Here is a 112959-nt window from a genome sequence, read left to right on the forward strand (position 1 = left end):
AAGGCAGCAGCGTGACGATGCGCTGCGGCGGCTGCGGCAGGCTCACCGAAACGCCGCGCTCGTCGACCACGTCGAGCGCATGTGCGGCGAGCGCCAGCAGGGCGAGGCCGATTGCCGCCAGCGGATTGCGGATCTTCTTCATGCTCATGCGGCGGGCGCCTTCAGGCTCAACGGCAGTCCGGCCGCCATCAGCGTGACCCGGCCGCAGGCGGCGGCCACGTCCTGGTTGAGCCGGCCCAGAGCGTCGACGAAGGCGCGCGTCTCGCGGCCCATCGGGATCACGCCCAGGCCGATCTCGTTGCCGACCAGCACCACCGGGCCCGGCGCATCGCGCAGCGCGACCAGCAGCATCGCGATGTGCGTCGCCGGGGTGCGCGTCACGGGGCGGGCGTCTTCGCTGGGCATCGGCATCAGCAGGTTGGTGAGCCACATCGTGAGGCAGTCGACCACCACCAGCGTTTCTGGCGTGCTCTGCGTGACGATGGCGCGCGCGAGCTCGACCGGCTCCTCGATGGTGCGCATGCCGGGCACGCGCTCGGCGCGGTCGGCCTGGTGGCGCACGATGCGCTCCAGCATCTCGTCGTCGTAGGCCTGGGCCGTGGCGATCAGCACGGCGCGGCGCGTGCGCGCATCAGTGGCGAGCCAGTCGGCGGCGCGCTGCTCGGCGCGGCGCGACTTGCCGCTCTTCTGGCCGCCGAGGATGAACTCGTGCTCCTGGGTCCTAGGCTTGATCGGTTGATGCGGCATGGCTCTCCAACTCCATGGGCATGGCGCCGAAAAGGCGCGCGGTGGCTTGCGGACTGGACGCGAACCACGCATGGAAATAGCTCGCGCGCACCGGCCCGTGCACGTACAGCGCTTCGCCGGCGCGCCCGCCCACGGGCTGGGTCGCTCCGGGCCGGGCAGTGTGCGCGGCGGGCACGAGCGGCGTCTCGCAGCTCGAATAGTGGAATGTGTGGCCGCGCAGGACATGGCCGCCGAGCGAGAGCTGCTGCGGCCCGAGGCCGGCCAGCCGCTTCTGCATGGTCACGCGGCCCGGCAGCAGGCCCCAGAGGCGGTGGACCTGCCCGCCGTCCTGAATGGCCAGTTCGTCGAACAGCGCCATCATCCCGCCGCACTCGGCCCAGATCGGCTTGCCCGCGGCGACGTGCGCGGCGAGCGACTCGCGCATCGGCTCGCAGGCTGCCAGCGCCTGCGCGTGGAGCTCCGGGTAGCCGCCGGGCAGCCAGACGGCATCGCAGGCCGGCAAGGCATCGCCCGCGAGCGGCGAGAAGAAGCTCAGCCGCGCGCCCAGTGCCGTGAGCACGTCGAGGTTCGCGGGGTAGATGAAGGAGAACGCGGCGTCGCGCGCAATCGCGATGGTGCGGCCGGCCAGCACCGGCGGCACGGCCTGCGCCTCATCGGCTGGGGGAGCCTCGAAGCGCACCTGCGGCAACCGGGCGACCGGCATCCGTCCGAGCGGCGTGGCGGCCAGCACGTCGGCCACCGCGTCGAGCCTCGCCATCGCATCGCCGAGCTCGGTGGCGGCCACCAGCCCCAGGTGCCGTTCGGGCAGCGCGAACCCCGCATCGCGCGGCAAGGCGCCGAGCCATTGCGAGGGATCGCGCAGCGCGTCCTTCAGCATGCCCGCGTGCCGGTCGCCGGCCACGCGGTTCGCCAGCACGCCAGCCCACGGCAGGCCGGAGCGGAAGTTCTGCAGCCCATAGGCCAGCGCGCCGAAGGTGCCGGCCATGGCCTGTGCGTCGATCACCGCCAGCACCGGCAGGCCGAAGCGCTGCGCGAGGTCGGCGGCACTGGGCGTGCCGTCGAAGAGGCCCATCACGCCTTCGACGATCAGCAAGTCGCATCCGGCCGCGGCCTCGTGCAGGCGCGCGCCGCAGTCGGCCTCGCCGGTCATCCAGAGATCGAGCGAATGCACCGGCGCGCCGGTGGCCAGCGCCAGCCAGTGCGGATCGAGGAAGTCGGGCCCGCACTTGAAGGCGCGCACGCGCCGGCCCTGGCGCGCATGCAGCCGGGCCAGCGCTGCCGCGACCGTGGTCTTGCCCTGCCCCGAGGCCGGGGCGGCCACCAGCACGGCGGCGCATGAAACCGCCGCGGCACCGCTGGCGGTGCCGTCCGGAGGGGGCGATGAGCTTATTGAGGCGTCCACTTGAGACCGACGTACGCGGTGCGGCCTGCGGTGGCGTACAGCCGCGCGAACTGGTAGTCCTTGTTGCCCGCATTGTCGACGCGTGCGACCAGGTTGAGGTCGCGCGTGATCTGCGTTGTGGCCGACAGGTTCAGCACCGTGTAGCCGCCGAGCTTGACGCCGTTGGCGGCATCGTCGTAGCGGCGGCTGGAGGTCTGCACCTCGGCGCCCAGCGTCCAGCCTGCGACGCGCCAGTCGGCGCCGAAGGTGGCGTGGCGCTGCGCGCGGCGCACGAGCAGGTTGTGGGTGGCGAGGTCGCGCGGATCCTGGAAGTCGAGCGAGCTGCGCAGCGTGACGTCGCCGATACGGTGGCTGCCCGACAGCGTCACGCCCTGGTAGCGCGCGCGGGCCGTGCTCGCGTAGCAGCCGAAGGACGAGGCGCAGCCCTTGGCGGAGCCGTCGAACACGATCAGGTTCTGCACGCGGTTGGCATACGCCACGATGCCCAGCTGCGTCGCGCCCTCGGTGTACTGCAGGCCCAGTTCGAGGTTGCGGCTCGATTCGGGCTTGAGCGTCGCCAGGCCGTATTCGCTGAAGCGCTGGTACAGCGTCGGCACGCGGAAGGCGGTGCCGGCCGAGGCCGTGAAGCGCAGCGACGGCGTGATGGCGTAGCCGTAGGCCGCGCTGCCGGTGGTCTTGCCGCCGAACTCGCTGTCCCTGTCGCGGCGCACGTGCAGCTGCAGCGAGTGCGGGCCCTGCACGAAGCCGTAGCCCAGCGAAATGGCGTTCTGCGAGCGGTCGCGCGAGAGCAGCTTCGAAGTGGTGGTGGGCGCGTTTTCGAGGGCGTCCTCGCGGCGCTCCAGCGTGGCGGTGACGAGGTGCGGGCCGAAGCGGAATTCGTTCTGGAACAGGTAGCCGCGCAGCCTTGTCTCGGTGCGGTAGAACGAGGGCTGGGTCTTGTAGACCGACTGCGAGTCGGTCACCTGCACGCGGGTGCTGTAGACGTCGTTCCACTTGGCCGACCAGGTCAGGCCGGCGGTGCGCAGCGTGTTGCTGGACACGTCGTCGCGGAACAGGATCGGCGGCTTGGTCTTGTACGGCACGGAGACGTCGTAGCCGGCCTTGATGTCGCTGGCGAGCATCGTGGCCTCGATGCGCTGGTCGGGCGTGATCTGGAAGCCCAGTTTCACGTTGCCCGAGGTGCTGTTGTAGCCGTCGCGGTCGGGGCTGGTGAAGCCGTCCTTGGTCACGTTGCGCTTGCTCACGGGCTGCACGTTGTAGCCCTTGCTCTCTTCATGCGCCACGCCGAAGGAGTAGTCGAAGAGGCCCGACTTGCCGCTCACGCCGCCTTCGATCCTGCGCAGGCCGTAGCTTCCGATGCCGATGCCCGCGTAGGGCGACACGCCCTCCTCGCCGCGCCTGGTGAAGAGCTGGATCACGCCGCCCACCGCGTCGGAGCCGTACACCGCGGCGGCCGGGCCGCGCAGCACTTCGATGCGGTCGATCTGCGACAGCGGAATGCCTTCCCAGCCGGCGCCGCCGGTCGATTGCGAGTCGATGCGCACACCGTCGAGGTACACGGCGGTGAAGCGCGTCTCGGCGCCGCGGATGAACAGGCTGGTGGTGTTGCCCACGCCGCCGGAGCGCGAGATCTCGATGCCGGGCAGGCGCGAGAGCAGGTCGGCCACGCCGGTCGCGCCGCTGCGCGCGATGGCGTTGCTGTCGACGACGGAGACGTCTCCCACGAGCTCCGACAGCGGCTGGGGCGTGCGGTTGGCCGTGACCACCGTCTCGCGCAGGGTGGAAGCCTCCTGGGCATGGGCCAGGCCGCCGAAGACGGAAACCAGCGCCAGCGGCAGGCAGGCGTGGCGGAAGCGGCGCGCAGGGGCGCGGCCGCGGGTAGAGCAAACACGGGAATTCATGGATCAAGCGAACGAACGTCAATACCCCTGGCCGGCCTCCCCGCCGGCGCCTGGGCGCAATGGCCGCGCATGCGTTCGTCAATCGATCTTCGACGCATGCGGCAGCCGCCTCGTTGGCCGGTATCCGGGCTGGCAGAACGACTCCTTGCCGCCTTCCCAGGCGCCTGTTTCAGGGCGCCCAGTGGCTCGATGGAAAGGTGTTGGCGCCTTGCGGCGCCGTCTGCTTGACCGTTGCGGGGGCAGCGCAGGCGGCTTCGGCCTTGTTCCGGTACGAACCGGGGCTTCCACTCCTGCTTCCCGTTGAACTGCGCCGTGCGAACCACGGCGCGAGCACCAACGGGCGGGATTTTATGCGCTGGGCAACGGGGCTTAAGTCGAAAGTTGCGGCGCCGCTAACATCGACGGCCATGATGCGGCCCGCCTCGGTCTTCCTGAATCTTCGCTCGGCGCTGCAGCGGCTCTTCGGTGTATCGGGCTGGCAGTCGATGCTGCTCTGGTCCATCGTGGCCGGGCTGCTGGGCACGCTGGCGACCGAGCTCTTCCGTGCCGCGCTGCTCGCCTTCGAGCACCTGGTGCTCGGTCCCGGCCAGGGGCTGGTCGCCATGGCGAAGCACCTGCCATGGTGGGCGCGCATCGCCTGCCCCACGGTGGGCGGGCTCGTGGCGGGGCTGCTGCTGGTGCTCGCGAAGCGCGTGGCCTCGCGCAGCGCCACGTCGGACTACATGGAAGCCATCGTGCTCGGCGACGGCCGCATTCCGGTGGCGCAGACGCTAGCGCGCAGCGCGTCGTCGCTGGTGAGCATCGGCACCGGCGGCTCGATCGGCCGCGAGGGCTCGATGGTGCAGCTGGCGGCGCTGGCCTCTTCGCTGCTGGGGCAGGCCTTGCGCTTTCCGGCCGAGCGGCTGCGGCTGCTGGTGGCCTGTGGCGCGGCGGCCGGCCTCACAGCCGCGTACAACGCGCCCATCGCGGGCGCCTTTTTCGTCGCGGAGATCGTGCTGGGCTCCATCGCGATGGAGAGCGTGGGGCCGATCATCATCGCGTCGGTGGTCGCCAACGTCGCGATGCGGGCGCTGCCGGGCTACCAGCCGCCTTACAAGATGCCGCCCTTCCCGGAGATCCACGGCACCGAGGTCGTGCTGTTCTGCTTGCTCGGCGTGCTGCTGGGCTTCGCGGCGGTGGGCTTCCTGCGTGCGCTGCAGGGCAGCCGGGCGCTGTTCTCGCGGCTGCCGATGGCGCTGCCGTGGCGGCTGGCGCTGGGCGGGCTGGTCATGGGCGCGGTGTCGGTGCCGGTGCCGGAGGTCTGGGGCAACGGCTACAGCGTGGTCAATTCGGTGCTGCACACGCCCTGGGCATGGACGCTGATCGCGATGGTGCTGCTCGCCAAGGCGGTGGCGACGATGGCAACGGCCGGCTCGGGCGCGGTGGGCGGCGTGTTCACGCCGGCGCTCTTCTTCGGCTGCATGATCGGCGCGCTGTTCGGCCAGGGCGTGCAGGCGCTGTGGCCGGCGGCGAGCTCGGCGCCGTTTGCCTACGCCATCGTCGGCATGGGCGCGTTCCTGGCGGGTGCCACGCAGGCGCCGCTGATGGCGATCTTGATGATCTTCGAGATGACGCTGAGCTACCAGGTCATGCTGCCGCTGATGGCCGCGAGCGTCATCGCGTATTTCGTGGCGCGCTCGGCCAACGCGGGCTCGATGTACGAGATCACGCTGCACCGCAACGCCCAGCGCGACGACCAGATGCGCCTGCGCGGGCTGCACATGCGCGACCTGGCGCAGCCGGCCGAAACCGTGGTCGGCCCGCAGGCGGACCGCGAGGCGATGAGCAGGCTCTTCCTGCAGTACCCCGTCAAATACCTGTACGTGGTGGACTCGGACAACCGTTACCTCGGCGTGGTGCCGCTCTCGTCGCTCGGCACGGCACCGCAGGAGACGACGGCCGGCGCCCTGCTCTCGCAGGCCATCCAGCCGGTCACCGCGGACACGGGACTGGGCGAGGCGCTGCAGCGCTTTCTCGATCATCTGGGCGAGCGGCTGCCGCTGATCGAGAGCGCAGCCAACCCGGTGCTGCTGGGCGTGGTCGCCAAGAGCGCGCTGCTGGCGACCTACGTGCGGCTCAGCGAAGCCTGAGAGGGCCAGGAGCGTTTGATCCGCGGGCGGCAAAGCCGCAGAATCCCTGCCACGCCGGGCAGCGCGTCCGGCCTCGGCGGGACCGCCTCCCCGGGAAACTACAATCGCCAACCATGCCCGCCTCCAGCCCCATCGATCAGATCGCCGAGCGCGTCGAACGACTGCTCGTGCGTCACGAAGAGGTGCAGCGCACCAACGCGCTGCTGCAGGAACAGGTCGATGCGCTCACGCGCGAACGCGACGCACTGAAGTCGCGGCTCGTCGCGGCCCGCACGCGCCTCGATGCCCTGCTCGAACGGCTGCCGGCAGAACCACCTTCCGAAGACTCCCCCGCATGAAGCAGATTGAAGTACAGATCATGGGACAGAGCTATCTGCTCGGCTGTCCCGACGGCGGCGAGGCGCAGCTGCGCCAAGCCGTCGAACGCGTGGATGCCGCCATGTGCAAGATCCGCGACGCGGGAAAAGTCAAGGCCCGCGACCGCATCGCGGTGCTGGCATCGCTGAACCTGGCATTCGACCTTGCCGCGCAGCAGGCCGCTGCCAGCGCGGCACCCGCTCCGGCGGCAGCGCCCGATACCACCGAAACCGACCCGAAAGCTGCCCAGCTCATTCAAAGACTCGATCAGGCCCTGGCGGGCGATGGACATTTGCTCTGAACGGGTTCCGCCGGCAGGGCTGCAGCGGTAAAATCCAAACTGTCTGCGGTGCGCGTTGGGCTTTATATGTCCTTGTTCCAATGCTCTACGGAGCCGGGCTTGGTAAATCGCTCGACGGGTGTGATCATCTCGCGTCAGATGAACCCGAAGTCTTGCTGCCCTCGCCCACCTGAACCCCGGTTCAGGATGCGAGTCCGGCGCCCACTTGCAGACACCTAATTCCGCCACGGCCCCCTGCACACGCTGCTCGGGGCCGTTGCTTTTTGCGATACAGAATTTCCGTGAACGTCTCCAGCCTGCTCGACCCCATCCTCATCGCCGAACTCGCCGCCCTGGGGCTTGGCACCGGTTTCCTCGCAGGCCTGCTGGGCATCGGCGGCGGCATGCTGATGGTGCCCTTCATCACGATCATCATGGGCCACCGCGGCGCGCCGGCCGACCTCTCGGTGAAGATGGCCATCGCGACCTCGATGGCGACCATCATCTTCACCTCGGTGTCGAGCGTGCGCGCGCACCACAAGCGCGGCGCGGTGCGCTGGGAGATCGTGCGGCGCCTCGCGCCCGGCATCGTCATCGGCAGCCTGGTGGGCAGCCTCGGCGTGTTCGCGCTGCTCAAGGGCACGGCGCTGGCGATCTTCTTCGCGCTGTTCGTGGGCTTCTCGGCCACGCAGATGTTCCTCGACAAGAAGCCCGCCCCCACGCGGCAGATGCCGGGCACGGGCGGCCAGCTCGCGGCGGGCGGCGCCATCGGCTTCATCTCGGGCCTGGTGGGCGCGGGCGGCGGCTTCATCAGCGTGCCGTTCATGACGTGGTGCAACATCTCCATCCACAACGCGGTGGCAACCAGCGCGGCGCTGGGCTTTCCGATCGCGGTGGCGAACGTGCTGGGCTACGCGGTCAGCGGACAGTCGGTGCAGGGCCTGCCGGCCGGCTCCTTCGGCTACATCTGGCTGCCCGCGCTGGCGGTGATCGCGCTGTGCAGCGTGATCACGGCGCCGCTGGGCGCGAAGGCCGCGCACAGCCTGCCGGTGAAGAAGCTCAAGCGCGTGTTCGCGAGCATCCTCTACCTGCTGGCGGCCTACATGCTCTGGAAGGGCCTGCACGGCTGATTCCCTTCGGGCCCAAGGCCCTTGCGCCAGAGGTGCGACTCGTTGCCGCCCGTGCGCCGCGAGCCGTATAACGAGGCCATGAAAATCCTCATCGCAGTCGACGGCAGCGCCTACACGCAGAAGGCGCTGGCTTATCTGGTCGCCAACCGGGCCATGTTCGTGGACGGCCACGAGCTGGTCATCGTGCACGTGTGCACGGGCATCTCGGGCCACGTCACGCGCCACCTCAGCAAGGAGATCGTCTCCGAGTACTACGCCGAGGAAAGCGCCAAGGTGATCGAGCCCGTGAAGGCCCAGCTCGCGGCGCAGGGCATCACGAACTACACGGTCGATGCGCGCCACGGCCACATCGCCGAGGAGATCCTCAAGTCGGCCGCCGCCGCGCACGCCGGGCTGATCGTGCTCGGCACGCATGGCCACGGCATCCTGGGCCGCGCGCTGATGGGCTCGGTCGCCACCAAGGTGATCGCCGAGACGAACACCACGGTGCTGCTGGTTCAGTAAGCCGGTCCGTCGATCCACCGATCCGTTATTGCGTGCGCTGCTGCCGCCATTCGCGCGGCGAGCAGCCGAATCGCTCCTTGAACGCGCGGCTGAAATGCGCCGCGTCGTTGAAGCCCCTGCCATAGGCGATGTCCGCCACGGGCCGGCCCGCGAGGCGCGGCTCCAGCAGGTCGCGGCTGCAGGCCTCCAGCCTGCGCTCCCAGATGTACTGCGATGGCGTGAGCGGCTCGCTCCTGAACGCGCGATGGATGTGGCTGACCGACACGCCCAGCCCCGCCGCCAGAGTGCTGACCGATAGCGACGGATCGCCCAGCTGCTCGTCGATGCGCCGCTTCACGCGCGCCAGGTGGTACGCCGCCAGATTGCTCAGCGATGGCGCGCTGGCCGCCGGCAGCGTCTGCAGCCCCGCCACCAGGATGTTCTGCACGCCGTTGGCCACCGCGAGGGCCGAGGCCGGCTGCAGCATGTCGATGTCCTCGCGCAGCGTGCGGATCATGCCCAGCAGCAGGTGCCCCGCGCCCTCGCGGCCCGAAACGGTGGTGGCCGTGAGCGCCTGGGTGTCGCGCAGCTCGCTGCGCAGGCGCTCGCCGGGCAGCTTGAGCACGATCTGCTCGAATGATTCGTCGAACAGCAGCTGGTAGGGCCGCGTGCTGTCGTACAGCGCGAAGTCGCCGGCCGACAGCACGGCGTCGCGCCCGTCCTGCCGCACCACGCCCCGGCCGCGCGCCTGGATGCTCACGAGGAAATAGTCGTCGCTCGAATGCGAGATGTGTCCCGGCGTGCGCATCACCTTCTGCGGGCTCGAGGTGACGACCGACACGTCGAGCCCCGGCAGCGTGTGCTGGCGGATGCTGCCCTCGAAATCGCCCGAGCCGCCCGAATTGCCCTCGCGCACCGGGTCGCAGCCCAGCTGCACGTAGACGTTGCAGATCATGTCGGTCCAGTAGGCGAGCCGCTGGTCGCGCGGGACGGCGTCGGTGCTGAGCAGCTGGGTCATCGGGATTCCTCGGAAGGCCTGAGGGGTAGCGAACGGATGCAACGCTGGAACAAGAACGCCGCCAAACCGGGTCAAGGCGTTCAGGCGGCGCGAATCTACGCTTCAAGCAACCCGCATGCCACAGCGCAAACCCGGTGCCTGCGGACCACGCCTCGTTACTTTCATTGCATCTGGAGAAGCATTCATGCCGACCACCGTCCACCCCAAGCTGCGCGTCGCCGCAGTGCAGGCCGCCCCCGTGTTCCTCGACCTCGACGGCACCATCGACAAGACCATCGACCTCATGGCGCAGGCCGCGAAACAGGGCGTGAAGCTCATCGCCTTCCCCGAGACCTGGGTGCCCGGCTACCCGTGGTGGATCTGGCTCGATTCGCCGGCCTGGGGCATGCAGTTCGTGCAGCGCTACCACGACAACTCGCTGGTCGTCGGCTCAGCCGAGTTCGAGCGCATCGCGCAGGCGGCGCGCAGGCTCGGCATCTGGGTGTCGCTGGGCTACAGCGAGAAGGCTGCGGGCAGCCTCTACATCGCGCAGGCGCTCATCGACGACCAGGGCCGCACGGTGCAGACGCGGCGCAAGCTCAAGCCCACGCACGTCGAGCGCACGGTGTTCGGCGAGGGTGACGGCTCCGACCTCGCCGTGGTCGAGACGCCGCTGGGCAACATCGGCTCGCTTGCCTGCTGGGAGCACCTGCAGCCGCTGAGCAAGTACGCGATGTATTCGCAGAACGAGCAGATCCACTGCGGCGCATGGCCGAGCTTCTCGCTCTACCGCGGCGCGGCCTACGCGCTCGGGCCCGAAGTCAACAATGCCGCGAGCCAGGTGTATGCGGCCGAGGGCCAGTGCTTCGTGATCGCGCCCTGCGCCACCGTGTCGAAGGCCATGAGCGAGCTGATGTGCACCGACGCCGGCAAGCAGCAGATGCTGCGCGTCGGCGGCGGCTACGCGCGCATCTTCGCGCCCGACGGCTCGCCGCTGGGAACGCCGCTCGCGGAAGACGAGGAAGGCCTGGTCGTCGCCGACATCGACCTCGGCATGATCTCGCTCGCCAAGGCGGCCGGCGACCCGAGCGGCCACTACTCGCGGCCAGACTGCACGCAGCTGCTGTTCAACAAGACCCGCCGCGAGCCGGTCGTGGTGCAGCAGGCGCCGTTGCCATCGCCGTCCGAACCCGAAGCCAGCGTGTCCGAGCCCGTTGCGGCCTGAACCCTTGGAGGCAAGCCATGGAATCCGCCATCGACGGGCACCTGAAGTGCCCCCGCACGCGCCACCGCCGCGTGGAAGACGACTACGTGCCGCCCTACCCCGCATGGTCGGCCCGCGCCCCTGTGTCGGTGAAGCAGGTGGTGATGGGCTACTTCGGCGTGCAGTCGCGCGGCCCGGAGATGCAGGGCCGCGCCTGCGCCGCGCTGATGAAGATCGCACGCGACTTCGCCCTGCCCGACGGGCCCGGCCATCACGACCTCACGCACTACGTCGACGCGCAGGGCTTCGACAACATGATCGCCATCGCCTACTGGAGCGACCCCGCCGCCTACGCCCGCTGGTGCGCGACACCGGCCATCGACGCCTGGTGGCGCTCCGACGAGCGGCTCGCGGAAGGCCTGGGCTACTTCCGCGAGATCGCCTCGCCGCGCGTCGAGCACTTCGAGACCATGTTCAACACGCCCGACCGCTTCGAGGGCGTCGGCGTGGTCATGGGCGGCGTCAGCGGCGAGTTTCAGGAGCACGGCTACTGGGGTTCGATGCGCGACCGCATTCCGCTCTCGCAGACCGACGCGATGGCGCCCTCGGGCGCGCGGGCGGTGATCGCGGGCGCGCCGGCACCGGGGCAGCGCGTGCGCATCGCAGGGCACGAGAACGTCGCGATGATCCGCTCCGGCCAGGAGTGGACCGACACCACCGGCCAGGAACGCAAGCTCTACCTGGAAGACATGGAGCCCGTGCTGCGCGAGGGCATGGACTTCCTACGCGACCAGGGGCTGGGCATCGGCTGCTACAGCAACCGCTACATGCGCCATCTGGATGCGCAGGGCACACCGCTGCAGAAGTCCTTCGGACTGAGCTACTGGCGCTCGCTGGCCGACATGGAGCGCTGGGCCGAGTCGCACCCCACCCACGTCGCGATCTTCGGCAGCTTCATGCGCTATGTGCAGGCGCTGAACTTCCATCTGCAGCTGCGCGTGTACCACGAGGTGTCGGTGCTCAAGGCCGACGAGCAGAGCTACGAGTACGTCAACTGCCACGCGGGCAGCGGGCTGATGAACGGACTCGCGCCAGCGGCAGTCGGGGCTTGAACCGGCTCAGGCCGCGAACAGCCCCTTGTGCTCGGTACGCAGCAGCGCCTTCTGCACCTTGCCCATGGCGTTGCGCGGCAGCTCTGGCACCACGAAGCAGCGCTTCGGAATCTTGAAGTTGGCGAGCTTCGATTTCAGCTCCGCCACGATGGCATCGCCATCGAGCGCCGCGCCCGCCTTGGGAATGACGATGGCCACGCCCACCTCGCCGAAGTCGGGGTGCGGCACGCCGACCACGGCGCTCTCGGCAACGCCCGCCATCTCGTTGATGTAGCCCTCGATCTCGGCGGGGTATACGTTGTAGCCGCCGCTGATGATCAGGTCCTTGCTGCGCCCGACGATGGTGATGTAGCCCCGCCCGTCGATCTTGCCCACGTCGCCGGTCTTGAAGAAGCCGTCGGCGGTGAACTCCTCCTTCGTCTTCTCGGGCATGCGCCAGTAGCCTGCGAACACGTTGGGGCCGCTGACCTCGATGTTGCCGATCTCGTCGGTGGTGCAGTCGCGGCCGCTGTCGTCGCGCACGCGCAGCTGCACGCCCGGCAGCGCGAAGCCGACGGTGCCGCCGCGGCGTTCGCCCTGCTCGGGCCGGTAGGGGTTGGAGGTGAGCATGACCGTCTCGCTCATGCCGTAGCGCTCCAGGATGGTGTGGCCGGTGCGCTCGCGCCATTCGTCGAAGGTCTCGATGAGCAGCGGCGCCGAGCCCGCGATGAACAGGCGCATGTTGCGCACCGCCTCGCGCGTGAGCCCCGGCTCGGCCAGCAGGCGCACGTACAGCGTGGGCACGCCCATGAACACGGTGGCCTCGGGCAGCTTCTGCACGACGCGTTTCGGATCGAACTTCGCGAACCACAGGATCTTGCTGCCGTTGAGCAACGCGCCGTGCAGCGCGACGAACAGGCCGTGCACGTGGAAGATGGGCAGCGCATGGATCAGCACGTCGCCTTCGGTCCAGCCCCAGTAGTCCTTCAGCACCTCGGCGTTCGACAGCAGGTTGCCGTGCGTGAGCATCGCGCCCTTGCTGCGGCCGGTGGTGCCGCTGGTGTAGAGGATGGCGGCCATGTCGCCGGCCTTGCGCTGCGCGGGCACGTGCCGGTCGCTGCACTGGGCGGCCACGTCGAGCAGCGTGCCGGTGCGGTCGTCGTCCAGCGTGAAGACGTGCTTCGTGCCCGCGGCGGTGGCGATGGGCGCGACCCACGAGGCGTTGCGGCTGGTGCAAACCACCACGGCCGGCTCGGCGTTGCCGATGAAGTATTCGATCTCGGCGCTCTGGTAGGCGGTGTTCAGCGGCAGGAACACGTAGCCCGCGCGCAGCGTGGCGAGGTACAGCAGCATCGCCTCGACCGACTTCTCGACCTGCACCGCGATGCGCGCGCCCTTCTCCAGCTTCAGAGCGTCGAGCAGGTTGGCGATCATGGCGCTGGCGCGTTCGAGGTCGCGCCAGGAATAGAACAGGCCGCTGTCGGTTTCGACGGCGATGCGGTCGAGGTCGGCGGGAAAGGCCGCGCGCAGGGCGGCGAACAGGTTGGCGTTGGCGGACTTCTTCATTCGGACAGGCTCTTCTCTTCAGAAATTCGGGCGGCGCTTGGCAAGGAACGCGGCGATGCCCTCGCGGTGCTCCGCGGAATCGGCGTAATCGTAGGCGGTGGCCAGCAGGCCGTGGGCCGAAGGAGCGCCGGCACGCAGCACGGCGAAGGTCGCCTTGTGCAGGCGCGCGGCCTGCGGCGAAAGCTCGGCGATGCGCCGGGCGTGCGACTGGGCGGCCAGCGGCACTTCGTTGTCGGGCAGCACCTGCAGCAAAAAGCCGGCGTCGTACAGGCGCTGCGCACCGTGCACGCCGGCGGCCAGCAGCATGTCGCGCGCGAGCACGTCGCCGATGGCGCCATGCACCAGCGCCGCTTCGCGCGGCGCCATCGGGAAACCGAGCTTGGCGATGGGCGCGCCGAACTTCGCGGAGGCGCCGGCCAAGCGGATGTCGCAGCAGCTCGCGATCTCGATGCCCGCGCCCATGCAGGCGCCCTCGATCTGCGCGACCAGCGGCAGCGGGCAGTCGAGCATGGCCTGCAGCGCCGCCCAGACCTCGTTCTCGTGGAACTCGCGCAGGCTGGGCTCGCTGAAGCGGAACGACGGGTACTCGGAAATATCGCCGCCCGCGCAGAAGGCACCGCCCTCGCCGCGCACGATCACGCAGCGCAGGGCGTTGTCGCTGTCGCCATCGCCATCGCTGCGCAGGCCGTCGAACACCGCGCGCAGTTCGCGCCACATGGCGCGCGTCATGGCGTTGAGCCGCCCCGCGTTCGACAGCGTGACGACCGCGATGGCGCCGTCGCGGCGCAGGGAGATGGAGCTTCCAGTCGTCATTCGAGCTTGGCGCCCGAGGCCTTCACCACCGCGGCCCAGCGCTTGATCTCGGCATTGACGAAGCTGCCGTAGGCGGTGGTGGTGAGGTTCGGGATCTCGGAACCGTTCTGGGCCCAGATGCCCTTCAGGTCGTCGGTGGCCAGCGACTTCTTCATGTCGTCGATGGCGCGCGCCTGCGTGTCGGCCGGCGTGCCCTTGGGCGCCCACAGGCCGTACCAGGTGGTCACGGTGTACTCGGGCAGGCCCACTTCGGCGGCGCAGGGCACGTCGAGGAAGGCCGGGTTGCGCTTGGTGCCGGCCACCATCAGCGCCTTGATGCGGCCGCTCTTGATGTGCTGCGCCGAGGAGCCCAGGCCGTCGAACATCAGGTCGACGTTGCCCGAGATCAGGTCCGACAGCGCCGGGCCCGCGCCGCGGTACGGAATGTGCGTGATGAAGGTGCCGGTCTGGATCTTGAAGAGCTCGCCCGCCAGGTGGTGCGAGGTGCCCGAGCCGGCCGAGCCGTAGTTGAACTTGCCGGGGTTGCGCTTCACCAGCGCGATGAATTCCTGGATGGTGTTGGCCTGCACCCGCTTCGGGTTGATCACCACCACCTGCGGCACGTTGGCCAGCAGCATCAGCGGCACGAAGTCTTTCTCGATGTCGTAGTCGAGCTTCGGGTAGATGGACGGCGCGATCGCGTGGTGCACCGCGCCCATGAAAAGCGTGTAGCCGTCGGCCGGCGCCTTGGCGGCGATGCTGGCGCCCAGCGTGCCCCCTGCCCCGCCGCGGTTGTCGATGACCAGCGTCTGCCCCGCGACGCGCGAGAACTGCCCCGACAGCGGCCGCGCGAAAGCGTCCGTGCCGCCACCGGCCGGGAACGGCACGATCATCGTCACGGGCTTCGTCGGCCAGCCCTGCTGGGCCCGCGCGGCGCCGCACAGAACGGCCGCACCGGCGGCGGCCACGCGCAGTACGTCGCGGCGCTGAAAGCTTGAATTCATTTGTCTCATCTCCTGTGTGTCGTTGTGGATCTTGCCGCCCCGTGCGGCTGCCGGCCTTGTGTGCGCCGGCTCTTTGCTCTGCTTCGACTTCCTCTGCTTCCTCTTTGACGGACTTCAGCCTTTCTTGAAATACAGGCCTTCGATGTCTCCCGATACCGCCACCCTGCCCTCGGCCAGCCAGGCGCGGTGCTTGTCCAGGCGCTTGAGGTCATAAAGGTAGTTGACCATGAGCCCGTAGGACTGCTTGTGCCCCTTGGGCGACGGATCGCCGGCCCAGTTCAGGCGCTCGACGCGCGCGCCGTTGCCGAGGTGGAATCGCGCCACCGGATCGGCCGGCGTGCCGTCGACCAGAGCGCGGCCGAGATACTCGGCGGCCGCCTGCATCAGCCACTGCCGCAGCGGCGACTTGGCGTCGAAGCTCGCGGCGCCGTCCACGGCGGCGAGCAGGCGCTCGGCCGTCGGCGGTAGCGAGCCGACGAGGCGGCCCAGTTCGGCCTCGCGCTTCTCGTCCAGGCGCGGCAGCAGGTCGGCGGCGTTCTTCGCGAGCCAGGTGCGAAAACCCGGAATCGGCGAGAGCGTGGCGAAGGTCTTCAGGCGCGGCAGTTCTTCCTGCAGCGTCTCGACCACGCGCTTGATGAGCGAGTCGCCGAAGCTCACGCCGCGCAGGCCGTTCTGCGTGTTGCTGATCGAATAGAAGATGGCGGTGGTGGCCCGCGCCGCGGGCACCGGCACCGCGGTTTCGTCGAGCAGCGGCGTGATGCCGTCGCTGATGCGGTCGACCAGCGCCACCTCGACGAAGATCAGCGGCTCGTTGGGCAGGCGCGGATGGAAGAAGCCGTAGCAGCGGCGGTCGCTGTCGTCGAGCCGGTTCTTCACGTCGGACCAGCTCTTGATGTCGTGCACCGCCTCGTAGCGGATGAGCTTCTCGATCAGCGAGGCCGGCGAATCCCAGTCGATGCGGCGAAGCTCCAGGAAGGCGACGTCGAACCAGGTGGAGAAGAGCTGTTCGAGCTCTGCATCGAGCGCGAGCAGGCGCTTGTCGGCCTTCAGGCACGGCAGCAGGTCGGCGCGCAGGTCGACCAGGAAGCGCATGCCCTCGGGCTCGACCGCGAAGCGCTGCAGCAGGCGCATGCGCGGCGACACCAGCGCGCGGCGCAGGCGCAGCTCGGCTTGGCCCTCGTCGGGCGTGCCGACTGCGGCCTGGTGCTGGTCACGCGCGGTCTTGAGCTTCTGCGCATCGGCGGCGAAATGCTCGCTCATGAGCGCCCAGTAATCGCGGCGCTCGTCGGCCGTGGCGGCGCGGTAGGCGTCGGCAATGGCATGCGCGCGGCGGCCGCCCTCGACCTCGCTCACGCGCGGGTCGATCACGGCCTGCAGGTCGGCCAGCACGCGGCGCAGCGCGCGCGGCGACAGGGCCTCGTCGGCCTTGCGCAGCGTGGCCTGAAGGCGCTCGGCGGTCGTGCGGACGCTGGGCTTGGGCGCGTTCTTCGATGCGCTCTTTGCCACGCCTTCGGGCGCCACGGGCACTTTGGATTTCTCTCCAGAACGCAGCCGCGCCTGGAACCATTCGGTCGCACTCATTGGGGCACTCCAATGCTTGAAGGGGTTGTCACGCCTGTCACGACATCACCCTGGATTTCTGCTGGCGCGCGACCTCGCGCAGCGCCTCGCGCTGGCGGGTGAGGTGCGTGCGCATGGCTGCGTCGGCGCCCTCGCTGTCGCGCGCCTTCAGCGCCGCGAACACGGCCAGGTGCTCCGACAGGCTCTGCTCGAGCCGCCCCGGGGCATGCAGCTGCTGCAGCCGGGCGAGCTTGAGGATCTTGCGCAGGTCGCCGATCACCTGGGCCAGCCACTTGTTGTCGGCCAGCTTGATGATCGCCTCGTGGATGATGTGATTGGTCGCGTAGTAGTCGTTGATGCGCTTGGCCCTGGCGTGGCGCACGAGGCGCTCGTGCAGCGCGTCGAGCTCCTGCAGTTCGGCGTCGCTGGCGTTGCGGGCCGCCTCGTAGGCGCAGCGGCCTTCGAGCAGCGCGATGACCGGGAAGATCTCGTCGAGATCGCGCTCGGTCACCTCGTTGACGAAGCAGCCGCGGCGCGGCTCGTGGCGCAGCAGGCCTTCGGCAGTGAGCACCTTGAGCGCTTCGCGCAGCGGCGTGCGCGAGATGGAGAGCCGCTCGCACAGGGCGATCTCGTCGACGAAGCTCCCGGGGGCCAGCGAGCCGTCGAAGATCTGCTCGCGCAGCGTGGCGGCGACTTCGTCGTGCAGGGAGTTGGGGACCAGGCGCATGGGATCAGGGGCGCATAATTTCCTGTAATTACACGTAATTCTGAGCCCGCTCACCGCCCGGCGCAAGTGCCGCACGTCGAATGCACGGCGGGTAGTTACCCTTAAAACAAACGGCCCCGAAGGGCCCTTTGCCCCGAAGGGCCCTTTTCCCTGAAAGCTCAGGCGCGCGCGGCGCTGGCCGTCTTGCCGCCGGTGCGGCCGAACCAGAACCACAGCGCGATGCCCGCGACGATCATCGGGATGCTCAGCCACTGCCCCTGGCTCAGGTTGAGCGCCCGCAGGCCGAGGAAGTCATCGGGCTCGCGGAAGAACTCGGCCACGAAGCGCAGCACGCCGTAGCCGATGAGGAACACCGAGGCCACCTGACCCTGCTTGCGCTCCTTGCGTGCATAGAGCCACATCACGACGAAGAGCAGCAGCCCCTCGAGCAGGAACTGGTAGACCTGCGAGGGATGGCGCGGCAGCATCGATCCGCTCTGCGGAAACACCATGCCCCAGGGCAGGTCGGGGCTGCTGAAGCGGCCCCACAGCTCGCCGTTGATGAAGTTGCCCACGCGGCCGGCCGCGAGGCCCGTCGGCACGCAGGGCGAGACGAAGTCCATCACCTGCCAGAACGGCCGCTTGCGCGAATACGAGAACCACACCATCGCGCCGATCACGCCAAGCAGCCCGCCGTGGAAGCTCATGCCGCCCTGCCACACGTAGAGGATCTCGAGCGGATGCGTGAGATAGAACTCGGGCTTGTAGAACAGGCAATAGCCCAGCCGACCGCCGACGATGACGCCCATTACGCCGAGGAAAAGAATGTCCTCGATGTCCCTGCGCTGCCACACGCCCGCATCCACCAGGCTGCGGAAAGGCTCGTGCCGCAGGCGGCGCGTGCCGAGGAAATAGAACAGCGCAAACGCGGCCAGGTAGGTCAGGCCGTACCAGTGAATGGCCACCGGCCCGATTTGCAGGGCGATGGGGTCGATATGCGGATACATGAGCATCCGCGGATTGTGCCCCGGCCGGATGTCGGGGCCGGGACGGGGCTTTTCAGGTGGAAATCAGCGCCCGAACTTCCACCACAAGAGCCCCGCGACCAGGGCCGGCACCGCGAAGATCAGCAGGAAGATCGGCAGTTCCTCGGCCACCGAATACCCGGCCTTGATCACGCCCACGGCCATGTTGATGCCCGCCCCGACGAACCACGCCGGGATGAACCACTTGGCCGCCACGGCCAGCGCCGCCGGGGAGCCGTCGCCCAGCAGGCGCCCGGCCAACAGGAACACCGCCAGCAGCACGAAGCCGCCGCCCATCACCATGATCGTGTGCATGTCGTTCGTCCTCCTCGCGGCATCTTGCCGGATCTGCACGCGGGTCAGCGCGTCGTGTAGCCGCCATTGGCGAAGATCGTCTGGCCGGTGATCCACCAGCCCTCGGTGACGAGGAAACGCACGATGGGCGCGATGTCCTCGATGTCGGTCAGGCCCTTCTTCGAGAACTTGCTGAGCGCGGCAGCGCTGCTGTGGTACTCCACGGCCTCCTTGCTCTCCTGGCCGTAGAAGAACGGCGTGTCCATGGGCCCGGGGCCGATGGCGTTGACCGAGATGCCGCGCTCGCCGAACTCCTTCGATGCGGCGCGCGTGTAGTGCTCCACCGCGGCCTTCGAGCCCGGGTAGATCGCATAGAACGGCGTGTAGGCCGCCAGCAGCGAGCTCACCAGCGTGACGATGCTGCCGCCGTCGGCCAGCGTGCGGCCGGCCTGCTGGATGAAGAAGAAGGCGGCCTTGGCGTTGGCGTCGAAGCTCTTGTCGTAGTCGGCTTCGGTGACGTCGAGGATCGGCTTCTTGATGACCACGCCGGCCGTGTTGATCGCGATGTCGACCTGGCCGAAGTGCTTCACCGCCTTGTCGAACAGGCCGACGCAGTTCTCGACCACCGAGAGGTCGCCCTGCACCAGCAGCGTGTCGGCACCCTTGGCCTTGAGTTCGGCGGCGGTCTTCTCGGCATCGGCGCGCGAGGCGTCGCTGTTGTAGTGGATGGCGATGCCCCTGGCGCCGCCGTCGACCAGCTGGTGGCCGATGAGAGCGCCGAGGTTCTTGCCGCCGCCGGCGATGACGGCGACCTTGTTCTTGAGGGTGCGTGCGGACATGGAATGGCCTCCTTGGTTGAAGCTTGGATGTGTGACGGGAGAGGCCAGTCTATTGATCGCCTTCGCAGAGATAAATAGATCGTTCAAGGCTAGACTATTCAGGACTTCACGAACAATCGAGTTCCCTTTCCTTCTCCACTCCATGGACCGCATCGACCTCCTCCAGGTCTTCGTACGCGTGGCCGAAACCGGCAGCTTCACGCGCGCCGCCGACCGCCTGGGCCTGCCGCGCGCCAGCGTCTCCACGGCCGTGCAGCAGCTCGAAACCCGCCTCGGCTCCCGCCTTTTGCACCGGACCACGCGCCGCGTCGGCCTCACGCCCGACGGCGAAGTGATGCTGGAGCGCGCCCGCGCGCTGGTAGCCGACATGGAGGACATGGAGCAGCAGTTCCTGCCCGCGCATGGCCAGGTGAGCGGGCGCCTGAAGGTCGACGTGCCCAGCCGCATCGCGCGGCGGCTCATCGCGCCCGCGCTTCCGGAGTTCTTCAGGCGCCATCCGGCCATCGAACTGGAACTGGGCTCCAGCGACCGCGCGGTGGACCTCGTGCTCGAAGGCGTCGACTGCGCGCTGCGCGTCGGCCCGCTGGCCAGCAGCAGCCTCGTGGCGCGTCCCATCGGGCATTTCACGCTGATCAACTGCGCGAGCCCAGCCTACCTCGAGCGCCACGGCACGCCGCGCACGCCCGCCGACCTGCCGCAGCACGTCGCCGTCAACTACGCCTCGCCGACCAGCGGCCGCGCCGCGCCCTGGGAATGGCTGCGCGACGGCGAGACCGCGACACTGCGCATGCGCAGCCAGGTGGCGGCGAACAACGCCGAGACCTACATCGCCTGCGCGCTGGCCGGGCTGGGCCTGATCCAGATTCCGGCCTACGACGTGCGCGAGCACCTGGCAGCCGGCGAGCTGGTCGAGGTGCTGCCCGAGGCCCGCGCCGAGCCGCTGCCCGTGCAGCTGGTATATCCGCACCGGCGCAACCTCTCGCGGCGCATGCAGGCCTTCGCAGGCTGGCTCGAGACGGTGCTGGCCGATGCGCTCGACAAGCCGGCGCAGCCCGCTGGCGGACGTACTCGCAAGGCCCGCTAAGCCTCGCCCCGGCTCTTCGAACCAGCCCCCCGCTCGCGCACGAAGGCGATGAAGCGCGCGAGCGCCGGACTGGCCGCTCCCTCGGGCCACACCAGGCTGGTCTCGCAGGCAGGCAACTCCGGCGGGGTACGACGCCGCGGGGCCGGCGCGAACTCCTCGGCACGCCGGTACACCACGCCCGCACGGCGGAACTGCGTGACGCTCTCCGGCACCCAGGCCACGCCGATGCCGCCCGAGACGAGGTTCACGATGGTCTGCATCTGTATCGCCTCCTGCCCCAGTTGCGGCGTGCGGCCGGCAGCGTGGTACAGGTCGAAGATGGCGTCGTGCAGCGAAGGCACGATGCGGCGCGGAAAGATCACCAGCGGCTCGGCGAGCACGTCCGCCAGGAGCAGCTTGCCGGTGCGCGCGAGCGCATGCCGCTCGGGCAGCGCCAGCACCAGCGGCTCCTCCGACACGGCAAGGCGCGCGAGCCCGGGCGGCGCGGCGCCGGGCGAATGCAGCATCAGCCCGGCATCGATCTCGCCGCGCGCGAATGCTTCGAGCTGCACGTCGCCGGTGGCCTCCACCAGCTCCAGCGCGACCTCGGGGCACAGCACGCGGAATTCGCGCACCCATGCGGGCAGCTGCTCGAAGCCCACCGTCGACACGAAGCCGATCCGCACCCGCCCCACCTGCCCCGCCGCCGCCGCGCGTGCCCGCGCAGGCAGTGCCTGCGCGCGGGCCAGCAGCTCTCGCACGTCGGGCAGCAGCGCCTCGCCCGCCGGCGTGAGCGCCACGCGCCGCCGGGTGCGGTCGAACAGCACCACGCCCAGCGTCTTCTCCAGCTGGGCGATGGCCTGGGTGACCGGCGGCTGCGTCATGTGCAGCCGCTGCGCGGCGCGGCCGAAGTGCAGTTCCTCGGCCACGGCGACGAACTGGCGCCAGGCCCGCAGGTCGACGAGGGCTTCATTCATATGCCGAGCATATCAATCTGCAATTGAAAATGGATTGGAAGCAATCAATCAGAAGTCCGATACTTGAGCCCCCCCCGGATCTCCCCACGACAGAAGAGACACCATGGACACCAAGCCAATCCAGATCAACCGCCGCAGCGCCAACATCGTCGAAGGCAAGAGCCGCGCCCCCAACCGCTCGATGTTCTACGCCATGGGCTACGAGGAAGGCGACTTCAAGAAGCCGATGGTCGGCGTCGCCAACGGCCACAGCACCATCACGCCGTGCAACTCGGGCCTGCAGAAGCTGGCAGACGCGGCCATCGCCGGCATCGAGGAAGCCGGCGGCAACGCGCAGGTGTTCGGCACCCCCACCATCTCCGACGGCATGGCCATGGGCACCGAGGGCATGAAGTACTCGCTGGTCAGCCGCGAAGTCATCTCCGACTGCATCGAGACCTGCGTGGGCGGCCAGTGGATGGACGGCGTGCTGGTGGTCGGCGGCTGCGACAAGAACATGCCCGGCGGCCTCATGGGCATGCTGCGCGCCAACGTGCCGGCCATCTACGTCTACGGCGGCACCATCCTTCCCGGCAAATACAAGGGCCAGGACCTGAACATCGTGAGCGTGTTCGAGGCCGTGGGCCAGAACGCCGCCGGCAACATGAGCGACGAAGACCTGCACGAGATCGAGAAGCGCGCCATTCCCGGCACCGGCTCGTGCGGCGGCATGTACACCGCCAACACCATGTCGAGCGCATTCGAGGCGCTGGGCATCTCGCTGCCCTACTCGTCGACCATGGCCAACCCGCACGACGAGAAGGCCAACTCGGCCAAGGAATCGGCCAAGGTGCTGATCGAGGCCATCAAGAAAGACCTTAAGCCGCGCGACATCGTGACCAAGAAGGCCATCGAGAACGCCGTTGCCGTCATCATGGCCACGGGCGGCTCGACCAACGCGGTGCTGCACTTCCTGGCGATCGCGCATGCCGCCGAGGTCGAGTGGACCATCGACGACTTCGAGCGCATGCGCAAGAAGGTGCCCGTGATCTGCGACCTGAAGCCCTCGGGCAAGTACCTCGCGGTCGACCTGCACCAGGCCGGCGGCATCCCGCAAGTGATGAAGGTGCTGCTGAACGCGGGCCTGCTGCACGGCGACTGCATCACCATCAGCGGCCAGACCATCGCCGAAGTGCTCAAGGACGTGCCGGACGTGCCGCGCGCCGACCAGGACGTGATCCGCACCATCGACAACCCGATGTACGAGGAAGGCCACCTCGCCATCCTCAAGGGCAACCTGTCGCCCGAGGGCGCTGTCGCCAAGATCACCGGCCTGAAGAACCCCGTCATCACCGGCCCGGCCCGCGTGTTCGACGACGAGCAGTCGGCGCTCAAGGCGATCCTGGACGGCAAGATCAAGGCCGGCGACGTGATGGTGCTGCGCTACCTCGGCCCCAAGGGCGGCCCCGGCATGCCCGAGATGCTGGCGCCGACCGGCGCACTCATCGGCGCGGGCCTCGGCGAGAGCGTGGGCCTGATCACCGACGGCCGCTTCTCCGGCGGCACCTGGGGCATGGTGGTGGGCCACGTGGCGCCCGAAGCCGCTGCCGGCGGCACCATCGCCTTCGTGAACGAGGGCGACTCGATCACCATCGACGCGCACCAGCTCAAGCTCGAACTGAACGTGCCCGAAGCCGAGATCGCCAAGCGCCGCGAAGGCTGGAAGGCCCCCGCTCCGCGCTACACGCGCGGCGTGCAGGCGAAGTTCGCGTTCAACGCGTCGAGCGCCAGCTCGGGCGCGGTGCTCGACAAGTTCTGATCCTTGCGCGAAACACCGAGGAACCGGCTTTGCCGGGCCTCGGTGTTGCCCCCGGTCGGGGGTTGGCGAAGTGACACGAAGTGCACGCAGCCTAGGGGCGAGCCTTGCCTAAGCCATCATCCACGCGCCGTAGCCGAAGGCCAGGAAACCAAGGCCGACGATCGCGAGGATGCTGCGCGACTGGAAATCCATCGCCGGCGGCAGGCTCTGCACGAGAAAGTGCAGCATGGCGCCGGCGCCGACGGTCATGAAGCCCGCGCCGAACTGCTTCATCGGGCTCGGGTCCGGATAGAGGAAGACGAGCGCGAAGCCGGCCAGGAAGACGAGGTTGGCAAGCACGGTGCCGCGCGTGCGCCAGCGCTTCTGGCCGGGCGTGGGTTCGCGTACCTGCGCCCGCTCATAGGTGCCTTGCCTTTCGCGCGCGTCCTGGCGCGCCATGCCTATGAAGAACAGGCCGAACATCGCGGGAAAGGCACCGAAGATGCCGAGCCCCCAGACGCCACCCCACATGTTCTGGAAATCGGCCACCAGCGCCTGCGCGGGGTCGGCCACGCGGTAGCGCACCTCTACCGGATCGCCCCACTCCTTGCCCGACAGTCCGCCGCCGAGGCCCTTGACGCGGCGCTTCTGCCCATCCGGCGTGACGTACTCGACGATGGGCGCGCGCGATACGGTGACGCGGCCCTTGCTGTCCTTGCTCTGCTCGTCGACGAATTCGACCAGGCTGCCCTGCACGCTCGCGGTGCCGGCGATCGACTGGTAGCGATTCCAGCCGAGGGTGGCCGCGCCATAGAGACCGGCGCAGCCGATGAGCAAGGCGCCCACGCCCACACCCCAGAAGAAGTTCTTGAGCCAACCCACGAGCCCGCCGATGGCCGGGCCGATCAGCAGCGACAGTCCGAAGACGATCAGCGCGCGGGTGGTGGCTTCCTCGTCCATGGCACTTCAGCGTGATGCATGCGGTGCGCGGACTCCGGCCGATGGAAGAACAAGCGGCTCAGCGGCGCGGCCGCTGCCCGTTGCCGGTCTTCATGCCCATGTTGTTCTTCTGGCGGTCGATGCGCGCCTGCTTGCGACGGTCTTCCCGCTCGACGACCTTGCGCTTGGTGTAGCCCGACGAATCGGCCCACGCCCACCATGCGACGGCCATCGCGAACGGCGACAGCACGATCCACCAGCTCCATGTGGCGACCATGCCGATCTCGAAATACTTGAGGGCCAGAGCAAGCAGGCCCAATCCCAGAAACCACATCGCGAATCCCTCAGGGTTGTATTGGCAACGCATCCGGCGCCGTGCACGGGCCTACCTACAATCGCGTTGAGTCGAATGTAACTCAGCATTTAACAATTACACCCCATGAAAAGAGTCTTGCTGCCGGCAGTCCTGGGCCTCGGCCTCACCGCACTCGCCGCGCCTGCCTTCGCCGATCTGGCGCTGGCGACCTCGAAGAACTGCATGAGCTGCCACGCGGTCGAGCGCAAGGTCCTCGGCCCCTCGTTCAAGGACGTGGCCGCCAAGTACAAGGACGACAAGGGTGCCGTCGACACCCTCGCCAACAAGATCATGAAGGGCGGCTCCGGCGTGTGGGGGCCGGTGCCGATGCCAGCGAACAACCAGGTCAGCGAAGCCGACGCGAAGAAGCTCGCAGCCTGGGTGCTGTCGACGAAGTAAGCCCGCCGCCGGGCCTGGCTTTGCGTCAGATCTGCGGGTTGATGTCGGCCGGCACGGGCCGGCGCTCGATGCGGTCCTCGAGCTGGCCGATGTGGGCAGCCAGGGTGTTGTCGGTCTGGTCCGAGCGCAGTCGGATCGCCGTCTCGAGCTGCTCCAGCCGCGCCAGGATCGCCGTCTGGCGATCGGCGTTCTGCGCCATGTGCTTGTTCTCCTGCGCCTCCAGGAAGTTGCGCAGCTCGGTGAAGCGCGATGCCTCCGCCTTGTCGGCCAGGTCGCGCTGGGCCTGCATTTCCTTGGTGTGGCGCTTGGTGTCGATCAGCACCGAACTGTGCAGGTACAGCACATAGACGAGGAAGAAGGCCGCCAGCACCGCGGTCAGCCCCAGCATCAGGAGGCCCAGCGGGGCCGAGACGGTCATGAAGCCCAGCCACACGTCGGTGGGCGTGGCCAGCGTGCCCCAGTTGAGCGCGGCGAGCGCCACGATGAGCAGCACGACGACGAAAAGAAAAGCGGATCTCACGCCCATTTGGGGCCTCCTTCGGAAAGATCGAACACGTCGGAACCCGTGCGCATCGAGGCGCGCGGTGGTTGCGACGGTTTTACCTCAGCGAAGAGCCCCGTTCGGCGCAAATGGCCGCATAAACGGCCATGTCCTACAGCACTAATGCACTGCTGGTCAGTTCGTCTGCGACAACTGCTCCAGGATCGCCGGATTCTGCCGGCACCTCACATCGCTGCGCGATATGAGTGCCGTCTTCACCTGCTAACGTGCTTCGCACGTACCGGCCTCCGGCCGGATCCCGGATCAGTTCGTCTGCGACAACTGCTCCAGGATCGCAGGGTTTTCCAGCGTCGACGTGTCCTGCGTGATCGCCTCGCCCTTGGCGATGCTGCGCAGCAGGCGGCGCATGATCTTGCCGCTGCGGGTCTTGGGCAGGTTGTCGCCGAAGCGGATGTCCTTGGGCTTGGCGATGGGGCCGATTTCCTTGGCGACCCAGTTGCGCAGTTCGTTGGCGATCTGCTTGGCTTCCTCGCCGGTCGGGCGTGAGCGCTTGAGAACGACAAAGGCGCACACGGCCTCGCCCGTCACGTCGTCGGGGCGGCCCACCACGGCGGCTTCTGCCACCAGGTCGGTCTTGGCGACCAGCGCCGATTCGATCTCCATCGTCCCCAGGCGGTGGCCCGACACATTCAGCACGTCGTCGATACGGCCGGTGATGCGGAAGTAGCCGCGGTCGGCGCTGCGCACCGCGCCGTCGCCGGCGAGGTAGATCGTGCCGCCCATTTCCTCGGGGAAGTAGCTCTTCTTGAAGCGCTCGGGGTCGTTCCAGATCGTGCGGATCATCGAGGGCCAGGGCCGCTTGATGACCAGCATGCCGCCCGCGCCGTTGGGCAGGTCTTTACCGGTCTCGTCGACGATGGCGGCCATGATGCCCGGCAGCGGCAGCGTGCACGAGCCCGGCACCAGCGGCGTGGCGCCCGGCAGCGGCGTGATGACGTGGCCGCCGGTCTCGGTCTGCCAGAAGGTGTCGACGATGGGGCAGCGCTCGCCGCCCACATTGCGGTGGTACCACATCCAGGCCTCGGGATTGATCGGCTCGCCGACCGACCCGAGGATGCGCAGGCTGGTGAGGTCCCAGTTCTTCGGATGCACCTTCTCGTCGCCGTCGGCCGCCTTGATGAGCGAGCGGATCGCGGTGGGCGCCGTGTAGAACACGCTGACCTTGTGCTTCTCGATCATCTGCCAGAAGCGGCCCGCGTGCGGGAAGGTCGGGATGCCCTCGAACACCACCTGCGTGGCACCGGCCGCGAGCGGGCCGTAGGCGACGTAGGTGTGGCCGGTGATCCAGCCGATGTCGGCGGTGCACCAGAACACGTCCTCGGGGCGGATGTCGAAGGTCCAGTCCATCGTGAGCTTCGCCCACAGCAGGTAGCCGCCGGTGGAGTGCTGCACGCCCTTGGGCTTGCCGGTGGAGCCCGAGGTGTAGAGGATGAAGAGCGGATGCTCGGCGTTGACCGGCACAGGCGCGCATTCGGTGCCCTGCCCCTTCAGCGCCTCGGTGAAGCTGATGTCGCGGCCCTCGACGCGGTTCCACGCGGTGGGCGTGCGCTCGTACACCAGCACGGTCTTGATCGACTCGCAGCCGCCCAGCGCGATGCCGTCGTCCACGATGGCCTTCAGCGGCAGCTCCTTGCCGCCGCGCAGTTGGTAGTTGGCCGTGATGACCGCCACCGCGCCCGCGTCGATGATTCGCTCCTGCAGCGCCTTGGCCGAGAAGCCGCCGAACACCACGCTGTGGGTGGCGCCGATGCGCGCACAGGCCTGCATGGCGACGACGCCCTCGATGGTCATCGGCATGTAGACGATGACGCGGTCGCCCTTCTTGATGCCGCGCGCCTTCAGCGCGTTGGCGAACTGGCTCACGCGCGCGAGCAGCTCCTTGTAGGTGACCTTGGTGACGGTGCCGTCGTCGGCCTCGAAGACGATGGCGGTCTTGTTCTCGACCGGGGTGCCGATGTGCCTGTCGAGGCAGTTGGCGCTGGCGTTGAGCTCGCCGTCGCCGAACCACTGGTAGAACGGCGCATTCGATTCGTCGAGCGTCCTGGTGAAGGGCTTGGTCCAGTTCAGGTTGTCCTTGGCCAGGCGGGTCCAGAAACCCTCGAAGTCGTTCTCGGCTTCCTTGCACAGGGCCTCGTAGGCGGCCATGCCGGAAATGCGTGCGCCTTGCGTGGCGCGGGCGTCCGGCGGGAAGACGCGGTTCTCGACCAGGACGGATTCAATGTTCTTCGATGCGCTGCTGCTCATGCTCTTTGTCTCCAGGATGGGTGCGGCCGTAATGTCGGCGGACCGACTTACGGGTCACTGACGGCTGCCATGTTAGAGCCTGTTCGATGGCCCTCTCGGGGTTATCACGAGGGCGTCACCGGGACACCCCTAGAATTCGCGGTCCTCCACAACCGGACTGCAGATGTCTGCTCCCGACCCTTTCGACACCCGGAACCCGCCCGTACCACGCCGTGGTTCGCCGCTTCGCCCCCTGCCCAAGCTGATCTTCGCAAGCCGCTGGCTGCAGCTGCCGCTGTACCTGGGCCTGATCGTGGCGCAGGCGGTGTATGTGGTGCACTTCCTGGTCGAGTTGCTGCACCTGGTGGAGGCCGCCTTCGGCTCCAAGGATGCGCTGCAGGCGCTAATCACCAGCATCGGCTACAAGACCACGGCGCCAGTGGGCACGCTGAACGAGACGGTCATCATGCTCGTGGTGCTCGCGCTGATCGACGTGGTGATGATCTCCAACCTGCTTATCATGGTGATCGTTGGCGGCTACGAAACCTTCGTGAGCCGCATGGACCTCGAAGGCCACCGCGACCAGCCCGAGTGGCTGAGCCATGTGAACGCCTCGGTGCTCAAGGTGAAGCTGGCCACCGCCATCATCGGCATCAGCTCCATCCACCTGCTGAAGACCTTCATCAACGCGGACAACTACACAGACCGCGTGCTGATCGCGCAGACCGTGATCCACATCGCGTTCCTGTTCTCGGCGATGGCCATCGCCTACACCGACCGGCTGATGGCACCTGCCCATCCGCCCGCCGACCCGCACTGAGCCTGTTCAGCCGCCCCGACCCGCCTGCGGCAGCACGTCCCAGGCGGGTGGATCGGTGAAGCGCGCGGCCAGAAAATCGAGCATCGTGCGCAGCGTGGCCGGCATGTGCTTGCGCGATGCATACACCGCGTACATGCCTACCACCTGCGGCTCGAAATCACCGAAGAGCCGCACCAGTTCGCCGGACTGCAGCAGCTGCGACGTGAGGTATGTCGGCAGCATCGCGATGCCGGCCCCTGCCCTCGCCAGGTACATCAGGCTCGCCGCATCGTTGGTCGACACGTTGCCGCCGACCGCCACCGACACCGGCTCCCCGCTTTCCTTGCGCGTGAAATTCCAAAGACTGCGCCCGAAGTACGAGTGCGTGAGGCAGTTACGCTGCGCCAGCTCTTCCACGCTCGACGGCCTGCCGTGCTCCTTCAGATAGGCCGGTGAGGCACACACCACCGAACGGCAATCGGTGAGCCGCCGCGCAATCAGGTTCGGGTCGATCTCGGCCGCCACGCGGATCGCGAGGTCGATGCGTTCGTCGACGAGGTTCACCGCACGATCCAGCAGCACCAGGTCGACCGCCACGCCCGGATAGATCCGCACATAGTCGGCCATGGCATCGGCCAGTTGGGCCTGTGCGAACGAAGTGCTGGCCGTGATGCGAAGCTGCCCGCGCGGAGCCTCCGCCGGATGCCGCACCGCGGCCTGCATGTCGCCCGTGAGCTCCAGCACCTGGCGGCAGCGCGGCAGGAGCTCCTCTCCCGCCGCCGTGAGGCTCAGGCGACGCGTCGTGCGATGCAGCAGGCGCGCACCGGTCCACTGCTCCAGTTCGGCGACATAGCGCGTGACGACCGGGCGGGACATGTCGAGCTTGTCGGCCGCGGCCGAAAGACTGCCCGAATCGACCACGGCGACGAACACGCGCATTGCATTCAATCGATCCATTCGAACGATTTTAGGAATAAACAAGCGCGCAAATCGAGGTATTTCTTTCGAAACCAGAAACCTAAGATTCGCTCCATCCCATCCCGATCTCTCGATCCTTCCGATCTTTCACAGGAGTCACCATGAGCCACATCGCCATCATCGGCGCCACCGGACGCGCCGGCAGCCAGCTTCTCGACGAGGCCCTGCGCCGCGGCCACACCGTCACCGCCATCGCCCGCAAGGCCAGCGCCAAGCTGGCGGGCCGCGCCAACGTGAAGGCCGTCGATCTCGACGTGCTCGACGGCGCTGCGCTTGAGAAGACCCTGGCCGGCCACGACGCCGTGTTCAGCGCCGCGCACTTCGCCACCGTGCCGCCCGCGGCCATCATCGAGCCAACGAAGCGCGCCGGCGTGAAGCGCCTGCTGGTGGTCGGCGGCGCGGGCAGCCTGTTCGCGGCGCCCGGCCTGAAGGTGATCGACACGCCCAACTTCCCCGACGCGTACCGCGCCGAAGCCTCGGCCGGCGGCGTGTTCCTCGACACGCTGCGCAACGAGAAGGACCTGGACTGGACCTTCCTCTCGCCCTCCGCCGAATTCGTCGAAGGCGAGCGCACCGGCAAGTTCCGCCTGGGCAAGGACGACCTGCTCGTGAGCGCCGAAGGCCGCAGCTGGATCAGCTTCGCGGACTACGCGATCGCGTTCATCGACGAACTCGAAAAGCCCGCGCACTCGCGCCAGCGCTACACCATCGGATATTGAGCTGCAGGCAGAAAACAAAAAAGGACCTGCGAGGGTCCTTTTTTCGTTTGAGCCGGCCGGATCAACGCCCGGTCATGTTCTCCGGCACCACCCACTGGTCGAACTGCTCGGCCGTCAGGTGGCCCGATGCGATCGCCGCATCGCGCAGGCTGGTGCCTTCCTTGTGCGCCTTCTTCGCGATGTAGGCCGACTTGTCGTAGCCGATGTGCGTGTTCAGCGCCGTCACCAGCATCAGCGAGCGCTGCACCAGCTCGGTGATGCGCTCGCGGTTGGGCTCGATGCCCACCGCGCAGTGGTCGTTGAAGCTCACCATGCCGTCGGCCAGCAGGCGTACGCTCTGCAGGAAGTTGTGCGCCACCATCGGACGGAACACGTTCAGCTCGAAGTTGCCCGAGGCGCCGCCGATGTTGATGGCCACGTCGTTGCCGAACACCTGCGCGGCCAGCATCGTCACCGCCTCGCTCTGCGTCGGGTTGACCTTGCCCGGCATGATCGACGAGCCCGGCTCGTTCTCGGGAATGCTCAGTTCGCCGATGCCGCTGCGCGGGCCGCTGGCGAGCCAGCGCACGTCGTTGGCGATCTTGTTCATGCTGGCGGCCAGCGTCTTCAGCGCGCCGTGCGCGTGCACCAGCGCATCGACGCTGGCCATGGCTTCGAACTTGTTCGGCGCGGTCACGAACGGTAGGCCGGTGAGCTTCGCCAGTTCGGCCGCCACCTGCTCCGCATAGCCCTTGGGCGCATTGAGGCCGGTGCCGACGGCCGTGCCGCCCAGCGCCAGTTCGCACAGGTGCGGCAGCGCGGCGCGCACGTGCGCCTCGCCATGAGCCAGCTGCGCGACATAGCCGGAGAACTCCTGGCCCAGCGTGAGGGGCGTGGCGTCCTGCAGGTGGGTGCGGCCGATCTTCACGATGTCGGCGAAGTCCTTCGACTTCTGCTCCAGCGTGCCGCGCAGCTTCGCGATGGCCGGCAGCAGCTTGTGGGTGATGGCCTCGACGGCCGCCACGTGCATCGCCGTGGGGAACACGTCGTTGCTCGACTGGCTGCGGTTCACGTCGTCGTTCGGGTGCACGAGGCGTCCTTCACCGCGCTCGCCGCCGAGGATTTCGCTGGCGCGGTTGGCCAGCACCTCGTTGACGTTCATGTTGGTCTGCGTGCCCGAGCCGGTCTGCCAGACTACCAGCGGGAACTCGCCCGGGTGCTTGCCGGCGATGACCTCGTCGGCCGCGGCCACGATCGCGTTGGTTTTCTTCTCGTCCTGCAGGCCCAGCGCGTGGTTGACCACGGCGGAAGCGCGCTTGACCTGGGCCAGCGCCTTGATGATCTCGCGCGGCTGCTGCTCGCCGGAGATGTCGAAGTTCTGCAGCGAGCGCTGCGTCTGCGCGCCCCACAGCTTGTCGGCCGGCACGTCGATGGGTCCGAAGGTATCGCGCTCGGCACGGGTCTTGGGGGAAGTCGTCATGAGAAAAAGCTCCGCAGGATCATGAAAGGTCGCGCCGCTTGCCGGCGCGCCATGGAGTATCGCCCCGATGAGAGTAGCTCTCATCTGACGAGGGCATTGCACCGCCGCCGACACCGGCGCCCTGCCGCTTGCCTTGACCTCATCATGTCAAAAAGTTATAATTGACAGCTTCTGACGACCAACAAGTCATGATGACAACGTTGGTCAAGCCTGCACTACTCGCGGATCTCCGAATCCCGTCGCGGTGCAAGGTGCTCCCGCCGGGCCCTGCCCGGCAAACCGGCCGGATCTTTCCAGCCCCATTGCCACGTCAAGCTCATCCAGCCGGCGCCCCTCGACCAGGCCCGTCGCGCTGCGGATGAAGCATCCGGCGGGCACTGGCTTCGTCGCCCTGTCGTCTTCAGTGCCTGTCGGCAGCCCCTCCATCTGACGGGCTGGGGCGTGGTCGCGTCGCCCTTTTTGGAGCTTCCGGAGCTTCCGAAGGACGGCGATCTGTCAACCCTTCACCCAAGGAGCCCCGACGTATGGCCAAAGGAATTCTCATCGACCATGTCTTCAAGGTGTTCGGCGACGAGCCCGAACAAGCGCTGGAGCTGGTCCGCCAAGGACTTTCGAAGAAGGAGATCCTGGCGCGCACCGGCCAGTCGATCGGCGTGTTCGACGCCACCTTCGAGATCCAGGCCGGGGAAATCTTCGTCATCATGGGCCTCTCGGGCTCGGGCAAGTCGACGCTGGTGCGGCTGCTGAACCGGCTGATCGAGCCGACCGCCGGGCGCATCGTGATCGACGGCGCCGACATCAACGAGCATTCCGACGCGCGGCTTCGCGCGCTGCGCCGCAAGGACATCAGCATGGTGTTCCAGTCGTTCGCGCTGATGCCGCACATGACGGTGCGCGAGAACACCGCCTTCGGCCTAGAGCTCTCGGGCACCGGCAAGAAGGAGCGCCTCGCGCAGGCCGACAAGGCGCTCGCGCAGGTGGGCCTGGCGGGCTGGGGCGACAGCTACCCCGACGAGCTCTCCGGCGGCATGCAGCAGCGCGTGGGCCTGGCGCGCGCGCTGGCCTCCGATCCGTCGATCCTGCTGATGGACGAGGCCTTCTCGGCGCTCGATCCGATCATCCGCACCGAGATGCAGTCGGAGCTACTGCGCCTGCAGCAGGAGCAGCGCCGCACCATCGTCTTCATCTCGCACGACCTCGACGAGGCCATGCGCATCGGCGACCGCATCGCGATCATGAAGGACGGCCAGGTGATCCAGGTCGGCACGCCCGACGAGATTTTGCGCAGCCCCGCCAACGACTACGTGCGCAGCTTCGTGCGCGGCGTGGACGCGGCCGCCGTATTCAAGGCGGGCGATATCGCGCGCAAGCAGCTCACCGTGGTCTGCGAGCACCCCGAGCGCGGCGCGCGCGCGGCGCTCAAGCAGCTCGAAGACCAGGACCGCGACTTCGCCTACGTCACCAGCCCGAGCAAGCGCTACCTGGGCACCGTGTCGGCCGACACCCTGCGCGCGGCGCTCGACGGCCATTCCGGCCCGCTGGGCCTGCGCCACGCGTTCCTGAACGACCTCGGCACGATCGACGCCGATGCGCCCGTGGCCGGCCTCTTCGGCCAGGTGGCCCAGGCGCCGTGCGCGGTGCCGGTGGTGGCGGCGGACGGCCGCTTCTGCGGCGCGATCAGCAAGACGACGCTGCTGAAGTTCCTCGATCGCGACACGCCGCCCATCGACCCGGCGCACCAGCCGCAGCAACCCGTGGCCGCCGTTGTCTCCACCGCCGCCGCCACTGCCGCCTGAACGAAATCGAAGGACACAACAGATGAACGACACCGCACTGCCCTCCGAACTCGCGCCGATGAACGACGCATCGACCGCGCTCGCGACGCCCGCTGCCGCGCCGGCGCCGGTCGACCCGTGGGAAGCCCTGTCGGCCGCGCCCGACACCTCCGCAACCAGCGCCTGGCTCGACGCCCCCGCGCCGCTCGATAGCGCCCATCAGCTCGCCGGCCACGCCGATGCCGCGGGCGGCCTGCAACTGCACCGCCTGTGGGATGGCTCGCTGCCCATCGAATCCTGGATCAACAGCGGCCTGGGCTGGGTGGTGGAGCATTTCCGCCCCTTCTTCCAGACCGTGCGCCTGCCCATCGACGGCACGCTGAACTGGATCCAGGGCCTGCTCACCGGCCTGCCCACGCTGGCGATGATCGCGCTCATCGGCCTGCTGGCCTGGCAGTTCGCCGGCCGCGCGCTGGCCATCGGCACCACGGTGGCGCTGCTGCTGGTGGCCATGCTGGGCATCTGGCCCGAGGCGATGGTGACGCTGTCGCTGGTGCTGACCTCGCTGGTGTTCTGCATGGCCGTGGGCCTGCCGCTGGGCGTGCTGCTGGCCAGCAGCGACCGCGCGCAGCGCGTGATGCGTCCGGTGCTCGACGCGATGCAGACCACGCCGGCCTTCGTGTACCTGGTGCCGGTGGTGATGCTGTTCGGCATCGGCAATGTGCCGGGCGTGATCGTGACCATCGTCTTCGCGCTGGCGCCGCTGGTGCGCCTGACCAACCTCGGCCTGCGCCAGGTGCGCCCCGACCTGATCGAGGCTGCGCGCGCCTACGGCGCCTCGCCGTGGCAGATGCTGGTGAAGGTGCAACTGCCGCTGGCCATGCCGTCGATCATGGCGGGCATCAACCAGGCGCTGATGCTGTCGCTGTCGATGGTGGTCATCGCCTCGATGATCGCCGTGGGCGGCCTCGGCCAGATGGTGCTGCGCGGCATCGGCCGGCTCGACATGGGCCTGGCCACCGTGGGCGGCCTGGGCATCGTTCTGCTGGCGATCTCGCTGGACCGCCTGACGCAGGCCATGGGCAAGTCGCGTCGCGGCGGCGGCCGCCGCTGGTGGCACACGGGGCCGGTGGGCCTTGCGCTTCGCATGCTGCAGCGTGCAGTGGCACCGGCCCGCAACGACGCCGAGCCCGCGCCCGCCCTTTCCGCACAGGCGCGATGAACGGAGGAACCCGCCACATGAACTTCGTCAGGAACAAGACCGGATTCATCGCCCGCGGCCTGCTCGCCCTCGCCTTCGTGGCCTCGGGCGCGGCCGCCCAGGCCGCCAACGACCTGCCCGGCAAGGGCGTCACCGTGCAGCCGCTGAAGAGCTCGCTTGCGGAAGAAGCCTTCCAGACGCTGCTGGTGATGCGCGGCCTGGAGAAGCTCGGCTACAAGGTCGAGCCCATGAAGGACCTGGAGCCCGCCACCGAGCACCTGGCCATCGCCAACGGCGACGCCACCTTCATGGCCCACCACTGGAGCCTGCTGCACGCCGACTTCTACAAGAACAGCGGCGGCGACGCCAAGCTCTGGCGCAAGGGCGTGTATTCCGAAGGCGCGGTGCAGGGCTACCTGATCGACCGCAAGACGGCCGAGCAGTACGGCATCACCAACATCGCGCAGCTGAAAGACCCGGCCATCGCGAAGCTGTTCGACATCGACGGCGACGGCAAGGCCGACCTCACGGGCTGCAACCCCGGCTGGGGCTGCGAGCTCGCCATCGAGAACCACCTGACGGCCTACCAGCTGCGCGACACCGTCAGCCACCGGCAAGGCAGCTACGCCGCGCTGATGGCCGACACCATCGCGCGATTCAGGCAGGACAAGCCGGTGCTGTACTACACGTGGACGCCGTACTGGGTCAGCGCCGTGCTGCGCCCGGGCAAGGACGTGGTGTGGCTGCAGGTGCCGTTCTCGTCGTCGCAGGGCGACGGCGGCAATGTCGACACCCAGCTGCCCAACGGCAGGAACTACGGCTTCCAGGCCAACAACGAGCAGATCGTCGCCAACCGGGCCTTCGTCGAGAAGAACCCGGCCGCGGCGAAGCTGTTCGAGGTGATGAAGCTGCCGATCGGCGACATCAACGCCCAGAACCTGCGCATGAGCCAGGACGCCAACACCCAGCAGGACGTGGAGCGCCATGCCGACGGGTGGATCCGGGCGCACCGGCAGCTCTTCGACGGCTGGGTGGAGCAGGCCCGGGAAGCGGCAAGGTAAGCGGGGCAGGCGCGGCGGCTGAGATAATCGGGGGGCGTTTCCACACTCCTACAAAGCCCCCCCACCATGACGACCACGATCCAGCAGGCCGACCTGATCGAATCGATCAGCGCCGCGCTGCAGTACATCAGCTACTACCACCCCGCCGACTACATCGCCCACCTGGCCCGCGCCTACGAGCGCGAGCAGAGCCCGGCGGCCAAGGACGCCATCGCGCAGATCCTGACCAACAGCAAGATGAGCGCGACCGGCCAGCGCCCGATCTGCCAGGACACCGGCATCGTCAACGTGTTCCTCAAGGTGGGCATGGACGTGCGCTGGGGCGGCTTCACGGGCAGCCTCGACGACGCCATCAACGAAGGCGTGCGCCGCGGCTACAACCACCCCGACAACACGCTGCGCGCCTCGGTCGTGGCCGACCCGCAGTTCGACCGCAAGAACACCAAGGACAACACGCCCGCGGTGATCTTCACGGAGATCGTGCCGGGCGACAAACTCGAGGTCACCGTGGCCGCCAAGGGCGGCGGCAGCGAGAACAAGAGCAAGCTGGTCATGCTGAACCCCGGCGACAGCGTGGTCGACTGGGTGCTCAAGACAGTGCCCACCATGGGCGCCGGCTGGTGCCCGCCGGGCATGCTGGGCATCGGCATCGGCGGCACCGCCGAGAAGGCCGCCCTGATGGCCAAGGAAAGCCTGATGGACGACCTCGACATGCACGAGCTGCTGGCCAAGAAGAACTCGGGCGCCGAGCTGAGCAAGGTCGAGGCGCTGCGCGTCGAGCTGTACGAGAAGGTCAACGCGCTGGGCATCGGCGCTCAGGGCCTGGGGGGCCTGGCCACCGTGCTGGACGTCAAGATCCAGATGTATCCCACGCACGCGGCGAGCAAGCCCGTGGCGATGATCCCCAACTGTGCGGCCACGCGCCACGCGCACTTCACGATGGACGGCAGCGGCCCGGTCTACCTCGAAGCGCCCTCGCTCGACCTGTGGCCCGATGTGAACTGGGCCCCCGATGAAAAGAAGAGCAAGCGCGTCGACCTCGACAAGCTCACGCCCGCCGAAGTGGCGAGCTGGAAGCCGGGCGACACCCTGCTGCTCAACGGCAAGATGCTCACCGGCCGCGACGCCGCGCACAAGCGCATCCAGGGCATGCTGGCCAAGGGCGAGAAGCTGCCGGTCGATTTCACCAACCGCGTCATCTACTACGTCGGCCCGGTCGATCCGGTGAAGGACGAGGCCGTCGGCCCCGCCGGCCCCACCACCGCCACCCGCATGGACGGCTTCACCGAAATGATGCTGGCGCAGACCGGCCTGATCGCCATGATCGGCAAGGCCGAGCGCGGCCCGGTCGCCATCGAGGCCATCAAGAAGCACAAGAGCGCCTACCTCATGGCCGTGGGCGGCGCCGCCTACCTGGTCAGCAAGGCCATCAAGACCGCCAAGGTGGTGGGCTTCGAGGACCTGGGCATGGAAGCCATCTACGAATTCGACGTGGTCGACATGCCCGTGACGGTGGCGGTCGACGCCGGCGGCACCAGCGCGCACATCACCGGCCCGGCCGAGTGGCAGAAGCGCATCGCCACGGGCGAGTTCAAGACCATCATGATGGAAGAAGCCTGAGTTGAGCCCGGTAGGCGTCTTCGACAGCGGGGTCGGCGGCCTCAGCGTGCTGGCCGCGCTGAGGGCCGAGCTCCCGCACGAGCACTTCGTCTACTTCGCCGACACGGCCTATGCGCCCTACGGCGAACGCGGAGACGCCTACGTGATCGAGCGCTCGCGCGCGGTGGTCGAACACCTGCTGCGCGAGCACGGCATCAAGGCGCTGGTGGTGGCCTGCAACACGGCGACCACTGCCGCCATCCACCTGCTTCGTGCCGACCACCCCAGCCTGCCGATCGTGGGGCTGGAACCCGGCCTCAAGCCTGCAGTGGCTGCGAGCCGCACGGGGCACATCTCGGTGCTGGCCACGCGCGGCACGCTGGCCAGCGCGAAATACGCGACCCTGCGCGCCTCCTTCGCAGGATCGGCCGATGTCCGGCCCGTGCCCTGCGACGGGCTGGTGAAGGCCATCGAAGGTTTCGACTCGGCCGGCATCGCGGCGCTGGCCGAACGCTACATGGCCGAGGCCGGCCCTTTCGGCGATCGGCCCGGCGAGGTCGACACGGTCGTGCTCGGCTGCACCCACTATCCGCTGGTGAAGGACGAGCTGGGCAGGCATGCGCCGGCCACGCTGCGCTTCATCGACACGGGCGTGCCGGTCGCGCAGCAGACGCGGCGCCTGCTGGCATCGGCGGGCCGGCTTGCCGACAGCGGCAGCGGCGGTCTGCTGCTGCAGAGCAGCGGCGATGTCGCCGTGCTCGAGGCGGCTGCCGCGAAATGGCTCGGGCTTCCCGCCGCGGCCACGGCCTGAGCCGGACGACCGGACAACCATGCGCCTGCCGCGCCGCATCGCCTCCTGCGCCCTCTTCCTCCTGGGGTCTTTCGGCAGCCGGCCTGAGCCATGCGGCCTGCGAGAGCGGCCTTGCCGAGCGCATGCACGCCAAGCTGCATCCCAACCGCCAGCTCGACGAGCGGCTCGCTGCCTGCAAGATCTGGCCGGCCTTTCCGGGACGCAGCATCGTCGTTCTTCCGATGCCCCGCGAAACCACCGACCGCGGCGCCAAGGTGTTCGACATCGAGATCCTGCTGATCCAGCGCCCGGACAACGGCAATACCGATCGCGACACCGTGATCGGCCGCCTCATGCAGCCCGAGGCGCTCGACGAGGACGCCACCACCTCGATCCAGGACCTGCGCATCGACACCTCGCGCTACGTGCTCTCGCCCGAGGCGCGCGCCTTCGGGCTGCGCGTGCGCTATCGCGGCAGCAACGCGCCCGGCAACCCTCTGGCCAGCGAAACCATGCGGCTCTACGTGCACCACGGCAAGCAGCTGCGCCAGGTGCTGCAGGAGGTCGAGCTCGACCACGACCATGGCGGATGGGACTCCACCTGTACCGGCCACTTCGAGAAGCTGCGCACCATGGTGTCGGTCGGCAACGGCAGCAGCAACGGCTTTGACGACCTGCAGCTGTCGCGCACGCTGCTGCAGAGCCGCGCGCAGGAGCTGGAAGACCAGGGTTGCGTGGAGAAGGCGCTGCCCCCGAAGTTCAACACCGTCACGCTGCGCTACGACGGCGAACGCTACAAGGTGCCGAAGTCGCTCCAGCAGCAAGTCCCCTGACGGGAGCCTGATTCAAGGCCCGCTTTTCACCGGGCCGTCATACAGAAGTACCAGCATGCGCGGTTTGTCAAAAAGTATTGCCGCGCACGATGAACTCACTCTCCCAGGCCCGCATTCCCTTCAAGCCCATGATCCTCGCCGGCGCTCTTGCGCTCGTGCTGGGCGCCTGCGGAGGCGGCGGCGGTGGCTCCGGTTTCGGCGCGATCTTTCCGCCGGCAAGCACTGCGCCGCCTCCTGCTGCCCAGCCACCGGCGCAGCCGCCCGCCGCGCAGCCTGAGCCCGACCAGCTCGTTTCCAAGGCACGATTCACGCCCAATGCGGGCACCACCGAGGGCTCGTCCGACGCATCGACCGCCATCGCCCTGCCCGACAACTTCATGATCGTGGCGGACGACGAAGCCAACGTACTGCGCGTCTACCCGCGCGCCGGCGGCGCCGCGGTGAAGGAATGGAGCTACAAGCTCGAAGGCCCCAAGCTCGCCAAGGAACTCGACCTCGAGGCCGCCACGCGCATCGGCGACACGCTGTACCTCACCGGCTCCAACAGCAACAAGAAGGACGGCGCGGACGCCGTCTCCGACCGATCGCACCTGTTCGCCGTCAAGGTGAGCGGCACCGGCGCGGCCACCGCGTTCGACTATGTCGGCCAGTTCGCGCTGCTCGAGGCGCAGCTCATCGCCTGGGATTCCGGCAACGCGCACGGCCTCGGCGCCAATCACTTCGGCTTTGCCGTGTCGGCCGGCGCCGGCATCGCGCCTGAGCGGGTCGACGGCTTCTCCATCGAGGGCATGACCAGCTCGCCGGGCGACACCGCGCTGTGGCTCGGTTTCCGCGCGCCGCAGACGGGTGCCACCGTGCGCTCCAAGGCGCTGATCGTGCCGCTGCAGAACTACGCGGCGCTGGTCGCAGGCACCGCCACCCAGGCCGCCTTCGGTGCGCCCATCGAGCTCGAACTGGGCGGCCGCGGCATCCGCTCGATCGACAAGGGCACCGATGGCAACTACCTGATCGTCGCCGGCCCTGCAGGCCCCGCGAGCCCGGACGTGGAGCGAAACTTCGCGCTCTTCGCATGGAACGGCAATCCCGGCAGCGCACCGGTCGAGCTGTCGAACGACCTCGATTCGCTGTCGAAGAAAACCGGCGGCAGCTTCGAGTCCGTCGTGGAGGTGCCCGGCCCCGTGAAGGCCGGTACGGAGGTCCAGCTGCTGCTGGACAACGGCGATACCAAGTGGGACGGCAAGACCGCCTCGAAGGACCTGCCGCCCGCCGACCAGAAATTCGACGGCTTCGTGGTGCGTCTGGGTTCGCCCCTGGTCGATACCACTGCGCCGAAGCTGAAGAAGGCATCGCTGGCGGGCCTCGTGGGCGTGAACCTCGATGCATCGCTCACGCTGACGTTCAACGAAGCCGTGCGCCTGGGCTCGGGCAGCATCGTGCTGCACAAGGCCGACGGCAGCGTGGTCGAGACCTTCGATGCCAGCAGCCCCGCCGCACGCCTGCAGGTGGCCTTCAACAAGCTGAAGCTGGTGCCGACCGCACCGCTGGCGGCGAGCAGCGGCTACTACGTCACCATCGACGGCAACGCGATCACCGACCCCACCGGCAACGCCTTTGCCGGCATCGGCGACGCGACGACGCTGAGCTTCACCACCACCGCCGGCGCCACCACGCTCGCCACCGGCGACCTGCTCTTCATGGCCGCCAACGCCGAGGCGCCCGACGCCTACGCTTTCGTGCTCCTGAAGGCGGTGAACGGCGGCACGAAGGTGCTGTTCACCGACCGCGACCGCAAGTCCGGCACCAACGAGTTCACGGGCATCACCAACGAGACGGCCTTCTTCTGGACCGCCGACCAGAACCTGCCGGCAGGCACCATCGTGACGATCCAGACCGACGTCACGGGCAATCCGATCGCGGACAAGGGCTTCACGCTCGGGTCGCCGGGCGGCATCGGCAAGTCGGAAACCGTCTATGCGATTGCAGGCGGCACCATCGCCGGACTGGGCGACGGCGTGGCGGGGCAGATCACCGCCGTCGGCGACTACCTCGCGACCATCACCCTCGGTGGCACCGCGGGCACCATTCCCGACGCCGTCACGACCGCCGGCACCGCCTTCAGCTTCACAGTGAGTCCCGCCAACCAGACCAGCGCGATCTACACCGGCTCGCTCGACCGCTCCGACCTGGCCGCCTTCGCGGCGCGTGTGAAGAACCCGGCGAACTGGACCGTGCGCTATGCGCCAGAAGTGGGCTGGCCGCTGACCAACGACAGCCTGTTCGGCGACAGGCTGCCCTGATCGAAGCCTGATCAGGCGCGCAGCGCGGCTTGCCGGCCGCGCTGCATGTCGATCGGCAGCAGCAGCAACAGCCCCGCCACGAAGAGCACGGCCGTCGAGAGGATCGCGATGCGCTGGTTGCCGCCGGTCATCCAGGTGATGGCGCCGAAGCTCAGCGGGCCGACGATGCTCGCCAGCCGCGTCGCGAAGGTCCACAGGCCGAAGAACTCGGCGAGTTGCTGCGGCGGTGCCAGGTAGCCCGTCATGGCGCGGCCGGCCGACTGGCTCGAACCCATCGAGAGTCCCGCGATGGCCGCGGCCCACCAGAAACCGCCTTTGGTGGTGACCATCGCGGCGATCACGCAGACCGCTATCCACGCGGCCAGCGTACCGGCCAGCGAAACCTTGTGGCCGACGCGGTCCTGCACGTAGCCGAAGCCGAAGGCACCCAGCGCCGCCGCGATGTTGAGCACGAAGATCAGCACCATCGTCTCGCTCGCCACGAAGCCGATCACCTGTTCCGCATAGATGGCCGCGAGCGTGATGGCCACCGCCACGCCGCCCTGGTAGCAGACGGTGCATGCCAGCAGCCACATGAAGTCGCGATATGCCCGCGCCTGCCGGTAGGTTGCGCGCAGCTGCTGCCAGGCGCCGAGCCCGGTATCGGCGGCCCTGGGCTGTGCGCGCTCGGGCAGCAAGGCGAAGGTGGCGCATGCGGCCAATCCGTAGATGGCGGCCGTGATCAGCATCGTGACCGGCACGAAGTGCGCCGCCGGCAGGCCCTTGGATTGAGACCACAGCACGTAGGCCAGGCAGATGCCCAGCGCGAGCATGCCGCCGACGTAGCCGAAGGCCCAGCCCCATCCGCTCACCTTGCCCATTCCCTCGGCCGTCGCGAGCTCAGGCAGGAAGGCGCCGGTGAGCGACTCGCCGTACGAGTAGAAGGCGTTGGAAACGACGATCAGCGCCATCGCCAGCGCCACGCCGGCAGCGCCGGAGAAGCTGGGGGTGATGGCAAGCGCCGCCGTTGCGAAGACGCAGCCGATGGTCGCCAGCATGAGCACGCGTTTCTTGGCCGCGCGCAGGTCGGCCCATGCGCCGATGGCGGGCATCGTGAGCATCACGATGGCGTACGAGGTGCTGAGCGCCGCGGTCCACGCAAAGGCGGCCCATGGAGCGCCCTTGGCGATACCGCCCACGAAGTAGGCGGCGAACACAGCGGTGATGACGACCGTGGTGTAGCCCGAGTTGGCGAAGTCGTACATCGCCCAGCCGAACACCTCGCGCTTGCGCACGCCCGGTCTCAGCGCCGAGGCGGGGAACAGGGCCATGCGAGGGCCTGTGGCTTGTTGTGGCGCGTCTTCGCGGGGTGCCGCGGAATCAGTGCAGGTGGCGCGGACGGCGGCCGCCGCCATGCCCGCCGCCACTGCCTCCGCTGCCCGAACCGCCGGTGCCGCGCGGGCGCTTGCCGATCTCGAGCGAATTCACGAGCGCATCGAAACGGTCGCTGAAGAGGCGATCGATCTCGGCGACCACGCCACCCAGTTCGGAGCCGTCGAAGTGGCGCTCCATGAGGTTGACCACGTCTTCCACCAGCAAGTCGCGCTGCACCTGCATGATCGCGGCCGGGTTGGGGCCGACGAACAGCATCACGAAGTCGTCGCGCGATTCTTCCTCGGGGTCGCCCTCTTCCTCGTCGAAGTCGGTGTCGTAGAAAGTGACCTCGATGGCGGCTCCACGCTCTGAGAGTTCGTTCAGGCCCATGCACATCTCGTCGAGCGCCTGGCGGAAGTCCTCGTCGCCGGCCACGGTCCAGCACATCTGGAGCATGTGGTCCTTCTGCTCGAAACGGATGCCGGGTTCTTCCTCGTAGCTGCTGGTGGCGCCGTCGGCCAGCGATTTGGCACCGGCGTATTTCCACAGCGGCTTGAGCGCCTCCTGGATCTGCTCGAAGGTCGCGTCCGCACGCAGCGGCACGTCGCCGTGCACATGAATTTCAAATGGAGCGTTGTAGCGAGGCATCTAATGCTCCCTTGTAAGAGTGGTACCCGGAACGGGGGTCGAACCCGTATGCCCCGATTAAGGAAGCGGCGGATTTTAAGTCCGATGTGTCTACCAATTTCACCATCCGGGCGTCAGGTTGGACATCGACGATAACCCAAATAAAACAAGCCCCGGCAACGTCGGTTGGCGGGGCTTGGCGTTCGGGGTCGAATCAGTTTGAACCGAGAGAGTGGAGGCGCGATCCGGAGTCGAACCGGACTAGACGGATTTGCAATCCGTTGCATAACCGCTTTGCTATCGCGCCACGCAGAAATACGAAATCGAACTAGCGAAAAAAAGGGAAGCTGGAGCTTCCCTTTTTCAAAACTGGAGCGGGAAAAGAGTCTCGAACTCTCGACCTCAACCTTGGCAAGGTTGCGCTCTACCAACTGAGCTATTCCCGCGTTTCGAGCCTTGAAGTATATACCAATTTTTCAAGGTCCCGCAACTTTTGCGACCGTTCGATCAGTGCTTGACCGAGCCTTCGGAGGCCGGTGCCGGCGTGCGCTGCTTGGCCAGTTCGGCCATCGCAGCAGCGGACGCAGCGACCTCTTCGTCGGACAGCGGCTCGGGCTGCTTCTTCGAGAGCGATCTCGAGAACCTTGTCGATCCACTTCACCGGCACGATCTCGAGGCCGTTCTTCACGTTCTCGGGGATCTCCTGCAGGTCCTTGGCGTTCTCTTCCGGGATCAGCACGGTCTTGATGCCGCCGCGCAGCGCGGCCAGCAGCTTTTCCTTCAGGCCGCCGATGGCGGTGACCTCGCCTCGCAGCGTGATCTCGCCGGTCATCGCGACGTCGCCGCGCACCGGAATGCCCGTGAGCGCCGACACGAAGGCCGTCGTCATCGCAGCGCCCGCGCTCGGGCCGTCCTTCGGCGTGGCGCCGTCGGGCACGTGGATGTGGATGTCGCGCTTCTCGAACATCTCGTCCTTGATGCCGAGCCGGCGCGAGCGGCTGCGCACCACGGTGCGCGCGGCCTCGACAGACTCCTTCATCACGTCGCCCAGCGAACCGGTGCGGCTGATCACGCCCTTGCCGGGCATGGTCACGGCCTCGATCGTCAGCAGGTCGCCGCCGACTTCGGTCCACGCGAGGCCGACCACCTGGCCGACCTGGTTCTGCTTCTCCGCGAGTCCGAAGGTGTACTTGCGCACGCCGAGGAACTCGTTGAGGTTCGCGCCGTCGACGGTGACCTTGGGCGTGAGCTGCTTGAGCAGCAGGCCCTTCACCACCTTGCGGCAGATCTTGGACAGTTCGCGCTCGAGCGAACGGACGCCCGCTTCACGCGTGTAGTAGCGCACGATGTCGCGCACGGCCTCTTCGGTGACGAACAGTTCGTCGTCCTTCACGCCGTTGTTCTTCATCTGCTTGGGCAGCAGGTACTTGATCGCGATGTTGGTCTTCTCGTCCTCGGTGTAGCCCGAGAGGCGGATGACTTCCATGCGGTCCAGCAGCGCCGGCGGGATGTTCATCGAATTCGAGGTGGCGACGAACATCACGTCGCTCAGGTCGAAGTCGACTTCCACGTAGTGGTCGCCGAAGGTGTGGTTCTGCTCGGGGTCGAGCACCTCCAGCAGCGCGCTCGACGGGTCGCCACGGAAGTCGGTGCCCAGCTTGTCGATTTCGTCCAGCAGGAACAGCGGATTGCGCGTGCCGATCTTGCTCAGGCCCTGCAGCACCTTGCCCGGCAGCGCGCCGATGTAGGTGCGGCGGTGGCCGCGGATCTCGGCTTCGTCGCGCATGCCGCCCAGCGCCATGCGGGTGTACTTGCGGCCGGTCGCCTTGGCGATCGACTGCCCCAGCGAGGTCTTGCCCACGCCCGGAGGTCCCACGAGGCACAGGATCGGCGCCTTGACCTTGTCCACGCGCTGCTGCACCGCGAGATATTCGAGGATGCGGTCCTTGACCTTCTCCAGGCCGTAGTGGTCGGCGTTGAGCACCGCCTCGGCGTTGGCGAGGTCGTGCTTGATCTTGGTCTTCTTGCTCCACGGCAGGCCGATCAGCACGTCGATGTAGTTGCGCACCACGGTGGCCTCGGCCGACATGGGCGACATGAGCTTGAGCTTCTTGAGCTCGCCCTCGGCCTTCTTCAGGCCTTCCTTGGACATCTTCGCGAGCTTGATCTTCTTCTCGATCTCCTCGATGTCCGCGCCCTCTTCGCCCTCGCCGAGCTCCTTCTGGATGGCCTTGACCTGCTCGTTGAGGTAGAAGTCGCGCTGGTTCTTCTCCATCTGGCGCTTCACGCGCCCACGGATCTTCTTGTCGACGTTCAGTATGTCGACTTCGCGCTCGAGCTGGCCGAACAGGTTCTCCAGGCGAGCCTTGACGTCGTCGAGGTCCAGCACGGCCTGCTTGTTGTCGAGCTTGAGCGGCAGGTGGGCGGCGATGGTGTCGGCCAGGCGGCCCGGATCGTCGATGCTCGAGATCGAGGTGAGGATCTCGGGCGGGATCTTCTTGTTCAGCTTGACGTACTGGTCGAACTGCTGCATCACCGCGCGGCGCAGCGCCTCGACCTCGGTGCCCTTCTCGCCGCCTTCGGGCGCCTCGACGGGCGTCACGTTGGCCGAGAAGTGGGTCTCGCCGTCATCGATGCGGTTCACGCGGGCGCGCTGCTGGCCTTCGACCAGCACCTTCACCGTGCCGTCGGGCAGCTTGAGCATCTGCAGGATGGTCGAGACGCAGCCGACCTCGAACATGTCCTCGACCGAGGGCTCGTCCTTGGCGGCGGCCTTCTGGGCCACCAGCATGATGCGGCGCTCCGCCTCCATGGCGAGTTCGAGCGCCTTGATGCTCTTGGGGCGCCCCACGAACAGCGGGATCACCATGTGTGGAAACACCACGACGTCGCGCAGCGGCAGCAGCGGCAGGTCGAGGGCTTCGGGAGGCAGAGGGGTATGGCCAGACATGCAGATCCTTCGCGTCTTTGGCTTTAAGCCTTTTCGCCGCTTCGCGGTACACGAGCAGCGGGGGCTTGTTTTCGTCGATGGTCGATTCCTCGACCACCACCTTGTCGACATTGGTCGCGTTCGGCAATTCGAACATGGTGTCGATCAGTGACTGTTCAAGGATCGAACGCAAACCGCGCGCACCGGTCTTTCGTGCCAGCGCCTTGCGGGCGATCGCCTTGAGCGCCGCGGGGCGGATCTCGAGGTCCACGCCCTCCATCTGCAGCAGCTTGGTGAACTGCTTCACCACCGCGTTCTTGGGCTCGGTGAGGATCTGGACCAGCGCGTCCTCGCTGAGCTCCGCGAGTGAGGCGACCACGGGCATGCGGCCCACCAGCTCGGGGATCAGGCCGAACTTGATCAGGTCTTCGGGCTCGACTTCGCGGAACACCTCGGTGAGGCTGCGCTGCTGCTTGCTCTTGACCGAAGCGCCGAAGCCAATGCCCGAGGCTTCGGTGCGGTTTTCGATGACCTTCTCCAGGCCCGCGAACGCGCCGCCGCAGATGAAAAGGATGTTGGTCGTGTCGATCTGCAGGAAGTCCTGGTTCGGATGCTTGCGCCCGCCCTGCGGCGGCACGCTGGCCATGGTGCCTTCGATGAGCTTCAGCAGCGCCTGCTGCACGCCCTCGCCCGACACGTCGCGCGTGATCGAGGGGTTGTCGGACTTGCGCGAGATCTTGTCGATCTCGTCGATGTAGACGATGCCGCGCTGGGCGCGCTCGACCTCGTAGTTGCAGCTCTGCAGCAGCTTCTGGATGATGTTCTCGACGTCTTCACCCACGTAGCCGGCTTCAGTCAGCGTGGTGGCGTCGGCCATCACGAAGGGCACGTCGAGCATGCGCGCCAGCGTCTGCGCCAGCAGCGTCTTGCCCGAGCCGGTGGGGCCGATCAGCAGGATGTTGCTCTTGCTGAGCTCCACGTCGTCGCCCTTGGCCTTTTCCTTGTGGCGCAGGCGCTTGTAGTGGTTGTAGACGGCCACCGACAGCATGCGCTTGGCCGGCTCCTGGCCGATCACGTAGTTGTCGAGGTTGGCCTTGATCTCCAGCGGCGTGGGCAGGTCGTTGCGCGCCTCGCGCGCTTCCTCACCCGCCGGGAGTTCGTCGCGGATGATCTCGTTGCAAAGGTCGATGCACTCGTCGCAGATGAAGACCGAAGGGCCCGCGATCAGCTTCTTGACCTCGTGCTGGCTCTTGCCGCAGAACGAGCAATAAAGCGTTTTTTCGCTGGAGGAGCCTTTTTTATCGGCCATGGACATTTGCCTCGTTACAGGGTAGGGACAATGATAACTAAACAAAAACGGCGTTTCCCGTGTGGAAAACGCCGTTTTTTGCCATTTGGCGCCCTCGGCGCCGGCGTTCAACCGCGCTTGGCGACGACCTGGTCCACCAGGCCGTAGTCCTTGGCCTCGTCGGCCGTGAGGAAATAGTCGCGTTCGGTGTCGGCCTTGACCTTTTCCAGCGGCTGGCCGGTGCGTTCGGCCAGGATGCGGTTCATCTGGTCCTTCGTACGCAGGATGTCCCGGGCGTGGATCTCGATGTCGGTCGCCTGGCCGCGTGCGCCGCCGAGCACTTGGTGGATCATGATCTTCGAGTTGGGCAGCGAGAAGCGCTTGCCCTTCTCGCCGGCTGCCAGCAGGAAGGCGCCCATGCTGGCCGCGAAGCCCAGGCACATGGTCGACACGTCGGGCTTGATGAACTGCATGGTGTCGTAGATGGCCATGCCGGCGCTCACGCTGCCGCCCGGGGAGTTGATGTAGAAGGAAATGTCCTTGTCCGGGTTCTCGCTCTCGAGGAACAGCAGCTGGGCCACCACGAGGTTGGCGGTCTGGTCGTTGACCTCGCCCACCAGGAAGATGATGCGCTCCTTGAGGAGACGCGAATAGATGTCATACGACCGCTCGCCGCGGCCGGATTGCTCGATGACCATCGGGATCATGCCGAGGGCCTGGATATCCTGTGCGCTCATGTATTTGCTCTCCGGGAAATGGAATCGTTCGCTGTTTCTGAACTGTACGCCTGAGTGAAATGGGGCTCGTGCCGCAAAGCACAAGCCCCATTGGCGTTGCGGGCGAGACGGAGATCAGCCCTGCTGCTGAGCCATCAGTTCGTCGAACGACACCGACTTTTCGTTGACCTTGGCCTTGCTCAGCACGAAATCGGTCACGTTGTTCTCGATGACGACGGCTTCGACTTCCGCCAGGCGGTTGTTGTCGCTGAAGTACCAGCGCACCACGTCGGCCGGCTTCTCGTAGCTGGCGGCCAGCTCGTCGATGTGGGCCTTGATCTGCTCGGGCTTGGCCTGCAGGTTGTTGGCACGCACCAGTTCGGCGACCACCAGGCCCAGGCGCACGCGGCGCTCGGCTTGCGGGCGGAACACTTCGTCGGGGATCGGAGCCTTGTCGGCGTCCTTGATGCCGCGCTGCTTCAGCTCGGCGCGGGCGCCTTCGACCATGCGGTTGACTTCCGACTGCACGCTGGCGTTGGGCAGGTCGAGCTCGGCGTTGGCCACCAGGGCGTCCATCACGGCGTTCTTGTTGCGGGCCAGCAGGCGGAACTTCACTTCTCGCTCGAGGTTGCGCTTGATGTCGGCGCGCAGGCCTTCGACCGTGGCTTCGGCGATGCCGAGCGACTTGGCGAGCTGCTCGTTGACTTCGGGCAGGTGCGAGGCTTCGATCTTCTTCACGGTGACGAGGAAGTCGGCCTGCTTGCCGGCCACGTCCTTGCCGTGGTAGTCGGCCGGGAACGACAGCGGGAAGGTGCGGCTGTCGCCGGCCTTCATGCCGCGCACGGCGTCTTCGAATTCCTTGAGCATCTGGCCTTCGCCGACGACGAACTGGAAGTCTTCGGCCTTGCCGCCCTGGAAGGGCTCGCCGTCGATCTTGCCTTCGAAGTCGACGGTCACGCGGTCGCTGTCCTGGGCCACGGCGTCTTGCGCGCGCTGGGCGAAGGTGCGGCGCTGCTTGCGCAGGATGTCCAGGGTCTTGTCGATGGCGTCATCGCCGACTTCGGCCGACAGCTTCTCGACTTCGGCGCCCGACAGGTCGTTGATCTTGACGTCGGGGAACACTTCGAAGACCGCGTCGAAGGCCAGTTCGCCTTCAGGCGCGTCTTCCTTCTCGGTGATGCGGGGCTGGCCGGCGACGCGCAGCTTGGCTTCGTTCGCGGCTTGCGAGAAGGCCTCGCCGACCTTGTCGTTCATGACTTCGTAGTGCACCGAGTAGCCATAGCGCTGGGCCACGACGTTCATCGGCACCTTGCCGGGACGGAAGCCGTCCATCTTGACGGTGCGCGCGAGCTTCTTGAGGCGCGAATCGACTTCGGACTGGATGGTGCCGACCGGCAGGGTCAGCGTGATCTTGCGTTCGAGCTTCTCGAGAGTTTCAACGGTCACGGTCATGATGTCTTCCTGGTAAGGGGCTGGTGCGCGGGGCCTGCATCTTTTTATCAATACAGATCAAGGACTTACACGCGCTCGCGGGATTTATGCGGAGGCACGTGCGTGCCGCCTGCAAAACTGGGCAACCGATGATTCTAATCGGCTGGAAGCGCCCGTTCTGAGCGGGCCAAGGACCGATGGCGATGGAGATCGCACAACATGTCCGATCCGGCACCGAATTCGCCTTTACAGTGGCTGCGATTCGACATTTCCCCGAGAAACGAATGCCCATGCTCTTCCAGCGACTGCTCGCCTCCCTCGCCTTCACCGTGGCCCTCGCGTTCGGCATGCTTGCGCCCGCGCTGGCCAAGACCGCCACGCCGGCTGCAGCGGCGGCGAAGGAGCCAACCATCCAGCAGATCTACGAAGCTGCGAGCAACGGAAAGATGGCCGATGCCGACGCGATGATCGCGAAGGTGCTGAAGAACCATCCGAAGAGCGCGAAGGCCCGCTATGTGCACGCCGAGCTTCTCGCGATGAAGGGCGAGCTCGACGATGCCCGCGACGAACTGGCCCTGGCCAAGGAGCTCTCGCCGGGACTCAAGTTCGCGAAGGCCGAATCGGTCGCCAAGCTCGAGCGCAAGCTGGAGAAACCGGTCGAGACCAAACCCGAGCCACCGCCCGTACCCAGCCCGGCTGCAGCATTGGCGTCCGGCAAGACGGATACGGGCTCATCGTCCGGCCCGATCCCCTGGGGGCCGATCGGCATCGTGGCGCTGTTCGTCGTCGCCTATGTGGTCTTCCAGCAGCGCCGCCGCGCCACCACCTTCGAGGCGCCTGTCCCCGCCGGGAGCGGAACCAGGTTCTCCAGGCCCACGAGCGATTCGTCGATGGGCTACGGCAGGACGGACGACTACAGGGACTACGGCTCCGCACCTCCCGCACCCAGCCAGGGGCCCGGCATCGGCGGCGCGCTGGCCGCGGGTGCGGCAGCGGGCGTGGGCGCGGTTGTCGCGGGCGAGTTGCTGCGCCACATGATGAACGACCGCTCCGACGAGCACCGGGGCAGTACGGTCAACATCTTCAACACCCACCGCGGCCACGACAGCGGCAACGACAGGATGGGCAGCAGCCTGTGGCCCACGTCCGACCCGGAGCCGGAGCGCCAGGTCGACCGCAGCTTCGTCGACAACGACTTCGGCATCAGCGACACGAGCTCGTGGGACGACTCGAGCAGTAGCAGCAGCTCCGACAGCGGAAGCAGCGACAGCAGCAGCAGCAGCAGCAGTAGCGACTGGTAAGCCGGGGAAAAGGGAAAGAGAAAAAGCCCCGCTCCTTGCGGAACGGGGCTTTCAGTCTGCTCGATAGAACGGGCTACGTGCAGGGCTGGTGCGCGGGGCCGGACTCGAACCGGCACGTTCTTGCGAACGTCAGGACCTAAACCTGGTGCGTCTACCAATTTCGCCACCCGCGCGATGCCAATCTTTTTTCAGGTGAATGCAAAAGCGGACGGGCTTTTCGCACCACGGATTCCCGTGGGCCAAAGACCATCCGCTTGAAATCGGTCAGCCAGCGATTTTAGACGCTAATTGGCAGCGTTTCCGGCTCGCGCTTCACACGGAATGCAGCGGCGTACATCGCGGGCAGCGCGAGCAGGGTCAACACCGTTGCCACGATCAGCCCGCCCATGATGGCAACGGCCATCGGCCCCCAGAACACGCTGCGCGACAGCGGGATCATCGCCAGCACCGCTGCGGCCGCCGTCAGCACGATCGGCCGCAGGCGGCGCACCGCGGATTCGACGATCGCATCCCACGCCGGCACGCCCGCCGCGCGGTCGAGTTCGATCTGGTCGATCAGGATCACCGCGTTGCGCTGGATCATGCCCATCAGCGCGATCACGCCCAGCAGCGCGACGAAGCCGAAGGGCCGGTTCAGCACCAGCAGCGCGCCGGCCACGCCGGCGATGCCCATCGGACCGGTGATGAACACCAGCAACGAACGGCTGAAGCTGTGCAGTTGCAGCATCAGCAGCGTGAACACCAGGAACAGCATGATCGGCACGCCCGCCACGATGGAGGCCGAACCCTTGCTGCTTTCCTCCACCGCGCCCGCCACTTCGATGCGATAGGCGCCCTGCCCGGCCGCGACCCAGCCGGCCTCGAGCTCGCGCAGCTTGGGCAGCAGCTGCGCGGTCACGGTGGCGCCCTGCAGGCCCTCGATCACGTCGCCCTGCACGGTAATGGCGTAGTCGCGGTTCTCGCGCCACATCACGCCCGGCTCCCAGGTGAACACCGGCTTGGCGATCTGCGTGAGCGGGATCGAGCGGCCCGAGGTCGTCGGGATGTAGGCGTTGCCGATGTCCGAGATGGCCTGGCGCTCGTCGGGCGCCTGGCGCAGCACGATGTCGATCAGCAGGTCGTTCTCGCGGTACTGGCCCACGGTCGTGCCGCTGAACATGGTCTTGGAAGCCTGCGCGATGGCCTGGCTGGTCACGCCCAGCGCGCGCGCCTTGGCCTGGTCGATCTCGAGGCGGATCACCTTCACCGACTCGTTCCAGTTGTCGTTCACGCCGCGCATGTTGGCGTTGTCGCGCAGCACCGCCTTCACCTCGTCGGCGTGGCCGCGCAGCAGCGCCGGGTCGGGCCCGATCACGCGGAACTGCACCGGGTACGGCACCGGCGGGCCGTTGGGCAGCAGCTTCACGCGGCCGCGTACCTCGGGGAATTCCTGCGCCAGCACCTGCGGCAGCTTGATGCGCAGGGTCTCGCGCACCTTGAGGTCCTTGGCCAGCACGATCAGCTGCGACACGTTGGTCTGCGGGAACACCTGGTCCAGCGGCAGGTAGAAGCGCGGCACGCCCGAGCCGATCCAGGTGCTGACGGTGCTCACGCCGGCCTCCTGCATGAGGCGCTTCTCGACGCGCTTGGCCACTTCCTCGTTCGCGGCGAACGAGGTGCCTTCGGGGAACCAGATGTCGACCAGGATCTCCGGCCGGCTCGAATCCGGGAAGAACTGCTGCTGCACCTTGCCCATGCCGAAGATGCCCAGTGCGAAGATCAGCACCGTGGCGCCAATGGTCATCCAGCGGTGCTGCACGCACCAGTTCACCGAGCGGCGGAAGGCGTTGTAGAACGGCGTGTCGAAGAGTTCGTGCGGCGGCGCGTTGGGGTCGTGCGGCTTCACCTTGAGCAGCAGCGTGCCCAGGTAGGGCACGAAGTACACCGAGACGATCCACGACAGCACCAGCGCGATCACCGTCACCGCGAAGATCGCGAAGGTGTACTCGCCAGTCACCGACTTGGCGATGCCGATCGGCAGGAAGCCCGCAGCGGTGATGAGCGTGCCCGTGAGCATCGGCTTGGCCGTCACGTCGTAGGCGAAGGTGGCGGCGCGGACCTTGTCGTAGCCCTCTTCCATCTTCCGCACCATCATCTCGACCGCGATGATGGCGTCGTCCACCAGCAGGCCCAGCGCAATGATGAGCGAGCCCAGCGATATCTTGTGCAGCCCGATGCCGAAGTAATTCATGGCCAGGAAGGTCACGGCCAGCACCAGCGGGATGGTGATGGCCACCACCAGCCCCGGGCGCATGTCGATGTACCAGCCGAAGCGCCCGCCCTTGTGCAGGCCCAGCGAGATGATGCTCACGGCCAGCACGATGGCCACGGCCTCGATCAGCACGCCCACGAATTCGTTGACCGAACTCGCCACCGCCACCGGCTGGTCCTGCACCTGCGCCAGCTTCACGCCGGCCGGCAGGCGCTGCTCGATGGTCGCCGTGGTGGCCTTCAGCGCCTTGCCCAGCGCGATGATGTCGCCGCCCTTGGCCATCGACACGCCCAGGCCGATCACTTCCTTGCCCTGGTGGTGCATCTTGACCGAGGGCGGATCGACGTAGCCGCGATGGATGTCGGCGATGTCGCCGAGCTTGAGCTGGTTGCCCGAGCTGCCGCGAATGGGCATCTCGCGTAGCTGGTCGACGCTGGTGAACTGGCCCGCGACGCGCACCTGCACCACGTCCAGCGGCGACTGGATCGTGCCCGCGCTCTCGATCGCGTTCTGCGAGCCGAGCTGCGAGAGCACCGCGTTGAAGTCGAGCCCCAGCTGCGCCAGGCGCTTCTGCGAGATCTCGATGTAGACCTTCTCGTCCTGCACGCCGAACTGGTCGACCTTGGCCACGTCCTTCACGCGCAGCAGCTGCTGGCGCACGTCGTCGGCCAGGGTCTTGAGCTCGGCATAGCTGAAGCCTTCGCTCTCCAGCGCATAGATCACGCCGTAGACGTCGCCGAAGTCGTCATTGAAGAACGGCCCCTGCACGCCGGCGGGCAAGGTGGCGCGCATGTCGCCGATCTTCTTGCGCACCGTGTACCAGACGTTCGCCACCTCGGTGGACTTCGACGAGTCCTTGATGTTGAAGATGATCTGCGACTCGCCGGGCTTCGAATAGCTGCGGATCTTGTCGGCGTAGGGCGCCTCCTGCAGCGTGCGTTCGAGCTTGTCGGTGACCTGCTCGGCCACCTGCTGCGCGGTGGCGCCGGGCCAATAGGTGCGCACCACCATCGCGCGGAAGGTGAAGGGCGGGTCTTCGTCCTGCCCGAGCTGGAAGTACGCGAACGCGCCCAGCACCATCAGCACCACCATCAGGTAGCGCGTGAGGGGCGCGTGGTCCAGCGCCCATTTGGAGAGATTGAAGCCCGAGGGCTTGTCGTTGGGGTTCGCTGCGCCGCCGCTCATTTGGCGGCACCCGCTGCGATCTCCTTGTTCGTCGCCGCGACGGCCGTGACGGGCTGCGCCGACTCCTTGCCGACATTGGCGGCGGCCGCGGCCGCCTCCTTGGACTGGTAGATGGTGACCTTCTGCCCCGGCGACAGCACGTGCACGCCAGCGGCCACGACCATCATGCCGGGCGAGACGCCGCCCACGATCACGGCTTCGTTGCCGTCGGCAGTGGCCACCTGCACGGGCTGCGAGCGCACCGTCATCGTCGACTTGTCGAGCACCCACACGGAAGTGCCCTTGCCTTCCTGGCGCAGCGCGCTGGTCGGAAGCTTCATCACAGGAGCGCTGGAATGCGCCAGGGCCTGCGGACGGGCGTAGACCGTGGCGCCCAGAGGCGGCGCCGTGGCCGCGTCGATGGAAACCTTGACCGAGTAGGTGCGCGTGACCGCGTCGGCGCTCGCCGCCACCTCGCGCACCTGGCCCTGCAGCTCGTTGCCGCCGGACCAGCCGCGCACCGTGACGGGCGATCCGGTCTTGATCAGCGTGGCGCGGTCTTCGGGCACCGCGAACACCACGTCGCGCGCGCCGTCCTGCGCGATGCGCACGACCGGCGTGCCGGCCTGCACCACCTGGCCGGGCTCGGCCTCGATGGCGGTGACGATGCCGGCCACGTCGGCCACCAGCGTCGTGTAGTTGGCCTGGTTGCCCTGCGAGGCGAGTTGCGCCTGCGCCTGCTCGAGCTGGGCCTGCGCGGCCTTCCAGGTGGTTTCGCGTCGCTCGAGTTCGGCGCCGCTGATGAAGTTCTGGGCCCGCAGCTCGGTGTAGCGCTTGAGGTCGGCGGCGGCCAGGTCGCGATTGGTCAGCGCGGCGGCCTGCTGGGCGCGTGCCGCTTCGGCGGCGAGACGATAGTCCTGCGGATCGAGCTGGGCCAGCACCTGGCCGGCCTGCACGTGCTGGCCGAGCTCGGCCTGGCGCTTGGTGATCTTGCCGCCGACGCGGAAGCCCAGTCGCGACTCGACGCGGGCTCGCACCTCGGCCGAGAACTCGGGCTGGGCGTCGAATTCGCTCGCCCCCACGGTCACGAACTTGACCGCCCGGACCGGGTCTTCAGCCGCGGGTTTGGGTGAGCAGCCAGCCAGAAAAATGGCGGGAAGCAGCAGCCAGGCGGCGCTGCGGAGGCGGGACGGGAAGACGGCGGAAGCGGTCATGAGACACCCTGGAAAGGACGAACCGGATCATTACTGACCCACTGGTTAGTAATCTAGGGTAAACGTGAACCGGTGTCAATGACCCGCCGGTCACTAGGGCCTGCCAGCCGCCGAATCTTCTAGGTTCGCTGGCCCATCTCCACGAGCCGGTTGTCGGGCAGCTCGAAATAGTCCGAGGCCCGCCCCGCATTGCGCTGCAACCAGCCGAAGAGCGCGCGCCGGATCGGGTTCATGCCCGGCAGGTTCTCCTCGCCCACCGAGGCCCGGGAGACGAAGTACGACGTCTTCATCGAGTCGATCGCCAGCGTCTTCTGGTAGGCCAGGATGCGGATGAATTCCGGCACGTCCGGCCGCTCCATGAAGCCGTGGCGCGCCGTGACCATCCAGATGCCCTCCATCAGCTGCTCGGCCTCGATGCGGATGCGCGCGTCGACGCGCGGCGTGTCGCAAGGCAGCACGCGCAGCACGATCACCTGCTCGTGCAGCACCTGGTTGTGCTTGAGGTTGTGCAGCAGCGCATGCGGCACCGCCGTGGCGTCGGGGTTCAGGAACACGGCCGTGCCGCTGACGCGGTGCGGCATGTGCTGCGCCAGCGACTCGACAAAGGGCCGCAGCGGCAGGCTCTCCGCCGCAGCCGCCTCCAGCCCCAGCCGGCGCCCCTTCGACCAGGTGGTGAAGAGCACCATCACCACGGCCGCTACGGCCAGCGTGAGCCAGCCGCCCTCGGCCACCTTCAGGCTGTTGGCGATCACGAAAGTCAGGTCGACCACCGCGAAAGCCGCCACGCCGATCACCACCGCCACCTTGTTCCAGCGCCACAGCCCCCAGGCCACGATGCCGGCCAGCAGCGTGGTCGTCACCATCGTGATCGACACCGCGATGCCGTACGCCGCCGACAGCGCCCCCGAGCTCCTGAAGCCCAGCACCAGCAGCAGCACTCCCACCATCAGCAGCCAGTTGACCGCCGGCACGTAGATCTGCCCGATGGCCGTGCCGGATGTCTGGATGACCCGCATGCGCGGCAGGTAGCCCATGCGCATGGCGTGCGCCGTGAGCGAGAAGGCGCCCGAAATCACCGCCTGCGAGGCGATCACCGTCGCCATTGCCGCCAGCACCACCATCGGCAGCACGCCCCACGAAGGAAAGAGCCGGAAGAACGGGTTGTCGATGGCGGCCGGGTTCGCCAGCACCAGCGCGCCCTGCCCGAAGTAGTTCAGCACCAGCCCCGGCAACGCGATGAAGATCCATGCAAGGCGGATCGGCCTGGCGCCGAAATGCCCCATGTCGGCGTACAGCGCCTCGCCGCCCGTGAAGGCCAGGAACACCGCGCCCAGCACCGCCAGCGACTGCGCCCGGTGCTCGATCAGGAAGCCGAAGGCGCGGCGCGGATCGAGTGCCGCCAGCACCTGCGGCTGCTGCAGCACCTGCCACGCGCCGGCCACCGCCAGCACGATGAACCACAGCAGCATGACCGGCCCGAATATCTTGCCCACCGTGCCGGTGCCCTTCTTCTGCACCATGAAGAGCGCGACCAGGATCACCACCGTGGTCGGGATCACCGCGCGCTGCAGCACGGGCGCCTGCACCTCCAGCCCCTCGACCGCCGACAGCACCGAAATGGCCGGCGTGATGAGGCTGTCGCCATAGAACATGGCCGCCCCCACCAGGCCCAGCATGCCGATGGCGCTCCACACCCAGGGCTTCGTCTTCGGTCCCGCTACGGCGCTTCGCGCCAAGGCCTGCAGCGCCAGGATGCCGCCCTCGCCGTCGTGGTCGGCACGCAGCACGAACACCACGTACTTCAGCGTGACCACGAACATCAGTCCCCAGAAGATCAGCGAGAGCAGCCCCAGCACCGAATCGGGCGTGAACGGCACGCCGTGCTCGGGGTTCATCGTTTCCTTGAAGGCGTAGAGCGGCGAGGTGCCGATATCGCCGAACACGACGCCCAGCGCCGCGACCATGAGCGCCGGGCCCGTCGGATGCGCCGCCTCGCCGTACGCTGAAACCTGGGACCCGGAAGCCGGAGCGGATGCTTTCATGAAGCGGGGGAGTTCGTAGTGGCGACGCTGCGAGCATAGTGCCGGGGCATTGCGTCGTCGCTGACAATCGTGGCGTGTCCGCCACTCCCCAACACGCCGCGCCACCTGCGCATTACGAAAACTTCCCCGTGGCCTCCTGGCTATGCCCGCCGCACCTGCGCCCGCCGATCGCGGCCATCTATCACTTCGCACGCACGGCGGACGACATCGCCGACGAAGGCAGCGCATCGCCCACCGAGCGCCTGGCCGACCTGCGCGCCTACCGTGAAGAGCTGGCCGCGGCCGCCCGCGGCGAAGTGCGGCCCGAGTCGCGCTGGCCCCACGTCTTCGGCCCGCTCGCCCACAGCATCGCCCGGCACGGACTGCCCGAAGACCTGCTCGCCGACCTGCTGAGCGCCTTCGTGCAGGACATCGAGAAAACCCGCGACCGCGGCACCTACGCCGACCGCGCCGAGCTGCTCGACTACTGCCGCCGCTCCGCCAACCCCGTCGGCCGCCTGCTGCTGCACCTCTACGGTGTGCACGACGCCGGGGCCCTGGCCCAGAGCGACGCCATCTGCAGCGCGCTGCAGCTCATCAACTTCTGGCAGGACCCGAGCGTCGACCTGCCGCGCGGCCGCTTCTACTTTCCGCTGACCGACTGCGACCGGCGCGGCCTGACGCCCGAGAACTTCAAGGTCTTCGCGCCGCTGTCCGCCTCCGAGCCACCTCAGGAAGCTATCAATCTGATAGCAGTGATGGTCTACTGGGCGCGCGAGCTGATGCACCAGGGCGCGCCCCTCGTGCATCGCCTGCCGGGCCGTGCCGGCTGGGAGCTACGCCTGGTCGTGCAGGGCGGCCTGCGCATCCTCGACAAGATCGAGGACCTGGGCTTCGACACCTTCTCGCAGCGCCCCGCCATCGGCAAGCTCGACGCCCCGGTGCTGCTCTGGAAGGCCGTGCGGATGCGGAGACAATCACGCCCCATGAAAGCAGCGCCTCCCCGATGACCCCCGAGCAATACGTGCAAGACAAGGCCGCCGCCTCGGGCAGCAGTTTCTATTACGCCTTCCTGTTCCTTCCCAAGCCGCGCCGCGCAGCGATCACGGCCTTCTATGCCTTCTGCCGTGAAGTCGACGACGTGGTCGACGAGGTCAGCGACCCCGGCGTGGCCGCCACCAAGCTCGCCTGGTGGCGCACCGAGGTGGCGCAGTCGTTCGCGGGCACGCCGCGCCATCCGGTGATGCAGGCGCTGATGCCCCACGCCGCGGCCTACGGCATCGAAGCGCGCCAGCTCAACGAGGTGATCGACGGCTGCCAGATGGACCTGGACCAGACGCGGTACCTCGACTTCCAGGGCCTCTCGCGCTACTGCCACCTCGTGGCCGGCGTGGTCGGCGAGGTCGCCGCCCGCATCTTCGGCCAGACCGACGCCCAGACCACCGCCTACGCCCACAAGCTGGGCCTGGCGCTGCAGCTCACCAACATCCTGCGCGACGTGGGCGAGGACGCCATGCGCGGGCGCATCTACCTGCCGGTCAACGAACTGCAGAAGTTCGACGTGAAGGCGCACGAGATCCTGAACCGCGTGCACTCCGACCGTTTTGTCGAACTCATGAAGTTCCAGGCCGCGCGCGCCCACGCCGCCTACGACGAAGCGCTCGCCCTGCTCCCGCTGGCCGACCGCCGCTCGCAGAAGCCCGGCCTGATGATGGCCAGCATCTACCGCACCCTGCTGCGCGAGATCGAGCGCGACAACTTCCAGGTGCTGAACCAGCGGGTGAGCCTGACTCCGGTGCGCAAGTTCTGGCTGGCGTGGAAGGTACAGGCATTGGGGCGCATCTAGCGCCCGGTCAGATGGATGCATCCGAACTTTCGCATGTGGGCCTCTTCAGGGCGATCCTGAACTCCGACCCGAAGGCCAACCTTTTCCACGAACTGCTCTGCCCCTGGATGGAAAGGGAGCGCGGCTGGCTGACGGCGTTCGCACAGCAGACGTCGCCGGAGCCGATCGCCATCGAAGACTCCTGGCGCCTCTACGCGCTGTCTCGCATCAACGAGATCTTGTTGATGGCTTTTCAGCGGGGAACCTACGACAGTTGGGAAGGGCCGACGCTGACCTTGCTCGAGTACCTCGCGTTCATGACCGGCCTGGGTTTTCGCGTGGTTGACGAGCCCGCCTACTCGCCTTTTTTCCACGAGATCGTCGACATCGTCGAAGCCGCTCCTCTCCGGCCTCGCAGCGACTACATCGATCTTGAACGGATTGATTGGCCCGCACTCATGCTTGGCCCCATGATGTTCTCGCGCGCCGGTGTTGCCGTGTCCTGCCTGGCTGGCACGCTGAACCCTGAAATCGCAACATCGTCAACGCTGTACTGGGCGCATCGACGCAAGTTCCGCCGCCGTGAGGATCTGGCAGACGGCTGGGGCTCCAATTCGCAATGGCGAACGCAATTCAGGCGTGACTACATCGTGGGTGACAAGCTGCTCTTCAACGCAGATGGCAAGTACGACTTGAACGATCGCAATCAGGCGCTGCGCGAGGATGGATTGACAAGAAGCGAGCGCATCGAGCTTTTGACGTATAGGTGCTTCGTGAGATGCGCCAAGCCGGACGACGATCTGGCCCCCTACTACGACCGCGTGCTGCTTCCACGCGACTGTCAATGAGAACGACCGCCGTCATCGGCGCCGGCTGGGCCGGCCTCGCCTGCGCGGTGGAGGCCACGCGGCTCGGACATGCCGTCACGCTGTTCGAGGCGGCGCACACGCCGGGCGGGCGGGCGCGGCGGGTCGACAACATGCACGGGCTGGCGCTGGACAACGGCCAGCACATCCTGATCGGTGCGTACACCGCCACGCTGCAGCTGATGCGCGATGTGGGCGTGGATGTCGACGGCGTGCTGCTGCGGCTGCCTCTGTCGCTGCGTTTCGCCGACGGGGGCGGACTGAAGCTGCCGCGGCTGCCGGCGCCGCTCGATCTGCTTGCGGGCATCTTCACGGCGCGCGGCTGGACGTGGCGCGACAAGTCGTCGCTGCTGCGCACCGCCGTGGGCTGGAGGCTCTCGGGTTTTCGCTGTGAGCGCGGCACGACGGTTGCCGATCTCTGTGCCGGACTCACTCCGCGCGTGATGCGGGAACTGATCGAGCCGCTGTGCGTTTCCGCGCTCAACACGCCCGTGGCGCAGTCGAGCGGCGAGGTTTTCCTGCGCGTGCTGAAGGATGCGCTTTTCAGTGGCAGCGGCGGTGCGGACCTGCTGCTGCCGCGCGCCGATCTGGGCGCGCTGCTGCCGGATGCCGCCATCCAGTGGCTGTTAGAGCGCGGCGCAACCGTGCGCATCGGCACCCGCGTCCGCGCCATTTCATCCGAGGTCGGGCGATGGCTGGTCGACGGCGAAGCTTTCGATCAGCTCGTGCTGGCCTGCGCGCCCTGGGATGCCGCCCGGCTGGTGCGCGCGTCCAACCTGCCCGCGGACCCTTGGTGCGAGACCACCGAGGCGCTGCGCTTCGAGGCCATCGCCACCGTCTACGTGCGCGGCGCGACGACGCTCGCCGAGCCGATGCTCGCGCTTCGCAGCGATCCGGCCACGGCACCGGCGCAGTTCGTCTTCGACAGGAGCCAGCTCGGCGGCCTGCAAGGCGTGCTCGCAATGGTGGTGAGTGCGAACGAGGCGTCGCGCGAAGTGCTGGAAGAACAGGTCATTGCCCAAGCCGCCGCGCAACTGGGCCGAGCGAACCTGCGGCTCGTGCAGACCGTGGTCGAGAAGCGCGCCACCTTCGCCTGCACACCGGGCCTCGCGCGGCCGCCCTCGGCCATCGCACCAGGCCTGCAGGCCTGCGGCGACTATGTCGAAGGCCCCTACCCCGCCACACTCGAAGGCGCGGTCCTCAGCGGACTGGCCGTCGCGAGAGCATTGACGACACCATGACGACCGAACTGCGCTACCTCGACTTCGACTACAGCGAAGACACCGAAGGCCATGGCACCTTCGACGCGATGGCTTCGACCACGCCCGACAGGACGCCCGAGGTCCAGGCCGAGATCGCGCAGGTGCTGGCCTGGGCCGAAGCCGTGTTCCCCGATGCGCGCGGCGCACTCGAGGAAGGCGGTGTCTGGGACTACGACCTGCAGCAGGCGCAGGAAGAAGACGCACGCTTCGTCACGTGCACCCTCTCGCTCAGCGGCACGGCCGACTTCTGCGCGGCGCTGCGCGAGCAGTTCGCGCTCGACTGAAGAAGCTGAGAAAAGCGAATCAGGCCGTCTTGTTGGGCAGCCGCAGCAGGCTCAGCCCCAACAGCACGAAGGCGCCGCCCGACAGCTTGTTGAACAGCCGCGTACGGCGCGGGTCCGACAGTTGCCTGCGCAGCAGGCGCGCCAGCAGCACGTAGAACGCATGCGACAACACCGAGGCGGCTGCGAAGGTCGTCGTCAGCACAGCGAACTGCATGGCCAGCGGTGCATCCTGCGTGAGGAACTGCGGGAACAGCGCCGAGAAGAAAAGAATGCCCTTGGGATTGGTCAGCGCCACCGTCAGGCCATGCCCGAACAGACGCCAGCTCGAACGCGGCGAGGCCGCCGCCGAAGAACCCTGCAGATCGGCGAACACGCTGCCCTGGCTGCGCCACTGCTTGATGCCCAGATAGATCAGGTAGGCCGCGCCGGCCAGCTTGAGCAGCATGAAGGCATGGGCCGAGGTGGAGAGCACCACGCCAAGCCCAGCCATCGCGGCGGCCGACACCACGAACAGTCCTGTTGCATTGCCCAGCGAACTGATCATCGCGCGTCGCGGGCCCACGCTCATCGAATTCGAGACCGCCAGCAGCACGGCCGGTCCCGGCGTGAAGGCGACGAGCAGCGTGACGCCGCAGAAGATGAGCCAGTTGGAGAGATGCACTTCAGAGATCCTGCCCGGCGCGAAGCCGCAAGAAAGACGTTGAGGGACGAACGGGAAACTATAGTCAGCCCGGCGCCTCATCGCTGGCGCCGCGCCAATACCCCTGCGCGCCCCTCAACCCGACACCAATCGAACCACCATGGTCACCTGCTACCTGCGCTACATCGTCGATCCCTACAAGCTCAAGGAATTCGAACACTACGGCCGGCTCTGGATTCCGCTGGTCGAGAAGTTCGGCGGCAAGCACCACGGCTACTTCCTGCCGTCGGAGGGCACGAACAACGTGGCGCTGGCGATGTTCAGCTTTCCGAGCCTGGCGGCCTACGAGAAGTACCGCGCCGATTCGATGGAAGACCCCGAATGCCAGGCCGCGTTCAAGTACGCGGAAGAGACGCGCTGCATCCTCAGCTACGAACGCAGCTTCTTCCGGCCGGTATTTGGCTAACCCCCAGGCTGCGCGCACTTCGTGTCGCTTCGCCAACCCCCTTGCAGGGGGCAACACCAGCGGCCCGGCAAAGCCGGTTCCGCAGTGTTCCTGGAATGAACCAAGTTTCTTGTCGGACCCGTTGACGCCTCAGCCGTCGAGCGCCATGCACAGGGCGTGCAGGTTCGGCACGATCAGCTGCGGCCGCGCGCCGTGCACCCAGGGCCGCTCGTCGCGCACCAGCCAGGCGGCCTGCATGCCGGCGTTGAGCGCGCCGACCACGTCGAGCTCGGCATCGTCGCCCACGTGCAGCACGTCCTTGGGCAGCAGGCCCACCGATGCGGCAGCGGCGCGGAAGATGGGCGCGTGCGGCTTGCCGCTGCCGAAGGCGCGCGCATTGAAGGCGGTGCGGAACCAGCGGCCCACGCCCGTCTTGTGGATGTCGGCGTTGCCGTTGGAGATGGCCACCAGCGGATAGCGTTCGCTGAGCCACTTCAGGGCAGGCAGCGCGTCGTCGTACAGCGTCACGCGCTGGCGCTCGGCGAAGAAGGCATCGAAGGCCGGCTCGGCCAGCGCCGGGTCTTCGCCCGCGCGAGTGAGCGCGGTGCGGATCGACTCGCGGCGCAGCGCGCTCAGGTCGTGCGCAAGATCGGAACGCTCCTTGGCAGTGGCTTCGCGCAGCTCGCGAAGGATGCCCGGGGTCATCAGCAGCGTGGCCGTCTTGGGCGCTTCGCGCAGCAGCCATTGGTGCAGCACGGCCTCGGCGCGTTCGATGGTGGGCCAGATCGGCCAGAGGGTGTCGTCGAGGTCCAGCGAGATCGCCGAAATACGCTTGAGGTCCAGAGGCTTGAGATCGAGAGGCGCGGCGCCTGTGGGCACCGGGGAAGCGGAAGTCATGCCCGAGAATATCGCATGCCTTCGACCCACGAGAACGCCGCCCCGAGTACCCCCGGTTCCCTTCGCACCGCCGTGCTCTGGTGCAACCTGGGCTCTCCCGACGCCCCCACCGCCGCCGCCGTGCGCCCCTACCTCGCCGACTTCCTGGGCGACCCGCGCGTGGTCGAGATTCCGAAGGCGGTCTGGGCGCCGATCCTGCACGGCATCATCCTTCGCACGCGCCCGGCCAAGTCGGCAGCCAAGTACGCGAGCATCTGGATGCGCGAAGGCTCGCCGCTCAAGGTATGGACGCAGAAGCAGGCCACGCTGCTGGCCGGATGGCTCGGCGAGCGCGGCCACCGCGCGACGGTGCGCGACGCGATGCGCTACGGCAGCCCCTCCATCGCCTCCCGGCTCGACGCGCTGCAGGCCGAAGGCGTCGGCCGCGTGCTGGTGCTGCAGGCCTACCCGCAATACTCGGGCACCACCACCGCGAGCGTGATCGACGCCGTGAACGCCTGGAGCCGCAAGCAGCGCCGCGTGCCCGAATTCCGCTTCGTCAACGACTACCACGACGACCCGGCCTACATCGACGCGCTGGCCCTGAGCATCGAAAAGCACTGGAAGACCGAGGCTCGCGGCGAAGTGCTGCTGATGAGCTTCCACGGCATTCCCGCGCGCAACATCGCACTGGGCGATCCTTACCAGGCGCAGTGCCTCGAAACTGCGCGCCTGCTCGCCGCGCGGCTCGGTCTTTCGAGCGCGCAGTACCGCGTGACCTTCCAGTCGCGCTTCGGCAAGGCCAAATGGCTGGAGCCTTATACCGAGCCCACGCTGCGCGAACTCGGCGCGTCCGGCGTGAAGCGTGTCGACGTGGTGTGCCCGGGCTTCCCGGCCGACTGCCTCGAGACGCTGGAAGAAATCGCCATGGAAGGCCGCGAAGCCTTCCTGCACTCGGGAGGCGAAGCCTTCAGCTACATCCCCTGCCTCAACGACAGCCCCGCATGGATCACCGCGCTCGCGGGCATCGCCGAACGCAACCTTGCCGGCTGGCCCACGCAGACGGCGCCCACTGCCCGATGAAGAAAGACCTGCACGAAGCCAACCGGCTCTCATGGAACGCGGCCACCCTCGCGCACAACAGCCACAAGGGCGACCAGGCTGCCTTCTTCCGCAACGGGGGCTCCACGCTCTTTCCAGAGGAAGCCGGTCTGCTCGGCGACGTGAAGGGCCTGTCGGTGCTGCACCTGCAGTGCAATGCGGGCCAGGACAGCCTGAGCATCGCTCGCATGGGCGCCGATGTGACGGGCGTGGACATCTCCGACGAAGCCGTCGACTTCGCGGCGCGGCTGTCGCAGCAGTCGGGCATTGCGGCGCGTTTCGTGCGCTCGGACGTCTACGACTACTTCCGTGATGCGCAGGCACGCGGCGAGCGCTTCGACATCGTGTTCTGTTCGTACGGCACGCTCTGCTGGTTCTCCGACATCGCCGCCTGGGCCCGCGGTGTGGCGCAGATGCTCAAGCCCGGCGGACGCTTCGTCATCGTCGAGTTCCACCCCTTCGCGCTGGTGTTCGATCAGGACTGGAAGTTCCACTACGACTACTTCAACGAGGCCGCCGTGCCCGAACAGGGCGTGAGCGACTACGTGGCCGAGTCCGGCGACGGCCTGGTGCGCGAAGGCTACGAGCGCGGCGTGGAGAACTTCAGCAACCCGCATCCGAGCTTCGAGTTCACCTGGGGCGTGGGCCAGGTGACGACCGCGCTGTCGCGGGCCGGCCTCGTCATCGAGCAGTTCGACGAGTATCCGTACGCCAACGGCTGGAAGCCCTTCGAGGGCATGCGCGACATCGGCGGGCGCCGCATGGCGCCGCCCGAGGGCATGCCGCGCATCCCGCTCATGTATTCGATCTCCGCCCGTAAGCCATGAAAAATTTCCACGCCCGGTGCCTCGCCGGCCTGCTCCCGCTGCTGCCCCTGCTGCCCTGCGCGGCCGCAACCGCGGACGTGCCCAAGGGCGTGTGGGAAGGCACGCTCGGCACCAAGGCCATCGTGGCCTGCTTCAATGCCGAGTTCCGTAGCGGCAGCTACTTCTACAAGCAGTACCGCAAGGCGATCCCGCTGAGCCGCACCGAGAAGGACAGCTTCTGGCACGAAGCCGGCGACACCGGCCTGTGGTCGCTGGACCCGGCCAAGGGCAACACGCTGACCGGCACCTGGAAGAACGTGAAGGGCACGCCCGTCACGCTGCCCATCAAGCTGGACCTTGCCGATGCAACGGGCGGCGACCGGGCCTGCGGCAGCGACGGCTACGCGGGCCAGCTCGAAGCGCCGCCGAAGATCGAAGTCGGCAAGAAGGAGGAATACGCGCCCGGCCGCAGCTTCCGTCGCCTGCGCTTCGCGGGCCAGGAAACCGTCGAGCTCTCCGGCCCCGAGCCCACGCTGGCGGCCATCAACCGCGAACTGCGGCGCGACTTCGACACCAGCAAGGACGCGGTCAAGGCGTACTTCGACAAGCGACGCGAATTCCTCGACCGCGTCGGCGTGCCTGCGGAGGACGAGAACACTGCCGAGCCCGAGTACTGGACCTCGCAGTGGCTCAGCATCCGCAACTACACCTGGGCGGCCGGCATGGGCCGCAATGGCATCTCCTGGTTCTATCGCACCTGGGACCTGCAGACGGGCAAGCAGGTCGATCCGTGGTCCTGGTTCGGCCTGCGCTCGCTGTCGAAGTCGCGCCCGACCGAGGGGCGAATATCCGGCACCGGAGGCGGCTCGATGCCGCCGAAGCTGCGCCGCTTCCTGTTCCGCTACGCGGGCATCGACGCGTCGAAGGCCGAGGACAACTGCCAGTCCAACCACGAAGAAGGCGCCTACTACGACCTGACGCTGGAAGCCGAGGGCATGCGCTTCGCCCAGCCCGCCCGTGGCAACGGCTGCGAGATCGAGGTCGAAGTGCCCTACGCCGATCTCGACCCGGTCCTCACGCCCGCAGGCAAGGCCGCGGTGCGGCGCATCGTCGAATCGGGCAAGTAAAGCTGGCTCAGCCCGGGCTCAGGCCGGCGGCCTGCGCGCCAGCAGCGCCTCGATCGCGGCCTCCATCTCGGCGTACTCCCCTTCGCCGAAATGGCGCCGCATCACCTGCCCGTTGCTGTCGGCGAGGTAGAAGGTCGGCCAATACTGGTTGTTGTAGGCCTTCCAGGTGCTGAAGCCGTTGTCCTGCGCCACTGGGTAGCGGATGCCGAAACGCTGGATCGCGTCCTGCACGTTGCGCGTCGACTTCTCGTAGGCGAACTCGGGCGAATGCACGCCCACCACCACGAAGCCCCGCTCCTTGTACTTCTCGTACCAGCCCACCACGTAGGGCAACGTGCGGATGCAGTTGATGCAGGAATAGGTCCAGAAATCGACCAGCACCACCTTGCCCGCCAGGCCCTGCATGGTGAGCGGCTCCGAGTTGAGCCACTTGTCGATACCGGTGAACTCGGGAGCCTTGCCGTAGTCCCGCAACCCCGGCGACGCGGCCAGCGCGCTGCGCACCGGCCACGCACCGCCCACGGCAGCCGCGAGCGCGGAGGAGCCGACGGCGAGTCCCGAGAACGCCCTTCTGGACAACATCTTCATGATCGCGAACCTCGCTCGAATGTCAGACCGAAAGCGGTCAGGCTCGATTGTTCGCGGCGCACGCCGGGCGTGCGCATGTGTCACGGCAATTTGAACTTTGTCCCGGCGGCGTGAAGGCCGCCCGGGTCAGAACTTGCCCAGATAGTCCAGCTTGCCGATCGGCATGCCCTTGTGGCGCAGCACGTCGTAGGCCGTGGTCACGTGGAAGAAGAAGTTGGGCAGCGCGAACTGCAGCAGGTAGCGCTGCGCCGTGAAAGTCGCCTCGCCTTCGCGGGTCTTGATGGTCACGGCGCGGTCCTCGTGGCCGTCGATCAGGGCGCGATCGACGCCCGCCAGGAAGTCCTGCGTCTTCGCGATGCGCGCGACCAGGTCGTCCCAGGTCTTCTCCTCGTCGGCAAAGCTCGGCGCGGTGATGCCGGCGATGCGGGCCGTGCCCAGCTTGGAGGCATCGCTCGCGCGCTGGATCTGGCCGACCAGCGTGAGCATGTCGGGCGCGAGGCGCGCATCGACCAGCGTGGCCGGGTCGATGCCGTTGGCCTTCGCGTGCGCGAGGCTCTTGTCGAGGATATGGGTGAGTTGGCCGAGTCCGCGCGTGAAGACGGGCACGGACAGGTCGTACATCGAGAGCGCCATGGTGTTCGAGGCCTTGTCTCGGCCTTGTGGTTGAGGTGGGCGGCGATTGTCACGCCGCCGCAGCCTCAGCGGCCGGCCGCGCGGATAAACCCCTCGATGGGCTCAAGTTGTTCGGGCACGTTGAGCGCGGGCGCGTGACCGCAGGCAGGAACTTCGATCACCTGCAGCCTGCCGGCCGCGCCGGGGCCGCGGCGCTTCATTTCCTCGACCACGCCGGGCAGCACCAGGTCTGACTCGGCTCCGCGCAGGCACAGCACCGGCACCTCGATGGCGTCGTAGTGCGGCCAGATCAGGTAGTCGTTGTCGTGCGCGCTGAACTGCCGGACCATGGCCGGGTCGTAGTGCGGCGTCACGCGGCCGTCGGGCAGGCGGCGCGTGGAGGTCTCGGTCAGGCGGCGCCATTGAGCGTCGCTGAGCCAGCCGTAGGGCTTGTAGACCGTGCGGAAGAAGGCCTCCAGCTCGGCCACCGTATCGAAGGCGGGCGGACTGCCCGCATAGGCACGGATGCGCTCGATGGCTGGCTGCGCCAGCTCGGGCGCGTTGTCGTTGAGCACCAGGCTCGCGATGCGCGCCTTCATGCGCGGCTCGAAGAGGCCCGACGCGCAGACGGTGCCGATGGCGCCGCCCATCGAGGTGCCGACCCAGTGCACGCGCCCGAGCCGCAGCTCGTCGCACAGCGCGTTGGCGATGCGCGCATAGAACGCGAGCGTGTATTCCTCGTCGGGCAGCGGGCTCCATTGGCTCAGCCCACGGCCGATGGTGTCGGGGCAGATCACGCGGAAGCCGCGCGAGGCGAAATGCTGGGCCAGCTCGTCCATGTCGCGGCCGGTGCGCGCCAGGCCATGCCAGGCGATGACCACGGGGGCCTCGGGCGCGCCCCATTCGAGCCAGTGGATCTCGCGGCCCGCGAGCTGGGCGTAGCGGGACAGGGGAATGTGGTTGTCGCTCATCGCGTTGCCCTTGCTCGCAGTTTTCCGACGATGCCGGTGGGGAAGTAATAGACGGAAAGAACGAACAGCACGCCCAGCCACAGCAGCCAGCGGTCGGGCGACAGCAGCGCCGCCAGCCACGGCAGGCCACTGGCGGCCTCGTTGCCGATGCGCAGCAGGTCCTGCAGGTAGCTCTGCGCCACCACGAAGAGCACCGCGCCGATGGCAGCGCCGTAGATGGTGCCCATGCCGCCGATCACCACGATCAGCAGCACGTCGATCATGATCTCGAAGCTCAGCGAGGTGTCGGGCCCGTTGTAGCGCAGCCAGATCGCGAGCATCGCGCCGGCCAGCGTGGCGAAGAGCGCCGACAGCACCGCGGCCGTGGTGCGATACACCACCACGCGGTAGCCGATGGCCTCGGCGCGGAACTCGTTCTCGCGTATCGCCTGCAGCACGCGGCCAAAGGGCGAGTTCACGATGCGCAGCAGCGCCAGCACCAGCACCACCGCCGCCACGAACAGCAGGTAGTAGCACAGCAGGCGGCCGTCGAGCGAGACGCCGAGGAAAGGCTCTTCGGCGAACTCGAAGCTAGGCGAGATCAGCTCCGGCAGCTTGAAGGTCAGGCCGTCCTCGCCGCCGGTGAAGTCCGACAGCTGCGAAGCCAGCGTCTGGAAGGCCGAGGCCACGGCCAGCGTGATCATCGCGAAGAAGATCGCGCGAACCCGCAGCGAGAACAGGCCGATGGCGAACGACAGCACCAGCGAGATCGCCAGCGACGCGCCCAGCCCCACCAGCACCGAGCCCCAGTTGGGCCCGAGCCGCGAGGCCGAAATGGCGATGCCGTAGGCCCCGATGCCGAAGAACATGGTGTGCGCGAAACTCACGATGCCCGTGTAGCCCAGCAGCAGGTCGAAGCTGGCCACCAGCACCACGAACACCAGGATCTTGGCCGCGACGCTCAGCGCCTTCACGCCGGGGAAGATGAATGGCGCGAAGGCCAGCGCGACGAACACCGCCAGCAGCAGCACGGCGAGCAGCCGGCTGCGGGGCATGTCGTTGGAGAGGAGTCGTTTCAGGAACATGTTTTCTTCCTCCCCTTCTTCAACGGTTCGCCACCGGGTACACGCCCTGCGGGCGCCACAGCAGCACGGCCACCATCAGGAAAATGCTCGCGAACTGCGTGAGCGTGGGCAGCAGGAAGCCCACGTAGTTGGTCATCAGCCCCACCAGCAGCGCGCCGATGAGCGCCCCGCCCGTCGAGCCCAGCCCGCCGATGATGATCACGATGAAGATCAGCACGTTGACCTGCGCGCCCATCTGCGGCACCAGGTTCTGCTGGAACAGCCCCCACATCACGCCGCCCAGGCCGGCCAGCGCGCTGCCGACCACGAACACGCCGACGAAGAGGCGCCCGATGCGGTAGCCGAGAGACTCGACCATCTCTCGGTCTTGCACGCCGGCACGGATGAGCAGGCCGATCTTGGTGCGCCCCAGCGTCCATGCGAGCACGCCGAACACCACCACGCCCACGGCCACCGCGAGCAGGCGGTACTTGCTGATGGCCGCATCGCCCACCAGCAGCGAGCCGCGCAGCGCCTCGGGCAGCGGCAGCGGAACCTGCGCCGGGCCCCAGATCACCTTGATGAGCTCCTCGCCGATGATCATGCCGCCCATGGTGATGAGGATCTGCTTCAGATGCTGGCCGTACACCGGCCGCACGATGAAGCGCTCGAAGGCCAGCCCGACTGCGCCGGCCATGGCCATCGCGACCAGCATCGCCGGGAACACCGCCACCAGATTGCGCCACAGCTCGCCGGAGCCCGTCCAGTCGCCCATCAGGCCGAGCACGCTGCTGGCCACGAAGGCGCCCAGCGCGATGAACACGCCGTGGCCGAAGTTCAGCACGTCCATCAGACCGAACACCAGCGTGAGGCCCGAGGCGATGATGAAGATGATCATGCCCATGGCGAGCCCCGCCACCGTGAGCGTGAGCCAGGTGGAGAAAGAGCCGGTGAGCGGCAGCGCGGCCAGTGCGAGCGCTGGGGCCAGCAGCAACGGCCGCCAGTCGAATTCGAGTTTCTTCATAGAGCCAGTCCGAGCAGCGATTGCTGAAGTTGCGCGTTAGCAGAAAACTCCGCCATGGAGCCCGCATGCACCACGCGCCCGTTGTCCATCACCGCGACGGTGTCGCCCAGGCGCTGGGCGAAGTTGATGTTCTGCTCCACCAGCAGGATCGTCACGCCGCTGCGCTTGAGCTCGGCGAAGGCGTCGATCATGTTGTTGATCATCACGGGCGCGAGGCCCTTGCTGGGCTCGTCGATGATGAGCAACTCGCGCGGTTCCACGATCGCGCGCGAGACCGCCAGCATCTGCTTCTGCCCGCCCGAGAGCTTGCCCGCCGGGTGGTTCCAGAATTTCTCGACCGCGGGGAAGAGCTTGAAGATCCACTTCAGCCGCGTGTCGTCGATCTGCGCCGCGTTCTTCGCGCCGCGCGCTGCCAGCAGCATGTTCTCCTTCACCGTGAGGTCGGAGAAGATGCCCATGTTCTCGGGCACGTAGGCGATGCCCAGGCCGGCGATCTGCGGCGTGTGCTGCGTGGTGATTTCCTTGTCACCAAAACGCACCCTGCCCTGCGACGCATGCCACAGGCCCATGATGGTTCGCAGCGTGGTCGTCTTGCCCGCGCCGTTGCGGCCCAGCAGCATGGTGAGCTGCCCGCGCGGCACGGCGAGGTCGACGCCGTGGAGGATGTGATACGCCCCGATGTGCGTGTGCACGCCCTCGAGGGTCAGCAGGTTGTTCGTGCTCATGCGGCCTCCTTCGAAACGCCCAGGTAGGCCTCCTGAACCACCGGCGAGGCGATCACCTCGGCCGGCTCCCCGTCGGCCACCAGCGTGCCGTTGTGCAGCACGATGATGCGGTCGGCGAGCTCGCGCACCACGTCCATCTTGTGCTCGACCAGCAGGATGGTCTTGGTCTTGTCCTTCTTGAGCTTGCGGATCAGGTCGAGGATGACGGGCGCCTCGGCCGCGTTCATGCCGGCCGTGGGCTCGTCGAACATGAAGACCTTGGGCTCCAGCGCCATCAGCAGCGCCACTTCCAGCTTGCGCTGGTCGCCATGCGGCAGGCTCGCCACCGTGGCGTGCTCGCGCGACTTCAGCGCCACCTCGGCCAGGATCTGGTCGGCGCGCTCGGTCAGCGCCTTGTGGTCGCTCCAGATGCTCCACAGGTTGAGCCCGCGCCGGTGCGCGCCGTCGCGCGTGGCCTGCACCGCGAGGCGCACGTTCTCCAGCACCGTGAGGTTGGGGAACAGGTTGGTGAGCTGGAAGGCCCGCCCCAGCCCCGCGTGCGTGCGCGCCGAGGGGGACAGGCCCGACAACGACTGCCCGTCGAGCGACACCGTGCCCGCGCTCGCCTTGAGCTGGCCCGAGATCAGGTTGAAGTAGGTGGTCTTGCCCGCGCCGTTGGGGCCGACGATGGCCGTCAGCGTGCCCGGCGCGAAGGCGCAGCTCACGCTGTTGACGGCCACGTGCCCGCCGAAGCGGATGGTCAGATCTCGGGTCTCAAGCATCGTCGTTGGTCATTGCGAATCGGAAAACAGGAAAGAAGACCGGCCTGCCTCAACAGGTCCCGATCACGTAGTAGTTGGGCCCCGTCTGCTTCAGCGTGGTCGTCACGTAGATGTTCCACAGGCCCATCGACTGGTTCGAGCCGTACGCATAGGTCAGGCCGTACAAGGCATAGGCCCGCCCGGCGATGGTGTGCGTGTAGTTGCTCGCGGTGTAGCAGGTGCCGCCGCTGCCGCCTCCGGTGGTGGTGCCGGTGGCAGCCGACGACATGGCGCCCTCGACGTTGCTCGCGTTCAGCGCGGACACGGTCCAGCTGTAGGTGGTCGAGGCGGCCAGGCCGGTGTCGGTGTAGCTGGTGGTGGTCACCGGCGAGGCGTTGACCTTGCTGCCGCCGCGGTACACGTTGTAGCCGCTGGCGCCGCTCACGGCGTTCCAGGCGATCACCATGCTGTTGGCGGTCGCGCCCGATGTGCCCACGCCGGTGGGCGCGGGCAGGCCGCTGCCGCCCGAGGAGCCGGTGACGCGGTCGATCATCGCCTTCATCGCGGCCATCTGCGGGCCCGACTTCTTCGCGTAGTTGGCGTTGTCGTAGCCCCACCAGTCCCAGCAGCTGTTGGTGGCCGCCGTGCTGGTCTGCGGGTAGATCAGCACGATGTTGTTGGTGTCGGCCCAGCGGTTGTAGCCGGTCTTGCGCACGTACTGGTCGCTCACGTCGGTGTAGTTCTGCTTGCAGCCGTGCAGCACCAGGTGCACGCGGCACGAGGTGGTGGTGCAGGCCTGCGGCACGTAGATCCAGCCCGTGGCGGCCATGCCGTGGCCGGAGATGAATTCCGACTGGTTGAACTCGGTGAAGGTGCCGCCCAGCGTGCCGTTGTTGCGCGGGTTCAGCGGGCCGTAGAGCTGCGTGAGGATCTCGCCCGCAAGGTCGAAGCCGCAGTTGTTGATGTAGGGCGCGGCCGTGGTGCTGCAGGCGCTGCCGTAGTCGTCGGTGACCATCGCGTGGCCCGCGCCGATGTTGTTCTTGTAGACCACGTTGGCCGCGGGCACGAAGCTCTGGTAGTAGGTCTTGAGGTCGTCCATCACCGGCTGCTTGACGGTGTTGTCCGAGGTGCCCGAGAACATGTAGACCTTGGAGCCGCTCATGTTCGACACCGGGTCGATCGCGCCGCTGGCGGCCCAGCTGTTGGTGGTGCTCACGAGCGAGGACACCGGGATGCTGGTGCTGTGCGTCATGCAGCGCCCCGTGGCATTGAGCACCGAACCTTCGGCGCAGTAGTAAGGCCCACCGGCCACCACGCCCGCGCCGCGCTTGAAGGTGGCCGAGTACGCCACGTGCAGTTGCACCGCCATGAAGCCGCCGGCCGACAGGCCCGACACGCTCACCTCCGCCGGGTTGGCACCGAGCGCGGGCAGCGGCACCGCCGCCTGCGCGGCATGCGCCGCCACCGTCATCGCCGCGGCCGCGGCGAGCGCCTTCCAGTTCTTCCACTTCTTCCATTTCATCGCTTGCATCGCTGTCTCCTTGTGTTGTGGGTATCGAACGCTTGCTTTGCTGACTGACGAATCGAATCGGCCGAGGGAACAACACGCCGCCGCGAAGAAATGCGCAGGCTGGCGCTTCGCCCGGCGGCCATCCGGGGCGAACTTGGAACATTCAAGGAACACCGCCGGAACCGGCTTTGCCGGGCCGCAGGTGTTGCCCCCGGTAGGGGGTTGGCGTAGCGACACGAAGTGCGCGCAGCCTGGGGGCGAGTTCTTACCTCTTGTTCTTGATGGGGATGTCCATCTCTTCAGGCTTGATCTCGTGCACCAGCTCCGGCACGCCCCAGGCGAACGCCGGGTCGACCTTGATCTTGAAGTGGTACATCGACTGCATCGCCTGGTGGTCTTCCTTGCGGAAGGTCATCTTGCCCTTGGGCGTGTCGAAGCTCATGCCTTCCATCGTGCTGATGAGCTTGTTGGTGTTGGTGTCGCCGTTGGTCTTCTTCAGCGCCGTCACCACCGCCATCGCGGCGGAGAAGCCGCCGGCAGTGAAGAAGTCGGGCGGCGTCTTGAATTCCTTGTAGTGGGCCGAGACCATCGCCTCGTTCACCGGGTTCTTCGGAATGCCGAAGTAGTAGTAGGCCGCGCCCTCCATGCCCGGCAGCGCCTTGTAGGCAGCCATGGCCGGCAGGATGTTGCCGCCGGTGGCGATCTCGATGCCGTAGCGCTTGAGGTCGAGGTCGACGATCTTGAACGGGTTGCCCGCGCCCGCCCAGACGATCCAGATGATCTTGCGGCCCGGCTGGTCCTTGAGCTTGTCGATCAGGCGCTGCGCGCCGGCCGTGAAGTCGGTGGTGGTGGGCGGAAGGTATTCCTCATGGACCAGCTTGGCCTTCTTGAGCGCGGCACCGAAGGCCTTCACGCCGTCACGGCCAAAGGCGTTGTCCTGCGCCAGCGTGGCGACGGTGACGCCGGGCTTGTCGATGGCCACCGCGTTGGAGATCGCGTCCTGGCTCGAATTGCGGCCGGTGCGGAAGATGTACTTGTTCCACTTGTCGCCGGTGATCGAATCGGCCACCGCGGGCTCGACGATCAGGATCTTCTTGTATTCCTCGGCCACCGGCAGCATCGCCAGCGCGACGCCCGAGGCGGTCGGGCCCACGGCCAGCGCGGCCTTGTCGTCGGAATACGCGGCCGCCAGCAGCGACTTGCCGAGGTCGGGCTTGCCCTGGTCGTCCTTCTCGATGACCACCAGCTTCTTGCCGTTGATCGTCATCGTGCCGCCGGTGGCGTAGTCCAGGCCCATCATGAAGCCGGTCTGGGTCTGCTTGCCGTAGGCCTCCAGCGCGCCGGTCTTGCTGTAGATGTGGGCGATGCGGATTTCGTTGGACTGAGCCCAGGCCGGAGCAGTGGCCGCGGTGCAGGCGGCGAGCGCGGCCAGGGCGACGAGGTGGCGACGGTTCATTCTTTGTCTCCTGAAAAAGGTGACTGAATATTGCACAGTTCGTGCCATCCGCTAAGCCATTGATAACAAACGCTTCTCCATTCGGGAGAAGCGCTTTCCGGCTGAATTCAGAACACTTGCAATGTCTGAATTTCAGTCGATTGCCTGATTTTCAGTCAGGGTTTTCGCGGAGGCCTTGCGCTGGGCGATCCACTGCTCGAACTGCCGCTCGGCCTGCATCCGGAACTCGTTGCGCGCATGGTTGCAGGCCGCGTGCGCGAGTCGCCGATGCTTCGACGAGCGGATGCCGCCGAAGGTCGAATCGACCAGATGCTCGACGGTGGCGGATTCCGGCCGGCCCGCGGGCTCGTCGAAGTCCATGGTCAGGCCGCACCAATGGCAGTTGGGGCCGAAGGTGGAGCGTAGGGCCTTGACGCTCATAGGATTGCGCACTCCTTGATTTTCAGGCGCATCGATGTGCAGTCGGCGCCCGAAACGAAGTAGACCAGCCTCATCCGATAGCTGCCCCTGCAGATCGAGCTCCAGACCTCGGGCACCTTGAGTTGCTGCTTGCTGCAGCAGTGCGGGAAGGGGTCTTGGTCATCGGGATATCGGGTGGGGTTTCATCCAGGGCGGGAGTATCGCCCGGCCTTCGGGCCTCAGTGCCCCTCGCTCACACCCTCGACCCAGTAGAGCTGCTTGTGGCCCCTGCCCTCATAGACTCTTTGGTAGTAGTCGGCGACCCGACGGCTCTCGTACTCGTGCATCAGGATGCGGTTGCCGTTGTCGTCCAGCCGAAAGAGGCGGCAGGGCTCCAGATCCTTCGTGTAGACAGGATATTTCGTCCGCAAGAGTTCCACCATGAAAGCCTCGACGTGTATCTCGAACGCTCTCAATTCAAGAAAATCAAGCACAGCCTCGATCTCCAGGCACTCGAGGTAGATGTTGAACAAGTCGATGGACTTGTGGCGCTCAAGAGTGATCCTGTGCCCCCAAGGAAGCTCAAAGAACCATAGCTCGACCGGTCCCGGCGCATCCCAGTCAGCGGGTTGATCCAAGTGCTTTGCGCCGAATCGCCTGACGAACTCCGGGTACGGCATCTCGACGGCAATCAAGCGCTCGCCAGCCTCGATGTCGCCGCGGCCGATCTGGCGCATGGCAGGCAGCGGCCTCATGTCGACCGCTCCTGGCTCGTCATCCGCTCATACAACGTCGCCCGCGAAATCCCGAGCAGCCGCGCCGTCGCCAGCTTGTTGCCGCCCGTGGAGGCCAGCGCCGCCGCGATCGCCTTGCGCTCCAGCTCGGCCACCTGTTGCGCGAGCGGGCGCAGCAACGCAGCTTCTTCATCCGCGTCGTGCGCACTCTGCAAGGTGGCGGGAAGCTCGATCTGCTCCAGCCCGGCTTCGCGCAGGATGCGTTCGAGCTGCACGGCGTCGATGCGCTGCGAGTCGCTTCGCATCGTCACCTGCTCCAGCACGTTGCGCAGCTCGCGAATGTTGCCGCGCCAGTGCTGGCCGGCGAGCAGCGCGAGCGCGTCGGGCGTGAGTTCGGGCGGCGCTTCGCCGCTGCGCAGCGCCATGTCCTCGCCCAATGCCTCGACGAGCGCGGGAATGTCGGCGCGCCGCTCGCGCAGCGGCGGCACGCGCAGCGGGAGCACGTTGAGGCGGTAGTACAGGTCTTCGCGGAACTGGCCGCGGCGCACGAGTTCGGGCAGGTCGCGCGAGGTGGCGGCGATCACGCGGGCGTCGAAGGGCACGAGCTTGTTGGAGCCGAGCGGTTCGATCTCGCCCTCCTGCAGCGCGCGCAGCAGCTTGGCCTGCAAGCCCAGCGGCATGTCGCCGATCTCGTCGAGGAAGAGGCTGCCGCCGTCGGCCAGCTTGAACTTGCCTTCGCGGCCCTTGCGGTCGGCACCGGTGAAGGCGCCGGGCGCGAAGCCGAAGAACTCGGCCTCCAGCAGCGTGTCGGGCACGGCCGCGATGTTGACGCTGACGAACTGGCCCTTGGCACGCGCGGACGATGCGTGGATGGCATGCGCCAGCAGCTCCTTGCCGGTGCCGGTCTCGCCCAGCAGCAGCACCGGGCTCGTCGATTGCGCCGCGCGCCGCGCATGCCGCTTCACTTCCACCGCGGCGGGGCTGCTGCCGATGAAGCTCGCGAAGGTGTACTTGGAGCGCCGCTGGCCGTCGGCCGAGTGCTGGTAGAGCGGGTTGTTGCGCTGGCTCGCGAGCTCGCGCCGCGCATCGTCGAGGTCGCGCTGCAGCAGCGCGAACTTGCTGATGAGCGGCTGAAGCGTGGTCTCGGGCTGGTCGAAGAGCACGATGCCGATGGCGCCGATGACCTTGCCCATTCCTCCCTCACCTCCCTCTCGCTCTTCGCGAAGCGGAATGCGGCTGACGACGAAGGTGCCGGCCTTGTTGGTCAGCAAGTCGACCAGGATGGGCTCGCCGGTCTCGAGCACGCGCCGCATCTGCGTGTTGGGGATCACGTCCTCCACCATGTGGCCCATGAACTCGTCGATGGACGAGAAGCCCAGCGCGGGCAGGAAGCGCCGGTAGCCTTCGTTGACCCACACGATGCGCCCGGTGCTGTCGACCAGGAACATGCCCTGGCTGATGCTGGAAAACAAATGAAACATCGAGCGCGCGGCGAGCGCGAGAATGCCCTCGGCATCGAGAGGCAGCGAGGGTGTTGCGGTGGAGGCTGCAGGCATGGCGGAATCGTAGCGCGGGCCGGATCCGCACCTTAAGTCTTAAGGATTCGCTTCGGCGAGCACAGGTCGGCAAAGACCTTCAGGAAGCCTTAAGTTAATCAATCGTTTGATTTTGTGCGTGGTGTAATGCCGGCCATGAACGCGAGAGATCCGATCACCCAGGCACCTCGCCGCGCACCGCGCGCAGACGGTGCCGAGGCACGCCACCGGCTGCTCCACACCGCGCTGCGGCTCTTCGCGCAGAAGGGTTTCGCCAAGACCTCCACCCGCGAGATCGCCCGCGAGGCCGAGGTCAACATCTCGGCCATCAGCTACTACTTCGGCGACAAGGAGGGGCTGTACGCCGCCACCTTCAGCGAGCCGATGGGTGGCGACTCCAGCGACCTCATCGCCGCCTGCAATGCACCCGGCCAGTCGCTCGAGGAAACGCTTCGCACGTGCATGGTGTCGATGATCGATCCGCTCAAGCAGGGAGAGATCGTGCGGCAGTGCATACAGCTGCACATGCGCGAGATGCTGGAGCCCACCAGCCGCTGGGCCGAGGAGCTGGAGCGCGACATCAAGGGCCCGCATCGCGCCATCGCCGACCTGCTGTGCCGCCACCTGAAGGTGGACCGGGCCGACGACGACATCCATCGCCTGACCTTCGCGATCACCGGGCTGTCGATGCAGCTCTACGTGAGCCAGGACTTCATCGAGGCCATCCGCCCTTCGCTGCTGCGCACGCCGCGCGCCATCGACGCCTGGGCCGACCGGCTCACGGCCTATGCGCTGGCACTGGTCGAAGTCGAGGCCGCCCGCCGGCGCGCCGAGAGAAAGCAGAAGAAACAATGAGAAAACTCCGATTCAAACTGACGGCCGCTGTCTGCCTCGGCATCGGTCTTTCGGGCTGCTCGCTGATGCGTCCGCCGACGCAGGTCGAAGCTCCCATCCCCGCGCAGTGGCACGCGCCCCTGCCCCATGGCGGCTCGCTGGCTTCGCTGGCCAACTGGTGGAGCCAGCTCGACGATCCGCTGCTGGTCGAGCTGATTGCCGCCGCGGAAGCCGCGAGCCCCAATGTCGCGAGCGCCGCCGCACGCGTGGCCGAGGCGCGCTTCACGCGCGTTCAGGCCGGCGCCGCGCTGCTGCCGAGCCTCGACGGCACCGCATCGGCCAGCCGCGGGCCCGTCGGCATTTCAGGCGGCAGTTCCTCTGGCACCAACAGCGGCAGCAGCGGCGGGCTGTCGTCGAGCACGCCGATCACCACGCTGCAGGCCGGCCTGCAGTCGAAATGGGAGGCCGACCTGTTCGGCCGCCTGCGCGCCGATCGCGATTCCGCCGAGGCCAAGCAGAGCAGCGCCAACGCCAAGTGGCACGACGCCCGCGTGGCGGTGGCGGCCGAGACGGCCAACGCCTATTTCGCCGAACGCGCCTGCCAGCAGCAGCTGCGCGTGGCCGAGGCCGACGCCCGTTCACGCTCCGAGACCTCGCGGCTCACAGATCTGTCGGCCAAGGCCGGCTTCACCGCGCCGGCCGATGCCTCGCTCGCGCGCGCCAGCGCCTCCGACGCTTCGGCCCGCCTCACGCAGCAGCGCGCCCAGTGCGCGGTGCAGCGCAAGGCGCTGGTCGCGCTCAGCGGCATCGACGAGACCACGCTCGAAGGCAAGCTCGCAGCCGCGCCGGCACAGCGCGCGCTGCCTGCCGTGGGCAGCATCGCCAGCGTGCCGGCCGAAGCGATCACGCAGCGGCCCGACGTCTACGCGGCCGAGCTCGGCGTGGCTTCGGCCAGCGCCGACGTGGGCTCGGCCGAGGCCGAGCGCTATCCCAAGCTCACGGTATCCGGCTCCATCGGCCGTTCGCAATACCGCGTGAGCGGCGTGCACCAGTCGCTCGAAACCTGGACGGTGGGCCCGATCTCGCTGACCGTGCCGCTGCTCGACGGCGGCGCGCGCAAGGCGAATGCCGACGCGGCCAAGGCACGCTACGCCGAAGCCGTGTCGCTCTACCGCGCCAACGTGCGCCAGGCGGTGCGCGAAGTCGAGGAGGCGCTGGTCAACCTCGATGCGACCAACGCCCGCACCGCCGATGCCGACGCCGCGGTGAAGAACTACCAGGCCTCCTTCGACGCCACGCAGGCGCGCTACAGCAGCGGCCTCGCGAGCCTATTCGAGCTGGAGGACTCGCGCCGCACGCTGTTCTCGGCACAGACCGCGCGCGTGACGCTGCAGCGCGAGCGCACCGAGGCGTGGGTGGCGCTGTACCGCTCGATGGGCGGCGGCTGGAACCGCCAGTCCGCGGGGGCTCCCTCCTCTTCCGATTCGACCTCAATGACCACCACACCGACCGCCAAGGTCGCGACGTCGCCATGAAAACAATGAAGCGTTCCACCCTCGCCATCGCGCTGGCCGCGCTGGTCGTCGTCATCGCCGCAGTCTTCTTCATGACGCGCGGCAAGCCGGCTGACAAGACCGCCGAACCGGCCGCCGCAGCCAGGACCAAGGACGGCGCCGCCTCGCCCAAGCCCGCGCTGACCGTGACCGTCGCGAAGCCCGAAGCCACCGAGCTGATGCTCACGCTCGCGGCCAACGGCAACGTGGCCGCCTGGCAGGAAGCCGTGGTCGGCTCCGAGTCCAACGGATTGAAGCTGGCCGAAGTTCGCGTGAACGTCGGCGACACGGTGAAGAAGGGCCAAGTGCTCGCCGTGTTCTCGCCCGAGACGGTGCAGGCCGACATCGCACAGGCGCGCGCCTCGCTGGCCGAAGCCCGCGCCACCGCGGCCGACGCCGCCGGCAACGCGGCACGCGCACGCACGCTGCAGGCCACCGGCGCGCTGAGCCAGCAGCAGATCAACCAGTACCAGACCACCGAGCAGACCGCCAAGGCGCGCGTCGAGGCGGCCGAGGCCGTGCTGGCCGCGCAGCAGGTGCGCGGGCGCAACACGCAGGTGCTGGCGCCCGACGACGGCGTGATCTCGGCTCGCACAGCCACGGTGGGCAGCGTGGTCGCGGCGGGCACCGAGCTCTTCCGGCTGATCCGCCAGGGCCGCCTCGAATGGCGCGCCGAAGTGACCTCGGCCGAATTGAGCCGCGTCGCTGTGGGCACCACCGCATTCGTGGTCAGCGCCAGCGGTGCGCAGGTGCGCGGCAAGGTGCGCAGCATCGCGCCCACGGTCGATCCGCAGACGCGCGCGGCGCTGGTGTATGTCGACCTGCCCAACGTGCAGCAGAACACCGGCGTGAAGGCCGGCATGTTCGCGCGCGGCGACTTCGAACTGGGCCGCAGCACGGCGCCGACGGTGCCGCAGGCCGCCGTGGTGCCGCGCGACGGCTTCAACAACGTGTTCATCCTGAAGCCCGACAACAAGGTGTCGCAGCTCAAGGTGCAGATCGGCCGCCGCCTGAACGACCGCATCGAGATCACCAGCGCGCTGCCCGAGGGCGCCCAGGTGGTGGTGCAAGGCGCGGGCTTCCTCAACGACGGCGACCTGGTGCGCGTGGTGGATTCGCCCGCCGCCACGTCGGCGGCGCCGGCTCCCACGGGCGCGGCCTCCGCCGCCGTTGCCAGGTAAAGAAGAAAAGAAGAAGAAATGAAAAGCCAGATGACGCAAAGGACACGCCCATGAACGTTTCCGCCTGGTCCATACGCAACCCGATTCCGGCGGTGATGCTGTTCGTGCTGCTCACCTTCGGTGGGCTGCTGTCGTTCAACGCGATGAAGGTGCAGAACTTTCCGGACATCGACCTGCCGACCGTGACGGTCTCGGCATCGCTGCCCGGCGCCGCACCTTCGCAGCTGGAGACCGACGTCGCGCGCAAGCTCGAGAACTCCATCGCCACGGTGCAGGGCCTGAAGCACATCACCACCAAGGTGCAGGACGGCGCCGCCACGCTGATCGTCGAGTTCCGCCTCGAGAAGCCGGTGCAGGAAGCCGTGGACGACGTGCGCTCCGCGGTGCAGCGCGTGCGCGCCGACCTGCCGGCCGACGTGCGCGACCCGGTCGTCACCAAGCTCGACTTCGCGGCCCAGCCGGTGCTGGCCTTCACCATCGCCTCCTCTGCCATGGATGCCGAGGCGCTGAGCTGGTACGTCGACAACGACGTCACCAAGAAGCTGCTCGCGCTGCCCGGCGTGGGCGCGGTGAACCGCGTGGGCGGCGTCACGCGCCAGGTGCACATCGACCTCGACCCGTCCAAGCTGCAGGCGCTGGGAGCCTCGGCGGCCGACATCTCGCGCCAGCTGCGCCAGGTGCAGACCGAGAGCGCGGGCGGCCGCTTCGACCTGGGCGGCAGCGAGCAGCCGGTGCGCACCATGGCCACGGTGAAGTCGGCCGACCAGCTCGCCGACATGCAGATCGTGCTGAGCGACGGCCGCCGCATCCGCCTCGACCAGGTGGCACGGGTTAGCGACACCATCGCCGAGCCGCGCGCCGCCGCCTTGCTCAACGGCAAGCCGGTGGTGGGCTTCGAGGTGGCACGCAGCCGCGGCGCCAGCGAAGTGGAAGTGGGCCACGCGGTGATGAAGGCGCTGGCCGACATGCGTGCCGCGCGCCCCGACATCGAGCTGACCGAGGCCTTCAACTTCGTCGACCCGGTGGAAGAGGAATACAACGGCTCGCTGCACCTGCTGTACGAGGGCGCCATCCTCGCCGTGGTGGTGGTGTGGCTCTTCCTGCGCGACTGGCGCGCCACCTTCGTCTCTGCCATCGCGCTGCCGATGTCGGTGATTCCGGCCTTCATCGGCATGCACCTGCTGGGCTTCTCGGTCAACGTGATCTCGCTGCTGGCGCTGTCGCTGGTGGTGGGCATATTGGTGGACGACGCCATCGTGGAGGTCGAGAACATCGTGCGCCACCTGCGCATGGGCAAGACGCCCTACCAGGCGGCGATGGAGGCGGCCGACGAGATCGGGCTGGCGGTTATTGCCACCACCTTCACGCTCATTGCCGTGTTCCTGCCCACGGCCTTCATGAGCGGCGTGGCCGGCAAGTTCTTCAAGCAGTTCGGCTGGACGGCATCGCTGGCGGTGTTCGCGTCGCTGGTGGTGGCGCGGGTGCTCACGCCGATGATGGCGGCCTACATGCTCAAGCCGGTGGTCACCGCCGAAACGGAACCAGGATGGATGCGCTGGTACATGCGCGCCGTGACCTGGAGCACGCACAACCGCTTCAAGACGATGGTGCTCGCCACCCTCTTCTTCTTCGGCTCGCTGGCGATGATCCCGCTGCTCAAGACGGGCTTCATTCCGCCGGACGACAACTCGCAGACGCAGATCTATCTCTCGCTCGCGCCCGGCTCCACGCTGGCGCAGACCACGGCCGCGGCGGAAGAAACGCGCAACCGCGTGATGAAGATCCAGCACGTGAAGAGCGTCTACACCACGGTGGCCGGCGGCAGCGCGGGCGGCGACCCGTTCGCGAACTTCGGCACGCCCGAGACGCGCAAGGCCACGCTCACCATCAAGCTCGACCCGCGCGGCGACCGGCCGCGCAAGCAGGTGATCGAGAACCAGATCCGCGCGGCGCTCGAAACGCTGCCCGGCGTGCGCAGCACGGTGGGCCTGGGCGGCTCGGGCGAGAAGTACATCCTGGCGCTCACCGGCGAGGACCCGGTGGCGCTGTCGAGCGCGGCCAGCGCGGTGGAAAAAGACCTGCGCACCATCCCCGGCCTGGGCAACATCACCTCCACCGCGAGCCTGATCCGCCCCGAGATCGCCGTGCGCCCCGACTTCGCCCGCGCCGCCGACCTGGGCGTGACCAGCTCGGCCATCGCCGAGACGCTGCGCGTGGCCACGCTGGGCGACTACGACCAGTCGCTCGCCAAGCTCAACCTCGCGCAGCGGCAGGTGCCGATCGTGGTGAAGCTGGAAGACTCGGCCCGCAAGGACATCGACCTGCTCGGGCGCCTGTCGGTGCCGGGCACGCGCGGGCCGGTGATGCTGAACCAGGTGGCTTCGCTCAGCATGGAAGGCGGCCCGGCCGTGATCGACCGCTACGACCGCTCGCGCAACGTGAACTTCGAGATCGAGCTCTCGGGCGTGGGCCTGGGCGACGCGAAGGATGCGGTGCAGAAGCTGCCGTCGATCCAGAAGCTGCCGCCGGGCGTGCGCATCGCCGAGGTGGGCGACGCCGAAGTGATGACCGAACTGTTCGCCAGCTTCGGCCTGGCCATGCTCACGGGCGTGCTGTGCATCTACATCGTGCTGGTGCTGCTGTTCAAGGACTTCCTGCACCCGGTGACCATTCTTTGCGCGCTGCCGCTCGCGCTGGGCGGCGCCTTCGTGGGCCTGCTGATCGGGCAGAAGGCGCTGTCGATGCCCTCGCTGATCGGCCTGATCATGTTGATGGGCATCGCGACGAAGAACTCCATTCTTCTGGTGGAGTACGCCATCGTGGCGCGCCGCGACCACGGCATGAACCGCTGGGACGCCCTGCGCGACGCCTGCCACAAGCGCGCGCGCCCCATCATCATGACCACGCTGGCCATGGGCGCGGGCATGCTGCCCATTGCGGTGGGCTTCGGCGCGGCCGACTCCAGCTTCCGCTCGCCGATGGCGATGGCGGTGATCGGCGGGCTGATCACTTCCACTGTGCTGAGCCTGCTGGTGGTGCCGGCCGTGTTCACCTACATCGACGACATCGAGCACTGGATCAGGCGCACCGTTCGCAAGCTGCGCGGGCAGCCGGCCGATCCGCACATCGACGACGATCTGGTCGAGACGCCAGCACCGGGACGGTAGATAGAAGCTCCCGGCAGAAACGAAAAAAGCTGCGGTAATGCCGCAGCTTTTTTTTGGCCAGGCCCCGGATGAGGCCTTGGGAAGATCAGGCGTCCAACTGCGCCAGCTTCGCCAGCTTGCGTTCGCTCATGCGCTTCGCCAGGCGTGGCAGGATCAGCACGGCCACCACGATGACGACCAGCGCGATCGACATCGGGCGCTGGAAGAACACTGCTGCGCTGCCCTCGCCGATCGACATGGCGTTGCGCAGCTGCGCTTCGGCCAGCGGGCCGAGGATCATGCCGACCACCACGGGAGCGGTCGGGAAGTCGAAGCGGCGCATCACCACGCCCAGGATGCCGATGGCGTACAGCAGGAACAGGTCGAACGCGCTCTGGCGCATGCCGTAGGCCCCCACCGTCGCGAAGATCAGGATGCCGGCGTAGAGCTGCGGCTTCGGAATCTTCAGCAGCTTGACCCACAGACCGACCATCGGCAGGTTCAGCACCAGAAGCATCACGTTGCCGATGTAGAGCGACGCGATCAGCGCCCATACCAGCGCGGCCGAGGTGGTGAAGAGTTGCGGCCCCGGCTGGATGCCGTAGTTCTGGAACGCGCCCAGCAGGATGGCGGTGGTGTTCGAGGTCGGAATGCCCAGCGTGAGCAGCGGGATCAGCGCGGCCGTCACCGTGGCGTTGTTGGCGGCCTCGGGGCCGGCCACGCCTTCGATGGCGCCGGTGGTGCCGAACTCGGCCTTGGCGTCCTTGTCCTTTGCCAGCTTCTTCTCGGTGGCGTAGCTCAGGAAGGTCGGGATCTCGGTGCCGCCGGCCGGAATGCAGCCGAAGGGCGTGCCGATGGCGGTGCCGCGCAGCCAGGCGGGAATGGAGCGCTTCCAGTCGCGCTTGCTCATGTGCACGCGGCTGAGCTTGTTCTGGCCCTCGACCACCTTGCCTTCATACAGCACGGCGTACAGCACCTCGGCCACGGCGAACAGGCCCACGGCCACCAGCACGATCTCGATGCCGTCGAGCAGCTCGGGAATGCCGCCGGTGTAGCGGCCCTGGCCCGAGATCTGGTCGAGGCCGATGCAGCCCGCCGCGAGGCCGACGAACAGCGCCGTCATGCCGCGCAGCGTGCTCTTGCCGAGCACCGCGCTCACCGTGGTGAAGGCCAGCAGCATCAGCATGAAGTATTCCGGCGGGCCGAGCTTGACAGCGAATTCGGCCACGAAGGGCGCGAACAGCGTGACGATGACGGTGGCGATGGTGCCGGCCACGAACGAGCCGATGGCCGCCGTGGCGAGCGCCGCGCCCGCGCGGCCGCTCTTGGCCATCTTGTTGCCCTCCATCGCCGTCACCATGCTCGCGGTCTCGCCGGGCGTGTTCAGCAGGATGGAAGTGGTCGAGCCGCCGTACATGGCGCCGTAATAGATGCCCGAGAAGAAGATCATCGAGGCCGTGATGTCGACCTTGCCGGTGATCGGCAGCAGCATGGCCACCGCCACGGCCGGGCCGATGCCGGGCAGCACGCCGACGGCCGTGCCCAGGGCGCAGCCGACCAGGCACCAGAGGAGATTGACGGGGGTGATGGCGGCTGCGAAGCCGGCCATCAGGGCGTTGAAGATTTCCATGTCAGATCCACCCGGTGTTGGTGAGGCCAGGCAGGTTGATGGCCAGGAATTGCGTGAACATCCAGAACACCGGGGCGGAGATCACCGCGCCGGTGATGAAGTCGGTCGCCCAGGTGCGCGGCGAATTGACGCCGACCTGCCCGCTCGCGCGTCGCAGGCCCTGCACCGCCAGCAGGTAGCACAGCGTGCAGCTCAGGATGAAGCCCAGCGTGGTGATGAGCGCTGCGTTGAGCAGCAGGCCTGCCGACACCCAGATGAAGCCGGGCCAGTAGGCATGCTCGGCGCCCGATGGCGCATCGAGTTCGCGGAAACCGCCGGTGCGCGCCTCCCACAGGATCCAGGCGCCGCACAGCACGAGCACCACGGACACCAGCCAGGGCAGGAAGTTGGGGCCGACGCCGCCGTAGCCCGCGTCGGAGGAAATGCCGATGGCGCCGAAGGCCAGCGCCAGGCCGGTCAGCAGCACGCCGGCGCCGACCAGGGTTTGCGGCCAGGTGGCCGCGGGTTGCGGCGGAGCCGAGGAGTCTGGAGTTGTCATTTTTTCTCCCGGGATGTGGAGCTGGATTTGAAAACGGCACGCTGTCGTCTCTTGCGAGGACAGCGCGCCGTGGAGCGGACCAATGGCTGCGGCGCGAGCCGCAGGATCAGATCATTCCCGACTTGGTCATGATGGCGCGCAGGCTGGCGAAGTCGTCGTCGACGAACTTGGCGAAGGCGTCGCCCGAGAGCACGGCCGACGTCCAGTCGTTCTTCTTGAGCGATTCGGCCCACGAGGGGCTCTTCATGGCGGCCAGCACCATGTCGGTCAGCGCCTTGCGCTGCTCGGCCGAGATGCCGGGGGCGCCGTAGACGCCGCGCCAGTTGCCGATCTCGACGTCGATGCCCTGCTCCTTCAGCGTGGGCACGTTCACGCCCGGCAGGCGCTGCGCGGAGGTGACGGCGATGGGCTTCATCTTGCCGGCGGCGATGTACTCGGCGAACTCGCTGTAGCCGCTGCCGCCGACGGTGACGTTGCCGCCCAGGACGGCGGCGGTGGCCTCGCCGCCCCCGCGGAAGGCGACGTAGTTGATCTTGGACGGATCGGCGCCGACCTTCTGCGCGATCATGGCCGCGGCGATGTGCTCGGTGGAGCCGCGCGAACCGCCACCCCACTTGACGCTGCCCGGGTCCTTCTTGAGCTGCTCGACCACGTCCTTCATGGACTTGAACGGCGAATTGGCCGGCAGCACGAACACGTTGTATTCGGTGGTCAGGCGCGCGATGGGCGTGGCCTGCGACAGGTTGACCGGCGGCTTGCCGGTGATGATGCCGCCCAGCATGACCGAGCCCATGACCATCAGCGCGTTGGCGTCGCCCTTGGAGCCGTTGACGAACTGGGCCAGGCCCAGCGCGCCGGCGGCGCCGCCCTTGTTGTCGTAAGTGACGGTGTCGGCCACCTTGGCGTCGGTCAGCGCCTTGCCCAGCGCACGGCCGGTGGTGTCCCAGCCGCCGCCCGGGTTGGCGGGGATCATCATCTTGACGTTGGCGGCCGCGCGCGCCGACAGTGGCAGGGCTCCGACGGCGGCCATGGCGGCCAGTGACTTCAGAAAGGTGTCGCGACGCATGCTTGGGTCTCCTGATTGGAAGGAACTTGAAAGGAAGCTGACTTGTAGCTGAGCGCTATCATGCGCCGCCCCGCTGTCAGTTGGCTGTCCGCCAGACTGGGGAAAACACCAAAGTACGCACCCCGAAGCCCCACGTATGAAGCTGCTGCTGGTCGAAGACGACCCCACGATGCAAATCACCCTGCAGCGCACCCTCGGGCGCCGCCGCATCGACGTGCGCGTCTGCGGCGACGGTGCCGAGGCCGTCTCGCAGTGGCGCGCCATCGAGCCCGACGTGGTCGCCCTGGACCTGAGCCTGCCCAACGTCGACGGCCTGCAGGTGCTGGCCCAGGCCCGCGCCGAGGGCCTGCGCACGCCGGTGCTGCTGCTGACCGCGCGCGGCACGGTGGGCGACCGCATCGTCGGCCTGAACGCCGGTGCCGACGACTACCTGCCCAAGCCCTTCGACCTCGACGAGCTGGAAGCCCGCATCCGCGCACTGCGCCGGCGCAGCCACGGCGCCACCGGGCCGGACGCGGGCCTGAACCCGCAGGAGATCGGCGGCCTGCGCTTCGAGCCCGACAACGGCGCCATCTACAACCGCGCCGAACTGCTCGAGCTCACCCCGCGCGAGCTGGCGCTGCTGAAGGCGCTGATGATGAAGCCCGGCCACGCCGTGACCAAGGAGCGCCTCTTCGAGCTGGTGTTCCCGGGCGAGACCGACGTGCAGTACGAGGCCATCGAGGTGGTGGTGTACCGGCTGCGCAAGAAGCTGGCGGGCACCGGTGCCGTGCTGATGACGATGCGCGGGCTGGGCTACCTGCTGCGCCCCGAGACATGACTCACCCCCAGGCTGCGCGCACTCCGTGTCGCTTCGCCAACCCCCTTGCAGGGGGCAACGCCTGCAAGCCCGTTCGATGACCCGCGCGATCTCGTTGCGCGCGCGGCTGCTGCTCGGCATCCTCGCGCCGGTGGCGGTGTTCATCGTGATCAACAGCGTGAGCCTGTACCGCCAGAGCTTGGCGGCGGCCACCACAGCCTACGACCGCACGCTGCTGGCGTCGGCCAAGACCATCGGCGAGCAGCTCGACGTGGAAGGCTACGACGACATGGCGCGGCTGCGCGCCATCGTGCCCTACTCCGCGCTGGAGGCCTTCGAGGCCGACAACCGTAGCCGGCTCTTCTACCGGGTCTCGGCGCTCGACGGCGAGATGATCTCGGGCTTTGCCGAGCTGCCCTTCTGGCGCGGCCGCATCCCCGACCGCAGCGCCTACGCGGCCCTGGTCGACTTCTACGACGCGCAGTTCCGCAACCAGCCAGTGCGCGTGGCGGTGCTGCTCCAGCCGGTGGCCAGCGCCACCGGCCGCGGCATGGCCGTGGTGCAGGTAGCCGAGACGCTGGAGATCCGCGAGACGCTCGCGCGCAAGCTGCTCATCGACACGCTGTGGCGCCAGCTGCTGCTGATGGGCGTGATCGCGCTGGTCACGGTGTTCGTGGTGCAGCGCGCCACGCGGCCGGTGCGCGAACTGGGCGAGGCCATCGGGAGGCGCCAGGCCGACGACTTCTCGCCCATCGACGCGCCCGACGCGCCGCGCGAACTGCGCCCGCTGATCGACGCCACCACGCAGGTCATGGGCCGGCTGCAGCGCCTGCTCGACCACCAGAAGCGCTTCGTGCGCGACAGCGCCCACCAGCTGCGCACGCCGCTGGCGGTGCTCAAGGCGCAGGTGCAGTCGGCGCAGCGCGGCGACGTGGCCCCCGAACAGGCGCTGCACGAGATCAGCGGCACCGTGGATCGCGCGACCACGCTCGCCAACCAGATGCTGTCGCTGGCCAAGGTGGAACAGCTGCGCCAGCAGCCGGAATCGGTGACGCTCGATTTCGCCGAGGTGGCGCGCAACATCGCGCTCGACCTGTCGCCGCTGGTGGCCGACAAGGCGCTCGACTTCGAGCTCGCCATCGACGAGCCCGTGCCGGTGCGCGCCCACCAGTGGATGCTGCACGAACTCACGCGCAACCTGCTGCACAACGCGATCAAGCAAAGCCCGCCGGGCGCCGCGCTGTCGGTGGCGGTGCGCGCGGAGGGCCCCGACGCCGTGCTCGTCGTGCGCGACGGCGGCCCCGGCATCTCGCCCGAGCTTCGCCAGCGCCTGTTCGCGCCCTTCTCGGCGGGCAGCACCTCCAGCGGCTCGGGGCTGGGGCTGGCGATCTGCCGCGAGATCGTGCTGGCGCTGGGAGGGAGCATCAGCCTGGACAACCGCATCGCCCCCGACGGCAGCGAGCGAGTCGTTGGGCTGGACGCCGTCGTGCGCCTTCCGCTCGCGCCGCCGCAGCCGGCGCCGTCGCGGCACAATGCCTGACCTCCACTCCTCGACTTTCATGGACCGTCTGCGCATCGACAAATGGCTCTGGGCCGCCCGCTTCTTCAAGACGCGCTCGCTGGCCGCGGAGGAAATCGGCAAGAACCGCGTGCAGGTGAACGGAGACATCGCCAAGGCCTCGCGCGAGGTCAAGGCGGGCGACACCGTCGCGATGCGCATGGGCCCGCTGACGCGCACGGTGACGGTGCGCGGCCTCAGCGGCCAGCGCGGGCCGGCGCCGGTGGCGCAGCATCTCTACGAGGAAACGGCCGAGAGCCTGGCGGCGCAGGCTGCCTTCAGGGAAATGCGCCGCGCGGGCATCGAGCCGGCACTGGCCATCGAGCAGGGCCGCCCCACCAAGCGCGACCGGCGCGAGCTCGACGGCGCGGTGCGCCGGCACACCGATTGGGACAGCCGCTGGAGCGCCTCGCTGCCGCCCGAGGACGACGAGCGCTGACGGCAGGCCGCCGGATCGATCGCTTACGCTGTCGGCTTCGTTGTTCTTCACGGAGTCCCGCTTCATGGCCAGCTTCAAGAAATACCGCGTCGGCGGCAAGTTCAAGCTCTCGCACGTCGACCCCGGCGACACGCCCTTCTGCGAAGGCGACGAAGCCACGCAGCGCGCCGAGGTCGATGCGCTGGCGGTGGAACTCGACGAGCTGCAGGACCTGCTGAATGCCGAAGGCCGGCGCAAGCTGCTGCTGGTGCTGCAGGGCATGGACACCAGCGGCAAGGACGGCACCGTGCGCTGGGTGTTCTCGCGCACCTCGCCGCTGGGCGTGCGCGTGACCGCCTTCAAGGCGCCGACCGTGGACGAGCGCGCGCGAGACTACCTCTGGCGCTGCCACGCCGTGGTGCCGCGCACCGGCGAGATCATGGTGTGGAACCGCAGCCACTACGAGGACGTGCTGGTGCCCGTGGTCGAAGGCTGGATCGACAAGGCCGAGGCCAAGCGCCGCTACGCGCAGATCAACGACTTCGAGCGGCTGCTCACCGAGACCGGCACGGTGGTCGTCAAGTGCATGCTGCACATCGACAAGGACGAGCAGCGCGAGCGCCTGCAGGCGCGCATCGACACGCCCGGCAAGCAATGGAAGTTCAGCATGGACGACCTGGAAGTGCGCACCAAGTGGGACGCCTACCAGCAGGCCTACCAGAACGCACTGGCCGCCACGTCGACGGAACATGCGCCCTGGTACGTGGTGCCCGCCAACAGCAAGCGGCACCGCAACGTGATGATCGCCCGGCTGCTGGTGAAGACGATGCGCCAGATGAAGCTCAAGCCGCCGCCGCCGGACCCGGCGCTCAAGGGAATGATCGTCAAGTGACGAGCCCGGGGCCGGCGGAGCGGCCCGGCCCGGGGTTCAGGCTCAGGAGCGGCGGATGACGGCCTGCGCCAGCACGCGGCACTTGCCGAACTCGCAGCGCACCGCCCAGGTGCCGCCGTTGTCGCAAGGCACGTTGTAGGTTTCGTAGCCGGGGCCCTTGGCCGTGAGCTCGGCGCGCGGCTGCAGGTTGCAGCGGCCGGCCTTGGCCAGCGTTTCGACGTTGTAGGTGTCGACGCCCGTGCGGCGCGGCTTGACGATCACGCCCGGATCGAAGGTGTTGCCGTAGAAGGTGTCGCGCACGTTCGGGTCGAGATTGCGATAGCCGCGCTTGGCCATGCAATGCACGACGGCGATCTGCTGGTGCTCGGCGATGAGTTCCGAGCTGGGGCGGCCGTTCCAGTCGATGATGGCCGCGGTGATGCCGGTGTACGAGGCCGCGGCCACGATGCCCTGCCCGTACACGGTGATCAGCCCCACGCCCAGCGCGCCCCACATGGCGTCGCCGGTTTCGCTGCGGGCCGAAATGCGGGTGGCGGCGGTGCGGCAGTCGGCCACGTCGTTGTCGTAGCGCACCTTGTCGACGCCTTCCATGGCGACCATCGGCACATAGGAAGTGCCCGTGCCCGTTCCGGGCTCCGTGGGGGTGACCGGAGCGCTGGCGCAACCGGCCAGGGCCACGGCGGCAAACGCAATGCTCAGCAACAGCTTCATGCAATCCCTCGTCTTCTTCGCGATAGTTGCGCGGATTTAACCATACATATAGTTACTCTTGAATCGTCTTGTCGTGAATGCACGACGACTGCCCCCGCCGGCGCGGCATGCGACCATGCCGGGCGCAAGCCCCGCCACAAATGAAGATCCAGACTCCCGGCAAGCTCCTTTTCCCGTTCCTCACCGGCTGCGTGATGGCCCTCCACCCCTTCTGCGCGACGGCGCAGACGCCGGCCGACCTGGCGCGCAGGAATGCCTGCATGGCCTGCCACGGCCTGGTCCACAAGCAGGTGGGTCCGGGTTTCGCGCAGATCGCCGAGCGCTACCGCGGCGACGGCGAAGCCGCAACGCGGCTGGCCGGGAAGATCCGCAACGGCAGCGTCGGCACCTGGGGCCGCGTGATCATGCCGCGGCAGACACAGGTTTCCCAGGCCGACGCGCAGGCGCTCGCGCAATGGATCCTGTCGCAACCCACACCGCGCTGAGGCCCATCCCGGGGCGCAAGCTCGCCCGGCTGGTAACAAAGTGAGAAAATAGGTTACACAAACCTCCGCCCCCGCTTCGGCCGCGGCACTTTGCAGCCTTCCTTGAACTACCGCCCCGCACCCTTCTTCGCCCACGTGGTGCTCGTTCTCTCGATGGCACTGCTGGGCATCGTCGGCGCCTACCTGGTCGGGGCGACCGGCGTACGGCAGTCCGACGCGCTGCTGCACATGACGCACGCCGATTGGCAAGTCGAGGATGCATCGGGCTTCAGCACGCCGCCGCCCCGGCAGGACAGCAGCGCCCTGCCGCGGAACTGGAAGAAGGTCGAACTGCCCCTGGCCCTGCCGATCGCGCTGCTGCGCCAGGCCGAGAACACTTCCACCAGCACCACGCGCACCACCTGGATCAGGCTCGGCACCCGCGGCCTGCCGGCCAGCTCCGGCCCGCTGGCGCTGTACGGCGCGCGCATCAAGACCGACGGCACCATCGCGGTCTATGTCGATGGCCAGCTGGTCCATCGCGCGCAGCAGTCGGGCCCGCTGTGGAACAGCACCCGCACGCCGCTTTGGGTTCAGCTCGACGACCACGGCGCCGGCGGCAACGGCCCGCCGGCCGAGATCCTGCTGCGCCTGGAGCACACCCGCGGCGCCCAGGTGGCGCTGTCCTCGCTGTGGATCGGCCCTGTCGATGCGCTGCGGGGCCGCCACGGCATGCGCCAGTGGCTGCAGCAGGAGTTGCCCGCGATGCTCGGCGCGGCGTTCATGGCGGTGGGCGTGTTCGCGCTCTTCGTGTGGTTCAGGCGCCGCGACGAAACGGGCTATCTGCTGTTCTTCAACCTCGCGGCCACGTCCTTCATGCGGGGGCTGCACTTCTACGTGAGCCTGCCGGTCCTCAACGACTGGTTCGCATGGCTGACCGTCAACTCGCTCTTCTGGCTGGTGATGGTCGTGCACTTCTTCCTGCGGCAGCTGCATGGGCGGCAGCTCGTGTGGCTCACCCGCGGCGTGGTCGCGACGACGACGGCCATCGGCATCGTCACGATCCCCGGGCTGGCGATCGTGCAGAACACGCCGCAGGTGACGCCGCTGATCTACGCGGTGGCGGCGCTCATGGGCACGGCGGTCTGCCTTGTGGGTGCCGTCAGCGCCTGGCGCCGCTCCACCGAGGGAAGGCTGGTCGCGGCCGGCATCGGCGCCTGCGTGCTGCTGGGCATCACCGACTGGCTGCTGCAGAACAATTTCATCAGCCCCGAGGGCTGGTATCTGGGCGCGTACACCAACGCCGTCACCTTCAGCGTGTTCGGCGTGCTGATGTACCGCCGCTACATCCATGCGATCGGCGAAGTCGAGGAACTCAACGCGAGCCTCGCGCAGCGCCTGCACAAGCGCGAGGCCGAGCTGGAAGACAGCCACCGCCGGCTGCGCGAGATCGAGCGCCGGCAGACCATCAGCGACGAGCGCCAGCGGCTGATGCAGGACATGCACGACGGGCTGGGCTCCTCGCTGATCAGCGCCATCCGCTCGGTCGAAGGCGGCGGCATGAGCGACGACAAGGTCTCGCAGATCCTCAAGAGCTGCCTGGACGACCTGAAGCTCACGCTCGATTCGCTGGAGCCGGTGGAGGCCGACGTGCTCCTGCTGCTGGCCACGCTGCGCTACCGGCTGGAGCCGCGCCTCGAAGGCACCGGCGTCTCGCTGCGCTGGGAAGTGCAGGAGCTGCCCGCGCTGGAATGGCTCGATCCGTCGAGCGCGCTGCACATCCTGCGCATCGTGCAGGAGAGCATCTCGAACATCCTGCGCCACACGCGCGCGACCGAGATCCGCGTGGCCACCTCGCTCGACGGCGCGGGCGTGCGCGTGACCATCGAGGACAACGGACAGGGCTTCGACGTCGCCAAGGCCATGGCCGCGTCCTCGGGCCGGGGCCTGCAGAACCAGCGGCGGCGCGCGCATTCGATCCGCGGCACCGTCGACTGGGAATCCCTGCCGACGGGGACGCGCTTCGTGCTGTGGCTGCCGCTGCGGCGCGAGGCTCAAGCGGCCTGAGGCACGGGCGCCACTTCGGCGCGCGAGACGATCTCGCGCAGATCGGCGCCGTCTGCCAGCGTGCCCATCACGCCGGCGTGCCGTCCGCCCAGGCGCGATTCGATGAAGCGCCGGGCGACCGCGCCGTCGCCGTGCCTGAGCATCTCGCTCGCCTGCAGCGCGAGGGCCATGCGCGTCACGATGGCGCGCGAGTTGCCCTCGTCGATGGCTCCTCCCGCAAGGTCGTCGCGCAGTTTCGCAATGAACTTCGCGTGCGCCGCATCGCCAGCCGCCTGCGGAGGCGAAACCTCGTCCAGGAAGACTTCGAGCGCCCCCTTCTCGCGTCCGAGCGCGCGCACCACGTCCATGCACATCATGTTGGTGGTGCCTTCCCAGATCGAGTTGAGCGGCGCCTCGCGATACAGCCGCGCGATCGGGTTCTCCATGATGAAGCCGTTGCCGCCGTGGACCTGCAATGCCTCGTAGACGAAGTAGGCCGCGCGCTGGCAGTTCCAGTACTTGACCACCGGCGTCGCCACGCGGGCCAGAAGCCGCTCGCGTTCGTCAGACGCCATGCCGTCGGTCGCGCGCGCGACGCGCATCGCCGACAGCATGGCCGCCTCGCTTTCGAGCGCGAGGTCGGCAAGCACGTTGGTCTGCATCGGCAGGTCGGCCATGCGGCGGCCGAAGCCGTCGCGCGTCGATGCGTGGCCTATGGCCAGCGTCAGCGCCTGCCGCATGAGGCCGGCAGAGCCGACGGCGAAGTCGAGCCGCGTCAGATGCGCGTGCGTGAGGATCTCGCGGATGCCGCGCCCTTCTTCGCCGACCAGCATCGCCCAGGTCTTGTTGAACTCGACCTCGCTCGATGCGTTGGAGCGGTTGCCGCACTTGTCCTTGAGGCGCTGCACCGCGACGCGGTTGGCGCTGCCGTCCGGCAGGAAGCGCGGAACGAAGAGGCAGCTCACGCCCGATTGCGTCCGGGCCAGCGTGTAGAAGCCATCGGAAGTCGGCACCGAGAAGAACCACTTGTGGCCCGTGATGCTGTAGACCTGCACACCGTTGTCGGTGCCGACGAAGGCCGCGGTGGTCTGCGTCTGGCGCAGGTCGGAACCGCCCTGCTTCTCGGTCATGGCATAGCCGATCACCGCGCCGGTCTTCTGCGACAGAGGCAGGCGTCGCGGGTCGTACCGGCCCGAGAGCGTCTTCTCTCTCCACGGCGCGAATTCCGGCCGCCCTTCGAAGCCGGCGCAGGCCGCATACGCCATGCCGGTCGGGCAGCCCGTGCCGTTCTCGACCTGGTTCCACAGATAGCTCAGCACCGCGCGCGCGAAATGGCCCGAGCGCTCCGTGGTCGTCCATGCGAGGCCGGGCACGCCATGCGCGAAGGCCAGGCTCATCAGCTGGTGCCACGCGGGATGGAACTCGACCCAGTCCAGCCTGTTGCCGAAGCGGTCGTGCGTACGCAGTTGCGGGTTGTGCTCGTTGGCCAGTCGCGCGAGATCCTGCACCTGCTCGTCGCCTGCCAATGCACCGACGGCCGTCGCGTTCGGAATGCTCCACGGTGCATGCTTCCTGGTTAGTTCCCGTAGAGCAACGTCGCCCGTGAACGCGTTGTGGCCGATGCATGGCTCGGCCTGGTTGAATACCTTGTGCGTTTCGACGCCGTCGGCCAGCGAAAACTGAAACGCCAGTTCTGTGCTCTCGAGAGGCATGTTCATGAAAGATCTCCATGGAATGGCTTTGCGCCGCGAAGCATGGTGAATCATTCGCCGCGATTCGTGAATCTGATCTTTCCCGGGGCAATGCGGGCGGCCCGCAAAATGGCATAGCGTTTGCTTGAAACGAGCCGCAGCGACCGGAAGCTCCCCGCTTCACCCAAGATCGCGCTGTAATCACCGGAAAGAGACGGCCTTGCTCACCATTCAGGTGCCATCGACCGGTTGAACGAAGGGTGCGTTGCAACCGCTGATCCAAACGGAGGTTTTCGTTGGCCAAGCTGGACCCTCTGAACACGTCGCGCTACTGGCATGCATCCGGCATCCCCGGCATGGACATGCTGCACGCCGACTTCACCACGCACGAATACGCGCCGCACGTGCACCATTCCTTCGTGATCGCGGTCACCGAGGTCGGAGGCGCGGAATTCAAGAGCCGCGGCCGCACGGGCATCGCCGATCAACAGGCTCTGCTGGTCTTCAACCCTTCGGAGCCCCACTCGGGCCGCATGGGCGGAAGCAACCGGTGGCGATACAGGGCGCTCTACCTGGCCGACCCGGGCATCAGGCACCTGATGAGCACGCTGGGCATCGACCAGACTCGGTACTTTGGTTCCAACATCTACGACGACCCGGAACTCATCGCCTGCTTCCTGGAGTTGCATCGGGCCTTCGACGGAGACAGCGGCCAATGGGACCCGCTGCGGCAGCAGGAGCTCTTCGTCCACAGCTTCGGCACGCTCTTCCAGAACCACGCGCAGCCCGGCCAGCGCGTGCTTCCGGTGCCGGCGGATGCGAGCGTGCTCGCGCCGGTGCTGGAGCTGCTGCGCGATGCCTTCGCGGAGCGCCTGACCCTCGAGCAGATGGCGGCCGCGGCCGACCTCACGCCCTTCCAGCTGATCGGCGCGTTCAACCGCACGATCGGCCTGACCCCGCACATGTACCTGACGCAGCTGCGGCTGAGGGCCGCTATCGGTCTTCTCACCGCGGGCCGCCCGCTGATCGAGGCCGCGGTGGCGAGCGGCTTCTACGACCAGAGCGCCCTCACCCGGCACTTCAAGCGCACCTTCGGCATGACGCCCCTGCAGTACGTCCGCGCGCGGATCAACTGAGGGACTGAAAGGCCGAGAGCCTGACTCGCCCCGCGGTACGAGCCGGGGCCTCCACTTTCCCCATACCACCCCGCGCGGCATGACCGCGCCGGGTCGGCTTTACCCGCGCGCGCCTGCCCTGGCACCTCGGCCGAATTCTTTCGGCCAGCTCTTTTTTGCCTCTTGCTGCTGTGCCGCAATTTTTACCAATACGGCCTCCGGCCCCCTGACTATCGTGCAACTAAATGGTTTCGGCCATTGCAAAGTAATCAGTTCGTTTTCAATAGCATTCAACCCACAGGTGACCCATGCAAAACGTCGATCGCGGCATTACTGGTTCTTCCCTCGCAGGTTCTGCAATCCTGCTGGAAATAGGCGCTGAATACGGAGTCATCGAATTCCTGCAGAAATCGCCCGTCGTGGATGCGGAATCGGCATCGCGCTCCTGCGGCATAAAGGAATCCGTCATTTCGGCCTACCTCGATTCGCTGAGCAAGGCCGGCATCATCGAGGACCTCGGCACAAAGACTCCGGCAACCTACAAGGTCGGCAGCAATTTCGACGAGCTGATCAACGAGGTCGGATATCTCTCGTGGGCGCTTCGCGCATGCGCGCCGCTGATCAACAACGCCAAGGAATTCTCGGAACGCAACGAGGAGGCGCAGGCCAAGTACCCGCGCAGCGGCGGCCTGGTGGCCCGCACGTCGAAGTGGATGGGGGAAAAGTCCTTCTATCCCCAGCCGGAGAACGCCATCGTCGCGATGGCACCAAGGAAAATCGTGGATCTTGGATCGGGCTCGGGCGGCTTCCTGATCCGCATGCTGCGCAAGATCCCCGGCTCCACGGGCGTGGGCATCGACCTGAGCGCATCGGCCACCGAGCAGGCCGTCCAGGCCGCCAAGGACGCCGGCATGAGCGACCGGCTGCAGTTCGTGACGGCCCCCATCCAGGTGCTCGTGGAAGACGCGTCGCTCATCAAGGACGCCGACATCATCCACGCCGGCTTCGTCATGCACGACTTGCTTCCGGCCGAAGAAGCGACGCTCGACGCATTGCTGCGCGCCTGCTGCACCTACGCCATCAAGGGCACGCTGATCATCGTCGACGCAATTCCGGTCGCCCAGTCGAATTGGGAAAAGCCGTTTGCGGCGGCATTCAACCATCTGCACAACCATTTCATGTCCAGGCGTCTTCTGAGCGAAGAGGAATGGACTGAAAAATTGTTCCGCGCGGGATTTTCCAATGTGCGGATCGAAGTACTCGATCACCCTGGAGGGCGCATGCTGATGGCAAGCAAGTAATCAAAGCAATTCATCCGTCAATTTTTTCCTCATGGCATTTTTTAACCAACCGTAATTAGGAGAAAGAAATGAGCGTTACCATTTCCGATCTGGTCGAAAGAGTTAAAAGTCATCGTTGCTATTCGCACCCGATTTTCAAGAATTGGGCGAAGGTCGAGCCGGAGCCGCCCGTCGTCGGGGCCCTTTTCCACCAGATCCAGAGCTTCTGTGCGTCGACCCGTCCGGGGTGGAACTTCCCCGAAGCCCTGAAGACGCACGGGCTGCACAGGCAAAGCGAGCTGCTCGAGGAAATCGTCGAGAGCGAATCGGGCCACGGCCCCGAACTGGCCACGATGGCCGGCTACATCGTCAACCAGTCGGCCGAACAGCCCGTCTTCGCGGACCTCTACAACCAGGAGAAGGTCGAGGCGAAGCTGAAGGCCTTCTCCGACCAGCTGCTCGGCTCCCTGCCCGGCTACGACATGGAGACCGGCCTGACCACGCAGGTCCGCAAGGCCATCGGCGTGTTCGACCACCGCAAGCTGACGGACATCGAGAACACTTACCGCAACCTCGGCACCACGCTGGCGCTGGAGATGATCTCGAACCAGCAGCTGATTCCCGGCGAGAAGTACTGCCTGGTGGACAGCGGCATCTACAACGCCGATCTCGAAGTGCCCGAGATGCACTACCTGCTGGAGCACTGGGGCGAAGTCGGCGCCGAGCAGCACCACGAGCAGAACGCACGCACCGCGGTCGAGCTCGCGCTGAAGACCGAATACGCGCACCTGGTCATCGAAGGCGCAGACGACTTCCTCGATTCGCTGACGGGCCTCTGGGACATCCTGGACGCGGCGCTGCTGCAGTCCGGCGTCGCGGCGCAGGCCCAGCAGCAGCGCAAGGTGGCCTACGTCTAACGGCGGCCCGACGGCATCTTCTGCGCGCTCGGACACAGCATTCATTCACCGAAGCGAGTCGGGTAGCCACATGGTCGCCTATCTGATCGGCCGGATGTCCATCGTGAATCCGGACCAGTACAACCAATACAAGCAACTCACGCCCGGCATCGTCGAGAAGTTCGGCGGCAGGTTCCTGACACGGGGAGGCGAGCGCATGCACCTTGAAGGCGCTCACGACGACAGGCGCGTGGTTCTTGTCGAGTTCAAGACCGCGGACGCGGCGAGGAAGTTCTACGAGTCGCCCGAATACACCCACGCAAGAGGGTTGCGAAAAGACGCAGCGGTCGACATGCAGCTCATGGTGATCGAAGGATTCGAAGAGCCCCTACGGCCCTAGCTTCCGTCCTCGCCATGTCTGTCCTCCAGATCATTCACACAAACCGAGCGATACGGCCGATGGAGACCCGGTCGTATCGAACAGAACATGACGACAACCATCGCACTACCGGCTGCATCGAAGAGCAGCTTCTTCTCTTTCGTCGCGCTGCTATTGGGCGCGGCGGCATTGGCATTGGGGGGCGTCTTCCTGCGCCACAGCGAACTGCCTCCGACGGCCAGCGCGGTCTACCGGGTCGCACTCGCCATCCCGATCTTCTTCCTGCTCGACATGCTCGCGGCCAGGGCCGAGCCGGCGCCGGCGGGCGGGCAGCAATCCGCGCGGCAATCCACGCCGGGCATTCCCTTCAAGCTCATCCTCGTGGGTTTCATCTTCTCGGGAAACCTCGCGCTCTATCACTGGTCGATGACGCTGACCACGCTGGCCAACTCGAACCTGCTGGCCAACCTGGCGCCCATCTTCGTGGTGCTCGGCTCCAGGATCTTTCTCGGCAAGAGGTTCAAGCGGGGCTTCCTGTTCGGCATGCTGTTCGCGCTGACCGGCGCGTTCATCCTCATAGGCCACAGGCTCGACTTCGGCTCCAGCTACATGGCGGGCAACCTGCTGGGGCTGCTCACTGCCGTCTTCTACGGCTCGTATCTGCTGGCGGTCAGCCTCGTGCGCTCCAACTACCGGACGATGACGGTCATGGCATGGAGCAGCGTCGGCACCTTCATCGTGCTGCTGCCTATCACGCTGCTGCGCGGCGAATCGCTGGTGCCGCACACGCTGCACGGCGTGCTGATGCTGGTGGCGCTCGCCGTGGTGTCGCACGTCGGCGGCCAGGGCCTCATCGCCTATGCGCTGGCCAAGCTGCCGGCCGCGATGTCGTCGATCACGCTGCTGATACAGCCCGTCATCGCAACGGTGTTCGGCGCCTACCTCTTCCACGAGTACCTGAGCGTCACCGAGTTCGTGGGAGCCGTGGTGATCCTGGCCGGCATCGTGACGGCCCGGCGTTTCTCCTGAGCAGCAACCCGCAAGCAAGCATCCAAGCAACCCCGCATTCCGCACAACCCGAGGAATTCATGTCCCAGTATCTTTGCCACATCGAACCCGACCGCCTCCAGTTCGAAGCCGACGTCATCGCGCGCCGGCCGAACGCAGTTCTTCTCGACAAGTCCTACTTCTATCCGGGCGGCGGCGGGCAACTGGCGGATCGCGGCACGCTGCAATGGAACGGCAGCACGGTGAAGATCGACCGCATCGAGATGGAGGGCAAGAATGCCTGGCACGTCTTCGACGAAGCGGACATCGGCAAGGCCCCCGCCGACAAGGTGGTCGCCAGCGTCGACCACGACTTCCGCTTCATGATGAGCCAGCTGCACACCGGCCTGCACATCCTCAACGCCCTGGTCTACCAGCGCTTCGAGGGCTCGCTGGTCACGGGCGTGCAGATGGCGGCCGACGGCACGGCCCGCATCGACTTCGACCTGCCCGCGGTCGACAACAACGAACTGCGCAAGCTCGAACCGGAGCTCAACAGCCTGATCTCCGATGGCCTGCACGTGAACGCGGTCTACCTCGATTCCGCGGCGCTGTCGCGCGAGCCGGGCGTGCTGCGCAGCCGCTCGGTCGCGCCGCCTCCGCAAGACGATGGCACCACGCGCATCATCGAGATCGTGGGCCTCGACCGGCAGGCCTGCGGCGGAACGCATCTCGTGAAAACCTCCCAATCGTCACCGCTGCGCATCCTGAAGATCGAGAACAAGGGACAGCACAACCGCCGGATCCGCATCGGCCTGCTCAAGCAAGCCTAGGCGGCAGGACATGCAGGCCGAAGCACCTCGGGAGGCAGGCTCCTTCCGCCCTTTGCCCGAGGGCTTCCTGCCCTCGAACTGCACCTACTCCGAGCAGGACTGGCCCGTTCTGGCCAGGCAGTGGTTCCCGGTCTGCCGCGCAGACGATGCGCTCGCCAGGCCCAGGCAGGTGGTGGTGCTGGGCCTGCGTCTTGTCGTCTACCGGATGCCCGACGGCATCCGCGTCGGCCGCGACATGTGCCCGCATCGCGGGCTGCCGCTGAGCGGCGGCCGCATCGAAGGCGGGGAACTCGTCTGCGCCTATCACGGCCTGCGGTTCGGTTCCGACGGCCAGTGCACGAAGGTGCCGGAGAAGCTCGCGCCGAAGACGGCGGATTGCTTCAGCGTCACGATGTTCCCGGCAATCGAACGGCACGGCCTTGTCTGGACCTGCCTGATTCCGGAGGAAGGAACGGAGGTTCCCGATGGAACTCCGGACTCGCCATTCAAACTTTCCAGCGAATACTTCGCTGAGTCGATGATTTTCGAATTTCGCGACGGAAGCGGAATCGTCGAACCTGAAAATCATCAATCGCTGAGAAATCTCGGACTCTCCGAGTACCAAAGGCTTCTCTCGGGAATTGGCTTCGGCAGCGAGACAAGCCCTCTTCCCTCATCTGCCGCCTGATCCCCATCGGGGCGGAAATTTTCGCCAATATCGCGGCGAATCCACCTGTCATGCTGCACCTCAAAGCGAGGCCTACACATGACGCAATCATTTCGCCAAGCAAGCACTGAAGTCCTTCCTCTATCGGGCATGGATCTCGACGTCCGTCCGGTGGAGCTGCTACTACGCCTGCGTCGCCTGTTGCTGTTCCTAGCCTGCTTTCGCAGGCATTGAGCGGCGGCCTTGCATCGAAGCCGGTCCGCACTCGTTCACACGAATTCCAAGAAGCACCAGATGACAGTTTTCTCCACCGAGTCTTTCGCGGACCACGAGCAGGTCGTTTTCATATCCGATGACAAGGTCGGGCTGCGGGCCATCATCGCCATCCACAGCACGCGGCTCGGGCCGGCGCTCGGCGGCTGCCGGATGTATCCGTATGCCGACGAAGCCTCCGCCCTGCGCGACGTGCTGCGGCTGTCGCGCGGCATGACCTTCAAAGCCGCTGCAGCGGGGCTGGGCCTGGGCGGCGGCAAGTCGGTGATCCTTGGCGATCCGCGCAAGAACAAGACGCCCGAGCTGCTGCGGGCCATGGGCGTGGCGGTCAACCGCCTCGGCGGCCGCTACATCACTGCCGAGGACGTGGGCACCACCGTCGACGACTTCGCCTGGGTGCGGCAGAGCACGCGGCACGTGGTCGGCCTGCCGGAGGCACTGGGCGGCACGGGTGATCCTTCGCCGACCACGGCGTTGGGTGTCTACCACGGCATCGTGGCCAGTGTTGAGCACCGGCTCGGTCGCGACCTGTGCGGGCTGACGGTGGCCGTGCAGGGCCTGGGCAACGTCGGCTGGAATCTCTGCCGGCTGCTCGCCGATGCGGGCGCGCACCTGGTGGTGACCGACATCGACGCTACGCTCGCGCACAAGGCTTCCGCCGAATTCGACGCGCGGGTGGTGGAGCCCGAGGCGATCTACGCCGTGCAGGCCGACGTGTTCGCGCCCTGCGCGATGGGTGCCGTCGTGAACGACCGGACCCTGCCGCAGATGAAGTTCCGGGTGATCGCCGGCGGCTCCAACAACCAGCTGGCGCGCGACGAACACGGCAGGCATTTGCGCGACAGGGAGATCCTGTACGCGCCCGACTTCGTGATCAACGCGGGCGGCCTCATCCGCGTGGCGTCGGAGCACGAGGGCTTCAATGCCGCCAAGGTGGATGCGCAGGTGCAGGGCATCGGCGCCACGCTGCACCGGATCTTCGAACTCGCCTCCCGCAGCGGCACGCCGACCCAGTCCGCGGCCATGCAGCTGGTGCAGGAGCGGCTGGGCGGACATGCCGCCGGCGGCATCCAAAGCAGCAGCGGCAGCAACAACAACCTGGCAGAGCGTGTCGCATGAACACCATAGAGATCCTTCGCGCCCTGGTGGCCTTCGACACGACCTCGCATCGCTCCAATCTCGACCTGATCCACTGGATCGCCGACTACCTCTCGAGGCACGGCGTCAAGGTGCAGCTCGTGCACAGCGACGACCGGCGAAAGGCGAACCTGCTGGCCAGCATCGGCCCCGACATTGCCGGCGGCATGGTGCTCTCGGGGCACAGCGACGTCGTGCCCGTGACCGACCAGAACTGGACGTCGAGCCCCTTCGCGCTCGCCGAGCGCAACGGCCGCTTCCACGGCCGCGGCGCGGCGGACATGAAGGGCTTCATCGCCGCCTGCCTCTCGGCCGTGCCCGCATGGCGGCGGCAACAGCTGCGCCGGCCGATCCACCTCGCCTTCTCCTACGACGAGGAGATCGGCTGCCTCGGCGTTCCGCAGCTCGTGGAGCAGCTGAAGGCCCAGGTGCCGGCGCCTGCGCTGGCCATCATCGGCGAGCCGACCGGGATGCGGGTCGGCGTGAGGCACCGCGGCTTCTTCGGGCACCGGGCCGTCTTCACCGGGCTGCCCGCGCATTCGAGCGACCCGTCGCTCGGCGCCAGCGCGATCGAGCCGGCGGCGTACCTGGTCACCCGCCTGGCCGGGCTGCGGCGTCGCCTGGCGGACCAGGGCGGCGAAGCCACCATCAACATCGGCCGCATCGACGGAGGCACGGCAATCAACATCGTGCCGGGCTGCTGCGAGGTGCTTTGGGAGTTCCGCCCGAAGGACGAGGCGACAGCCGAGCTCGTGCGCAGCACGGTCCGCGAAGCGCTGGCCGACCTGCCCGCGGGCGTCACCGTCGAGGCTTCGCAGGTCGCCGGCGTGCCAGCGCTCTCGGCGCGCGACAACGACGCGGCCGTCTCGGTGGCGCGCGAGCTCGGCGCCCTCTGGCCCGAGGCGGAACTGCCCTTCGGCACCGAGGCCGGCTTCTTCCAGCAGGTCGGCATCTCGACCGTGGTGTGCGGCCCGGGCTCCATCGCCCAGGCCCACCAGCCGGACGAATGGATCGCCGCGTCGCAGCTGCAGGCGGCCGACCGCTTCATGCAGTCGGCCGGCGCCTGGGCGCTGGCCAAGCCGGCCGCCCGTCTTACTTCAACCCTCAGGACAGCATGAAAAACATCGACGCAGCCGCGCTGGCGGACGCCACCAGCAACTTCTCTCCGCTCGCCCCCGGCGCCCCTGTGGCGCACGGCGTGCAAACCCGCGACGCCAGGCGCCGGACGATTCTTGCGGCGGTCATCGGCAACACGCTGGAGTGGTTCGATTTCGCCGTCTACGGCTTCTTCGCGCTCACCATTTCCAGGCTCTTCTTTCCCACGGGCGACGAGACCTCCTCGCTGCTGCTGACGGTGGCAACCTTTGGCGTGGGCTTCGTGATGCGGCCCATCGGCGCGGTGGTGCTGGGCGCGCTCGGCGACTCGCGCGGGCGCAAGGCCGCGCTGTCCACCACGATCCTGCTGATGGCGCTGGGCACGGCCATGATCGGCTTCGCGCCGACCTATGCCGACGCGGGCCTCTGGGCGCCCGCATGGATCGTGCTGGCAAGGCTGATCCAGGGCTTCTCCGCCGGCGGCGAGGTCGGCGGCGCGACGGCGTTCCTCGTCGAGCACGCGCCCAAAGGCCGCAGGGGTTACTTCGCGAGCTGGCAGCAGGCGAGCCAGGCCGGCGCGCTGCTGCTGGGCTCGGTCTTCGGTGCGACGCTCACCGACGTGCTGACGCCCGAGCAGCTCGAGGCGTGGGGGTGGCGAGTTCCGTTCCTGTTCGGCCTGATCATCGGGCCGGTGGGCTGGTACATCCGCACCCGGACCCAGGAGTCGGAGAGCTTCGTGCAGGCGAAGGCGGCGGCCCGGAGCCAGCACAGCCAGGCCTCGCCGCTGAGACGGGCGCTCGGCTCCTACCGCAAGGAAATCATCGCCGGCTTCGGCGTGACCATCGTGTGGACCGTGTGCACGTATTTCTTCCTCGTCTACATGCCGACCTACGCGGTGCGCACGCTGAAGCTGCCGCAGAGCGTGTCGCTGTGGGCCAACGGCGCGGGGCTGATGGTGCTGGTGGTGCTGGCGCCCTTCTTCGGCGCGCTGTCGGACCGGATCGGCCGCAGGCCCCTGCTGATCGGCTTCGCGGCCGCGATCCTGGTGCTGGCCTATCCGGCGCTGTGGCTCCTCACGGCCGTGCCCAACCCGTCGACCCTGACCATCGTGCTGCTGGTCTTCGCGGTGCTGATCGCCGGCTTCACCGGCCCCGCGCCCGCCGCCATGGCCGAGCTCTATCCGCCGGAGGTGAGGTCCACGGGCCTCTCCATTGCCTACAACTTCGCTGTCACGATCTTCGGAGGCTTCGCGCCGTTCATTGCAACGGCGCTGATCGCGCGGACCGGGAATCCGCTCGCTCCCGCCTGGTACGTGGTGTTCGCGGCGGCGGCCAGCCTGGTCGCGCTGCTGGCCGCCGGCTCGGCCCTGCGCAACAGGGACTGAGGCCGACGCTACCGATCGCTCGACCAATCAATCGATCGACAAATCGTCTCTCTCGAAAAAGAAAACACCACGCCACATGCCAGATCTAAAGAGCACCCTGAACCTGCTGACGACCTCGTTCCCGATGAAGGGAGACCTGCCCCGGCGCGAACCGGCGCTGGTCGAGCGCTGGGCGCGGCTGCGCATCTACGAGCGGATGCGCGCCGCGGCGGCAGGACGCCCGCCATTCATCCTGCACGACGGCCCGCCGTATGCCAACGGCGACATCCACATCGGGCACGCGGTGAACAAGGTGCTCAAGGACATGGTCTTCAAGAGCCGCTTCTTCGACGGCTTCGACGCGCAGTGGATTCCCGGCTGGGACTGCCACGGCATGCCCATCGAGCACCGCATCGAGCAGATGAACGGCCGGGGCCTGCCGACAGAGCAGGTGCAGCAGCTTTGCCGCGAATACGCGCACTCGCAGACGCAGAGCCAGAAGAAGGACTTCCTGCGCCTGGGCCTTCTCGGCGACTGGGACAACGCCTTTCGCACGATGGATTTCGAAACCGAGGCCAACGAGATCCGCTTTCTCGACTGCATCCGGCAGCGCGGCCTGCTGTTTCGCGGCCAGAAGCCAGTGAACTGGTGCGTCGATTGCCAGTCGGCATTGGCGGAGGCGGAGCTCGAATACGCGAACAAGCGCTCGACGACGGCGTACGTCGGCATGAAGGCAGTCGACGCGGCCGATCTGGCGTCGCGCTTCAAGTGCGCTCACGTTGCCGGCAAGCCGGCGCGCGTCGTGATCTGGACCACGACGCCGTGGACGCTGCCCGGCAACGCGGCGGTGGGCCTGGACCCGCAGGCCAGCTACGGCCTGTACGACTCTCCCGACGGCATGCTGGTGATGGCGGCGGAAACCGGCGGCAAGCTGCTGCAGGGCTTCGGTGTCGAGCACGAGCTCTGCGCGGTCGTGCCCGGCGCCGACCTGGTCGGCCTCGTGCTGAAGCATCCGCTGCACGACGCAGCAGTGCCCATGGTGGCGGCCGACTTCGTCTCGCTGGACACCGGCACCGGTCTCGTCCACCTCGCGCCGGCGCACGGCGCGGAAGACTTCGAGCTGTGCCGCGGCCTGGGCATCACCGGCGACAACGTGATCGACGGTGCCGGCCGCTTCGTGGCGAACCTGCCCGCCATCGGCGGCATGTCGCTCGAGGAAGGCAGCAAGGCCATTCTCGAAATGCTGAAGGCCGACGGCTCGCTGCTGCGGCAGGAGCGCATCGAGCATTCGTATCCCCATTGCTGGCGCCACAAGACGCCGATCCTCTTCCGCTCGACGACGCAATGGTTCATTGCCATGGACCATCCCGCGAAGGGCGACGAGCGCACGCTGCGCGAGACCGCGCGCGAGGCGATCAGGAACGTGCCGTTCTACCCTGCCTCGGGCCGCTCGCGCATGGAAGCGATGATCGACGGCCGGCCCGACTGGTGCGTCTCGCGGCAGCGCGCGTGGGGCGTTCCCCTCGCCTTCTTCGTCAGGCGCAGCGACAACTCGCTGCACCCCGAGACCTCGCGCCTCGTCGAGGAAGTGGCGCGGCGCGTGGAGCGCGAAGGAATTTCCGCCTGGACTCGGCTGAGTCCCGCGGACCTGGGCGTGGATGAGTCGGAGTTCGAAAAGCTGTCCGATACCCTCGACGTGTGGTTCGACTCCGGCTCAATCCACGCAACCGTCTACAGGGACCCGCGCCGCCCCGACGCGCACGGCCATCCGGCGGACCTGTACCTGGAGGGCTCCGACCAGCACAGGGGCTGGTTCGGCTCCTCGCTCATGACGGGCTGCGCGGCGGACGGCCGCGCGCCGTTCAAGGCCGTGCTGACGCATGGCTTCGCCGTCGACGGGAACGGCAAGAAGATGAGCAAGTCGCTGGGCAACACGGTCAGCCCCCAGCAGGTGGCCGGCACGCGGGGCGCGGAGATCATTCGGCTGTGGATCGCGAGCACCGACTATTCGACGGACATCTCCGTCTCGGAAGAGATCCTGGACCGCGTCGTCGAGATGTACCGGCGCATCCGCAACACGATCCGCTTCCTGCTGCTGAACGTGTCGGACTTCGATGCGGGCGCCGACCGGGTGCCCCTGGACTGTCTCGAAAGCGTCGACCGGCATGCGCTGGCCCGTTGCCGCGAACTGGCGCAGCAATGCCGCAAGGGCTACGGCGACTACGACTTCGTCTCGGTGACGCGGCTCGTTCACGGCTACTGCGCCGACGAACTTGGCGGCTTCTATCTCGACGTGCTGAAAGACCGCCTGTACGCCAGCGCGCGCGACAGCCGCGAAAGGCGCTCCGCGCAGACCGCGCTGCACATCATCCTGGAGAACCTGCTGCTGCTCGTAGCCCCCATCCTCAGCTTCACGGCCGAGGAAGCGTGGGCGGTACTGCGCGGATCGTCCGGGGAAGACAGCGTGTTCCTCCACACCTGGGACGAGGCCGTGCCGCCGGCTACCGACGATCCGGAAACCGCCGGGTTCTGGCGCCACGCGAGACAGCTCCGCCCGAGCGTGATGAAGGCCATCGAGGATGTCCGCTCATCCGGAAGCATCGGCCGCTCCGGGGAAGCGAGCGTGGTCATCGAGGCGCCCGCGGAAATCATCGAATCGCTTTCCATGCTTCGTTCGGAGCTGCCGGCCATCTTCATCGTTGCCGACGTGGCCTTGAAGGAAGCCGAGAGGGTCGACGTCAAGGTCAGGCGCACCGCTTCGCTGCGCTGCATGCGGTGCTGGCGGCACGATGCCTCCGTGCGTGACGACGCCGATGCCGAACAGGCAATGCTCTGCGGCCGGTGCACGACGGTGCTGGCCGGTCTTCCGGAGCTGTCGGGCGCCTGATGCGGGCGAGGCAGGCGCGTTGCTCAGGACGAGGCAGACGACGACTCGCCTGAACCGCCTGAACCGCCTTGGCCGCGCTCCGCGAGGAAATCGACGAACGCCCGCACCCGCGAAGGCAGCAGCCGGCCGTGCGGATACATCAGGCTGACGGGGCGTGAGCGCCCGCCGAAGGGCTGCAGCAGTTCCACCAGCTCGCCACTGGCCAGCTCCTTCTCGACCGTGAAGCGATAGGCCTGGAAGAGCCCCGCGCCGGCCTTGGCCAGCGTCACGCCGGCGAGCACGTCTTCCGCGCAGTTGTAGTGGCCCGTGGAGAAGACTTCCTTCTCGCGACCGTCCTCCATGAACAGCCAGGCGATCTGCCTGCCGCTGCTGGGCAGGTCGAACTGGATGCACTCGTGCTGCGCCAGGTCCGCGAGCGTGGCAGGCCGGCCCGCGCGCTGGAGATAGCCGGGGCTGGCGACGACGACCAGTTCGGCGTCTTCGAGGTGCCGGGCCACCATCGTCGAATCGGGCTGGGCCCGCAGGCGGATGGCGACGTCGAAGTTCTCTTCGCGGAAGTCGATGTTGCGGTTGCTGACGTGCACTTCCACGCGGATCAGCGGGTACTGCGCGCGAAACGCCGGCAGCAGCGGCAGCAGGCGGTGGTGGCCGTAGGTGGTGGGCGCGCTGATGCGGATGGTGCCGCTGGGCTGCACCTGCTCGCCCGTGACCTTGCGCTCGGCCTCCACCAGTTGCTGGAGCGCGGCACGGCATTGCTCGAAATATTCCCGGCCTGCCTCGGTGAGGCGGCTGCTGCGCGTGGAGCGCACGAACAGGCGCACGCCCAGGCGCTTTTCGAGGCGCGAGACCGACCGGCTGACCGCCGCGGGCGTCACGCCCGCGATGCTGGCTGCCGCCGTGAAGTTGCCCGACTCCGCCGCAAGGCAGAACAGCTCGATGCTGCCCAGCAGCACGTCGTCGAATTGCCGGTGCATATTCATTACGCCATGTATCAATACAAGTGCTCTGGAGCCTATTTTTTGCGCCTGACGTTGTCAATAAAGTCCCACTCAACCGGTGGGCACACAGAAAAAAGCCGCCGGCCTCCCTGAAACCCAACCCACTACGAGGTACTTCATGAGCAAGTCTGAACAGAACACCGCCGTCATCACCGGCGCCAGCAGCGGCATCGGCCTGGGCCTGGCCGAGGCATTCCTGAAGCGGGGCTACAACGTGGTCGGCACCGGCCGCTCCGCCGATCGCCTGCAGGCCGCGGCCCGCACGCTGGATGCGGGAGACCGCTTCCTCGCCGTGGCGGGCGACGCCGGCCGGCCCGAATCCGCGAAGAGTGTCTTCGAGCAAGCCATCGCCCGCTTCGGCAAGGTGGACGTGCTGGTGAACAACGCCGGCATCTTTGCCGCGCAGCCCTTCGTGCAGTTCACGCCCGAACAGATCGAGGAACAGATCGCCACCAACCTGAAGGGCGTGCTGTACGCATCGCAGGAGGCGGCCCGCCACATGATCGAGCGCAAGCGGGGAAAGATCGTCAACATCACGGCCGCGCTGGCGATGCAGCCGCACAGCGGTGTGCCGGCGCTGCTGGCGGTCGCGCTGAAGGGCGGCATCAACGACGCCACGCGTGCGCTGGCGCTTCGAGCTGGCACCGCACGGCGTCACCGTCAACGCCGTCGCGCCGGGCCTGGTCGATACGCCGATGCACGCGCCGCAGTCGCACGACTTCCTGGCAAAGCTGGCGCCGCTCAATCGCATCGCGAGCGTGCGCGAGATCGCGGACGCGGTGCTCTACCTCGTCGAGGCCGACTTCGTGACCGGCACGGTGCTGCCGGTCGACGGCGGCTTCAGCGCAGGCCGCTGAGGCACTTTTTCATTCGCAAGCCAAAAGGAGAAAGACGCCATGCCATTCGTCAGCATCCGCATCACCCGCGAGGGCAACACCGCCGAGCAGAAGGCGCAAGTGATCAAGGAAGTCACCGAGACGCTGGAACGCGTACTGCACAAGCCTCCGGAGTGGACCCACATCACCATCGAGGAGATCGACACCGACAACTGGGGTTTCGCCGGCATCACCACCACCGAGATGCGCAAGGCCCAGGCTTCGGGCAGTCGTTAGGCGGCGACGCCGCACAGCGCTCAGGCCTTGCGCGATCCGCCGCGAGGCAAAAGAAAAAGCCCCGTCGATCAAACGATCGACGGGGCTTCATCAACTTGGCGGAACCGGAGGGATTCGAACCCTCGATGAGGCTCTACACCCCATACTCCCTTAGCAGGGGAGCACCTTCGGCCACTCGGTCACAGTTCCTGAAAGAAGCCGAGATTATGCCACTACTTAGGCGCCCGGCTGATCCAGATCGAAGGCTTTGTGCAGTGCGCGCACTGCCAATTCCATATATTTTTCGTCGATCACGACCGAAGTCTTGATTTCGCTGGTCGAGATCATCTGGATGTTGATGCCCTCTTCGCTCAGCACGCGGAACATCTTGCTCGCAACGCCCACGTGGCTGCGCATGCCGATGCCCACGATGCTGACCTTGCAGATCTTGGTGTCGCCGACCACTTCGGTCGCGCCCAGCGAGGGCATCACCTTCGACTGCAGCAGGTCGATCGTCTTCGCGTACTCGTTGCGGTGAACGGTGAAGCTGAAGTCGGTCTTTCCGTCCTTGCTGAGGTTCTGGATGATCACGTCGACTTCGATGTTGGCGTCGGCCACGGCACCGAGGATGTGATACGCGATGCCCGGCTTGTCGGGCACGCCGAGCACCGAGATCTTGGCTTCGTCGCGGTTGAATGCGATGCCGGATACGACGGCTTGTTCCATGTTTTCGTCTTCCTCGAAAGTGATCAGCGTGCCGGACTTGGCCTCTTCATTGATGTCGATGTCCCACGGCGTGAAGCTCGAAAGCACGCGCAGCGGCACCTTGTACTTGCCGGCGAATTCCACCGAGCGGATCTGCAGCACCTTGGAGCCCAGGCTCGCCATTTCGAGCATTTCCTCGAAGCTCACCGTGGTCAGGCGGCGCGCATCGGGCTCGACGCGCGGATCGGTCGTGTACACGCCGTCGACGTCGGTGTAGATCAGGCATTCGTTCGCCTTCATTGCCGCGGCGATGGCCACGGCCGATGTGTCGCTGCCGCCGCGACCCAGCGTGGTGATGTTGCCGTCGTCGTCGACGCCCTGGAAGCCGGTGATGACCACCACCTTGCCGGCGTTCAGGTCGGCCATCACGCGCTCGTTGTCGATGCTCTCGATACGGGCCTTGGTGTAGGAGTTGTCGGTGCGCACCGAAACCTGCCAGCCCGCGTAGCTCACGGCCTCGACGCCCTCGGCCTGCAGCGCGATGGCCAGCAGCGCCGACGAAGCCTGCTC

The 112959-nt window shown here is 67.4% G+C and carries 99 protein-coding genes, 5 tRNA genes, 3 pseudogenes and 1 riboswitch (2 of these 108 cut by a window edge); of the genes and pseudogenes, 52 read left to right on the forward strand and 55 right to left on the reverse strand.

The genetic code is table 11. From position 1 onward, the window contains the following. The 4 genes in view from ACHMXA_RS20010 to ACHMXA_RS20025 are tightly spaced (each overlapping or abutting the next) and all read right to left on the reverse strand, a layout consistent with a single transcriptional unit that may run on beyond the window. Positions 1-148, reverse strand: partial view of an ABC transporter substrate-binding protein gene (locus ACHMXA_RS20010; protein ID WP_176664342.1) — the beginning only. Its footprint begins 728 nt before the window's first position; only the first 148 of its 876 coding nucleotides appear in the window; the start codon lies at positions 146-148; its stop codon lies off the left edge, out of view. Further along, a complete protein-coding gene (locus ACHMXA_RS20015; protein ID WP_176664343.1) occupies positions 145-747 on the reverse strand; it encodes a bifunctional adenosylcobinamide kinase/adenosylcobinamide-phosphate guanylyltransferase in 603 nt (200 codons plus the stop codon). Before ACHMXA_RS20015 ends, ACHMXA_RS20010 begins: the two co-directional genes overlap by 4 nt. Continuing rightward, positions 722-2149, reverse strand: coding sequence for a cobyrinate a,c-diamide synthase (locus ACHMXA_RS20020; protein ID WP_395316267.1), 1428 nt, complete (start codon positions 2147-2149; stop codon positions 722-724). The genes ACHMXA_RS20015 and ACHMXA_RS20020 overlap by 26 nt, the downstream gene beginning before the upstream one ends. After that, a complete protein-coding gene (locus ACHMXA_RS20025) occupies positions 2134-4050 on the reverse strand; it encodes a TonB-dependent receptor domain-containing protein (RefSeq protein ID WP_176664344.1) in 1917 nt (638 codons plus the stop codon). Before ACHMXA_RS20025 ends, ACHMXA_RS20020 begins: the two co-directional genes overlap by 16 nt. Before the next feature lie 97 nt (positions 4051-4147). Next, positions 4148-4403: riboswitch (cobalamin riboswitch) on the reverse strand. A 54-nt stretch (positions 4404-4457) separates the two neighbouring features. Between ACHMXA_RS20025 and ACHMXA_RS20030 the strand changes: the two genes are divergently transcribed. The 5 genes from ACHMXA_RS20030 (at position 4458) to ACHMXA_RS20050 (ending at position 8450) form a co-directional block, all read left to right on the forward strand. After that, on the forward strand, positions 4458-6179 hold the full coding sequence (locus ACHMXA_RS20030) for a ClcB-like voltage-gated chloride channel protein (protein WP_395316268.1): 1722 nt from the start codon (positions 4458-4460) through the stop codon (positions 6177-6179). Positions 6180-6292: 113 nt separating this feature from the next. Continuing rightward, positions 6293-6517: a hypothetical protein gene (locus ACHMXA_RS20035; RefSeq protein WP_019652365.1), complete on the forward strand. Its 225-nt coding sequence runs from the start codon at positions 6293-6295 to the stop codon at positions 6515-6517. Then, entirely contained in the window at positions 6514-6837 is a 324-nt protein-coding gene (locus tag ACHMXA_RS20040; RefSeq protein WP_395316269.1) for a cell division protein ZapA, read from the forward strand. The genes ACHMXA_RS20035 and ACHMXA_RS20040 overlap by 4 nt, the downstream gene beginning before the upstream one ends. 281 nt (positions 6838-7118) lie before the next feature. Then, complete coding sequence (locus ACHMXA_RS20045; protein ID WP_395316270.1) at positions 7119-7946, forward strand: sulfite exporter TauE/SafE family protein; 828 nt, start codon at positions 7119-7121, stop codon at positions 7944-7946. A gap of 78 nt (positions 7947-8024) precedes the next feature. After that, positions 8025-8450, forward strand: coding sequence for a universal stress protein (locus ACHMXA_RS20050; RefSeq protein ID WP_395316271.1), 426 nt, complete (start codon positions 8025-8027; stop codon positions 8448-8450). 25 nt (positions 8451-8475) lie between these two features. Here the strand turns inward: ACHMXA_RS20050 and ACHMXA_RS20055 are convergent, their stop codons facing one another. Further along, on the reverse strand, positions 8476-9447 hold the full coding sequence (locus ACHMXA_RS20055) for a helix-turn-helix domain-containing protein (RefSeq protein ID WP_395316272.1): 972 nt from the start codon (positions 9445-9447) through the stop codon (positions 8476-8478). A 184-nt stretch (positions 9448-9631) separates the two neighbouring features. Here ACHMXA_RS20055 and ACHMXA_RS20060 point away from each other — a divergent pair, with 184 nt between their 5' ends. Then, positions 9632-10651, forward strand: a complete 1020-nt coding sequence (locus ACHMXA_RS20060) for a carbon-nitrogen hydrolase family protein (protein WP_395316273.1) — start codon at positions 9632-9634, stop codon at positions 10649-10651. Between the two features lie 17 nt (positions 10652-10668). Further along, on the forward strand, positions 10669-11742 hold the full coding sequence (locus tag ACHMXA_RS20065; protein ID WP_395316274.1) for a phenylacetaldoxime dehydratase family protein: 1074 nt from the start codon (positions 10669-10671) through the stop codon (positions 11740-11742). Positions 11743-11748: 6 nt separating this feature from the next. On the opposite strand, the gene ACHMXA_RS20070 is transcribed toward ACHMXA_RS20065, so the two are convergent. The 8 genes from ACHMXA_RS20070 to ACHMXA_RS20105 all read right to left on the reverse strand — a co-directional run bounded on the left by ACHMXA_RS20070 (position 11749) and on the right by ACHMXA_RS20105 (position 19507). Further along, positions 11749-13287, reverse strand: coding sequence for a malonyl-CoA synthase (locus ACHMXA_RS20070; RefSeq protein WP_395316275.1), 1539 nt, complete (start codon positions 13285-13287; stop codon positions 11749-11751). An 18-nt stretch (positions 13288-13305) separates the two neighbouring features. Then, the gene (locus ACHMXA_RS20075; RefSeq protein ID WP_395316276.1) at positions 13306-14100 is read right to left on the reverse strand and encodes an enoyl-CoA hydratase/isomerase family protein; all 795 of its coding nucleotides are present in this window, start codon (positions 14098-14100) and stop codon (positions 13306-13308) included. After that, entirely contained in the window at positions 14097-15083 is a 987-nt protein-coding gene (locus tag ACHMXA_RS20080) for a Bug family tripartite tricarboxylate transporter substrate binding protein (RefSeq protein ID WP_395316277.1), read from the reverse strand. Before ACHMXA_RS20080 ends, ACHMXA_RS20075 begins: the two co-directional genes overlap by 4 nt. A 114-nt stretch (positions 15084-15197) precedes the next feature. After that, positions 15198-16664, reverse strand: a complete 1467-nt coding sequence (locus tag ACHMXA_RS20085; protein WP_176666600.1) for a malonyl-CoA decarboxylase — start codon at positions 16662-16664, stop codon at positions 15198-15200. Between the two features lie 37 nt (positions 16665-16701). Then, positions 16702-17370, reverse strand: coding sequence for a GntR family transcriptional regulator (locus ACHMXA_RS20090; RefSeq protein WP_176666601.1), 669 nt, complete (start codon positions 17368-17370; stop codon positions 16702-16704). A gap of 158 nt (positions 17371-17528) precedes the next feature. Then, complete coding sequence (gene lgt, locus ACHMXA_RS20095) at positions 17529-18362, reverse strand: prolipoprotein diacylglyceryl transferase (RefSeq protein WP_176666602.1); 834 nt, start codon at positions 18360-18362, stop codon at positions 17529-17531. A gap of 57 nt (positions 18363-18419) precedes the next feature. After that, positions 18420-18689 carry a hypothetical protein gene (locus tag ACHMXA_RS20100; protein WP_176666603.1) on the reverse strand — a complete coding sequence of 90 codons (270 nt, stop codon included), beginning with the start codon at positions 18687-18689 and terminating at the stop codon, positions 18420-18422. A 44-nt stretch (positions 18690-18733) separates the two neighbouring features. Next, the gene (locus ACHMXA_RS20105) at positions 18734-19507 is read right to left on the reverse strand and encodes an SDR family oxidoreductase (protein ID WP_176666604.1); all 774 of its coding nucleotides are present in this window, start codon (positions 19505-19507) and stop codon (positions 18734-18736) included. Positions 19508-19649: 142 nt separating this feature from the next. Between ACHMXA_RS20105 and ACHMXA_RS20110 the strand changes: the two genes are divergently transcribed. Next, positions 19650-20591 (forward strand): LysR family transcriptional regulator, encoded by a 942-nt coding sequence (locus ACHMXA_RS20110; protein ID WP_176666605.1) that lies wholly within the window; start codon positions 19650-19652, stop codon positions 20589-20591. Here the strand turns inward: ACHMXA_RS20110 and ACHMXA_RS20115 are convergent. Next, positions 20588-21547 (reverse strand): LysR family transcriptional regulator, encoded by a 960-nt coding sequence (locus ACHMXA_RS20115; protein ID WP_176666606.1) that lies wholly within the window; start codon positions 21545-21547, stop codon positions 20588-20590. The two genes, ACHMXA_RS20110 and ACHMXA_RS20115, sit on opposite strands and share 4 nt — an antisense overlap. 103 nt (positions 21548-21650) lie before the next feature. On the opposite strand from ACHMXA_RS20115, the gene ilvD reads away from it, so the two are divergent. Beyond that, entirely contained in the window at positions 21651-23345 is a 1695-nt protein-coding gene (ilvD, locus tag ACHMXA_RS20120; RefSeq protein ID WP_176666607.1) for a dihydroxy-acid dehydratase, read from the forward strand. Positions 23346-23453: 108 nt separating this feature from the next. Here the strand turns inward: ilvD and ACHMXA_RS20125 are convergent, their stop codons facing one another. Together ACHMXA_RS20125 and ACHMXA_RS20130 are read right to left on the reverse strand one after the other, a co-directional pair. Then, complete coding sequence (locus tag ACHMXA_RS20125; RefSeq protein ID WP_176666608.1) at positions 23454-24284, reverse strand: DUF3592 domain-containing protein; 831 nt, start codon at positions 24282-24284, stop codon at positions 23454-23456. A gap of 58 nt (positions 24285-24342) precedes the next feature. Then, entirely contained in the window at positions 24343-24597 is a 255-nt protein-coding gene (locus tag ACHMXA_RS20130; protein WP_176666609.1) for a TIGR04438 family Trp-rich protein, read from the reverse strand. A 105-nt stretch (positions 24598-24702) separates the two neighbouring features. On the opposite strand from ACHMXA_RS20130, the gene ACHMXA_RS20135 reads away from it, so the two are divergent. Continuing rightward, positions 24703-25017: a c-type cytochrome gene (locus ACHMXA_RS20135; RefSeq protein WP_176666610.1), complete on the forward strand. Its 315-nt coding sequence runs from the start codon at positions 24703-24705 to the stop codon at positions 25015-25017. 25 nt (positions 25018-25042) lie between these two features. On the opposite strand, the gene ACHMXA_RS20140 is transcribed toward ACHMXA_RS20135, so the two are convergent. Beyond that, a complete protein-coding gene (locus ACHMXA_RS20140) occupies positions 25043-25543 on the reverse strand; it encodes a LapA family protein (protein WP_176666611.1) in 501 nt (166 codons plus the stop codon). Positions 25544-25822: 279 nt separating this feature from the next. Next, positions 25823-27823 (reverse strand): acetate--CoA ligase, encoded by a 2001-nt coding sequence (gene acs / locus ACHMXA_RS20145; RefSeq protein WP_395316278.1) that lies wholly within the window; start codon positions 27821-27823, stop codon positions 25823-25825. A 163-nt stretch (positions 27824-27986) separates the two neighbouring features. On the opposite strand from acs, the gene ACHMXA_RS20150 reads away from it, so the two are divergent. Next, entirely contained in the window at positions 27987-28622 is a 636-nt protein-coding gene (locus ACHMXA_RS20150) for a YqhA family protein (protein WP_176666613.1), read from the forward strand. Between the two features lie 6 nt (positions 28623-28628). On the opposite strand, the gene ACHMXA_RS20155 is transcribed toward ACHMXA_RS20150, so the two are convergent. Beyond that, entirely contained in the window at positions 28629-29558 is a 930-nt protein-coding gene (locus ACHMXA_RS20155; protein WP_176666614.1) for a LysR family transcriptional regulator, read from the reverse strand. A 122-nt stretch (positions 29559-29680) separates the two neighbouring features. Here ACHMXA_RS20155 and ACHMXA_RS20160 point away from each other — a divergent pair, with 122 nt between their 5' ends. Next, complete coding sequence (locus ACHMXA_RS20160) at positions 29681-30298, forward strand: NAD(P)-dependent oxidoreductase (protein WP_176666615.1); 618 nt, start codon at positions 29681-29683, stop codon at positions 30296-30298. 61 nt (positions 30299-30359) lie between these two features. Here ACHMXA_RS20160 and fumC read toward each other — a convergent pair whose 3' ends face one another. Beyond that, the gene (gene fumC, locus ACHMXA_RS20165) at positions 30360-31757 is read right to left on the reverse strand and encodes a class II fumarate hydratase (RefSeq protein ID WP_176666616.1); all 1398 of its coding nucleotides are present in this window, start codon (positions 31755-31757) and stop codon (positions 30360-30362) included. 524 nt (positions 31758-32281) lie between these two features. On the opposite strand from fumC, the gene proV reads away from it, so the two are divergent. The 7 genes from proV (at position 32282) to ACHMXA_RS20200 (ending at position 41313) form a co-directional block, all read left to right on the forward strand. Continuing rightward, the gene (gene proV / locus ACHMXA_RS20170) at positions 32282-33553 is read left to right on the forward strand and encodes a glycine betaine/L-proline ABC transporter ATP-binding protein ProV (RefSeq protein ID WP_176666617.1); all 1272 of its coding nucleotides are present in this window, start codon (positions 32282-32284) and stop codon (positions 33551-33553) included. A 22-nt stretch (positions 33554-33575) separates the two neighbouring features. Further along, positions 33576-34754 (forward strand): glycine betaine/L-proline ABC transporter permease ProW, encoded by a 1179-nt coding sequence (gene proW, locus ACHMXA_RS20175; RefSeq protein ID WP_176666618.1) that lies wholly within the window; start codon positions 33576-33578, stop codon positions 34752-34754. 17 nt (positions 34755-34771) lie between these two features. Continuing rightward, a complete protein-coding gene (proX, locus tag ACHMXA_RS20180; RefSeq protein ID WP_176666619.1) occupies positions 34772-35794 on the forward strand; it encodes a glycine betaine/L-proline ABC transporter substrate-binding protein ProX in 1023 nt (340 codons plus the stop codon). A gap of 66 nt (positions 35795-35860) precedes the next feature. Further along, a complete protein-coding gene (locus ACHMXA_RS20185) occupies positions 35861-37414 on the forward strand; it encodes a fumarate hydratase (protein ID WP_093306281.1) in 1554 nt (517 codons plus the stop codon). Between the two features lies 1 nt (position 37415). Continuing rightward, positions 37416-38204, forward strand: coding sequence for a glutamate racemase (gene murI / locus ACHMXA_RS20190; RefSeq protein WP_176666620.1), 789 nt, complete (start codon positions 37416-37418; stop codon positions 38202-38204). Further along, positions 38171-39016 (forward strand): hypothetical protein, encoded by an 846-nt coding sequence (locus tag ACHMXA_RS20195; RefSeq protein ID WP_395316279.1) that lies wholly within the window; start codon positions 38171-38173, stop codon positions 39014-39016. Before murI ends, ACHMXA_RS20195 begins: the two co-directional genes overlap by 34 nt. A gap of 89 nt (positions 39017-39105) precedes the next feature. Continuing rightward, positions 39106-41313: an Ig-like domain-containing protein gene (locus ACHMXA_RS20200; protein WP_176666622.1), complete on the forward strand. Its 2208-nt coding sequence runs from the start codon at positions 39106-39108 to the stop codon at positions 41311-41313. A gap of 11 nt (positions 41314-41324) precedes the next feature. On the opposite strand, the gene ACHMXA_RS20205 is transcribed toward ACHMXA_RS20200, so the two are convergent. From ACHMXA_RS20205 to tig, 9 genes and pseudogenes are all read right to left on the reverse strand, one after another. Continuing rightward, positions 41325-42623 (reverse strand): MFS transporter, encoded by a 1299-nt coding sequence (locus ACHMXA_RS20205; protein WP_176666623.1) that lies wholly within the window; start codon positions 42621-42623, stop codon positions 41325-41327. A gap of 49 nt (positions 42624-42672) precedes the next feature. Continuing rightward, positions 42673-43314, reverse strand: a complete 642-nt coding sequence (locus ACHMXA_RS20210; RefSeq protein WP_176666624.1) for a DUF6806 family protein — start codon at positions 43312-43314, stop codon at positions 42673-42675. Positions 43315-43334: 20 nt separating this feature from the next. Beyond that, positions 43335-43426: transfer RNA gene (locus tag ACHMXA_RS20215), tRNA-Leu, on the reverse strand. A gap of 100 nt (positions 43427-43526) precedes the next feature. Then, a tRNA-Cys gene (locus ACHMXA_RS20220) sits at positions 43527-43600 on the reverse strand. Positions 43601-43663: 63 nt separating this feature from the next. After that, positions 43664-43739, reverse strand: a tRNA-Gly gene (locus tag ACHMXA_RS20225). 61 nt (positions 43740-43800) lie between these two features. Beyond that, positions 43801-46243 (reverse strand): annotated as a pseudogene (gene lon / locus ACHMXA_RS20230) (endopeptidase La). A gap of 28 nt (positions 46244-46271) precedes the next feature. After that, positions 46272-47531 (reverse strand): annotated as a pseudogene (gene clpX / locus ACHMXA_RS20235) (ATP-dependent Clp protease ATP-binding subunit ClpX); the annotation flags it as partial. 107 nt (positions 47532-47638) lie between these two features. Next, positions 47639-48247, reverse strand: a complete 609-nt coding sequence (clpP, locus tag ACHMXA_RS20240) for an ATP-dependent Clp endopeptidase proteolytic subunit ClpP (RefSeq protein WP_176666627.1) — start codon at positions 48245-48247, stop codon at positions 47639-47641. A gap of 114 nt (positions 48248-48361) precedes the next feature. Next, positions 48362-49678 carry a trigger factor gene (gene tig, locus ACHMXA_RS20245; protein WP_176666628.1) on the reverse strand — a complete coding sequence of 439 codons (1317 nt, stop codon included), beginning with the start codon at positions 49676-49678 and terminating at the stop codon, positions 48362-48364. 263 nt (positions 49679-49941) lie between these two features. On the opposite strand from tig, the gene ACHMXA_RS20250 reads away from it, so the two are divergent. Further along, positions 49942-50958 (forward strand): tetratricopeptide repeat protein, encoded by a 1017-nt coding sequence (locus tag ACHMXA_RS20250; RefSeq protein ID WP_176666629.1) that lies wholly within the window; start codon positions 49942-49944, stop codon positions 50956-50958. A gap of 86 nt (positions 50959-51044) precedes the next feature. On the opposite strand, the gene ACHMXA_RS20255 is transcribed toward ACHMXA_RS20250, so the two are convergent. From ACHMXA_RS20255 to ACHMXA_RS20270, 4 genes are all read right to left on the reverse strand, one after another. Further along, a tRNA-Leu gene (locus ACHMXA_RS20255) sits at positions 51045-51131 on the reverse strand. Positions 51132-51235: 104 nt separating this feature from the next. Continuing rightward, positions 51236-54394, reverse strand: a complete 3159-nt coding sequence (locus ACHMXA_RS20260; RefSeq protein WP_176666630.1) for an efflux RND transporter permease subunit — start codon at positions 54392-54394, stop codon at positions 51236-51238. Next, on the reverse strand, positions 54391-55587 hold the full coding sequence (locus ACHMXA_RS20265) for an efflux RND transporter periplasmic adaptor subunit (RefSeq protein WP_176666631.1): 1197 nt from the start codon (positions 55585-55587) through the stop codon (positions 54391-54393). The genes ACHMXA_RS20260 and ACHMXA_RS20265 overlap by 4 nt, the downstream gene beginning before the upstream one ends. 119 nt (positions 55588-55706) lie before the next feature. Then, a complete protein-coding gene (locus tag ACHMXA_RS20270; RefSeq protein WP_176666934.1) occupies positions 55707-57551 on the reverse strand; it encodes a potassium transporter Kup in 1845 nt (614 codons plus the stop codon). A 152-nt stretch (positions 57552-57703) separates the two neighbouring features. Between ACHMXA_RS20270 and hpnC the strand changes: the two genes are divergently transcribed. The 5 genes from hpnC to ACHMXA_RS20295 are packed head-to-tail and all read left to right on the forward strand — an operon-like array spanning position 57704 to position 61845. Next, positions 57704-58618 (forward strand): squalene synthase HpnC, encoded by a 915-nt coding sequence (hpnC, locus tag ACHMXA_RS20275; protein WP_176666632.1) that lies wholly within the window; start codon positions 57704-57706, stop codon positions 58616-58618. Further along, the gene (hpnD, locus tag ACHMXA_RS20280; RefSeq protein WP_176666633.1) at positions 58615-59454 is read left to right on the forward strand and encodes a presqualene diphosphate synthase HpnD; all 840 of its coding nucleotides are present in this window, start codon (positions 58615-58617) and stop codon (positions 59452-59454) included. Before hpnC ends, hpnD begins: the two co-directional genes overlap by 4 nt. A gap of 11 nt (positions 59455-59465) precedes the next feature. Further along, positions 59466-60281 carry a hypothetical protein gene (locus ACHMXA_RS20285; protein ID WP_176666634.1) on the forward strand — a complete coding sequence of 272 codons (816 nt, stop codon included), beginning with the start codon at positions 59466-59468 and terminating at the stop codon, positions 60279-60281. Further along, a complete protein-coding gene (gene hpnE, locus ACHMXA_RS20290; protein ID WP_395316280.1) occupies positions 60278-61540 on the forward strand; it encodes a hydroxysqualene dehydroxylase HpnE in 1263 nt (420 codons plus the stop codon). The genes ACHMXA_RS20285 and hpnE overlap by 4 nt, the downstream gene beginning before the upstream one ends. After that, positions 61537-61845: a hypothetical protein gene (locus tag ACHMXA_RS20295; RefSeq protein ID WP_176666636.1), complete on the forward strand. Its 309-nt coding sequence runs from the start codon at positions 61537-61539 to the stop codon at positions 61843-61845. Before hpnE ends, ACHMXA_RS20295 begins: the two co-directional genes overlap by 4 nt. 19 nt (positions 61846-61864) lie before the next feature. Here ACHMXA_RS20295 and ACHMXA_RS20300 read toward each other — a convergent pair whose 3' ends face one another. Further along, positions 61865-62506, reverse strand: coding sequence for a LysE family translocator (locus tag ACHMXA_RS20300; RefSeq protein ID WP_176666637.1), 642 nt, complete (start codon positions 62504-62506; stop codon positions 61865-61867). Between the two features lie 139 nt (positions 62507-62645). On the opposite strand from ACHMXA_RS20300, the gene ACHMXA_RS20305 reads away from it, so the two are divergent. After that, the gene (locus ACHMXA_RS20305; protein ID WP_176666638.1) at positions 62646-62951 is read left to right on the forward strand and encodes an NIPSNAP family protein; all 306 of its coding nucleotides are present in this window, start codon (positions 62646-62648) and stop codon (positions 62949-62951) included. A 129-nt stretch (positions 62952-63080) separates the two neighbouring features. On the opposite strand, the gene ACHMXA_RS20310 is transcribed toward ACHMXA_RS20305, so the two are convergent. Continuing rightward, positions 63081-63827: an HAD family hydrolase gene (locus tag ACHMXA_RS20310; RefSeq protein ID WP_176666639.1), complete on the reverse strand. Its 747-nt coding sequence runs from the start codon at positions 63825-63827 to the stop codon at positions 63081-63083. Positions 63828-63842: 15 nt separating this feature from the next. Between ACHMXA_RS20310 and hemH the strand changes: the two genes are divergently transcribed. From hemH to ACHMXA_RS20325, 3 genes are read left to right on the forward strand one after another with little or no spacing between them, the layout of a single operon-like run. Further along, positions 63843-64889: a ferrochelatase gene (hemH, locus tag ACHMXA_RS20315; protein WP_176666640.1), complete on the forward strand. Its 1047-nt coding sequence runs from the start codon at positions 63843-63845 to the stop codon at positions 64887-64889. After that, complete coding sequence (locus ACHMXA_RS20320; protein WP_176666641.1) at positions 64886-65734, forward strand: bifunctional 2-polyprenyl-6-hydroxyphenol methylase/3-demethylubiquinol 3-O-methyltransferase UbiG; 849 nt, start codon at positions 64886-64888, stop codon at positions 65732-65734. The genes hemH and ACHMXA_RS20320 overlap by 4 nt, the downstream gene beginning before the upstream one ends. Then, positions 65731-66840 carry a hypothetical protein gene (locus ACHMXA_RS20325; protein WP_176666642.1) on the forward strand — a complete coding sequence of 370 codons (1110 nt, stop codon included), beginning with the start codon at positions 65731-65733 and terminating at the stop codon, positions 66838-66840. Before ACHMXA_RS20320 ends, ACHMXA_RS20325 begins: the two co-directional genes overlap by 4 nt. 18 nt (positions 66841-66858) lie before the next feature. On the opposite strand, the gene ACHMXA_RS20330 is transcribed toward ACHMXA_RS20325, so the two are convergent. The 12 genes from ACHMXA_RS20330 to ACHMXA_RS20385 form a co-directional block, all read right to left on the reverse strand. Then, the gene (locus ACHMXA_RS20330; RefSeq protein WP_176666935.1) at positions 66859-67422 is read right to left on the reverse strand and encodes a thioredoxin family protein; all 564 of its coding nucleotides are present in this window, start codon (positions 67420-67422) and stop codon (positions 66859-66861) included. Positions 67423-67554: 132 nt separating this feature from the next. Continuing rightward, the gene (locus ACHMXA_RS20335; RefSeq protein WP_176666643.1) at positions 67555-68061 is read right to left on the reverse strand and encodes a DUF1993 family protein; all 507 of its coding nucleotides are present in this window, start codon (positions 68059-68061) and stop codon (positions 67555-67557) included. A 65-nt stretch (positions 68062-68126) separates the two neighbouring features. Then, positions 68127-69011, reverse strand: a complete 885-nt coding sequence (locus ACHMXA_RS20340; RefSeq protein ID WP_176666644.1) for an alpha/beta fold hydrolase — start codon at positions 69009-69011, stop codon at positions 68127-68129. Beyond that, complete coding sequence (locus ACHMXA_RS20345; protein ID WP_176666645.1) at positions 69008-70075, reverse strand: branched-chain amino acid ABC transporter permease; 1068 nt, start codon at positions 70073-70075, stop codon at positions 69008-69010. Before ACHMXA_RS20345 ends, ACHMXA_RS20340 begins: the two co-directional genes overlap by 4 nt. Positions 70076-70094: 19 nt before the next feature. Beyond that, complete coding sequence (locus tag ACHMXA_RS20350; RefSeq protein ID WP_176666646.1) at positions 70095-71078, reverse strand: branched-chain amino acid ABC transporter permease; 984 nt, start codon at positions 71076-71078, stop codon at positions 70095-70097. Further along, positions 71075-71803 (reverse strand): ABC transporter ATP-binding protein, encoded by a 729-nt coding sequence (locus ACHMXA_RS20355; protein WP_176666647.1) that lies wholly within the window; start codon positions 71801-71803, stop codon positions 71075-71077. Before ACHMXA_RS20355 ends, ACHMXA_RS20350 begins: the two co-directional genes overlap by 4 nt. Further along, the gene (locus ACHMXA_RS20360; RefSeq protein ID WP_176666648.1) at positions 71800-72564 is read right to left on the reverse strand and encodes an ABC transporter ATP-binding protein; all 765 of its coding nucleotides are present in this window, start codon (positions 72562-72564) and stop codon (positions 71800-71802) included. Before ACHMXA_RS20360 ends, ACHMXA_RS20355 begins: the two co-directional genes overlap by 4 nt. A 49-nt stretch (positions 72565-72613) precedes the next feature. Next, complete coding sequence (locus tag ACHMXA_RS20365) at positions 72614-74074, reverse strand: fibronectin type III domain-containing protein (protein ID WP_176666649.1); 1461 nt, start codon at positions 74072-74074, stop codon at positions 72614-72616. Positions 74075-74318: 244 nt separating this feature from the next. Beyond that, positions 74319-75509, reverse strand: a complete 1191-nt coding sequence (locus ACHMXA_RS20370; RefSeq protein ID WP_176666650.1) for a substrate-binding domain-containing protein — start codon at positions 75507-75509, stop codon at positions 74319-74321. Positions 75510-75641: 132 nt separating this feature from the next. Further along, a complete protein-coding gene (locus ACHMXA_RS20375; protein ID WP_176666651.1) occupies positions 75642-75929 on the reverse strand; it encodes a hypothetical protein in 288 nt (95 codons plus the stop codon). Positions 75930-76147: 218 nt separating this feature from the next. Further along, entirely contained in the window at positions 76148-76663 is a 516-nt protein-coding gene (locus tag ACHMXA_RS20380) for a hypothetical protein (protein WP_218088361.1), read from the reverse strand. Next, positions 76660-78198, reverse strand: a complete 1539-nt coding sequence (locus ACHMXA_RS20385; protein ID WP_176666652.1) for a sigma-54-dependent Fis family transcriptional regulator — start codon at positions 78196-78198, stop codon at positions 76660-76662. The genes ACHMXA_RS20380 and ACHMXA_RS20385 overlap by 4 nt, the downstream gene beginning before the upstream one ends. 135 nt (positions 78199-78333) lie before the next feature. On the opposite strand from ACHMXA_RS20385, the gene ACHMXA_RS20390 reads away from it, so the two are divergent. From ACHMXA_RS20390 to ACHMXA_RS20405, 4 genes are read left to right on the forward strand one after another with little or no spacing between them, the layout of a single operon-like run. Further along, positions 78334-79032 (forward strand): CerR family C-terminal domain-containing protein, encoded by a 699-nt coding sequence (locus tag ACHMXA_RS20390; protein ID WP_256099116.1) that lies wholly within the window; start codon positions 78334-78336, stop codon positions 79030-79032. Next, on the forward strand, positions 79029-80546 hold the full coding sequence (locus ACHMXA_RS20395) for an efflux transporter outer membrane subunit (RefSeq protein WP_176666654.1): 1518 nt from the start codon (positions 79029-79031) through the stop codon (positions 80544-80546). The genes ACHMXA_RS20390 and ACHMXA_RS20395 overlap by 4 nt, the downstream gene beginning before the upstream one ends. Next, the gene (locus ACHMXA_RS20400; RefSeq protein ID WP_176666655.1) at positions 80543-81745 is read left to right on the forward strand and encodes an efflux RND transporter periplasmic adaptor subunit; all 1203 of its coding nucleotides are present in this window, start codon (positions 80543-80545) and stop codon (positions 81743-81745) included. The genes ACHMXA_RS20395 and ACHMXA_RS20400 overlap by 4 nt, the downstream gene beginning before the upstream one ends. Before the next feature lie 50 nt (positions 81746-81795). Next, positions 81796-84912, forward strand: a complete 3117-nt coding sequence (locus ACHMXA_RS20405) for an efflux RND transporter permease subunit (RefSeq protein ID WP_395316281.1) — start codon at positions 81796-81798, stop codon at positions 84910-84912. A gap of 85 nt (positions 84913-84997) precedes the next feature. On the opposite strand, the gene ACHMXA_RS20410 is transcribed toward ACHMXA_RS20405, so the two are convergent. The 3 genes from ACHMXA_RS20410 to ACHMXA_RS20420 all read right to left on the reverse strand — a co-directional run bounded on the left by ACHMXA_RS20410 (position 84998) and on the right by ACHMXA_RS20420 (position 88125). Next, positions 84998-86521, reverse strand: a complete 1524-nt coding sequence (locus ACHMXA_RS20410; RefSeq protein ID WP_395316282.1) for a tripartite tricarboxylate transporter permease — start codon at positions 86519-86521, stop codon at positions 84998-85000. Between the two features lies 1 nt (position 86522). Beyond that, the gene (locus tag ACHMXA_RS20415) at positions 86523-87059 is read right to left on the reverse strand and encodes a tripartite tricarboxylate transporter TctB family protein (protein ID WP_176666658.1); all 537 of its coding nucleotides are present in this window, start codon (positions 87057-87059) and stop codon (positions 86523-86525) included. A 106-nt stretch (positions 87060-87165) separates the two neighbouring features. Then, a complete protein-coding gene (locus tag ACHMXA_RS20420; protein WP_176666659.1) occupies positions 87166-88125 on the reverse strand; it encodes a tripartite tricarboxylate transporter substrate binding protein in 960 nt (319 codons plus the stop codon). Between the two features lie 136 nt (positions 88126-88261). Here ACHMXA_RS20420 and ACHMXA_RS20425 point away from each other — a divergent pair, with 136 nt between their 5' ends. The 4 genes from ACHMXA_RS20425 to ACHMXA_RS20440 all read left to right on the forward strand — a co-directional run bounded on the left by ACHMXA_RS20425 (position 88262) and on the right by ACHMXA_RS20440 (position 91792). Beyond that, the gene (locus tag ACHMXA_RS20425) at positions 88262-88945 is read left to right on the forward strand and encodes a response regulator (protein ID WP_395316283.1); all 684 of its coding nucleotides are present in this window, start codon (positions 88262-88264) and stop codon (positions 88943-88945) included. Between the two features lie 76 nt (positions 88946-89021). Beyond that, positions 89022-90464, forward strand: coding sequence for a sensor histidine kinase (locus tag ACHMXA_RS20430; protein WP_176666661.1), 1443 nt, complete (start codon positions 89022-89024; stop codon positions 90462-90464). Positions 90465-90483: 19 nt separating this feature from the next. Continuing rightward, positions 90484-90921: an RNA-binding S4 domain-containing protein gene (locus tag ACHMXA_RS20435; RefSeq protein WP_176666662.1), complete on the forward strand. Its 438-nt coding sequence runs from the start codon at positions 90484-90486 to the stop codon at positions 90919-90921. A gap of 64 nt (positions 90922-90985) precedes the next feature. Continuing rightward, entirely contained in the window at positions 90986-91792 is an 807-nt protein-coding gene (locus ACHMXA_RS20440; protein WP_176666663.1) for a PPK2 family polyphosphate kinase, read from the forward strand. A gap of 42 nt (positions 91793-91834) precedes the next feature. Here ACHMXA_RS20440 and ACHMXA_RS20445 read toward each other — a convergent pair whose 3' ends face one another. After that, on the reverse strand, positions 91835-92503 hold the full coding sequence (locus ACHMXA_RS20445; RefSeq protein ID WP_176666664.1) for a hypothetical protein: 669 nt from the start codon (positions 92501-92503) through the stop codon (positions 91835-91837). Between the two features lie 140 nt (positions 92504-92643). Between ACHMXA_RS20445 and ACHMXA_RS20450 the strand changes: the two genes are divergently transcribed. Next, positions 92644-92988 carry a c-type cytochrome gene (locus ACHMXA_RS20450; RefSeq protein ID WP_176666665.1) on the forward strand — a complete coding sequence of 115 codons (345 nt, stop codon included), beginning with the start codon at positions 92644-92646 and terminating at the stop codon, positions 92986-92988. Positions 92989-93090: 102 nt separating this feature from the next. Next, entirely contained in the window at positions 93091-95034 is a 1944-nt protein-coding gene (locus tag ACHMXA_RS20455; protein WP_395316284.1) for an ATP-binding protein, read from the forward strand. Here the strand turns inward: ACHMXA_RS20455 and ACHMXA_RS20460 are convergent. Then, positions 95022-96731, reverse strand: a complete 1710-nt coding sequence (locus ACHMXA_RS20460) for an acyl-CoA dehydrogenase family protein (protein ID WP_371132234.1) — start codon at positions 96729-96731, stop codon at positions 95022-95024. The two genes, ACHMXA_RS20455 and ACHMXA_RS20460, sit on opposite strands and share 13 nt — an antisense overlap. 269 nt (positions 96732-97000) lie before the next feature. Here ACHMXA_RS20460 and ACHMXA_RS20465 point away from each other — a divergent pair, with 269 nt between their 5' ends. The 11 genes from ACHMXA_RS20465 (at position 97001) to ileS (ending at position 109595) form a co-directional block, all read left to right on the forward strand. Then, positions 97001-97840: an AraC family transcriptional regulator gene (locus tag ACHMXA_RS20465; RefSeq protein ID WP_176666666.1), complete on the forward strand. Its 840-nt coding sequence runs from the start codon at positions 97001-97003 to the stop codon at positions 97838-97840. A 287-nt stretch (positions 97841-98127) separates the two neighbouring features. Then, positions 98128-99120, forward strand: coding sequence for a class I SAM-dependent methyltransferase (locus ACHMXA_RS20470; RefSeq protein WP_176666667.1), 993 nt, complete (start codon positions 98128-98130; stop codon positions 99118-99120). A gap of 68 nt (positions 99121-99188) precedes the next feature. Next, positions 99189-100016 (forward strand): hypothetical protein, encoded by an 828-nt coding sequence (locus ACHMXA_RS20475; RefSeq protein ID WP_176666668.1) that lies wholly within the window; start codon positions 99189-99191, stop codon positions 100014-100016. A 70-nt stretch (positions 100017-100086) separates the two neighbouring features. After that, positions 100087-100395 (forward strand): DUF1330 domain-containing protein, encoded by a 309-nt coding sequence (locus tag ACHMXA_RS20480; RefSeq protein WP_176666669.1) that lies wholly within the window; start codon positions 100087-100089, stop codon positions 100393-100395. Positions 100396-100482: 87 nt separating this feature from the next. Beyond that, complete coding sequence (locus ACHMXA_RS20485; protein WP_176666670.1) at positions 100483-101403, forward strand: DMT family transporter; 921 nt, start codon at positions 100483-100485, stop codon at positions 101401-101403. 59 nt (positions 101404-101462) lie between these two features. Continuing rightward, a complete protein-coding gene (locus tag ACHMXA_RS20490; RefSeq protein WP_176666671.1) occupies positions 101463-102194 on the forward strand; it encodes an alanyl-tRNA editing protein in 732 nt (243 codons plus the stop codon). A 10-nt stretch (positions 102195-102204) separates the two neighbouring features. Beyond that, positions 102205-102861, forward strand: a complete 657-nt coding sequence (locus ACHMXA_RS20495) for a Rieske 2Fe-2S domain-containing protein (protein WP_176666672.1) — start codon at positions 102205-102207, stop codon at positions 102859-102861. A gap of 273 nt (positions 102862-103134) precedes the next feature. Next, positions 103135-104232, forward strand: a complete 1098-nt coding sequence (locus ACHMXA_RS20500; RefSeq protein ID WP_176666673.1) for an amino acid dehydrogenase — start codon at positions 103135-103137, stop codon at positions 104230-104232. Further along, a complete protein-coding gene (gene argE, locus ACHMXA_RS20505; protein WP_176666674.1) occupies positions 104229-105368 on the forward strand; it encodes an acetylornithine deacetylase in 1140 nt (379 codons plus the stop codon). The genes ACHMXA_RS20500 and argE overlap by 4 nt, the downstream gene beginning before the upstream one ends. Beyond that, positions 105365-106729, forward strand: coding sequence for an MFS transporter (locus ACHMXA_RS20510; protein ID WP_176666675.1), 1365 nt, complete (start codon positions 105365-105367; stop codon positions 106727-106729). The genes argE and ACHMXA_RS20510 overlap by 4 nt, the downstream gene beginning before the upstream one ends. A gap of 76 nt (positions 106730-106805) precedes the next feature. Next, a complete protein-coding gene (gene ileS / locus ACHMXA_RS20515) occupies positions 106806-109595 on the forward strand; it encodes an isoleucine--tRNA ligase (protein WP_176666676.1) in 2790 nt (929 codons plus the stop codon). Positions 109596-109618: 23 nt separating this feature from the next. On the opposite strand, the gene ACHMXA_RS20520 is transcribed toward ileS, so the two are convergent. Continuing rightward, positions 109619-110569 carry a LysR family transcriptional regulator gene (locus ACHMXA_RS20520; RefSeq protein WP_176666677.1) on the reverse strand — a complete coding sequence of 317 codons (951 nt, stop codon included), beginning with the start codon at positions 110567-110569 and terminating at the stop codon, positions 109619-109621. Positions 110570-110711: 142 nt separating this feature from the next. Between ACHMXA_RS20520 and ACHMXA_RS20525 the strand changes: the two are divergent. Both ACHMXA_RS20525 and ACHMXA_RS20530 read left to right on the forward strand, forming a co-directional pair. Further along, positions 110712-111450: pseudogene (locus ACHMXA_RS20525) on the forward strand (SDR family NAD(P)-dependent oxidoreductase). 39 nt (positions 111451-111489) lie between these two features. Beyond that, entirely contained in the window at positions 111490-111705 is a 216-nt protein-coding gene (locus tag ACHMXA_RS20530; protein ID WP_176666679.1) for a 4-oxalocrotonate tautomerase family protein, read from the forward strand. A gap of 96 nt (positions 111706-111801) precedes the next feature. Here ACHMXA_RS20530 and ACHMXA_RS20535 read toward each other — a convergent pair. Further along, positions 111802-111894 (reverse strand) — tRNA-Ser (locus ACHMXA_RS20535). 27 nt (positions 111895-111921) lie between these two features. Then, positions 111922-112959 carry the 3' portion of an aspartate kinase gene (locus ACHMXA_RS20540; protein WP_176666689.1) on the reverse strand. 231 nt of this gene lie beyond the right edge of the window, so only the last 1038 of its 1269 coding nucleotides appear in the window; the start codon falls outside the window, past its right edge; its stop codon occupies positions 111922-111924.

This window comes from Variovorax sp. UC74_104, from assembly GCF_044055375.1.
Taxonomy (GTDB): Bacteria; Pseudomonadota; Gammaproteobacteria; order Burkholderiales; family Burkholderiaceae_C; genus Variovorax.

Coding starts and splice junctions, on each gene's coding strand:
- ACHMXA_RS20015 (WP_176664343.1), bottom strand. CDS start 747: ATGCCGCATCAACCGATCAAGCCTAGGACCCAGGAGCACGAGTTCATC.
- ACHMXA_RS20025 (WP_176664344.1), bottom strand. CDS start 4,050: ATGAATTCCCGTGTTTGCTCTACCCGCGGCCGCGCCCCTGCGCGCCGC.
- ACHMXA_RS20030 (WP_395316268.1), top strand. CDS start 4,458: ATGATGCGGCCCGCCTCGGTCTTCCTGAATCTTCGCTCGGCGCTGCAG.
- ACHMXA_RS20035 (WP_019652365.1), top strand. CDS start 6,293: ATGCCCGCCTCCAGCCCCATCGATCAGATCGCCGAGCGCGTCGAACGA.
- ACHMXA_RS20040 (WP_395316269.1), top strand. CDS start 6,514: ATGAAGCAGATTGAAGTACAGATCATGGGACAGAGCTATCTGCTCGGC.
- ACHMXA_RS20050 (WP_395316271.1), top strand. CDS start 8,025: ATGAAAATCCTCATCGCAGTCGACGGCAGCGCCTACACGCAGAAGGCG.
- ACHMXA_RS20055 (WP_395316272.1), bottom strand. CDS start 9,447: ATGACCCAGCTGCTCAGCACCGACGCCGTCCCGCGCGACCAGCGGCTC.
- ACHMXA_RS20060 (WP_395316273.1), top strand. CDS start 9,632: ATGCCGACCACCGTCCACCCCAAGCTGCGCGTCGCCGCAGTGCAGGCC.
- ACHMXA_RS20065 (WP_395316274.1), top strand. CDS start 10,669: ATGGAATCCGCCATCGACGGGCACCTGAAGTGCCCCCGCACGCGCCAC.
- ACHMXA_RS20070 (WP_395316275.1), bottom strand. CDS start 13,287: ATGAAGAAGTCCGCCAACGCCAACCTGTTCGCCGCCCTGCGCGCGGCC.
- ACHMXA_RS20075 (WP_395316276.1), bottom strand. CDS start 14,100: ATGACGACTGGAAGCTCCATCTCCCTGCGCCGCGACGGCGCCATCGCG.
- ACHMXA_RS20080 (WP_395316277.1), bottom strand. CDS start 15,083: ATGAATTCAAGCTTTCAGCGCCGCGACGTACTGCGCGTGGCCGCCGCC.
- ACHMXA_RS20085 (WP_176666600.1), bottom strand. CDS start 16,664: ATGAGTGCGACCGAATGGTTCCAGGCGCGGCTGCGTTCTGGAGAGAAA.
- ACHMXA_RS20090 (WP_176666601.1), bottom strand. CDS start 17,370: ATGCGCCTGGTCCCCAACTCCCTGCACGACGAAGTCGCCGCCACGCTG.
- lgt (WP_176666602.1), bottom strand. CDS start 18,362: ATGCTCATGTATCCGCATATCGACCCCATCGCCCTGCAAATCGGGCCG.
- ACHMXA_RS20100 (WP_176666603.1), bottom strand. CDS start 18,689: ATGCACACGATCATGGTGATGGGCGGCGGCTTCGTGCTGCTGGCGGTG.
- ACHMXA_RS20105 (WP_176666604.1), bottom strand. CDS start 19,507: ATGTCCGCACGCACCCTCAAGAACAAGGTCGCCGTCATCGCCGGCGGC.
- ACHMXA_RS20110 (WP_176666605.1), top strand. CDS start 19,650: ATGGACCGCATCGACCTCCTCCAGGTCTTCGTACGCGTGGCCGAAACC.
- ACHMXA_RS20115 (WP_176666606.1), bottom strand. CDS start 21,547: ATGAATGAAGCCCTCGTCGACCTGCGGGCCTGGCGCCAGTTCGTCGCC.
- ilvD (WP_176666607.1), top strand. CDS start 21,651: ATGGACACCAAGCCAATCCAGATCAACCGCCGCAGCGCCAACATCGTC.
- ACHMXA_RS20125 (WP_176666608.1), bottom strand. CDS start 24,284: ATGGACGAGGAAGCCACCACCCGCGCGCTGATCGTCTTCGGACTGTCG.
- ACHMXA_RS20130 (WP_176666609.1), bottom strand. CDS start 24,597: ATGTGGTTTCTGGGATTGGGCCTGCTTGCTCTGGCCCTCAAGTATTTC.
- ACHMXA_RS20135 (WP_176666610.1), top strand. CDS start 24,703: ATGAAAAGAGTCTTGCTGCCGGCAGTCCTGGGCCTCGGCCTCACCGCA.
- ACHMXA_RS20140 (WP_176666611.1), bottom strand. CDS start 25,543: ATGGGCGTGAGATCCGCTTTTCTTTTCGTCGTCGTGCTGCTCATCGTG.
- acs (WP_395316278.1), bottom strand. CDS start 27,823: ATGAGCAGCAGCGCATCGAAGAACATTGAATCCGTCCTGGTCGAGAAC.
- ACHMXA_RS20150 (WP_176666613.1), top strand. CDS start 27,987: ATGTCTGCTCCCGACCCTTTCGACACCCGGAACCCGCCCGTACCACGC.
- ACHMXA_RS20155 (WP_176666614.1), bottom strand. CDS start 29,558: ATGGATCGATTGAATGCAATGCGCGTGTTCGTCGCCGTGGTCGATTCG.
- ACHMXA_RS20160 (WP_176666615.1), top strand. CDS start 29,681: ATGAGCCACATCGCCATCATCGGCGCCACCGGACGCGCCGGCAGCCAG.
- fumC (WP_176666616.1), bottom strand. CDS start 31,757: ATGACGACTTCCCCCAAGACCCGTGCCGAGCGCGATACCTTCGGACCC.
- proV (WP_176666617.1), top strand. CDS start 32,282: ATGGCCAAAGGAATTCTCATCGACCATGTCTTCAAGGTGTTCGGCGAC.
- proW (WP_176666618.1), top strand. CDS start 33,576: ATGAACGACACCGCACTGCCCTCCGAACTCGCGCCGATGAACGACGCA.
- proX (WP_176666619.1), top strand. CDS start 34,772: ATGAACTTCGTCAGGAACAAGACCGGATTCATCGCCCGCGGCCTGCTC.
- ACHMXA_RS20185 (WP_093306281.1), top strand. CDS start 35,861: ATGACGACCACGATCCAGCAGGCCGACCTGATCGAATCGATCAGCGCC.
- ACHMXA_RS20195 (WP_395316279.1), top strand. CDS start 38,171: ATGGCTCGGGCTTCCCGCCGCGGCCACGGCCTGAGCCGGACGACCGGA.
- ACHMXA_RS20200 (WP_176666622.1), top strand. CDS start 39,106: ATGAACTCACTCTCCCAGGCCCGCATTCCCTTCAAGCCCATGATCCTC.
- ACHMXA_RS20205 (WP_176666623.1), bottom strand. CDS start 42,623: ATGGCCCTGTTCCCCGCCTCGGCGCTGAGACCGGGCGTGCGCAAGCGC.
- ACHMXA_RS20210 (WP_176666624.1), bottom strand. CDS start 43,314: ATGCCTCGCTACAACGCTCCATTTGAAATTCATGTGCACGGCGACGTG.
- clpP (WP_176666627.1), bottom strand. CDS start 48,247: ATGAGCGCACAGGATATCCAGGCCCTCGGCATGATCCCGATGGTCATC.
- tig (WP_176666628.1), bottom strand. CDS start 49,678: ATGACCGTGACCGTTGAAACTCTCGAGAAGCTCGAACGCAAGATCACG.
- ACHMXA_RS20250 (WP_176666629.1), top strand. CDS start 49,942: ATGCCCATGCTCTTCCAGCGACTGCTCGCCTCCCTCGCCTTCACCGTG.
- ACHMXA_RS20260 (WP_176666630.1), bottom strand. CDS start 54,394: ATGAGCGGCGGCGCAGCGAACCCCAACGACAAGCCCTCGGGCTTCAAT.
- ACHMXA_RS20265 (WP_176666631.1), bottom strand. CDS start 55,587: ATGACCGCTTCCGCCGTCTTCCCGTCCCGCCTCCGCAGCGCCGCCTGG.
- ACHMXA_RS20270 (WP_176666934.1), bottom strand. CDS start 57,551: ATGGTCGCGGCGCTGGGCGTCGTGTTCGGCGATATCGGCACCTCGCCG.
- hpnD (WP_176666633.1), top strand. CDS start 58,615: ATGACCCCCGAGCAATACGTGCAAGACAAGGCCGCCGCCTCGGGCAGC.
- ACHMXA_RS20285 (WP_176666634.1), top strand. CDS start 59,466: ATGGATGCATCCGAACTTTCGCATGTGGGCCTCTTCAGGGCGATCCTG.
- hpnE (WP_395316280.1), top strand. CDS start 60,278: ATGAGAACGACCGCCGTCATCGGCGCCGGCTGGGCCGGCCTCGCCTGC.
- ACHMXA_RS20295 (WP_176666636.1), top strand. CDS start 61,537: ATGACGACCGAACTGCGCTACCTCGACTTCGACTACAGCGAAGACACC.
- ACHMXA_RS20305 (WP_176666638.1), top strand. CDS start 62,646: ATGGTCACCTGCTACCTGCGCTACATCGTCGATCCCTACAAGCTCAAG.
- ACHMXA_RS20310 (WP_176666639.1), bottom strand. CDS start 63,827: ATGACTTCCGCTTCCCCGGTGCCCACAGGCGCCGCGCCTCTCGATCTC.
- hemH (WP_176666640.1), top strand. CDS start 63,843: ATGCCTTCGACCCACGAGAACGCCGCCCCGAGTACCCCCGGTTCCCTT.
- ACHMXA_RS20320 (WP_176666641.1), top strand. CDS start 64,886: ATGAAGAAAGACCTGCACGAAGCCAACCGGCTCTCATGGAACGCGGCC.
- ACHMXA_RS20325 (WP_176666642.1), top strand. CDS start 65,731: ATGAAAAATTTCCACGCCCGGTGCCTCGCCGGCCTGCTCCCGCTGCTG.
- ACHMXA_RS20330 (WP_176666935.1), bottom strand. CDS start 67,422: ATGTTGTCCAGAAGGGCGTTCTCGGGACTCGCCGTCGGCTCCTCCGCG.
- ACHMXA_RS20335 (WP_176666643.1), bottom strand. CDS start 68,061: ATGGCGCTCTCGATGTACGACCTGTCCGTGCCCGTCTTCACGCGCGGA.
- ACHMXA_RS20340 (WP_176666644.1), bottom strand. CDS start 69,011: ATGAGCGACAACCACATTCCCCTGTCCCGCTACGCCCAGCTCGCGGGC.
- ACHMXA_RS20345 (WP_176666645.1), bottom strand. CDS start 70,075: ATGTTCCTGAAACGACTCCTCTCCAACGACATGCCCCGCAGCCGGCTG.
- ACHMXA_RS20350 (WP_176666646.1), bottom strand. CDS start 71,078: ATGAAGAAACTCGAATTCGACTGGCGGCCGTTGCTGCTGGCCCCAGCG.
- ACHMXA_RS20355 (WP_176666647.1), bottom strand. CDS start 71,803: ATGAGCACGAACAACCTGCTGACCCTCGAGGGCGTGCACACGCACATC.
- ACHMXA_RS20360 (WP_176666648.1), bottom strand. CDS start 72,564: ATGCTTGAGACCCGAGATCTGACCATCCGCTTCGGCGGGCACGTGGCC.
- ACHMXA_RS20365 (WP_176666649.1), bottom strand. CDS start 74,074: ATGCAAGCGATGAAATGGAAGAAGTGGAAGAACTGGAAGGCGCTCGCC.
- ACHMXA_RS20370 (WP_176666650.1), bottom strand. CDS start 75,509: ATGAACCGTCGCCACCTCGTCGCCCTGGCCGCGCTCGCCGCCTGCACC.
- ACHMXA_RS20375 (WP_176666651.1), bottom strand. CDS start 75,929: ATGAGCGTCAAGGCCCTACGCTCCACCTTCGGCCCCAACTGCCATTGG.
- ACHMXA_RS20380 (WP_218088361.1), bottom strand. CDS start 76,663: ATGAGGCCGCTGCCTGCCATGCGCCAGATCGGCCGCGGCGACATCGAG.
- ACHMXA_RS20385 (WP_176666652.1), bottom strand. CDS start 78,198: ATGCCTGCAGCCTCCACCGCAACACCCTCGCTGCCTCTCGATGCCGAG.
- ACHMXA_RS20390 (WP_256099116.1), top strand. CDS start 78,334: ATGAACGCGAGAGATCCGATCACCCAGGCACCTCGCCGCGCACCGCGC.
- ACHMXA_RS20395 (WP_176666654.1), top strand. CDS start 79,029: ATGAGAAAACTCCGATTCAAACTGACGGCCGCTGTCTGCCTCGGCATC.
- ACHMXA_RS20400 (WP_176666655.1), top strand. CDS start 80,543: ATGAAAACAATGAAGCGTTCCACCCTCGCCATCGCGCTGGCCGCGCTG.
- ACHMXA_RS20405 (WP_395316281.1), top strand. CDS start 81,796: ATGAACGTTTCCGCCTGGTCCATACGCAACCCGATTCCGGCGGTGATG.
- ACHMXA_RS20410 (WP_395316282.1), bottom strand. CDS start 86,521: ATGGAAATCTTCAACGCCCTGATGGCCGGCTTCGCAGCCGCCATCACC.
- ACHMXA_RS20415 (WP_176666658.1), bottom strand. CDS start 87,059: ATGACAACTCCAGACTCCTCGGCTCCGCCGCAACCCGCGGCCACCTGG.
- ACHMXA_RS20420 (WP_176666659.1), bottom strand. CDS start 88,125: ATGCGTCGCGACACCTTTCTGAAGTCACTGGCCGCCATGGCCGCCGTC.
- ACHMXA_RS20425 (WP_395316283.1), top strand. CDS start 88,262: ATGAAGCTGCTGCTGGTCGAAGACGACCCCACGATGCAAATCACCCTG.
- ACHMXA_RS20430 (WP_176666661.1), top strand. CDS start 89,022: ATGACCCGCGCGATCTCGTTGCGCGCGCGGCTGCTGCTCGGCATCCTC.
- ACHMXA_RS20435 (WP_176666662.1), top strand. CDS start 90,484: ATGGACCGTCTGCGCATCGACAAATGGCTCTGGGCCGCCCGCTTCTTC.
- ACHMXA_RS20440 (WP_176666663.1), top strand. CDS start 90,986: ATGGCCAGCTTCAAGAAATACCGCGTCGGCGGCAAGTTCAAGCTCTCG.
- ACHMXA_RS20445 (WP_176666664.1), bottom strand. CDS start 92,503: ATGAAGCTGTTGCTGAGCATTGCGTTTGCCGCCGTGGCCCTGGCCGGT.
- ACHMXA_RS20450 (WP_176666665.1), top strand. CDS start 92,644: ATGAAGATCCAGACTCCCGGCAAGCTCCTTTTCCCGTTCCTCACCGGC.
- ACHMXA_RS20460 (WP_371132234.1), bottom strand. CDS start 96,731: ATGAACATGCCTCTCGAGAGCACAGAACTGGCGTTTCAGTTTTCGCTG.
- ACHMXA_RS20470 (WP_176666667.1), top strand. CDS start 98,128: ATGCAAAACGTCGATCGCGGCATTACTGGTTCTTCCCTCGCAGGTTCT.
- ACHMXA_RS20475 (WP_176666668.1), top strand. CDS start 99,189: ATGAGCGTTACCATTTCCGATCTGGTCGAAAGAGTTAAAAGTCATCGT.
- ACHMXA_RS20480 (WP_176666669.1), top strand. CDS start 100,087: ATGGTCGCCTATCTGATCGGCCGGATGTCCATCGTGAATCCGGACCAG.
- ACHMXA_RS20485 (WP_176666670.1), top strand. CDS start 100,483: ATGACGACAACCATCGCACTACCGGCTGCATCGAAGAGCAGCTTCTTC.
- ACHMXA_RS20490 (WP_176666671.1), top strand. CDS start 101,463: ATGTCCCAGTATCTTTGCCACATCGAACCCGACCGCCTCCAGTTCGAA.
- ACHMXA_RS20495 (WP_176666672.1), top strand. CDS start 102,205: ATGCAGGCCGAAGCACCTCGGGAGGCAGGCTCCTTCCGCCCTTTGCCC.
- ACHMXA_RS20500 (WP_176666673.1), top strand. CDS start 103,135: ATGACAGTTTTCTCCACCGAGTCTTTCGCGGACCACGAGCAGGTCGTT.
- argE (WP_176666674.1), top strand. CDS start 104,229: ATGAACACCATAGAGATCCTTCGCGCCCTGGTGGCCTTCGACACGACC.
- ACHMXA_RS20510 (WP_176666675.1), top strand. CDS start 105,365: ATGAAAAACATCGACGCAGCCGCGCTGGCGGACGCCACCAGCAACTTC.
- ileS (WP_176666676.1), top strand. CDS start 106,806: ATGCCAGATCTAAAGAGCACCCTGAACCTGCTGACGACCTCGTTCCCG.
- ACHMXA_RS20520 (WP_176666677.1), bottom strand. CDS start 110,569: ATGCACCGGCAATTCGACGACGTGCTGCTGGGCAGCATCGAGCTGTTC.
- ACHMXA_RS20530 (WP_176666679.1), top strand. CDS start 111,490: ATGCCATTCGTCAGCATCCGCATCACCCGCGAGGGCAACACCGCCGAG.